The sequence below is a fragment of the Cupriavidus sp. TMH.W2 genome, from assembly GCF_050847365.1.
Classification (GTDB): Bacteria; Pseudomonadota; Gammaproteobacteria; order Burkholderiales; family Burkholderiaceae; genus Cupriavidus.
Genome location: NZ_CP193792.1, coordinates 1,981,662 through 2,093,977, shown reverse-complemented (window position 1 = coordinate 2,093,977; position 112,316 = coordinate 1,981,662). Strand labels below are relative to the sequence as shown.

Annotated in this window: 109 protein-coding genes, 2 tRNA genes and 1 pseudogene (2 of these 112 cut by a window edge); 78 read left to right on the top strand and 34 right to left on the bottom strand. The window is 65.7% G+C overall.

All coding sequences use genetic code 11. The features are described from left to right. On the bottom strand, positions 1-64 hold the 5' portion of the coding sequence (locus ACREYQ_RS09620) for a sterol desaturase family protein (protein ID WP_432257416.1). It extends 800 nt beyond the left edge of the window; the window shows 64 of its 864 coding nt (coding positions 1-64); the start codon lies at positions 62-64; its stop codon lies beyond the left edge, outside the window. A gap of 238 nt (positions 65-302) precedes the next feature. On the opposite strand from ACREYQ_RS09620, the gene ACREYQ_RS09615 reads away from it, so the two are divergent. From ACREYQ_RS09615 to dusA, 4 genes are all read left to right on the top strand, one after another. Then, entirely contained in the window at positions 303-1,868 is a 1,566-nt protein-coding gene (locus ACREYQ_RS09615; RefSeq protein WP_432257415.1) for a methyl-accepting chemotaxis protein, read from the top strand. Positions 1,869-1,987: 119 nt separating this feature from the next. Continuing rightward, positions 1,988-3,076, top strand: a complete 1,089-nt coding sequence (locus ACREYQ_RS09610) for an enoyl-CoA hydratase/isomerase family protein (RefSeq protein WP_432257414.1) — start codon at positions 1,988-1,990, stop codon at positions 3,074-3,076. Between the two features lie 129 nt (positions 3,077-3,205). Then, a complete protein-coding gene (locus tag ACREYQ_RS09605; RefSeq protein WP_432257413.1) occupies positions 3,206-3,766 on the top strand; it encodes an NADPH-dependent FMN reductase in 561 nt (186 codons plus the stop codon). A gap of 185 nt (positions 3,767-3,951) precedes the next feature. After that, positions 3,952-4,965, top strand: a complete 1,014-nt coding sequence (gene dusA, locus ACREYQ_RS09600) for a tRNA dihydrouridine(20/20a) synthase DusA (RefSeq protein ID WP_432257412.1) — start codon at positions 3,952-3,954, stop codon at positions 4,963-4,965. Positions 4,966-5,413: 448 nt separating this feature from the next. On the opposite strand, the gene ACREYQ_RS09595 is transcribed toward dusA, so the two are convergent. Further along, positions 5,414-5,566, bottom strand: a complete 153-nt coding sequence (locus ACREYQ_RS09595; RefSeq protein WP_432257411.1) for a hypothetical protein — start codon at positions 5,564-5,566, stop codon at positions 5,414-5,416. 368 nt (positions 5,567-5,934) lie between these two features. On the opposite strand from ACREYQ_RS09595, the gene ACREYQ_RS09590 reads away from it, so the two are divergent. From ACREYQ_RS09590 to ACREYQ_RS09580, 3 genes are all read left to right on the top strand, one after another. After that, positions 5,935-6,213, top strand: a complete 279-nt coding sequence (locus ACREYQ_RS09590; protein ID WP_432257410.1) for a hypothetical protein — start codon at positions 5,935-5,937, stop codon at positions 6,211-6,213. A gap of 102 nt (positions 6,214-6,315) precedes the next feature. Further along, positions 6,316-6,391, top strand: a tRNA-His gene (locus tag ACREYQ_RS09585). A gap of 93 nt (positions 6,392-6,484) precedes the next feature. Continuing rightward, the gene (locus tag ACREYQ_RS09580; protein WP_432257409.1) at positions 6,485-6,829 is read left to right on the top strand and encodes a hypothetical protein; all 345 of its coding nucleotides are present in this window, start codon (positions 6,485-6,487) and stop codon (positions 6,827-6,829) included. A gap of 39 nt (positions 6,830-6,868) precedes the next feature. Here the strand turns inward: ACREYQ_RS09580 and ACREYQ_RS09575 are convergent, their stop codons facing one another. After that, entirely contained in the window at positions 6,869-7,039 is a 171-nt protein-coding gene (locus ACREYQ_RS09575) for a hypothetical protein (RefSeq protein ID WP_432257408.1), read from the bottom strand. Positions 7,040-7,153: 114 nt separating this feature from the next. Beyond that, positions 7,154-7,807: a transcriptional repressor LexA gene (lexA, locus tag ACREYQ_RS09570; RefSeq protein WP_013957143.1), complete on the bottom strand. Its 654-nt coding sequence runs from the start codon at positions 7,805-7,807 to the stop codon at positions 7,154-7,156. A gap of 255 nt (positions 7,808-8,062) precedes the next feature. Between lexA and ACREYQ_RS09565 the strand changes: the two genes are divergently transcribed. The 8 genes from ACREYQ_RS09565 (at position 8,063) to ACREYQ_RS09530 (ending at position 14,103) form a co-directional block, all read left to right on the top strand. Then, the gene (locus ACREYQ_RS09565) at positions 8,063-9,055 is read left to right on the top strand and encodes an asparaginase (protein WP_432257407.1); all 993 of its coding nucleotides are present in this window, start codon (positions 8,063-8,065) and stop codon (positions 9,053-9,055) included. Positions 9,056-9,173: 118 nt separating this feature from the next. Continuing rightward, on the top strand, positions 9,174-9,548 hold the full coding sequence (rpsF, locus tag ACREYQ_RS09560; protein ID WP_010809513.1) for a 30S ribosomal protein S6: 375 nt from the start codon (positions 9,174-9,176) through the stop codon (positions 9,546-9,548). Between the two features lie 89 nt (positions 9,549-9,637). Beyond that, positions 9,638-9,937: a primosomal replication protein N gene (gene priB, locus ACREYQ_RS09555; protein WP_012353082.1), complete on the top strand. Its 300-nt coding sequence runs from the start codon at positions 9,638-9,640 to the stop codon at positions 9,935-9,937. A 3-nt stretch (positions 9,938-9,940) separates the two neighbouring features. Next, positions 9,941-10,219: a 30S ribosomal protein S18 gene (gene rpsR / locus ACREYQ_RS09550; protein ID WP_006163606.1), complete on the top strand. Its 279-nt coding sequence runs from the start codon at positions 9,941-9,943 to the stop codon at positions 10,217-10,219. Between the two features lie 32 nt (positions 10,220-10,251). Beyond that, on the top strand, positions 10,252-10,704 hold the full coding sequence (gene rplI, locus ACREYQ_RS09545) for a 50S ribosomal protein L9 (RefSeq protein WP_432257406.1): 453 nt from the start codon (positions 10,252-10,254) through the stop codon (positions 10,702-10,704). Between the two features lie 168 nt (positions 10,705-10,872). Then, on the top strand, positions 10,873-12,264 hold the full coding sequence (locus ACREYQ_RS09540; protein ID WP_013957138.1) for a replicative DNA helicase: 1,392 nt from the start codon (positions 10,873-10,875) through the stop codon (positions 12,262-12,264). Between the two features lie 191 nt (positions 12,265-12,455). Beyond that, the gene (locus tag ACREYQ_RS09535; protein WP_018309174.1) at positions 12,456-13,082 is read left to right on the top strand and encodes a DUF47 domain-containing protein; all 627 of its coding nucleotides are present in this window, start codon (positions 12,456-12,458) and stop codon (positions 13,080-13,082) included. Between the two features lie 13 nt (positions 13,083-13,095). Continuing rightward, complete coding sequence (locus ACREYQ_RS09530) at positions 13,096-14,103, top strand: inorganic phosphate transporter (RefSeq protein ID WP_432257405.1); 1,008 nt, start codon at positions 13,096-13,098, stop codon at positions 14,101-14,103. A 214-nt stretch (positions 14,104-14,317) separates the two neighbouring features. Here the strand turns inward: ACREYQ_RS09530 and ACREYQ_RS09525 are convergent, their stop codons facing one another. The 5 genes from ACREYQ_RS09525 to ACREYQ_RS09505 form a co-directional block, all read right to left on the bottom strand. Further along, positions 14,318-14,980, bottom strand: a complete 663-nt coding sequence (locus tag ACREYQ_RS09525) for a C40 family peptidase (RefSeq protein WP_432257404.1) — start codon at positions 14,978-14,980, stop codon at positions 14,318-14,320. A gap of 47 nt (positions 14,981-15,027) precedes the next feature. After that, complete coding sequence (locus tag ACREYQ_RS09520) at positions 15,028-15,525, bottom strand: hypothetical protein (protein WP_432257403.1); 498 nt, start codon at positions 15,523-15,525, stop codon at positions 15,028-15,030. Between the two features lie 96 nt (positions 15,526-15,621). Beyond that, complete coding sequence (locus tag ACREYQ_RS09515) at positions 15,622-17,325, bottom strand: PhoH family protein (RefSeq protein WP_432257402.1); 1,704 nt, start codon at positions 17,323-17,325, stop codon at positions 15,622-15,624. Positions 17,326-17,741: 416 nt separating this feature from the next. Next, the gene (locus ACREYQ_RS09510) at positions 17,742-18,206 is read right to left on the bottom strand and encodes a peroxiredoxin (protein ID WP_432257401.1); all 465 of its coding nucleotides are present in this window, start codon (positions 18,204-18,206) and stop codon (positions 17,742-17,744) included. A 127-nt stretch (positions 18,207-18,333) separates the two neighbouring features. Further along, a complete protein-coding gene (locus ACREYQ_RS09505; RefSeq protein ID WP_432257400.1) occupies positions 18,334-18,717 on the bottom strand; it encodes an Mth938-like domain-containing protein in 384 nt (127 codons plus the stop codon). A 319-nt stretch (positions 18,718-19,036) separates the two neighbouring features. On the opposite strand from ACREYQ_RS09505, the gene ACREYQ_RS09500 reads away from it, so the two are divergent. The 7 genes from ACREYQ_RS09500 (at position 19,037) to crcB (ending at position 25,695) form a co-directional block, all read left to right on the top strand. Next, a complete protein-coding gene (locus ACREYQ_RS09500) occupies positions 19,037-20,272 on the top strand; it encodes a pyridoxal phosphate-dependent aminotransferase (RefSeq protein ID WP_432257399.1) in 1,236 nt (411 codons plus the stop codon). 47 nt (positions 20,273-20,319) lie between these two features. Further along, a complete protein-coding gene (locus ACREYQ_RS09495) occupies positions 20,320-21,630 on the top strand; it encodes a homoserine dehydrogenase (RefSeq protein ID WP_432257398.1) in 1,311 nt (436 codons plus the stop codon). A 21-nt stretch (positions 21,631-21,651) separates the two neighbouring features. Further along, the gene (gene thrC / locus ACREYQ_RS09490; protein ID WP_432257397.1) at positions 21,652-23,097 is read left to right on the top strand and encodes a threonine synthase; all 1,446 of its coding nucleotides are present in this window, start codon (positions 21,652-21,654) and stop codon (positions 23,095-23,097) included. Positions 23,098-23,269: 172 nt separating this feature from the next. Beyond that, the gene (locus tag ACREYQ_RS09485; protein ID WP_432257396.1) at positions 23,270-24,508 is read left to right on the top strand and encodes a molybdopterin molybdotransferase MoeA; all 1,239 of its coding nucleotides are present in this window, start codon (positions 23,270-23,272) and stop codon (positions 24,506-24,508) included. Positions 24,509-24,540: 32 nt separating this feature from the next. Further along, entirely contained in the window at positions 24,541-24,798 is a 258-nt protein-coding gene (gene moaD / locus ACREYQ_RS09480) for a molybdopterin converting factor subunit 1 (RefSeq protein WP_432257395.1), read from the top strand. A 1-nt stretch (position 24,799) separates the two neighbouring features. Next, a complete protein-coding gene (locus ACREYQ_RS09475) occupies positions 24,800-25,315 on the top strand; it encodes a molybdenum cofactor biosynthesis protein MoaE (protein WP_432257394.1) in 516 nt (171 codons plus the stop codon). After that, positions 25,315-25,695 (top strand): fluoride efflux transporter CrcB, encoded by a 381-nt coding sequence (crcB, locus tag ACREYQ_RS09470; RefSeq protein WP_432257393.1) that lies wholly within the window; start codon positions 25,315-25,317, stop codon positions 25,693-25,695. The genes ACREYQ_RS09475 and crcB overlap by 1 nt, the downstream gene beginning before the upstream one ends. Here the strand turns inward: crcB and ACREYQ_RS09465 are convergent. Continuing rightward, on the bottom strand, positions 25,645-26,553 hold the full coding sequence (locus ACREYQ_RS09465) for an alpha/beta fold hydrolase (RefSeq protein ID WP_432257392.1): 909 nt from the start codon (positions 26,551-26,553) through the stop codon (positions 25,645-25,647). The two genes, crcB and ACREYQ_RS09465, sit on opposite strands and share 51 nt — an antisense overlap. Positions 26,554-26,794: 241 nt before the next feature. Here ACREYQ_RS09465 and ACREYQ_RS09460 point away from each other — a divergent pair, with 241 nt between their 5' ends. The 12 genes from ACREYQ_RS09460 (at position 26,795) to ACREYQ_RS09405 (ending at position 41,705) form a co-directional block, all read left to right on the top strand. Then, positions 26,795-27,439 carry a TetR/AcrR family transcriptional regulator gene (locus tag ACREYQ_RS09460; protein ID WP_432257391.1) on the top strand — a complete coding sequence of 215 codons (645 nt, stop codon included), beginning with the start codon at positions 26,795-26,797 and terminating at the stop codon, positions 27,437-27,439. Then, positions 27,436-28,227 carry an enoyl-CoA hydratase/isomerase family protein gene (locus ACREYQ_RS09455; protein ID WP_432257390.1) on the top strand — a complete coding sequence of 264 codons (792 nt, stop codon included), beginning with the start codon at positions 27,436-27,438 and terminating at the stop codon, positions 28,225-28,227. Before ACREYQ_RS09460 ends, ACREYQ_RS09455 begins: the two co-directional genes overlap by 4 nt. Before the next feature lie 68 nt (positions 28,228-28,295). Continuing rightward, positions 28,296-29,483: a substrate-binding domain-containing protein gene (locus ACREYQ_RS09450; RefSeq protein WP_432257389.1), complete on the top strand. Its 1,188-nt coding sequence runs from the start codon at positions 28,296-28,298 to the stop codon at positions 29,481-29,483. A gap of 92 nt (positions 29,484-29,575) precedes the next feature. Beyond that, on the top strand, positions 29,576-30,337 hold the full coding sequence (locus ACREYQ_RS09445) for an ABC transporter ATP-binding protein (protein WP_432260391.1): 762 nt from the start codon (positions 29,576-29,578) through the stop codon (positions 30,335-30,337). Further along, positions 30,330-31,070 carry an ABC transporter ATP-binding protein gene (locus ACREYQ_RS09440; protein WP_432257388.1) on the top strand — a complete coding sequence of 247 codons (741 nt, stop codon included), beginning with the start codon at positions 30,330-30,332 and terminating at the stop codon, positions 31,068-31,070. The genes ACREYQ_RS09445 and ACREYQ_RS09440 overlap by 8 nt, the downstream gene beginning before the upstream one ends. A 182-nt stretch (positions 31,071-31,252) precedes the next feature. Next, the gene (locus tag ACREYQ_RS09435) at positions 31,253-32,278 is read left to right on the top strand and encodes a branched-chain amino acid ABC transporter permease (protein ID WP_432257387.1); all 1,026 of its coding nucleotides are present in this window, start codon (positions 31,253-31,255) and stop codon (positions 32,276-32,278) included. Between the two features lie 11 nt (positions 32,279-32,289). Further along, the gene (locus ACREYQ_RS09430; protein ID WP_432257386.1) at positions 32,290-33,366 is read left to right on the top strand and encodes a branched-chain amino acid ABC transporter permease; all 1,077 of its coding nucleotides are present in this window, start codon (positions 32,290-32,292) and stop codon (positions 33,364-33,366) included. Between the two features lie 17 nt (positions 33,367-33,383). Then, positions 33,384-34,928 (top strand): acyl-CoA synthetase, encoded by a 1,545-nt coding sequence (locus ACREYQ_RS09425; protein WP_432257385.1) that lies wholly within the window; start codon positions 33,384-33,386, stop codon positions 34,926-34,928. Between the two features lie 144 nt (positions 34,929-35,072). After that, the gene (locus ACREYQ_RS09420; protein ID WP_432257384.1) at positions 35,073-37,220 is read left to right on the top strand and encodes a D-(-)-3-hydroxybutyrate oligomer hydrolase; all 2,148 of its coding nucleotides are present in this window, start codon (positions 35,073-35,075) and stop codon (positions 37,218-37,220) included. After that, complete coding sequence (locus ACREYQ_RS09415; RefSeq protein WP_432257383.1) at positions 37,220-38,101, top strand: MaoC/PaaZ C-terminal domain-containing protein; 882 nt, start codon at positions 37,220-37,222, stop codon at positions 38,099-38,101. The genes ACREYQ_RS09420 and ACREYQ_RS09415 overlap by 1 nt, the downstream gene beginning before the upstream one ends. A 222-nt stretch (positions 38,102-38,323) precedes the next feature. Then, entirely contained in the window at positions 38,324-40,912 is a 2,589-nt protein-coding gene (clpB, locus tag ACREYQ_RS09410) for an ATP-dependent chaperone ClpB (protein WP_432257382.1), read from the top strand. Between the two features lie 250 nt (positions 40,913-41,162). Further along, a complete protein-coding gene (locus ACREYQ_RS09405; protein ID WP_432257381.1) occupies positions 41,163-41,705 on the top strand; it encodes a ferritin-like domain-containing protein in 543 nt (180 codons plus the stop codon). A 90-nt stretch (positions 41,706-41,795) separates the two neighbouring features. Here the strand turns inward: ACREYQ_RS09405 and ACREYQ_RS09400 are convergent, their stop codons facing one another. Then, positions 41,796-41,987 (bottom strand): hypothetical protein, encoded by a 192-nt coding sequence (locus ACREYQ_RS09400; RefSeq protein WP_432257380.1) that lies wholly within the window; start codon positions 41,985-41,987, stop codon positions 41,796-41,798. A 120-nt stretch (positions 41,988-42,107) separates the two neighbouring features. On the opposite strand from ACREYQ_RS09400, the gene ACREYQ_RS09395 reads away from it, so the two are divergent. The 19 genes from ACREYQ_RS09395 to ACREYQ_RS09305 all read left to right on the top strand — a co-directional run bounded on the left by ACREYQ_RS09395 (position 42,108) and on the right by ACREYQ_RS09305 (position 60,768). Continuing rightward, positions 42,108-43,112, top strand: coding sequence for a sulfate ABC transporter substrate-binding protein (locus tag ACREYQ_RS09395; protein ID WP_432257379.1), 1,005 nt, complete (start codon positions 42,108-42,110; stop codon positions 43,110-43,112). Positions 43,113-43,186: 74 nt separating this feature from the next. Next, positions 43,187-43,810: an NADPH-dependent FMN reductase gene (gene ssuE, locus ACREYQ_RS09390; RefSeq protein ID WP_432257378.1), complete on the top strand. Its 624-nt coding sequence runs from the start codon at positions 43,187-43,189 to the stop codon at positions 43,808-43,810. Positions 43,811-43,964: 154 nt separating this feature from the next. Beyond that, a complete protein-coding gene (locus ACREYQ_RS09385) occupies positions 43,965-44,993 on the top strand; it encodes a sulfonate ABC transporter substrate-binding protein (RefSeq protein ID WP_432257377.1) in 1,029 nt (342 codons plus the stop codon). Positions 44,994-45,020: 27 nt separating this feature from the next. After that, a complete protein-coding gene (gene ssuD, locus ACREYQ_RS09380) occupies positions 45,021-46,184 on the top strand; it encodes an FMNH2-dependent alkanesulfonate monooxygenase (RefSeq protein WP_432257376.1) in 1,164 nt (387 codons plus the stop codon). An 11-nt stretch (positions 46,185-46,195) separates the two neighbouring features. Next, positions 46,196-46,999 (top strand): aliphatic sulfonate ABC transporter permease SsuC, encoded by an 804-nt coding sequence (ssuC, locus tag ACREYQ_RS09375; protein WP_432257375.1) that lies wholly within the window; start codon positions 46,196-46,198, stop codon positions 46,997-46,999. Positions 47,000-47,035: 36 nt separating this feature from the next. After that, complete coding sequence (locus ACREYQ_RS09370; RefSeq protein WP_432257374.1) at positions 47,036-47,941, top strand: ATP-binding cassette domain-containing protein; 906 nt, start codon at positions 47,036-47,038, stop codon at positions 47,939-47,941. 195 nt (positions 47,942-48,136) lie between these two features. Beyond that, positions 48,137-49,006, top strand: coding sequence for an EAL domain-containing protein (locus ACREYQ_RS09365; protein ID WP_432257373.1), 870 nt, complete (start codon positions 48,137-48,139; stop codon positions 49,004-49,006). After that, positions 49,003-49,674, top strand: coding sequence for an RBBP9/YdeN family alpha/beta hydrolase (locus ACREYQ_RS09360; protein ID WP_432257372.1), 672 nt, complete (start codon positions 49,003-49,005; stop codon positions 49,672-49,674). The genes ACREYQ_RS09365 and ACREYQ_RS09360 overlap by 4 nt, the downstream gene beginning before the upstream one ends. Positions 49,675-49,832: 158 nt before the next feature. Further along, a complete protein-coding gene (cysT, locus tag ACREYQ_RS09355) occupies positions 49,833-50,795 on the top strand; it encodes a sulfate ABC transporter permease subunit CysT (RefSeq protein WP_432257371.1) in 963 nt (320 codons plus the stop codon). A gap of 1 nt (position 50,796) precedes the next feature. Beyond that, the gene (gene cysW, locus ACREYQ_RS09350) at positions 50,797-51,726 is read left to right on the top strand and encodes a sulfate ABC transporter permease subunit CysW (protein WP_432257370.1); all 930 of its coding nucleotides are present in this window, start codon (positions 50,797-50,799) and stop codon (positions 51,724-51,726) included. Beyond that, the gene (locus ACREYQ_RS09345) at positions 51,723-52,850 is read left to right on the top strand and encodes a sulfate/molybdate ABC transporter ATP-binding protein (protein ID WP_432257369.1); all 1,128 of its coding nucleotides are present in this window, start codon (positions 51,723-51,725) and stop codon (positions 52,848-52,850) included. Before cysW ends, ACREYQ_RS09345 begins: the two co-directional genes overlap by 4 nt. Next, complete coding sequence (locus tag ACREYQ_RS09340) at positions 52,847-53,791, top strand: CysB family HTH-type transcriptional regulator (RefSeq protein ID WP_432257368.1); 945 nt, start codon at positions 52,847-52,849, stop codon at positions 53,789-53,791. Before ACREYQ_RS09345 ends, ACREYQ_RS09340 begins: the two co-directional genes overlap by 4 nt. 247 nt (positions 53,792-54,038) lie before the next feature. Then, the gene (locus tag ACREYQ_RS09335; protein ID WP_432257367.1) at positions 54,039-54,425 is read left to right on the top strand and encodes a terminase; all 387 of its coding nucleotides are present in this window, start codon (positions 54,039-54,041) and stop codon (positions 54,423-54,425) included. Between the two features lie 60 nt (positions 54,426-54,485). Beyond that, positions 54,486-55,664: a sensor histidine kinase gene (locus ACREYQ_RS09330; protein WP_432257366.1), complete on the top strand. Its 1,179-nt coding sequence runs from the start codon at positions 54,486-54,488 to the stop codon at positions 55,662-55,664. 101 nt (positions 55,665-55,765) lie between these two features. Then, a complete protein-coding gene (locus ACREYQ_RS09325) occupies positions 55,766-56,590 on the top strand; it encodes a LytR/AlgR family response regulator transcription factor (RefSeq protein ID WP_432257365.1) in 825 nt (274 codons plus the stop codon). Between the two features lie 132 nt (positions 56,591-56,722). Next, positions 56,723-57,988, top strand: coding sequence for an MFS transporter (locus ACREYQ_RS09320; protein ID WP_432257364.1), 1,266 nt, complete (start codon positions 56,723-56,725; stop codon positions 57,986-57,988). A gap of 75 nt (positions 57,989-58,063) precedes the next feature. Then, positions 58,064-59,803: a thiamine pyrophosphate-binding protein gene (locus tag ACREYQ_RS09315; protein ID WP_432257363.1), complete on the top strand. Its 1,740-nt coding sequence runs from the start codon at positions 58,064-58,066 to the stop codon at positions 59,801-59,803. A gap of 48 nt (positions 59,804-59,851) precedes the next feature. Next, complete coding sequence (rraA, locus tag ACREYQ_RS09310) at positions 59,852-60,349, top strand: ribonuclease E activity regulator RraA (RefSeq protein ID WP_432257362.1); 498 nt, start codon at positions 59,852-59,854, stop codon at positions 60,347-60,349. 2 nt (positions 60,350-60,351) lie between these two features. Continuing rightward, positions 60,352-60,768, top strand: coding sequence for a gamma-glutamylcyclotransferase family protein (locus ACREYQ_RS09305; RefSeq protein WP_432257361.1), 417 nt, complete (start codon positions 60,352-60,354; stop codon positions 60,766-60,768). A gap of 37 nt (positions 60,769-60,805) precedes the next feature. Here ACREYQ_RS09305 and ACREYQ_RS09300 read toward each other — a convergent pair whose 3' ends face one another. After that, a complete protein-coding gene (locus ACREYQ_RS09300) occupies positions 60,806-61,414 on the bottom strand; it encodes a DUF6036 family nucleotidyltransferase (protein WP_432257360.1) in 609 nt (202 codons plus the stop codon). Positions 61,415-61,924: 510 nt separating this feature from the next. Between ACREYQ_RS09300 and ACREYQ_RS09295 the strand changes: the two genes are divergently transcribed. From ACREYQ_RS09295 to ACREYQ_RS09285, 3 genes are all read left to right on the top strand, one after another. Beyond that, on the top strand, positions 61,925-62,878 hold the full coding sequence (locus tag ACREYQ_RS09295; protein ID WP_432257359.1) for an alpha/beta fold hydrolase: 954 nt from the start codon (positions 61,925-61,927) through the stop codon (positions 62,876-62,878). 336 nt (positions 62,879-63,214) lie between these two features. Continuing rightward, positions 63,215-64,510 carry an isocitrate lyase gene (aceA, locus tag ACREYQ_RS09290; protein ID WP_432257358.1) on the top strand — a complete coding sequence of 432 codons (1,296 nt, stop codon included), beginning with the start codon at positions 63,215-63,217 and terminating at the stop codon, positions 64,508-64,510. Between the two features lie 181 nt (positions 64,511-64,691). Beyond that, positions 64,692-64,767, top strand: a tRNA-Met gene (locus ACREYQ_RS09285). A 178-nt stretch (positions 64,768-64,945) separates the two neighbouring features. On the opposite strand, the gene ACREYQ_RS09280 is transcribed toward ACREYQ_RS09285, so the two are convergent. Both ACREYQ_RS09280 and ACREYQ_RS09275 read right to left on the bottom strand, forming a co-directional pair. Then, a complete protein-coding gene (locus tag ACREYQ_RS09280) occupies positions 64,946-65,380 on the bottom strand; it encodes a universal stress protein (protein ID WP_432257357.1) in 435 nt (144 codons plus the stop codon). 174 nt (positions 65,381-65,554) lie between these two features. Next, positions 65,555-66,505, bottom strand: coding sequence for a LysR substrate-binding domain-containing protein (locus ACREYQ_RS09275; protein WP_432257356.1), 951 nt, complete (start codon positions 66,503-66,505; stop codon positions 65,555-65,557). A 292-nt stretch (positions 66,506-66,797) separates the two neighbouring features. Here ACREYQ_RS09275 and ACREYQ_RS09270 point away from each other — a divergent pair, with 292 nt between their 5' ends. Further along, positions 66,798-67,499, top strand: a complete 702-nt coding sequence (locus ACREYQ_RS09270; protein ID WP_432257355.1) for a haloacid dehalogenase type II — start codon at positions 66,798-66,800, stop codon at positions 67,497-67,499. Between the two features lie 50 nt (positions 67,500-67,549). After that, positions 67,550-69,136 (top strand): malate synthase A, encoded by a 1,587-nt coding sequence (gene aceB / locus ACREYQ_RS09265; RefSeq protein ID WP_432257354.1) that lies wholly within the window; start codon positions 67,550-67,552, stop codon positions 69,134-69,136. Positions 69,137-69,241: 105 nt separating this feature from the next. On the opposite strand, the gene ACREYQ_RS09260 is transcribed toward aceB, so the two are convergent. Then, positions 69,242-69,424 (bottom strand): hypothetical protein, encoded by a 183-nt coding sequence (locus tag ACREYQ_RS09260; RefSeq protein WP_432257353.1) that lies wholly within the window; start codon positions 69,422-69,424, stop codon positions 69,242-69,244. Positions 69,425-69,626: 202 nt separating this feature from the next. Here ACREYQ_RS09260 and ACREYQ_RS09255 point away from each other — a divergent pair, with 202 nt between their 5' ends. The 7 genes from ACREYQ_RS09255 (at position 69,627) to ACREYQ_RS09225 (ending at position 80,981) form a co-directional block, all read left to right on the top strand. Further along, entirely contained in the window at positions 69,627-72,284 is a 2,658-nt protein-coding gene (locus tag ACREYQ_RS09255; protein WP_432257352.1) for a type VI secretion system Vgr family protein, read from the top strand. Positions 72,285-72,358: 74 nt separating this feature from the next. Next, on the top strand, positions 72,359-73,498 hold the full coding sequence (locus tag ACREYQ_RS09250) for a phospholipase D-like domain-containing protein (protein WP_432257351.1): 1,140 nt from the start codon (positions 72,359-72,361) through the stop codon (positions 73,496-73,498). A 3-nt stretch (positions 73,499-73,501) separates the two neighbouring features. Next, complete coding sequence (locus ACREYQ_RS09245; RefSeq protein ID WP_432257350.1) at positions 73,502-74,803, top strand: SEL1-like repeat protein; 1,302 nt, start codon at positions 73,502-73,504, stop codon at positions 74,801-74,803. 26 nt (positions 74,804-74,829) lie between these two features. Beyond that, on the top strand, positions 74,830-75,942 hold the full coding sequence (locus ACREYQ_RS09240; protein WP_432257349.1) for an SEL1-like repeat protein: 1,113 nt from the start codon (positions 74,830-74,832) through the stop codon (positions 75,940-75,942). A 39-nt stretch (positions 75,943-75,981) separates the two neighbouring features. Next, the gene (locus ACREYQ_RS09235) at positions 75,982-76,233 is read left to right on the top strand and encodes a PAAR domain-containing protein (protein WP_432257348.1); all 252 of its coding nucleotides are present in this window, start codon (positions 75,982-75,984) and stop codon (positions 76,231-76,233) included. Positions 76,234-76,242: 9 nt separating this feature from the next. Next, positions 76,243-77,478 carry a hypothetical protein gene (locus ACREYQ_RS09230; RefSeq protein ID WP_432257347.1) on the top strand — a complete coding sequence of 412 codons (1,236 nt, stop codon included), beginning with the start codon at positions 76,243-76,245 and terminating at the stop codon, positions 77,476-77,478. After that, entirely contained in the window at positions 77,478-80,981 is a 3,504-nt protein-coding gene (locus ACREYQ_RS09225; RefSeq protein ID WP_432257346.1) for an ImcF-related family protein, read from the top strand. The genes ACREYQ_RS09230 and ACREYQ_RS09225 overlap by 1 nt, the downstream gene beginning before the upstream one ends. 184 nt (positions 80,982-81,165) lie before the next feature. On the opposite strand, the gene ACREYQ_RS09220 is transcribed toward ACREYQ_RS09225, so the two are convergent. Continuing rightward, entirely contained in the window at positions 81,166-81,603 is a 438-nt protein-coding gene (locus tag ACREYQ_RS09220) for a universal stress protein (protein WP_432257345.1), read from the bottom strand. Positions 81,604-81,796: 193 nt separating this feature from the next. Between ACREYQ_RS09220 and ACREYQ_RS09215 the strand changes: the two genes are divergently transcribed. The 4 genes from ACREYQ_RS09215 to ACREYQ_RS09200 all read left to right on the top strand — a co-directional run bounded on the left by ACREYQ_RS09215 (position 81,797) and on the right by ACREYQ_RS09200 (position 83,695). Further along, entirely contained in the window at positions 81,797-82,375 is a 579-nt protein-coding gene (locus ACREYQ_RS09215; protein ID WP_432257344.1) for an elongation factor P, read from the top strand. Between the two features lie 216 nt (positions 82,376-82,591). Beyond that, complete coding sequence (locus ACREYQ_RS09210; RefSeq protein WP_432257343.1) at positions 82,592-82,924, top strand: glycine zipper domain-containing protein; 333 nt, start codon at positions 82,592-82,594, stop codon at positions 82,922-82,924. A gap of 36 nt (positions 82,925-82,960) precedes the next feature. Beyond that, positions 82,961-83,164: a TraR/DksA family transcriptional regulator gene (locus ACREYQ_RS09205; RefSeq protein WP_432257342.1), complete on the top strand. Its 204-nt coding sequence runs from the start codon at positions 82,961-82,963 to the stop codon at positions 83,162-83,164. Between the two features lie 204 nt (positions 83,165-83,368). Continuing rightward, positions 83,369-83,695, top strand: coding sequence for a hypothetical protein (locus ACREYQ_RS09200; RefSeq protein ID WP_432260390.1), 327 nt, complete (start codon positions 83,369-83,371; stop codon positions 83,693-83,695). 113 nt (positions 83,696-83,808) lie between these two features. On the opposite strand, the gene ACREYQ_RS09195 is transcribed toward ACREYQ_RS09200, so the two are convergent. The 5 genes from ACREYQ_RS09195 to ACREYQ_RS09175 all read right to left on the bottom strand — a co-directional run bounded on the left by ACREYQ_RS09195 (position 83,809) and on the right by ACREYQ_RS09175 (position 90,624). Then, positions 83,809-84,147, bottom strand: coding sequence for a copper-binding protein (locus tag ACREYQ_RS09195; RefSeq protein WP_432257341.1), 339 nt, complete (start codon positions 84,145-84,147; stop codon positions 83,809-83,811). Next, complete coding sequence (locus ACREYQ_RS09190; RefSeq protein ID WP_432257340.1) at positions 84,144-87,314, bottom strand: efflux RND transporter permease subunit; 3,171 nt, start codon at positions 87,312-87,314, stop codon at positions 84,144-84,146. The genes ACREYQ_RS09195 and ACREYQ_RS09190 overlap by 4 nt, the downstream gene beginning before the upstream one ends. After that, positions 87,311-88,858, bottom strand: a complete 1,548-nt coding sequence (locus tag ACREYQ_RS09185; protein ID WP_432257339.1) for an efflux RND transporter periplasmic adaptor subunit — start codon at positions 88,856-88,858, stop codon at positions 87,311-87,313. The genes ACREYQ_RS09190 and ACREYQ_RS09185 overlap by 4 nt, the downstream gene beginning before the upstream one ends. After that, the gene (locus ACREYQ_RS09180) at positions 88,855-90,156 is read right to left on the bottom strand and encodes a TolC family protein (protein ID WP_432257338.1); all 1,302 of its coding nucleotides are present in this window, start codon (positions 90,154-90,156) and stop codon (positions 88,855-88,857) included. The genes ACREYQ_RS09185 and ACREYQ_RS09180 overlap by 4 nt, the downstream gene beginning before the upstream one ends. 69 nt (positions 90,157-90,225) lie before the next feature. Beyond that, a complete protein-coding gene (locus tag ACREYQ_RS09175) occupies positions 90,226-90,624 on the bottom strand; it encodes a hypothetical protein (protein WP_432260389.1) in 399 nt (132 codons plus the stop codon). Positions 90,625-91,106: 482 nt separating this feature from the next. Between ACREYQ_RS09175 and phaP3 the strand changes: the two genes are divergently transcribed. The 4 genes from phaP3 (at position 91,107) to ACREYQ_RS09155 (ending at position 93,797) form a co-directional block, all read left to right on the top strand. Next, positions 91,107-91,664: a TIGR01841 family phasin PhaP3 gene (gene phaP3, locus ACREYQ_RS09170; RefSeq protein ID WP_432257337.1), complete on the top strand. Its 558-nt coding sequence runs from the start codon at positions 91,107-91,109 to the stop codon at positions 91,662-91,664. A 264-nt stretch (positions 91,665-91,928) separates the two neighbouring features. Next, entirely contained in the window at positions 91,929-92,672 is a 744-nt protein-coding gene (gene phbB, locus ACREYQ_RS09165) for an acetoacetyl-CoA reductase (protein WP_432257336.1), read from the top strand. Between the two features lie 178 nt (positions 92,673-92,850). Then, a complete protein-coding gene (locus tag ACREYQ_RS09160; protein ID WP_432257335.1) occupies positions 92,851-93,282 on the top strand; it encodes a universal stress protein in 432 nt (143 codons plus the stop codon). 50 nt (positions 93,283-93,332) lie between these two features. Next, positions 93,333-93,797 (top strand): ferritin-like domain-containing protein, encoded by a 465-nt coding sequence (locus tag ACREYQ_RS09155; RefSeq protein WP_432257334.1) that lies wholly within the window; start codon positions 93,333-93,335, stop codon positions 93,795-93,797. 106 nt (positions 93,798-93,903) lie between these two features. Here ACREYQ_RS09155 and ACREYQ_RS09150 read toward each other — a convergent pair. The 5 genes and pseudogenes from ACREYQ_RS09150 to ACREYQ_RS09130 form a co-directional block, all read right to left on the bottom strand. After that, positions 93,904-94,086 (bottom strand): annotated as a pseudogene (locus tag ACREYQ_RS09150) (IS3-like element ISAzo10 family transposase); the annotation flags it as partial. 128 nt (positions 94,087-94,214) lie between these two features. Further along, complete coding sequence (locus ACREYQ_RS09145) at positions 94,215-95,273, bottom strand: porin (protein ID WP_432257333.1); 1,059 nt, start codon at positions 95,271-95,273, stop codon at positions 94,215-94,217. Positions 95,274-95,416: 143 nt separating this feature from the next. Beyond that, a complete protein-coding gene (locus ACREYQ_RS09140; RefSeq protein WP_432257332.1) occupies positions 95,417-96,811 on the bottom strand; it encodes an MFS transporter in 1,395 nt (464 codons plus the stop codon). 110 nt (positions 96,812-96,921) lie between these two features. Continuing rightward, the gene (locus tag ACREYQ_RS09135) at positions 96,922-98,745 is read right to left on the bottom strand and encodes an FAD-dependent oxidoreductase (protein ID WP_432257331.1); all 1,824 of its coding nucleotides are present in this window, start codon (positions 98,743-98,745) and stop codon (positions 96,922-96,924) included. A 1-nt stretch (position 98,746) separates the two neighbouring features. Beyond that, on the bottom strand, positions 98,747-99,541 hold the full coding sequence (locus tag ACREYQ_RS09130) for a shikimate dehydrogenase family protein (protein WP_432257330.1): 795 nt from the start codon (positions 99,539-99,541) through the stop codon (positions 98,747-98,749). 241 nt (positions 99,542-99,782) lie between these two features. Here ACREYQ_RS09130 and ACREYQ_RS09125 point away from each other — a divergent pair, with 241 nt between their 5' ends. From ACREYQ_RS09125 to ACREYQ_RS09105, 5 genes are all read left to right on the top strand, one after another. Further along, positions 99,783-100,610, top strand: a complete 828-nt coding sequence (locus ACREYQ_RS09125) for an IclR family transcriptional regulator (RefSeq protein ID WP_432257329.1) — start codon at positions 99,783-99,785, stop codon at positions 100,608-100,610. A 22-nt stretch (positions 100,611-100,632) separates the two neighbouring features. Then, positions 100,633-102,345 (top strand): FAD-dependent oxidoreductase, encoded by a 1,713-nt coding sequence (locus ACREYQ_RS09120; RefSeq protein WP_432257328.1) that lies wholly within the window; start codon positions 100,633-100,635, stop codon positions 102,343-102,345. A gap of 53 nt (positions 102,346-102,398) precedes the next feature. After that, positions 102,399-103,025: an NIPSNAP family protein gene (locus ACREYQ_RS09115; protein WP_432257327.1), complete on the top strand. Its 627-nt coding sequence runs from the start codon at positions 102,399-102,401 to the stop codon at positions 103,023-103,025. 10 nt (positions 103,026-103,035) lie between these two features. After that, positions 103,036-103,857, top strand: a complete 822-nt coding sequence (locus ACREYQ_RS09110) for a sugar phosphate isomerase/epimerase family protein (protein ID WP_432257326.1) — start codon at positions 103,036-103,038, stop codon at positions 103,855-103,857. 94 nt (positions 103,858-103,951) lie between these two features. Beyond that, a complete protein-coding gene (locus ACREYQ_RS09105; RefSeq protein WP_432257325.1) occupies positions 103,952-104,776 on the top strand; it encodes an IclR family transcriptional regulator in 825 nt (274 codons plus the stop codon). On the opposite strand, the gene ACREYQ_RS09100 is transcribed toward ACREYQ_RS09105, so the two are convergent. The 8 genes in view from ACREYQ_RS09100 to ACREYQ_RS09065 are tightly spaced (at most 53 nt apart) and all read right to left on the bottom strand, a layout consistent with a single transcriptional unit that may run on beyond the window. After that, positions 104,754-104,942 (bottom strand): hypothetical protein, encoded by a 189-nt coding sequence (locus ACREYQ_RS09100; protein ID WP_432257324.1) that lies wholly within the window; start codon positions 104,940-104,942, stop codon positions 104,754-104,756. The genes ACREYQ_RS09105 and ACREYQ_RS09100 overlap by 23 nt on opposite strands. A gap of 27 nt (positions 104,943-104,969) precedes the next feature. Beyond that, complete coding sequence (locus ACREYQ_RS09095) at positions 104,970-105,770, bottom strand: ABC transporter ATP-binding protein (protein ID WP_432257323.1); 801 nt, start codon at positions 105,768-105,770, stop codon at positions 104,970-104,972. Positions 105,771-105,823: 53 nt separating this feature from the next. Then, positions 105,824-106,861, bottom strand: coding sequence for a FecCD family ABC transporter permease (locus ACREYQ_RS09090; protein WP_432257322.1), 1,038 nt, complete (start codon positions 106,859-106,861; stop codon positions 105,824-105,826). Then, positions 106,858-107,898 carry a FecCD family ABC transporter permease gene (locus ACREYQ_RS09085; RefSeq protein WP_432257321.1) on the bottom strand — a complete coding sequence of 347 codons (1,041 nt, stop codon included), beginning with the start codon at positions 107,896-107,898 and terminating at the stop codon, positions 106,858-106,860. The genes ACREYQ_RS09090 and ACREYQ_RS09085 overlap by 4 nt, the downstream gene beginning before the upstream one ends. After that, complete coding sequence (locus ACREYQ_RS09080; protein ID WP_432257320.1) at positions 107,895-108,887, bottom strand: ABC transporter substrate-binding protein; 993 nt, start codon at positions 108,885-108,887, stop codon at positions 107,895-107,897. Before ACREYQ_RS09080 ends, ACREYQ_RS09085 begins: the two co-directional genes overlap by 4 nt. A gap of 7 nt (positions 108,888-108,894) precedes the next feature. Further along, positions 108,895-110,340 carry an MATE family efflux transporter gene (locus ACREYQ_RS09075; protein ID WP_432260388.1) on the bottom strand — a complete coding sequence of 482 codons (1,446 nt, stop codon included), beginning with the start codon at positions 110,338-110,340 and terminating at the stop codon, positions 108,895-108,897. After that, positions 110,340-111,410, bottom strand: a complete 1,071-nt coding sequence (locus tag ACREYQ_RS09070) for a PLP-dependent cysteine synthase family protein (protein ID WP_432257319.1) — start codon at positions 111,408-111,410, stop codon at positions 110,340-110,342. Before ACREYQ_RS09070 ends, ACREYQ_RS09075 begins: the two co-directional genes overlap by 1 nt. Beyond that, positions 111,407-112,316, bottom strand: partial view of a Y4yA family PLP-dependent enzyme gene (locus ACREYQ_RS09065; RefSeq protein WP_432257318.1) — the 3' portion only. Its footprint extends 425 nt past the window's final position; the window shows 910 of its 1,335 coding nt (coding positions 426-1,335); the start codon falls outside the window, past its right edge — the gene reads right to left on this strand; it ends in the stop codon at positions 111,407-111,409. Before ACREYQ_RS09065 ends, ACREYQ_RS09070 begins: the two co-directional genes overlap by 4 nt.

Below are 112,316 nucleotides of genomic sequence, written 5' to 3'. Positions count from 1 at the left end.
TCAGCAGGAAGACCGGCGCGAACGCCAGCAGCACGAGTCCGGGATCGAGCGATTCAGTGTTCATTCCGCCAGTTTGCATATTCCGTGCGGAATTGCTACGAGGGCTTCCTCCAAACGGCGTTGTGCGCAGCTTGCGCGGCGCATCCGGCACATCGGGGGATGATGTACCACCATGCAATTCTGTCACGCGTGTGAAGGCGGTCAATACCGGTAAAGGATGCGGCCTGCGCGCCGTAGTTGGTCAGGGCAGCGGCGCGGCGCGCGTCGCTGATTTCCACAGTTCCTCTTCCCCCGGAGCCTTAATGTTCAAGAACGCGACTATCGGAGCCAGATTGTGGTTCCTCACCATCGTCACGAATTTGCTATTGCTGATTGTCGGCGCGGTCGGCTGGCTAGGCATGTCGCGCAGCAACGAGGCCACGCACCAGATCTATGAGCAGCAGCTGTCGGCGGCGGTCAATCTGGCCGAAGCGCGCTCGAACCAGTTGCTGGTTCGTGTGCTGCTCGACCAGGCCACCTTTGCCACCGACCCCGCCGATGCGAAAGCGCGCGCCGCGACCGCGGAAGGCTTTGCGCGCGATTCGGAGAAAGCCTGGAAGGCCTATCTGGCCTTGCCGCGCCCGGCTGAGGAGGCCAGGGTGGTGGAGGATGTCAGCGCCAAGCGCGATGCGCTGTTCGGGCAGGGCGTGACGCCGATGATCGCCGCGCTGCATGCCGGCGACCGCGATGGCATGATGAAGGCCGTGCTCGAAACCATCCCGAAGCTCGACATCGCCTTCACCGCCGTCAACACCGAGCTGAACAAGCTGCAGGTTGCCAGCGCGAAGCAGGTCTACGAGACGTCGCAACAGCGCTACCGCAACCTGTTCATGCTGTCGGTGTGCGTGCTGGTGGTGGGCCTGGTCTTCAGCACGGTGGTGGCATGGCGCCTGCGCCGGTCGATCGTGCAGCCGCTGGATACGGCGATTGCGCGCTTCGAGAAGATCGCCGGCGGCGACCTCAGTGTGGCGGCATCCAGTGGCGACGTGCTCGCCGACGAAGCGGCCCGCAACGAGACCGCGCGCATGCTCGGCATGCTGGGCCGGATGCAGGCCAGCTTGGTGGCCATGGTGGGCGACGTGCGCGGCGGCGCGGACTCGATTGCCGCGGCCAGCAAGCAGATCGCCAGCGGCAATGCCGACCTGTCGCAGCGCACCGAGCAGCAGGCGGCCTCGCTGGAAGAGACCGCTTCGAGCATGGAGGAGCTGACCAGCACCGTGCGCCAGAATGCCGACAGCGCGCGTGAGGCGCGCGCGCTGGCAACGGATGCCGCGACCCTGGCCGGGCGCGGCAGCGATGCGGTCCTGCGCGTCGTCGATACGATGCAGTCGATCGACGCCAGCTCGGGCAAGATCGTCGACATCATCGACGTGATCGAGAAGATCGCGTTCCAGACCAACATCCTGGCGCTGAACGCCGCGGTGGAAGCCGCGCGCGCCGGCGAGCATGGCCGCGGCTTTGCCGTGGTGGCCGGCGACGTGCGCGACCTGGCGCAGCGCTGCGCCGGTGCGTCCAAGGAAATCCGCACGCTGATCGGCGCCTCGGTGGCCAATGTGCGCGAAGGCTCGGAGCTGGTCGATAACGCGGGCCGTGCAATGCAGGACATCGTCGATGCGGTGCGGCGTGTCAGTGCCATCATCGGCGATATCAGCTCGGCCTCCGATGAGCAGTCCAACGGCATCGAGCAGGTCAATGTGGCCGTGTCGCAGATGGACAGCATGACGCAGCAGAATGCTGCGCTGGTGGAGCAGGCGGCAGCCGCGGCCGCGTCGCTCGAAGACCAGGCACAGCGCCTGACCTCGCTGGTCGCGACGTTCCGGCTGGCCTGATGAGCAAGGGTGGGCGGAGCGCAGGCGCAGCGTTCGCGCATGCGCCGCAAGCTGCCCACAGGGGTGCGCTTGCCAATGCGACTGGCGTAAAATCGCGAGTTGCATTGGAGGAGTACGACATGACTGAATTCGTCACGACCGAGGTCCGCGGTGGCATCGGATACCTGACGCTGAACCGCCCGCAGGCGCTCAACGCCCTGTCGCTCGACATGATCCGCGCCATCACCCAGGCACTGCAGGCGTGGGCCGCCGCGCCGGAGGTGGTGGCGGTGGTGGTCGCCGGTGCCGGCGGCAAGGCATTCTGCGCCGGCGGCGATATCCGCTATTTCCACCAGGCCGCGCACGCAGGCGATCCGCTGCTCGACCAGTTCTTTGTCGAGGAATACGCGCTCAACTTCCTCATCCACCGCTACGCCAAGCCCTATATCGCGCTGATGGACGGCGTGGTGATGGGTGGCGGCATGGGCATCTCGCAAGGCGCCAGGCTGCGCCTGGTCACCGATCGCACCCGGATGGCCATGCCGGAAACCAATATCGGCCTGTTCCCGGATGTCGGTGGCGGCTGGTTCCTGGCGCGCACGCCGGGGCGCATCGGCGAGTACCTGGGCCTGACCGGTACCGTGATCCACGCCGCCGACGCGCTTCACGCCGGGCTGGCCGACACCTACCTGCCGGGCAACCGCCTGGCGGAACTGGTCGATTCGCTGCGCACGCTGCAGTTTGCCAGCGGCGACGCGGTGCTGGCGCATATCGAAGGCTTCACCGCCCCGCACCGCGATGATTGCGTGCCGGCGCAAAGCACGCTGGCCGGGCTGTCGGCGCAGATCGATGCCCTGTTCGCCGGCAACACCATGCCGGACATCCTTGCCGCCGTCAGCGACGCCCCGGGTGACTGGGCCGCGCAGACCGCCGCCATGCTGCGCAGCCGCTCGCCGCTCATGCTGTGCGTGACGCTGGAGCAGATCCGCCGCGCACGCAGCATGACGCTGGAAGATGAACTGCGCATGGAGCTGGACATGATGCACTACGTGTTCCGCAAGGGCGACGGCGTCGAAGGCATCCGCGCGCTGGCCGTCGACAAGGATCACAAGCCGCGCTGGCAACACGCCCGGCTCGATGAAGTCAGCCGCGAGAAGGTGATGTCGTTCTTCGACAGCCCGTGGCATGCCGGGGATCACCCGCTGGTGGCGCTCGGCAAGACTGCCTGAGATCCGCTGCGCAGGACATGCCGGCTCCGACTCGGGTAGAGTGACGGCTGGACTGGCGCCCGCGGCCCGGGCATTCCTGGCCGCGGGCGCCGTCTGTGCCATTCCGTTCGCACAGTCAAAGGAGCCGCAATGAGTAATCCGCGCGATGTCGTTGTACTGGTGGGAAGCCTGCGCAAGGAGTCGTACAACCGCAAGCTGGCCAAGGCGCTGATCGCGCTGGCGCCGCCGCAGCTCAAGCTGGAGATCGTCGAAATCGGTGCCCTGGAGCTATACAACCAGGATTTCGATGGCAATCCGACCCAGGCCTGGACCACCTTCCGCGACCGCGTCCGCCGTGCCGACGCCGTGCTGTTCGTGACCCCGGAATACAACCGCTCCGTGCCCGCCCCGCTGAAAAACGCCATCGACGTGGGTTCGCGCCCTTATGGCAGCAGCGTCTGGGACGGCAAGCCTGGCGCCATCATCAGTGGTTCGCCCGGGGCCATCGGCGGATTCGGTGCCAACCAGCACCTGCGCCAGTCGATGGTGTTCCTTAATGTCCCGATGCTGCAGCAGCCTGAGGCGTATATCAGCGGCGTCGACAAGCTGTTTGATGAGCAGGGCGGCATCGCCAATGAGTCGACCAAGGGCTTCCTTGGCAAGTTTCTGACGACGTTTGCCAGCTGGATCGAGCGGACCGCGCCGCGCTGAAACGACTGGGGCGGGGCGCAGCGAACCTTGGCGCGGTAGCCTATACTCTCGTCTTCTCGCGGGCCGCTTGCCTCGCGCGCGGTCCTTGCGACCCTGGGGTGCCGTGATCGGCATATGTCATCGCCATGCGCCCCCGGGCCTGCCGACGCTACTCCGCTCGGACCGCCCCAAACTGCCGTATTTTCATGAACGTGAATCCCCGCCGCATTTCGGTCGCGCCCATGATGGACTGGACCGACTGTCATTGCCGCATGTTCCACCGCCAGCTCAGCCGCCACACCTGGCTGTACACCGAGATGGTGACCACCGGCGCGCTGCTGCATGGCGACGTGCCGCGCCACCTGGATTTCGATGCGGCCGAACACCCGGTCGCGCTGCAACTGGGCGGCAGTGAGCCGGCCGACCTCGCCATGGCGGCGAAGCTGGGCCAGCAGTGGGGCTATGCGGAAATCAACCTGAACTGCGGCTGCCCGTCCGAGCGCGTGCAGCGCGGCGCCTTCGGTGCCTGCCTGATGGCCGAGCCGCAACTGGTGGCTGACTGCGTGAAGGCGATGCGCGACGCGGTGGACATCCCGGTCACCGTCAAGCATCGCATCGGCATCGACAAGATCGAGCACTATGATTTCGTCCGCGACTTTGTCGGCAAGGTGGCCGAGGCGGGCTGCGGCACGTTTATCGTCCATGCGCGCAATGCGATCCTGAAGGGCCTGAGCCCGAAGGAGAACCGCGAGATTCCGCCGCTCCGATACGAAGTCGCCTACCAGCTGAAGCAGGAGTTTCCCGATCTGGAAATCCTGATCAACGGCGGCATCGTCAGCTATGACGAGATGGCGGCACATCTCGAACACGTTGATGGCGTGATGATCGGGCGCGAGGCCTATCACCAGCCCTATGTATTGGCGGAAATGGATGCGCGCTTCTATGACGATGCGAGCGCCCCGGTGCCGTCGCGGCTCGATGTCGAACTGGCGATGCAGCGCTATATCGGCGACCTGGTGGAACGGGGCGGGTATATGGGGGCCGTGACGCGGCATATGCTTGGCCTGCATCGCGGCATGGCCGGCGGACGTGGCTGGCGCCGCGTGCTGTCGGATGCGAAGCGGATGAACGCGGCGCGCACGCGGGCACATGTGGATGCGCTGTTCGAAGAGGCCCGCACGCATTTGCGGCCGCAGGCCCGGGAGCCGCTGGCCGCGTAGGCGCTTGCGGCCAGCGTGCGCGATGCCGAGGTCGCGCTCTAACTCCGAATCGCGAAAGTATGCATGGCTGCGCGGGGGTACCGCGCGCCGCACTTGCCATGCCTGATTGCCTGGAAACCGGCACCAGGAAAGGGATTCCCCTAATTCGCTGAGGCAGGGCACTTTCTTACACTGTGCCTGCCCTCGAATACAGGGCTTTCTTCAACTGATTATTAGCCCGCTTCGGCGGGCTTTTTTTTCGTCGGCGTTGTTATGGCTCGCCGCTCTTCGTTTACCCGAATGGTGCATTCCCGGGATGGCCGTTACAGTGCAACGGCCTTCAGGGCATTTGAGATCGCTAAAGTTAAGAGTCCGCGCTGCGGACTCTTTTTTTGCGCGCTCGTCTTGCATGCACCAAGCGAGGAGATTAGACGGTCATCGTCATAAAGAGTTCCATCGGCCACGCGGCCTATCTCGTATGGCTGATGCCCACGTCCAGCGTGCCGTACGTCGTAATGCTCGATTCCCTGCCGTCGGCCCCGCCGGAAGCGCAGCCGCCGAGCATGGCCGCCAGGGCCGCCACGGCAAAAATCTTCGCCGGCCATCTACACTTGATCTGCATGCCCGCTCCCCGCGTTCAATCACGTCGGTTGGGCTCGCGCATGGGCGCAAGGTTCCGTCGCCAGGGGCTCGCGGAAGTACCGGCTGGGACGGGGGCAAAAAGACGCAGGCGGCCCGATGGGGCGGGCCGCCTGACGGGAAGGTCGAGGGGGGTCAATGTCCCTCAGGCACGAGTATCGCTTCGGGCACGTGCCGCATGAACCCTGCGGAGGTAGGGGCTGTGCACAGCATAATTCCGCTCCGATGGCCAGATGCGGTCTGGCGCCTGCTGGTGGGAGCGACCTGCCAGGCGGGCCGTGATACGATGCCTCGCACTGTCCCAGGCGAGACAAGGCAACGTATGCGGACCGTGCCGGCAGGGGGAACAGCATGGAAAAAGACAACGTGGAAAACGAAGCGCCGTTCGGCGTCGTTCATGAAGACTTCCGGGTGGTTTGGGTGGCCGAGCAACTGCAGGACGGCAAATGGACGGCACGTTACTGCTGGCATCCCGGCACTTCCGAAGCGGCAGGGAAGGCATTGCACGAGGCCGTGCTGAACGGCAAGTCGCGCCGGCTGCTGGGTCAGTTCGATACCGAGGCCGAGACCATCGAAGCCATCAAGCAGGCAGTGCTGCTGGAGGCAAAGTGGAGTCCATCACGGACCTGATCGGTCCCGTCGAAAAAATTTGTGCCGGATACTAGCCATCTCGGAAAACTGTTTGTATAATCTTGTTTTTCGTCGATCAGCGCTTCGCTGATGACCTCTACGGTGGCTGTAGCTCAGTTGGTAGAGTCCAGGATTGTGATTCCTGTCGTCGTGGGTTCGAGTCCCATCAGCCACCCCAAAGCATTCTCCAAAACGGCGCCTCCCAGGGGGGCGCCGTTTTGCATTCCCCGGGGGTGTTATGTCTGTTCGAGCGGTAATGCTTGGCGTAGCGATGGCAGCGATGATGGCAGGGTGTGCCAGCGGTACGTCTGATCAGGCGATTCGCGCGCGTCAGCCCATGCGCTTGTTCACGCCCGCCAAGATGGGCGATGTTGCGAAATGCCTTCGCAACAACCTGGGCGATGATGCCTCAGTCGTCAACTATCCGGCAAAGAACCAGACTGAGATCCGCATCGGCCAGACTACGTCTGGTGGCGAATACCAATACGCCTACCTGATTTCGCTGACAGCGAAGCCGGATGGCACCGCGCTGGAGTTGCGCAAGAGCGATACGTGGTTTCCGCAACTGACGCCGACGGAACTGGAAGCTGAAACCAAGGCGTGCGCGCGTAGCTGAGGGCAGGGCCACCAGCCGCGCGGACCGCACCCGCAAATTTCAGGCCGCCAGCTTGTCGGCGGATTCGAGTTCAAGCATGCGGCAGATCGCCGCCATGCTGCCGACCATGGTACGGCGCTGCGCCCCCTGGTAGACGCGTACGCCTTTGCTCTGGCGGAACGGCACGGGCTTGACCGGGCGACGGGCGGCGACGTGGTGGATTTGCGGCATGGTGGCACCTCTTTTAGGCAAAGCGGGGTCAACACCCGGCAAGCCGGGCGGCGTCTGCAAAGCAATGGAAGCGGGGTGGGCCCGCGCAGGCGGATCGCCTGCTGTGGTGCCCGGCTAGAAGCCGGAAGATCGGATCAGCCCGACGGCGATGCCTTCCAGCGAGAACTCTTCGCCGGGCTCCACGATGATGTTGGTGAAGTCCGGGTTCTCTGCAATCAGTTCAATATGGCCGCCGCGCCGCTGCAGGCGCTTGACCGTGACGTCATCGCCCAGGCGCGCCACCACGATCTTGCCGTTGGCGGCTTCGCTGGCGCGGCGCACCGCGAGCAGGTCGCCATCGAGGATGCCGGCGTCGCGCATGCTCAGGCCGCGCACGCGCAGCAGGTAGTCGGGGCGTTCGTCAAACACCGAGGCGTCGACCTGGTACTGCCGGTCGATATGCTCGGCGGCGAGGATGGGGCTGCCGGCGGCCACGCGGCCCACCAGCGGCAGCGTCAGCTGCATCACGCCGGCCATCGGCAACGAGAACTGGTCCGGCATTTCCGAATCGCTGCGCGCCACCTTCAGGCGAATGCCACGCGAGGCGCCCGGCGTCAGTTCGATCACGCCCTTGCGCGCCAGCGCCCTCAGGTGTTCTTCGGCGGCATTGGGGGAGGAGAAGCCGAACTCCGCGGCGATTTCGGCGCGCGTGGGCGGAAAGCCGGTGCGGCGGATCGTGTTGCGGATCAGATCGAAAATCTGCTGCTGCCGGGGTGTCAGGGTCGCCATGGGATCGCCGTTCCGTGCGGGGCCGCGGGGAATGTCGGGTCATGGATCTGCCGATCCCTTATCCTGCATCCGGCGGGCCAGGCACTGTATGTTTAAACAGTATGCTGTGATTTTATACAGTATCAGCCTGAGCGCAAGCAGAATTTTTGAGGCGGCTCGCATGGACCGGAGGCGCGTTGGCTGCGCCAGCCCGCGGCAAGGCAGGCGTGCCCGTTACAATTGCCGCTCATCGTTCCCTGTTCCCTGCGCTCCCCCATGACCCAATTGCCTCGTATCGTCGTGCTCGCCACCGGCGGCACTATTGCCGGAGCGGCCGGCAATCCCGCCAGCAGCGCCCGCTACCAGGCGGCGACCGTGCCGGTGTCGTCGTTGCTGGCGGCGGTGCCCGCGTTGCAGTCGGTGGCCCGGGTCGAGGCCGAGCAGGTGGCTCAGGTCGACAGCAAGGACATGACCTTCGCACTCTGGCAAACGCTGGCGGCACGGGTGCAGCACTGGTCGGCGCTGCCCGATGTCGCGGGCATCGTGATTACGCATGGCACGGACACGCTGGAAGAAACCGCGATGGCGCTGCATCTGACGCAATCGTGTCCGGTGCCCGTCGTGATGACGGCGGCGATGCGCCCGTCGACCTCGCTGTCGGCGGACGGGCCGCTAAACCTGCTGGATGCGGTGCGCGTGGCCGCCCACCCCCAGGCGCGCGGCAAGGGGGTGCTGGTGGTGCTGAACCAGCAGATCCACGCGGCACGGGATGTGGCCAAGGCCCATACGTCGGCGGTGGATGCTTTTGTCTCGGCCTGCGGACCGCTGGGTTTCGTGCAGGACGACTATGTGCGCTTCGCCCGCGCGCCGCGTGCGGCATGGACGATCGGGCCGATGCCCGCGGCGTGGCCGGTGGTGGAGATCGTGGCGAGCTACGCCCAGCCGGGCAGGGTGGCCGTGGATGCGCTGGTGCAGGCGGGGGTTGCCGGGCTGGTGGTGGCGGCCGCCGGCAATGGCTCGGTGCACGACGTGCTGGCCGCGGCGCTGGCCGATGCCGCGGCTTCGGGGGTGGCAGTGGTGCGCAGTTCGCGTACCGGTGCCGGCCATGTGGCGATTCCGCCCCAGCCCAGCCCCGCCGACGGGCTTTTCGTTTCCGCCACGGATCTCAATCCTTATAAGGCGCGCGTGCTGCTGGTCCTGGCGCTGGCAGCGGATGCGGGGCTGGCGCGCGACCCGGCGCGGCTGCAGGCGGTATTTGCCAGCGCCTGATTTGCCTGTGTAATCATTGGCTTGCGCGCTTGTCAGAATACGGGCTATAATTTAAGGCTATTCAACCTTGCCACACCGGACTCGTGACGCCCGGGTGGCTAATCCAAAAGGAGCGTCAATGCGTCATTACGAAATCGTCTTCATCGTCCACCCGGACCAGAGCGAACAAGTGCCCGCCATGATCGAGCGCTACAAGCAGCTCGTCACCTCGCAGAACGGCAACGTTCACCGCGTGGAAGACTGGGGCCGTCGCCAGATGGCTTACATGATCCAGAAGCTGGCCAAGGCTCACTACGTTTGCCTGAACATCGAATGCGGCAAGGAAACGCTGGCTGAACTGGAACACGCGTTCAAGTTCAACGACGCCGTCCTGCGCCACCTGATCGTGCAGACCAAGAAGGCCGAGACCGCACCCTCGCCGATGATGAAGGAAGTGCAGCGCGAAGAAGCCCGCAAGGCCGCGCAAACGACCACCGAAGGCCAGGCCGCCTGAGTGCGGACTGCGGTGCGCGCCGTGGCTGACAGCGTTGGCCAGGGCACGGGTGGAAACAGCAAGGATTGCAACCAGCAAGAGGCCCCGCGTTGAACCAGCTTCGGCTTGCCGCCACCCTGGCGGAACGCGATGCCCTGCGCTATACCCCGGCCGGGGTCCCCGTCGTGAACTGCATCCTGCAGTACAGCGGCGAGGCCGTCGAGGCGCAAACGCCGCGGCAGGTCGAGTTTGCAATCGCGGCGATGGGGATCGGCCAGGTTGGCCAGCGTCTGGAGCGGCTACCGCTCGGCACGCTGCTCGACTGCGAAGGATTCCTGGCTCGCAAGCACCGCAACAGCAAGGCTCTCGTCTTTCACATCACTGGATGTAAAGCATTCGAAAAGGATTGAATCATGGCATTCGTCAAACGTGACAACAAGAACAAGAAGCGCTTTCAGCAACAGAACCCGCTGTTCAAGCGCAAGCGCTTCTGCCGCTTCACCGTGGCTGGCGTGGAACAGATCGACTACAAGGATCTGGACACCCTGAAGGACTTCATCGGCGACAACGGCAAGATCACGCCGGCCCGCCTGACCGGCACCAAGGCTCACTATCAGCGTCAGCTGGATACGGCCATCAAGCGCGCGCGTTTCCTCGCGCTGATGCCGTACACCGACCTGCACAAGAACTGATCAGGCCCTAGGTCCGTCAAGGAGAGAATACGATGCAAATCATTCTGCTGGAAAAAGTCGTCAACCTGGGCAACCTCGGTGACATCGTCAAGGTGAAGGACGGTTACGCCCGCAACTTCCTGATCCCGGGCAAGAAGGCTCGCCGCGCCACGCAAACCGCGATCGCCGAATTCGAAGTCAAGCGCGCCGAACTGGAAAAGGCCGCTGCCGAGAAGCTGGCCGCCGCGCAAGCCGAAGGCGAGAAGCTGAACGGCCTGACCGTCCAGATCGCCCAGAAGTCGGGTGTGGACGGCCGCCTGTTCGGTTCGGTGACCAATGCCGACATCGCTGAAGCCCTGGCTGGCCAAGGCTACAAGCTGGAAAAGGCCCAGGTTCGCATGCCGAACGGCCCGCTGAAGATGGTGGGCGACCACCCGGTCAGCGTTGCGCTGCACACGGACGTCGTGGTCGACGTGACCGTGTCGGTCGTGGGCGAAAGCGTCTAAGGACGTGCCGCCGCGCCGGCGCGCTGCGCCGGCTGAAGCACCGCAAGCACTGCAAGCAAAAAAGGCAGGAGCCCTGGCTCCTGCCTTTTTTGTTGCCCGCTTGTCTTTGCAGGCCCAGTCGCCAAATGTCCGGCGAAGTGCGTCCGCCCGCCGTTATAATCCCTCCCCATGAACGCGCCCGTCGCCGACCCCCAACTCGAGAACCTCAAGGTCCCGCCGCACTCCATCGAAGCCGAGCAATCGGTGCTGGGTGGCCTGCTGCTGGACAACGCCGCCTGGGACCGCATTGCGGATTTCATCTCCGAAGCGGATTTCTACCGTTTTGACCACCGGATGATCTTCCAGAGCATCGCCCGGCTGATCTCGGCCACCAAGCCGGCCGACGTGATCACGGTCTATGAGATGCTGCAGGTCGCCGGCAAGGCCGAGGAGGTCGGCGGCCTGGCGTACCTGAATTCACTGGCGCAGAACACCCCCAGCGCGGCCAATATCCGCCGCTACGCGGAGATCGTGCGTGAACGCTCGGTGCTGCGCAAGCTGGTGACGGCAGCTGACGATATCGCCTCGGCCGCCTTCGCGCCCAAGGGCCGCGAGGTGCGCGAGCTGCTCGACGAGGCCGAGTCCAAGGTCTTTGCGATTGCCGAAGAGGGCTCGCGCGGCCAGAAGGGCTTCCAGGAGATCCAGCCGCTGCTGACCCAGGTGGTCGAGCGCATCGACGAGCTGTACCACCGCGATTCCACCACCGACGTCACGGGCGTGCCGACCGGCTTCATTGACCTGGACAAGATGACCAGCGGCATGCAGCCTGGCGACCTGGTCATCGTGGCCGGCCGCCCGTCGATGGGCAAGACGGCGTTCTCGCTGAACATCGGCGAGCACGTGGCGGTGGAGCAGGGCCTGCCGGTAGCCGTGTTCTCGATGGAAATGGCGGGCACCCAGCTGGCCATGCGTATGCTTGGCTCGGTCGGCCGCCTTGATCAGCACCGGCTGCGTACCGGCCGCTTGCTGGATGAGGACTGGCCGCGGCTGACGCATGCGATCCAGCGCATGAACGACACGCAGCTGTTTATCGACGAGACGCCGGCGCTGAACCCGATGGAGCTCCGTGCCCGTTCGCGGCGCCTGGCGCGCCAGTGCGGGCAGCTTGGCCTGATCATCATCGATTACCTCCAGCTGATGTCGGGTTCCGGCGGCGGTGAGAACCGCGCCACGGAAATTTCCGAAATTTCCCGTTCGCTCAAGGGCCTGGCCAAGGAACTGAACTGCCCGGTGATCGCCCTGTCGCAGCTGAACCGAAGCCTGGAACAGCGGCCCAACAAGCGGCCGGTCATGTCCGATTTGCGCGAATCCGGCGCTATCGAACAGGATGCCGACGTGATCCTGTTCATCTACCGCGACGAAGTCTATAACGCGGATTCGCAGGACAAGGGCACCGCCGAGATCATTATCGGCAAGCAGCGTAACGGCCCGATCGGCACGGTGCGCCTGACCTTCCTCGGCCAGTTCACGAAGTTCGACAACTTCAGCGGCGGCCCGGCTTTCTTCGACAACGACACCTGACGAAGTCAAGCCAGCCTGCAATAGTCGGTGCTGCGCCGTCTCGTTTGTGCCGAATTCGCGGGCAATATCCCTGTAACCCTGTAAAATATTGCGCTTTGATGACAGTTGCCACCAGCGGCTGTCATCAGACGCGTCCGCTCAATCCAGCAACACCATCCGCAGCGCCAGATCGCTGCCACAAGGAACATTCCATGTTCGGCCGATTCATGCCCACGGAGGGCAAGTTCTTCGAATATTTCAACCAGCACGCCGACTGCGCGGTGACCGCCGCCCATGAGCTCCAGGCGCTGGTCAACGACCTGCCCAACGCCGAGGCCCATGCCCGCCGTGTCCAGGCCACCGAAAAGAAGGCCGACCGGATCACGCACGACACCATCGACCTGCTGCACAAGACCTTCATCACGCCGCTGGACCGCGACGAGATCCACAAGCTCATCACGACCATGGACGACATCCTGGACCTGATGGAAGACGTGGCCGAGACCATCTCGCTGTACGACGTGACCAACCTGACTGACGAGGCCCTGCGCCTGGCGGCCATCTGCGTGCAGTGCTGCGACCAGGTCAAGATCGCGGTGGGCCTGCTCGAGGACATGGGCAACGCCAGCGCCATCCTGAAGACCGCGCAGCAGATCGACCAGCTTGAATCGGAAGCCGACCGCGTGATGCGCTCGGCGATGTCCAAGCTGTTCCGCGACGAGACCGATGTCAAGCGCCTGATCAAGCTGAAGGCCATCTACGAACAGCTCGAGACGATCACCGACAAGTGCGAGGACGTCGCCAACATCATCGAAGGCATCGTCCTGGAAAACGCCTGAGGCGGCAATCGGCATGCAGACCATACAAATGAGCCTGTGGGTGATCGCCCTGCTGGTGGCGCTCGCGCTGCTGTTCGACTTCATGAACGGCTTCCACGACGCGGCCAATTCGATTGCCACGGTAGTGTCCACGGGCGTGCTCAAGCCGCACCATGCGGTGGCGATGGCGGCAATGTGCAACGTCGTCGCGATTTTCATTTTCCACCTGAAGGTGGCCGCGACGGTTGGGACCGGCACCATCGATGTCGCGATCGTCGACCATTACGTCATTTTCGGGGCCCTGGTCGGGGCCATCGCCTGGAACGTCATCACCTGGTACTACGGCATCCCGTCGTCGTCGTCGCACGCGCTGATCGGCGGGCTGGTGGGCGCGGCCGTGGCCAAGTCCGGCACCGGAGCGCTGGTGGGCAGCGGCCTGCTGAAGACCGTGGCCTTCATCCTGATCTCGCCGCTGCTGGGCTTCATCCTCGGTTCGATGATGATGGTGATCGTGGGCTGGACCTTCTTCCGCACGCCGCCGTCGCGGGTGGACCGCTGGTTCCGCCGGCTGCAGCTGGTTTCGGCTTCGATGTACAGCCTGGGCCATGGCGGCAATGACGCGCAGAAGACCATTGGCATCATCTGGATGCTGCTGATCGCCAGCGGCCACGTGGTGGCCGGCGGCCAGCCGCCGACCTGGGTGATCGTCAGTTGCTACGTGGCCATCGGCATGGGCACGCTGTTCGGCGGCTGGCGCATCGTGCGCACCATGGGGCAGAAGATCACCAAGCTCAAGCCGGTCGGCGGTTTCTGTGCCGAGACGGGCGGGGCCATGACGCTGTTCTTTGCCTCGGCACTGGGCGTGCCGGTATCGACCACGCATACCATCACCGGCGCCATCGTGGGCGTCGGCTCGGCGCAGAAGATGTCGGCGGTGCGCTGGGGCGTGGCCGGCAATATCGTCTGGGCCTGGGTGCTGACGATTCCGGCATCGGCCTTCATGGCGGCAATCGCATGGTGGATCGGGCGGCACATCCTGTAACGCAGGGGCGACCGTGCCAAGCAAAAAGCCAGGCTGATGCCTTAATGCCGTTCAGTTAGCCACCGTCGTCCCCGCGAAAGCGGGAACCCAGTGACTTCATCCCCAAAGGGGACGTGAAAGACGCTGGATTCCCGCCTGCGCGGGAATGACAGTAGCGTTTGATACCTTAACTGAACAGCATTAAGGCTGATGCCTGGCTTTTTGCTTGGGCGCTTCACTGGTTGGCGAAGGCCGCGATGGGGTCGTCGTCGGCTGGGACCGGGGCAGGGACCGGCTCCGGCACGGGTGCGGCAGCCGGGGGCTGGGCGGGGGGCGGCGGCTGATTGACGGCCGCCGCCACGCGGCGCGCGCCGTTGTAGCGCGAGGCCCAGTAGGGCTTGCCCATGTCCTCCAGCCGGACCGTGCCGCCGGACGACGGCGCATGGACAAAGCGGTTCTGTCCGACGTAGATGCCCACGTGCGAATTGGCGCGGCCCGTGGTGTTGAAGAACACCAGGTCGCCGGACGCCACCTCGCTGCGGTCCAGCGAACTGCCGCGGGTGCCCATCGCCTCGGTGGTGCGTGGCAGGTTCACGCTGGCCGCGCGTGATACCACGTAGCGCACCAGGCCGCTGCAGTCGAAGCCGGAGTCCGGTGTGTTGCCGCCGTAGCGATAGGGCGTGCCCACCAGCGACATGGCCTGGATCGAAATTTCTTCCAGTCCGGCGCTGGGGTCGACCATGGGCTTGCCCGGCGTGCGCGGCAAGCCGGCGTAGCGCGAAGGCGGGGAACTGGCACAGGCCGCCAGCAGCAGGGCGGTGGCGCACAGCAGCGGCAGCCGCGCCCGGGCAAGCGGGCGCAGCGGATGGGAAGCAAGACGGGTACGGCGCAATGGCATCCTGAGTTTCCGGTCGCCGGCCTGCCGGCGCACCGGAAGCCTTGCCGCTACCAGCGTAGCTGGGCGTTGCGCGTACCGGTGCTGACCTTGATGGACTTGGCCTGGCCCTTGTAACTGGCCTCGATATTGTAGCTGCCTTCGGGCACACGTATCAGGCAGCGCGGGCCGGCGGCGCGGAAGGTGGCGATTTCCTGTTCGTCGCGCACCAGCTTGACCTCCACGTCGGACAGGAATTCACCGTTCGCACCTTGCGTGAACTGGATGCCGATATTGAAGTCTTTCTCTTTCGCCGCGAGCGCCTGGCGTTCGTCCTCGGCCACGCCGCCGCAGACGTAGCTGACCGGGCCCATGGTACGGATCACCATTTCGTCGGCGGCGGCACGGGCCGGGTGCCAACTGGCGGCCAGCGCGATGCTGGCCGCAGCCAGCATGGCCAGCGCAAGACGCTGCCTGAGATGGCCTCGGGCAATGGCGGTGCCGGCGCCGGTGATGGTGCGACAGCGGGCGGCAGGTGCATGCCTGCCGTGCAGATGCTGGAAATTCATCGACGCCTCCAGTCGGGATGCTTGCCGTTGACGACAGCGCCAAGACACAACGGGCGCGTCCCGCCATTGGCAGGGCGCGCCCGCAGGCTGCCGGTGTCAGAGCACGTCGCCGGCGTGGTCGGCCAGGCGCGAGCGTTCGCCGCGCGCCAGCGTGATATGGCCGCTGTGGCTCCAGCCCTTGAAGCGGTCGACCACGTAGGTCAGGCCCGATGAGCCCTCGGTCAGGTAAGGCGTGTCGATCTGCGCGATATTGCCCAGGCAGATGATCTTGGTGCCGGGGCCGGCGCGCGTCACCAGCGTCTTCATCTGCTTGGGCGTGAGGTTCTGCGCCTCGTCGATGATGACGAACTTGTTGACGAAGGTGCGGCCGCGCATGAAGTTCATGCTCTTGACCTTGATGCGCGAGCGGATCAGCTCCTGCGTGGCGGCGCGGCCCCAGTCGCCGGCGCTGTCGTCGCTCTTCTGCAGTACCTCGAGGTTGTCGTCGAACGCGCCCATCCACGGCTGCATCTTCTCTTCCTCGGTGCCGGGCAGGAAGCCGATGTCCTCGCCCACCGGCACGGTGGCGCGGGTGACGATGATCTCGTTGTACTGCTTCTGGTCCAGCACCTGCTCCAGGCCCGCCGCCAGCGCCAGCAGGGTCTTGCCGGTGCCGGCCTGCCCAAGCAGCGTGACGAAGTCGATGTCCGGGTTCATCAGCAGGTTCAGCGCGAAGTTCTGCTCGCGGTTGCGGGCGGTCACGCTCCACACATTGTTCTTGTGGTGCGTGTAGTCCTTGAGCGTCTGCAGCAGCGCGGTCTTGCCGTTGATCTCCTTGACCTGCGCGTACAGCGGCAGGCTGCCGTCGACCGGCTCCAGGAAGACAAACTGGTTGACCAGGAACGACGGCACCAGCGGACCGGTGAGCCGGTAGAACATGGCGCCGGACTTCGGGTCCTGCCAGCTTTCCACGCCCTTGCCGTGCCTGGCCCAGAAGTCGCCGGGCAACTGCATCACGCCGGCGTAGAGCAGGTCCTTGTCTTCCAGGACCTGGTCGTTGAAGTAGTCCTCGGCCGGCAGGCCCAGTGCGCGCGCCTTGATGCGCATGTTGATGTCTTTCGACACCAGCACCACCTGGCGCTCCGGGTATTGCTGCTGAAGCGCGCTGACCACGCCCAGGATCTGGTTGTCGGCCTTGCCCTGCGGCAGGCCTTCCGGCAGCTTGATGTCGTTCAGGCGCGTCTGGAAGAACAGCTTGCCCTGCGCGTCGCGGTTGCCCAGCCTGGCCAGCGGCAGGCCCTCGTCGAGCACGCCGTCGGTGCCGCCCACCAGCGAATCAAGCGTGCGGCTGACCATGCGCGCGTTGCGCGCGACTTCGCTCATGCCCTTCTTGTGGTTGTCCAGTTCTTCGAGCGTCATCATCGGCAGATAGATGTCGTGTTCCTCGAAGCGGAAGAGCGAGGCCGGGTCGTGCATCAGCACGTTGGTGTCGAGCACGAACAGCTTGCTCGGGCCTTCGGACTTGCGGGCGCGGCGCGTGGGGCCGGTGGAGGGTTTGACCAGGCTGACCGGCGCGGAGCTGACCGCGGGCGTCGATACGGCCGGGGTTTCGGTGCTGCGGGCGCGGGTGCCACCGGCGGCGCGGGCCTGGACTTCAGGCACCTCGGTGTCGCCGGTTTCCAGCAATGCCACACGCTCGAGCGCCGGCACAGGTTTCTTGCCCTGTGTGGCGGCTTTGGCCTTGGGCACCGCGGAGACCGGAGCAAATTCGCTCGGATCCAGCAATTGGGCAGGCTTGGCGGGCATGGTAGGCAGCGGCATGCTTGGCTTTCCTTTCAGGGGGACAAGAAGGGGGCGAAAGTGTCCGGGCCGCGACGCAAACCGGTGAGGCAGGCCATGGCCGGGGCATGCATGCGCGAGGCACCCGGCGCGGACAGGCATGAGAACAGACGCGGCTGCAAACAAAAAAGCCGCCATGCCTGCGGAGCAGGGTTGGCGGCTAGGGTCTGGCGGCTTTTTTGTCGGACTGCCGACACGGCAGGTCCGCTACCGGCCTGTGGCGAGAACCGCCTGGGCCGGAGAGTCGAAACAGCGTGGCATCCGGAATCTGAACTCATTACGGGCCAATGTATCCGAAGGTTTTGGGTTTGGCAATTGGGTTTGCCAACGGCTTGTTGCAACACAGCACGTCCGGGTTCCGGCCCGTGCTGCGGCGACGCCGATACCAACGCGATACCTCAGATCCCGCGCACGATTTCCAGGACTTCGTCGACATGGCTCGGCACCTTGATGCCGCGCAGCTCGTGTCGCAGGATGCCCTTGCCGTCGATGATGAAGGTGCTGCGCTCGATGCCGCGGTGCTCCTTGCCATAAAGCTTTTTCATCTTGATGACATCGAACAATGTGCATACGGCTTCGTCGGCATCGGAGATCAGCTCGAAAGGCAGTTCGAGCTTGGCCTTGAAGTTTTCGTGCGAGCGGATACTGTCGCGCGAGATGCCGAACACCTGCACGCCGGCTTTCTGGAAATCTTCATACTGGTCGCGGAAGTTCATGGCCTCCGTGGTGCAGCCCGGCGTGTTGTCCTTCGGGTAGAAGTACAGCACCACCGTCTTGCCGCGGTAGTCGGCAAGGCGGAAGGTGGCGTCGCCGGTCATCGGCGCGCTGAAGTCGGGTACGGCCTTGTTGAGACTGACGGTCATGCTTGTGGCTCCTTGGGGGAGGGGCAGGGATCGGGGGATTCGGGTGAGGGGGCTGCCGCCTTAGCGGGAGCAGATTGGGGCGCCGCGCCGGACTTCAAGCGTGGCGCCGGCTCAACTTTTGCCTGGGTCAGCCGGCTTCCGGCTCGATTAGCAGCACCGCCGCCACCTTGCGGCCTTCGGCCATCAGGATGTTGTAGGTGCGGCAAGCGGCCTGCATGTCCATGGCGTCGACCCCGACATGGCGGCGCGACAGCGACGCGGTCAGGCGCGGGTGCGGAAAGCGCAGCCGCGAGCCGGTGCCGAGCAGCACCACCTCGGGGCCGAGTTCGGCCAGTTGCTCGAAATGCGCCGGTTCCAGGTCTTCGAAGCGGCTGACCGGCCAGGGCCGGACTTCGCCCTCGGGCATGACCAGGATCGAGGTGGTGTGGCGGACTAGGTTGATTTCGATATACCCTGGCCCATAGGCCGTGACGGTATTGAGCGACTGGGGCTGGTCGGCGTGGAGTTTCACTTGGAAGTCTCTGCGGCGGCCGCCGCGGGCTGGCAGGCGCGTCCCTGGGGCGGATGGCCGGCGGCCCTGGCGGGCGGTGGATGGGCGACAGCCCGCAGGCGGCTGCGGTGCGCGCGGGTAGCGCACGCTGCAATGCAAGAATCCCTGCCGAAGTCTGTCATAATCCGATAAATTATAGCTTTTGCCTCCCTGTCTGCCACGTTCGCGTTGCATTGCAGCGGACGACGCCTCCGCGCGGGGCTTCGGCATTCATTCAGATTCGCCCAGATTCCCTGTCCGGTGCCGCCGACGCGGCACGCTACGCTCGCCCGACATCGCCGTGAAACCCATCCAGAAATCCAACAAGCTCAATAACGTTTGCTACGACATCCGCGGGCCGGTGCTGGAAAAGGCCAAGCAGATGGAGGAAGAAGGGCACAAGATCATCAAGCTGAATATCGGCAACCTGGCCGTGTTCGGCTTTGACGCGCCGGAAGAGATTCAGCAGGACATGATGCGAAACCTGCCAAATTCGGCAGGTTATTCTGATTCCAAGGGTATTTTCGCCGCCCGCAAGGCGATCATGCACTATACCCAGCAAAAAAATATCGAAGGCGTTGGCCTGGACGATATTTATGTGGGCAACGGTGCCTCCGAGCTGATCGTGATGGCGGTCAACGCGCTGCTCAATACCGGCGACGAAGTGCTGGTTCCGGCGCCCGACTACCCGCTGTGGACCGCCGGGGTGAGCCTATCGGGCGGCACGCCGGTGCACTATATCTGCGACGAGTCCAACGACTGGATGCCCGATCCGGCCGATATCCGCGCCCGCATCACGCCGCATACCAAGGCCATCGTCATCATCAACCCGAACAACCCCACCGGGGCGCTGTATTCGGACGAGCTGCTGCTCGAGATCGTCGCTATCGCGCGCGAGCATGGCCTGATCATCTTTGCCGACGAAATCTACGACAAGGTCTTGTACGACGGCAACACCCACACCTCGATCGCCTCGCTGTCGACCGACGTGCTGACCGTGACCTTCAACGGCCTGTCGAAGAACTACCGCTCGTGCGGCTACCGCGCCGGCTGGATGGTGGTGTCGGGCGACAAGCGTCCGGCCATCGACTATATCGAAGGCCTGAACATGCTGTCGTCGATGCGCCTGTGCGCCAACGTGCCGGGCCAGTGGGCAATCCAGACCGCGCTGGGCGGCTACCAGAGCATCAACGACCTGGTCGCCGAAGGCGGGCGCCTGCGCCGCCAGCGCGACCTGGCCTACGAGCTGATCACCGCGATCCCGGGCGTCACCTGCGTCAAGCCCAAGGCGGCGCTGTACCTGTTCCCCAAGCTCGACCTGTCGATGTACCCGGTGCAGGACGACCAGGAGTTCATCTATGAACTGCTGCAGGAGTCCAAGGTCCTGCTGGTGCAGGGCTCTGGCTTCAACTGGGCCAGTCCCGACCATTTCCGTATCGTGTTCCTGCCGCACGAGGAAGACCTGCGCGAGGCCATCAGCCGCATCGCGCGCTTCCTCGAGGCGTACCGGAAACGCCACGGCAAGGCGGCGGCCTGAATCGCGGGCCGCGCCGCAACTCATCCTTAGCAACTCAGAAGATTTCCATGAACCCCATCAAAGTTGGCCTGCTCGGCATCGGTACCGTCGGTAGCGGCACGTTCAACGTGCTCAAGCGCAATCAGGAAGAAATTCGCCGCCGCGCCGGCCGCGGCATCGAGATTGCCGTGGTGGCCGATCTCAACACCGAACGCGCGCGCGAACTGACCAACGGGGAAGTGGAGATCGTCAGCGACGCCAACGAGGTGGTCAACCGCCCCGACATCGATATCGTCATCGAGCTGATCGGCGGCTATGGCATCGCGCGCGAGCTGGTGCTCAAGGCCATCGAGAACGGCAAGCACGTGGTCACCGCCAACAAGGCGCTGCTGGCCGTGCACGGCAACGAGATCTTCGAAGCCGCGCGCAAGCAGGGCGTGATCGTCGCCTTCGAGGCCGCGGTGGCCGGCGGCATCCCCATCATCAAGGCGCTGCGCGAAGGCCTGACCGCCAACCGCATCCAGTGGATCGCCGGCATCATCAACGGCACCACCAACTTCATCCTGTCCGAGATGCGCGACAAGGGCCTGGATTTCGACGTGGTCCTGAAGGAAGCGCAGCAACTGGGCTACGCCGAGGCCGACCCGACCTTCGACATCGAGGGCGTCGATGCCGCGCACAAGGTCACGCTGATGAGCGCGATTGCCTTCGGCATGCCGGTGCAGTTCGACCGCGCTCACGTGGAAGGCATCACCAAACTGTCCGCCACCGACATCAAGTACGCCGAGGAGCTGGGCTACCGCATCAAGCTGCTGGGCATCACCCGCCGCCGCGACGACGGCGTCGAGCTGCGCGTGCATCCGACGCTGGTGCCGGCCGCGCGCCTGATCGCCAACGTGGAAGGCGCGATGAACGCCGTGCTGGTGCAGGGCGATGCCGTGGGCGCCACGCTCTACTACGGCAAGGGCGCCGGCGCCGAGCCGACCGCCTCGGCCGTGATCGCCGACCTGGTCGACGTGACCCGCCTGCATACCGCCGACCCCAACCATCGCGTGCCGCACCTGGCGTTCCAGCCCGACGAGCTGTCGAGCGTGCCGGTGCTGCCGATCGAAGAGATCAACAGCTCGTACTACCTGCGCATGCGCGTGGCCGACGAGACCGGCGTGCTGGCCGAGATCACCCGCATCCTGGCCGAGGGCGGCATCTCGATCGACGCCATGCTGCAGAAGGAATCGCGTGAAGGCGAGCCGCAGACCGACATCATCATCCTGACCCACATCACGCGCGAGAAGCACGTCAACGCGGCCATCGCCAAAATCGAGGCGCTGCCGACCGTGCTTTCCGCGGTGACGCGCCTGCGCATGGAAGAACTGAACTAAGGGCCGGACCTGCCGATTCACATGAAATACCAGTCGACCCGCGGCCATGAGATGCCGCAATCGTTTTCCGAGATCCTGCTGGGCGGCCTGGCGCCGGACGGCGGCCTGTACCTGCCCGCGCAGTACCCGCAAGTCACCGCGGATGAACTCGAAGCCTGGCGCAAGCTGTCGTATGCCGACCTGGCCTACGAGATCCTGCGCAAGTTCTGCGACGACATTCCCGCCGAGGACCTGCGCGCGCTGACGCGCAAGACCTATACGCCCGAGGCGTACTGCAACGCGCGCGCCGGCGACAACACCGCCGACATCACGCCGCTGCGCACGCTGGGCGAAGAGGGGGGCACGAAGCTGCAACTGCTGGGCCTGTCCAACGGCCCGACGCTGGCCTTCAAGGACATGGCGATGCAGCTGCTCGGCAACCTGTTCGAGTACGCGCTGGGCCGCGCCGGCCAGGAACTGAACATCCTGGGCGCAACCTCCGGCGATACCGGCAGCGCCGCGGAATACGCCATGCGCGGCAAGCGCGGCATCCGCGTGTTCATGCTGAGCCCGCACCGCAAGATGAGCGCGTTCCAGACCGCGCAGATGTTCAGCCTGCAGGACGCCAATATCTTCAACCTGGCGGTCGAAGGCGTGTTCGACGACTGCCAGGACATCGTCAAGGCGGTCTCCAACGACCTGGAGTACAAGGCGCGCCAGAAGATCGGCACGGTCAACTCGATCAACTGGGCGCGCGTGGTGGCCCAGGTGGTGTACTACTTCAAGGGCTGGCTGCTGGCGACGGACGGTCCGGGCCAGAAGGTGTCGTTCTGCGTGCCGTCGGGCAACTTCGGCAATGTCTGCGCCGGCCATATCGCGCGCATGATGGGCCTGCCGATCGACAAGCTGGTGGTGGCCACCAACGAGAACGATGTGCTCGACGAGTTCTTCCGCACCGGTGCCTACCGTGTGCGCAAGTCGGCCGAGACGTACCACACCTCCAGCCCGAGCATGGATATCTCCAAGGCCTCGAACTTCGAGCGCTTTGTGTTCGACCTGCTGGGGCAGGACGCCGCCAAGCTGGTGGCGCTGTTCCGTGACGTGGAAGAGCAGGGCGGCTTCGACCTGTCGGGCACGCCGGAATTCGACCGCATCCGCCAGTTCGGCTTTGTCTCGGGCCGCAGCACGCACGAGGACCGGCTGGCCACCATCCGCGACCTGTCGTCGCGCTACGGCATCACCATCGATACCCACACCGCCGATGGCGTCAAGGTGGCGCGCGAGCATCTCAGCGCCGGCGTGCCGATGGTGGTGCTGGAAACCGCGCTGCCCGCCAAGTTTGCCGACACCATCCGCGAAGCGCTCGGCCACGAGCCGGAACGTCCGGCCAGGTTCGAGGGTATCGAGAGCCTGCCGCAGCGGTTTGAAGTGATGCCGGCCGACGCAGCGCAGGTCAAGGCCTACATCGCCGGCCACACCGGCCTGTAAGCGCGCCGGCACGAACCCGGCTGCGGCGCTGCCGCATGCCGGGCCCGCGCCAACTCGCTACAATCAGGCTGCGGGCCCGATCTCCGGCCCCCGGATTGCCTGCCGCCAGCATGCTGCGCGGCGGCAATGCGCGGGCCGTTTTTCATGGGCCAACCCTTTCCCACATCGCACCATGACCCAAGCCGCAGCACCTTCCCGCCCCCCGATGCTGACCATGGCCCAGGCGCTCGACGCGCTGCTCGGCGCCGCCCGACCGCTGGCGCAGGTGGAGTTGGTCGATACGCTCGACGCCAACGGCCGCGTGCTGGCCGCGCCCGTGACCAGTTCGCTGCGCGTGCCGCCGGCCGACAATACCTCGATGGATGGCTATGCCATGCGCGCCGCCGATGTGCCCGCTGCCGGCACGCGTCTGCGCGTGTCGCAACGGATCCCCGCCGGCCATGTCGGCACGGCGCTGGAAGCCGGCACCGCCGCGCGCATCTTCACCGGCGGGCTGATCCCGCCTGGTGCCGATGCCGTGGTGATGCAGGAGCAATGCGCCGCCGAGGGCGAGGACGTGATTGTCAATCATGTGCCGCAAGCCGGCGAATGGGTGCGGCGCGCGGGCGAGGATATCGAAGCCGGCAGCGTGATCCTTCCGCCCGGCACGCGGCTGACGCCGCAGGCGCTGGGGCTGGCCGCATCGGTCGGGCAGGCGAAGCTGGATGTGGTGCGGCGCGTGCGCGTGGCCGTGTTCTTTACCGGCGACGAGCTGGCGATGCCGGGCGAGCCGCTCAGGCCGGGCGCCATCTACAACTCCAACCGCTTCACGCTGCGCGGCCTGCTGGAAAACCTGGGCTGCGAGGTGAGCGACTTCGGCATCGTGCCCGATACGCTGGCTGCCACGCGCGAGACGCTGCGCCGCGCGGCGCAGGGCCATGACCTGATCATTACCTCGGGCGGGGTTTCGGTCGGCGAGGAAGACCATATCAAGCCCGCGGTCGAGGCCGAAGGACGGCTCGACATGTGGCAGATCGCGATCAAGCCGGGCAAGCCGCTGGCGTTCGGGCAGGTCGGCAACGGTGGCGAGCCGGCGTTCTTCCTGGGTTTGCCGGGCAACCCGGTGTCCAGCTTCGTGACCTTCCTGCTGTTCGTGCGCCCGTTCATCCTGCGCCTGCAGGGCGTGGCCGACGTGACGCCGCGGCGCCTGCCGCTGCGTGCGGATTTCGAACTGAACAAGGGCGACCGCCGCAATGAGTTTCTGCGCGCGCGCATCAATGCCGGGGGTGGCCTGGACCTGTTCCCCAACCAGAGCTCGGGCGTGCTGACCTCCACCGTCTGGGGCGACGGCCTGATCGACAATCCGCCCAACCAGGCGATCGCGCGCGGCGATACCGTGCAGTTCATTCCGTTTGACGGCCTGCTCGCATAGCCGGCCCGTATTACCTGGACACAGAAGCTGTGATGATCATCGAACTCCGATTCTTTGCCAGCGTGCGCGAGCAGCTGGGCGTGGCCGAAGAGCGCGCCGAGGTGCCGGCGCAGGTGCGCACCGTGGGCGAGCTGCGCCAGTGGCTGCGGCAGCGTGGTGGCGCCTGGGCCGAGACCCTGGCCGAAGGCCGCGCGCTGCGCATGGCCGTCGACCACGCCGTGGCGCGTGCCGATACGGCGATTGCCGACGGCTGCGAAGTCGCGTTTTTCCCGCCAGTGACCGGAGGCTGAGATGAGCGTCAGGGTGCAGCGTGAGGATTTCGATCTTGGCGCGGAAGTTGCGGCGCTGCGTGCCGGCAATCCGGCGGTCGGCGCGGTCGCCAGCTTTATCGGCACCGTGCGCGACGTGAGCGACGGCAGCGCGGTCAGCGCGATGGAGCTGGAGCACTATCCGGGCATGACCGAGAAGGCGCTGGCGCAGATCGAGGCGGCCGCGTGCGCGCGCTGGGCGCTGCTGGGCGTGACCATCATCCACCGCGTGGGCCCGTTGCAGCCGCTGGAGCAGATCGTACTGGTGGCGGTGGCATCGGCCCACCGCGGCAATGCCTTTGCCGCGTGCGAGTTCATCATGGACTACCTCAAGTCCGAAGCACCGTTCTGGAAGAAGGAAGACACCCCGGAAGGCGCGCGCTGGGTCGATGCCCGCGTGACCGACGAGGCCGCGCTCAAGCGCTGGGGGATCACGTCGTTCAATGCCAGCGGGGACGATGCACAGCGCGAGGCGGATGCTGGCGGGAGCCAGCCCTGATGGGGCCGCTCGGCTTTGTCGCCGTGGGCGTGGGCGCCGCGGCGGGTGCCTGGCTGCGCTGGGGCTTCGCGGTGCTGTGGAACGCGATCAATCCCGCGCTTCCCTACGGCACGCTGGCGGCCAACCTGCTGGGCGGCTACCTGATCGGCCTGGCGGTCGGCTTCTTCGATACGCACGCCAGCCTGCCGCCGGAATGGCGCCTGCTGGCCATCACCGGCTTCCTGGGCGGGCTGACCACGTTCTCGACGTTTTCCAGCGAGGTGCTGGCGAACCTGCTTGCCGGCGACTACGGCTGGGCGGCGATGCACATGCTGCTGCACCTGGGCGGCTCATTGCTGCTGACCGCGTTCGGGCTCTGGACCTACCGCTTGCTGGCCTGATCCCGCCTGCTGGACCAGGGCAAGCAGCGCGGCATTGAAGGCCTGCGCCTGCTCCATATGCGGGCTATGGCCGGTGCCGGCGACTACGCTTAAACCTGCGGCCGGGTGCAAGGCGTGGGTTGCGATGCCGATTGGCGGCGCATAAAGCCGGCTGGCCTCGCCATACAGGTGGAACAAGGGCAGACGGGCCAGGCGCAGGGTGTCGCGGAAATCCTGCCGCGCCATGTCTTCCCACAACGCGGCCAGGGTTGCCGCGTCGCACTGGTCTGCCATGTGCGCGATGCGCTGCATTGCCGGACCCTCTGGACGTCGTCCCACTGCCCACAATCCCAATGCGACCGACGGCGCCAGCCGTGGCCAGTCGGCCCGGATGCGCGCCGCCATTTGCTCGGCCTGCGCCACGTCGTAGTGTCCGTGCAGACCATGCGGCCAGCCCGGGCCGGTGACCAGCCTGGGCGTCATGTCGATGCTGCCGACCGCCGACAGGGGAAGCGCCGGGTGGTCGCGCAGCAGCGCCCATGCCACCATCGCCCCCATCGACCAGCCCGCCACCACGACATCGGTCAGCCCAAGGTGCGCGACCAGTGCGGCCACGTCCCGCGCCAGCGCCGCGATCGTGGTGCCGTCGCGCAGCCGCGACAGGCCATGGCCGGCATGGTCGGGCGCGATCACGCGGAATCCCGCCAGCGCCAGCGCGCGCTGGCCGTCAAAAGCTTCGCCATTGACGGACCAGCCATGCAGCAACAGCAGCGGCCGTCCCTGGCCGGTTTCACGCCAGCCAGGCAAATCGCAGTGCGCCGGATGGCAGGCGAATTCCGGGGCAGCAGGGCTGGCAGGCGCCGAATCGGGAGCGTCCAACGGCGGGTTTCTCCTGGCAGGAGGGTAAAGGGAAGCGGCCTGAATGCCACCGGGTGAGGGTGCCCCTCTATTGACATCCACCGTGCTCAATTTATACGATGAAACATGAATCAGATATCAGGTTTTGCCTGAGTGTCGGTTCAGGGCGACGGCAGGGGCGGAGGAGGCGCCTGCCGCCGTCGGCAGCACATGAAGCGGCTGGCATTCCAATGACAAGGCGCGCAGCGCCACCGGAGACAAGATGTCCCCCATCCAGACTGGCGAGACTGACGCAGCCGACGCCACCGGCCCGGCCGGCGGCATCTGCCCGCCCAAGACCGCGCGCGGGCAGAAGACCCGCGAGGCGCTGCTGCGTGCCGCGGAGAAGGTGTTCGGCGAGAAAGGCTACTACGCCGCGTCGATCTCCGAGATCACGCAGGAAGCCAAGGTCGCGATGGGCACCTTCTACCTGTACTTCAAGGACAAGGAAGACATCTTCCGCGCCCTGGTCGCGCATATGCTGGATCTGGTGCGGGCGCATCTGCGCAAGCACGTCGCCGCCGCCGAAACCCAGATGGACGCTGAGCGCCTGGGCCTGAAGGCGTTTCTCTCTTTCGTTTCGCGCCACAAGAACCTGTACCGCATCGTGCTGGATTCGTACTCGGTGGACGAGACCATCTACAGCAGCTACTTCCAGGTGTTTGCCGAACTCTACAGCCGGCGCCTGACGCGCGCCGAAGAGCAGGGCGAGATCGTGCCCGGCGATGCCGAGGTGCGCGCCTGGTGCCTGATCGGCATCAGCAACTTCCTGGGCATGCGCTACGCGCGCTGGAAGCGCCCGCCTTCGATGGAGAAGGTGGTTGATACCGCCTTCGACCTGATCGCCCACGGCCTGCAGCCGCGATGAACGCCAACGCCGAACCCTTGGTGCAGTGGGAGCGCGCCGATGGCGTGGCGCTGCTGCGCCTGAACCGGCCGCAGCGGCACAACAGCCTGGTGCCTGAGCTGCTGGAAGCGCTGCTGGCCGCCCTGGATGAGATCGAAGCCGAATCCGCGATCCATGCCGTGGTGCTGACGCATGCCGGCAGGAATTTTTCGACCGGCGGCGATGTCGCGGCATTTGCCGCGCAGGGTGATGCCATAGCCAGCTACGCCGACCGGCTGCTGGTCCTGCTGAACCGTTCGATCCTGCGCCTGGCCGCGTTGCGCTGTCCGGTGGTGGCCGCGGTGGAGGGCTGGCTGACAGGCGGCTCGCTTGGCCTGGTGCTGGCGTGCGACATGGCGGTGCTGGCGCGGGATGCGCGCATCGCACCGTATTACACAGTCGTGGGCTTCAGCCCCGACGGCGGCTGGACCGCGATGCTGCCGCACCTGATCGGCAGGCCGCGGGCGCGGGCGTGGCAGCTGAACAATACGATCGTTGCCGCGCCGGAGGCGGCGGCGCTCGGGCTGGCGACCGCGCTGGCCGCACCGGGTTCGGCCGAGGCCGAGGCCGTGACGCTGGCGTGCGGCGTGACGCGCAAGGTGCCGGGCAGCGTCGCCCGCACGCGCGCGCTGTTGCGCTGGGACCCCCACACCCTGGCGGCCGGGCTTGAGCGCGAGCGTGCGGCCTTTGTTGCACAGATCGGCAGCACCGAGACTGCCGAAGGCATCCGGCGCTTCCTGGCGGAACGCGCGCGCGAACAGGCCGTATAGCATTCCCAAGCAGTTGCAGCAGGTTTCAGTAAGACCAACACAAACGAAACTGAAAACAGGAGACAGCAATGCAACGCAACCCACCCGCCGTACGTGCCCTGGTCGTGGCCGCCGGTCTGCTCGCCGCTGGCGCCGCGCAGGCCAAGGACATCCGCATCGCGCACGTTTATGACAAGACCGGCGCGCTCGAGGCCTATGCCAAGCAGACCCAGACCGGCCTGATGATGGGCCTGGAGTACGCCACCAACGGCACCATGGCCGTCAACGGCAACAAGCTGGTGGTGATCGAGAAGGACACCCAGGGCAAGCCGGACGTGGCCAAGGCGCAACTGGCCGCCGCCTACAGCGACGACCGTGCCGATATCGCCGTCGGCCCCACGTCTTCCGGCACCGCGCTGGCCATGCTGCCGGTGGCAGAGGAATACAAGAAGGTGCTGCTGGTGGAACCAGCCGTGGCCGACTCCATCACCGGCGACAAGTGGAACCGCTATATCTTCCGCACCGGCCGCAATTCGTCGCAGGACGCAATTTCCAACGCCGTGGCGCTGGACAAGCCCGGCGTGCAGATCGCCACGCTGGCGCAGGACTATGCCTTTGGCCGCGACGGCGTCAAGGCCTTCAAGGGCGCGCTGAAGAACGCGAAGATCGTGCATGAGGAATACCTGCCGACCAACACCACGGACTTTACTGCCGGCGCGCAGCGCCTGTTCGATTCGCTCAAGGACAAGCCGGGCCGCAAGGTGATCTTCATTATCTGGGCCGGCGCCGGCAATCCGTTCAAGATTGCCGATCTCGATCCCAAGCGCTACGGCATCGAGATCGCCACCGGCGGCAATATCCTGCCGGCGATGGCCAGCTACAAGAACTTCCCGGGCATGGAAGGGGCCACGTACTACTACTTCGGCATTCCCAAGAACAAGGCCAATGAGTGGCTGGTATCCAACCACTACAGCAAGTTCAAGACGCCGCCCGACTTCTTCACCGCCGGCGGCATGGCCGCGGGCATTGCGCTGGTGGAGGCGCTGAAGAAGACCGGCGGCGACACCGGCACCGAGAAGCTGATCACGGCCATGGAAGGCATGTCGTTCGACACGCCCAAGGGCAAGATGACCTTCCGCAAGGAAGACCACCAGGCCATGCAGTCGATGTACCACTTCAAGATCAAGGTGGATCCGGCCTTTGCCTGGGGCGTGCCTGAGCTCGTGCGCGAGATCAAGCCCGAAGAGATGAACGTGCCCGTGCGCAACCGCCGCTGATGGACGCGCCCGCCTCCTTCGCCCGGTCCGCGCCGGCTGCGTCGCAGCGGGCCGGCCAGCACGCCAGTGCCGCCGCCTCCGGCGCGCGGCCGCTGCTGGAAACGCGCGGCCTGACCATCCGCTTCGGCGGCCACGTGGCCGTCAATGCGGTGTCGTGCGCGTTCCGGCCCGGCGAGCTGACCTGCATCGTCGGCCCCAACGGCGCCGGCAAGACCACGTACTTCAACCTGGTCTCGGGGCAGCTGCCGCCTACGGCCGGGCAGATCCTGCTGGACGGCGAGGACGTGACGCGGCTGCCGGTATCGCAGAAGACCCGGCGCGGCATCGGCCGGGCCTTCCAGCTGACCAGCCTGTTCCCGCAGCTGTCGGTGCTGGAGAACGTGCGGCTGGCGGTGCAGGCGCGCCGGCAGCGCGGCATCGACCTGTTCTCGATGTGGTCCAGCCACCGCGACGTGCAGGCGCAGGCCATGGCGATCCTGGAGCGCGTGGCGCTGGCCGGCAAGCGGCAGCTGACGGTGGCGTCGCTGCCGCACGGCGACCAGCGCAAGCTGGAGGTCGGCATCCTGCTGGCGCTGCAGCCGCGCGTATTCATGTTCGACGAGCCTACCGCAGGCATGAGCGTGGACGAGGTGCCGGTGATCCTGGACCTGATCCGCGAGATCCGCCAGGACCGCAGCAAGACCGTGCTGCTGGTCGAACACAAGATGGACGTGGTGCGCTCGCTGGCCGACCGCATCATCGTGCTGCACAACGGCACGCTGGTGGCCGACGGCGACCCCGCCGAGGTGATTGCCTCGCCGGTGGTCCAGCAGGCCTACCTGGGCATGCCGGACGAGGAGGGCAGCCATGGCTGAGGCAACAGCGACGGAACCGATCCTGCGGCTGCAGGGCGTGCAGACCCATATCGGCCCGTACCACATTCTGCACGGCGTGAGCTTCGCGGTGCCGCGCGGCGGCGTGACCATGCTGCTGGGGCGCAACGGCGCCGGCAAGACCACCACGCTGCGCACCATCATGGGCCTGTGGCAGGCCAGCGCCGGCACGGTGACCTTTGGCGGCATCGATATCACACGCCGCAGCACCCCTGCCATCGCGCAGGCCGGCATTGCCTATGTGCCGGAGAACATGAGCGTGTTCTCGGACCTGACCGTGGCCGAGAACATGCGCCTGGCCGCGCGCACCGGCGCCATCGATGAACGCCGGCTGGACTGGGTGTTCCGCATGTTCCCGGCGCTGAAGACCTTCTGGCACCAGCGCGCCGGCGTGCTGTCGGGCGGGCAGAAGCAGATGCTGTCGGTGGCGCGCGCCATCATCGAGCCGCGCCAGCTGCTGATCGTCGACGAGCCCACCAAGGGCCTGGCGCCGGCCATCATCCAGAACATGATCCATGTGTTCCGCGAGCTGAAGCAGACCGAGGTGTCGATCCTGCTGGTGGAGCAGAACTTCCATATGGCGAAGTCGGTGGGGGATACGGTGGCAGTGATGGACGACGGGCGCACGGTGCATACCGGGGCGATGGCGGCGCTGGCCGGGGACGACGCGCTGCAGCAGAAGCTGCTGGGGTTGTCGCTGGCGGCGCACCAGTAATACTGAACCGATGGTTTGCTCCCCCCCGGCTTGCGGGAGAGGGGCAGGGGGTGAGGGCAGGCACTGGCATACCGACACGCTTCACTTCGTCGACCCGCCGGCCCTCACCCCAACCCTCTCCCGCAAGCGGGAGAGGGAGCACACAGCGCGTGGGACGATGCGCCCGCGGCAGGACAAGAGACATGATGACATCAACGACTGTATCAAGTGCCGCGCCGTCGGAGCTGCCCAAGGTCCGGCTCGACTGGACCCCGCTGGCGCTGGCGCCGCTGCTGATGCTGCTGGCGTATCCGCTGGTCGGCAGCCCGTCGACCTGGCTGACGCTGACCATTGCCGGGCTTGCCATGGGCATGATCATCTTCGTCGTCTCGTCCGGACTGACGCTCGTTTTCGGCCTGATGGACGTACTCAACTTCGGCCACGGCGCGTTTATCGCGCTGGGCGCCTATGTGGCGGCCTCGGTGCTGCTGCCATTGGCGGGCTGGGTGGAGGCCGATAGCCTGGCACAGAACCTGGCCGTGTTCGCGCTGGCGATCGCGGCGGCGATGGTGGCCGCGGGCGCGGTCGGGCTGTTCTTCGAGCGCGTGGTGGTGCGCCCGGTCTATGGCCAGCACCTGAAGCAGATCCTGATCACGATGGGCGGCATGATCGTGGCCGAGCAGCTGATCAAGGCTATCTGGGGCCCGGAGACCATCGCGCTGCAGTTGCCCACCACCTTCCGCGGCGCGGTGCTGCTGGGTGACGCGGCGATCGAGAAATACCGGCTGATCGCGATGGCGCTGGGGCTGGTGATCTTTATCGCCATGCTGTTGCTGCTTAACCGTACCCGCATCGGCCTGCTGATCCGCGCCGGCGTGGAGAACCGCGAGATGGTCGAGGCCCTTGGCTACCGCGTGCGGCGCCTGTTTGTCGGCGTGTTCGTCGCGGGCGCGGCGCTGGCCGGGCTGGGCGGGGTGCTGTGGGGCTTGTACCAGCAGAACATCACCGCGGCGATTGGCGCGCAGGTGAATGTGCTGATCTTTATTGTGATCATCATCGGCGGGCTGGGTTCGACCACGGGTTGCTTCGTCGGCGCGCTGCTGGTGGGGCTGATGGCCAACTACACCGGCTTCCTGTTCCCGAAGGTGGCTCTGTTCTCCAACATCCTGCTGATGATGCTGGTGCTGCTGTGGCGCCCGCAGGGGCTGTTCCCGGTGGCGTGGCGCTGAGGGCAACGACCATGATCCGACTACTTTCCGGCGACCTGCCGCGCAGCCGCGTGCTGACCCTGATCCTGCTGCTGATCCTGGTGGCGCTGGCGTGCGCGCCGTTTGCCTTCCCCGGCGCGCGTGCGCTCAATATGGCGGCCAAGATCTGCATCTTCGTGGTGCTGGTGGCCAGCTATGACCTGCTCTTGGGCTATACCGGCATTGTTTCCTTTGCCCACACCATGTTCTTCGGCATTGGCGGCTATGGAGTGGCCATCGCCATGTCGCGCATGGAGCCTGGCTGGGGAGCATTGCTGGTGGGCACCGCCGGTGCGCTGGCGGTGTCGGCGCTGCTGGCCTTCCTGATCGGGCTGTTCTCGCTGCGGGTGCGGGCGATCTTCTTCGCCATGATCACACTGGCGGTGGCGACCGCCTTTGCCACGCTGGTGTCGCAGCTGTCGGAATGGACCGGCGGCGAAGACGGCCTGACTTTCAAGGTGCCTGAGGTGCTGCGCCCCGGCTTTACGCTGGGCGACGCCGAGTGGCTGGGGGTGCCGCTGAGCGGCAAGCTGCTGAGCTACTACCTGGTATTCGCCGGCGCGCTGGCGTTGTTCCTGGTGCTGCTGCGCATCGTCAACTCACCCTTTGGCCGGGTGCTGCAGGCGATCCGCGAAAACGACTTCCGCGCCGAGGCGATCGGCTACCGCACCGTGGTGTACCGCACCGTGTCGACGGTGCTGTCGGCGATGTTCGCCACGCTGGCGGGCGTGCTGATGGCGATCTGGCTGCGCTACAACGGGCCCGATACCTCGCTGTCGTTCGAGATCATGGTCGACATCCTGCTGATCGTGGTGATCGGCGGCATGGGCACGATCTACGGCGCGGTGATCGGCACGGTGCTGTTCCTGGTGGCGCAGACCTACCTGCAGGACGTGATGAAGCTGGCCAGCGACGCCACGGCCGCGCTGCCGCTGCTGTCGTCGCTGCTGCATCCGGACCGCTGGCTGCTATGGCTGGGCCTGTTGTTCATCCTGAGCGTCTACTACTTCCCGCAGGGCGTGGTGGGACGGCTGCGCGGCACCGGGCCCGTGCAGGACGTGGCAACCTGAGCAGGGGAGACTAACCCATGTACGTCATCGACTGGCTGCACAAGAACGCGCAGCAATTCCCCGACAAGACCGCGCTGGTGGACGTGGAGAGCGGGCGCCACGTGACCTATCGCGACTTCGACGAACGCGCCAGCCGCTTCGCCGAATACCTGCGCGACCACCTGCGCCTTGCACCGGGCACGCGCGTGGCGGTGCTGGCGCACAACAGCTCGGACTACTTCGAGATGCTGTACGGCTGCGCCAAGGCCGGGATGGTGATGGTGTGCCTGAACTGGCGCCTGCCGGCAGCGGAGTTGCTGCCGATCCTGCAAGACTGCACGCCCGAGGTGCTGGTCGCCGGTGATGGCTTCCTGGCGGTGGCGGCCGAACTGGCACGCGCCGTGCCGCTGCGCGCGGTGCTGCATCTTGCCGACGACGAAGCGGCCGACGTGCCCGGCGGCTGGACCGAATACGAGGCGGTGCTCGACGCGGCCTCCGGCCGCATCATCGAGATGCCTTGCCGCGACGAGTCCGAGATCTGGCACCTGCTCTATACCTCCGGCACCACCGGCAAGCCCAAGGGCGTGATCCAGACCTACGGCATGGTCTTCTTCAATGCCGTCAACGCGATGCTGGCCAACAAGATCACGCGTGACGACGTGTTCCTCAGCGTGCTGCCGTTCTTCCATACCGGCGGACTGAACCTCTATGCCAACCCGGTGCTGCACGCGGGCGGCACGGTGCACATCATGCGCCAGTTCGATCCGCAGGTGGTGCTGGGCAAGCTCGACCGCGCCGGCGGCGAGGGCATCACCATGTTCTTCGCGGTGCCGGCGGTGTACCTGTTCCTGAGCCAGCATCCGCGCTTTGCGCAGGCGGACTTCGCCGGCGTGCGCAATATGTCGGCGGGGGGCTCGCCGGTGCCCAGGCCGCTGCTGGAGGCCTACCTGGCCAAGGGCGTGACCATCTGCTTCGGCTTCGGCATGACCGAGACCGGCCCCACGGTCTTTGTCTGCGACGAGGACACCGCGCGCCGCAAGATCGGCACCATCGGCAAGCCGGTGGGGTCGATGCTGACCCGCATCGTCGATCCGCTGGGCGTGGACGCAGGCCCGGGCAAGCGCGGCGAGCTGCTGATCAAGGGCCCTGGCGTGACCCCGGGGTACTGGAACCTGCCAGAGGCCACCGCGCTGGCGATCCGCGACGGCTGGCTGCATTCCGGCGATATCGCCTATCGCGATGAGGACGGCGACTACTACATCGTCGACCGCGCCAAGGACATGTTTATCTCGGGCGGCGAGAACGTCTATCCGGCCGAGGTCGAGAACGTGCTGTTCCAGCTGCCGGGCGTGGCCGAGGCCGCGGTGATCGGCACGCCCGATGCACGCTGGGGCGAGGTCGGCATGGCACTGGTGGTGCTGCGCCCTGGCGCCACGCTGGACGCCGACGCCGTGATTGCCCACTGCAAGGCGCAGCTGGCCGGCTACAAGGTGCCGCGCCATGTGCGCTTTCTCGATGCGCTGCCGCGCACGCCGTCCGGCAAGGTCGAGAAGCACAAGCTGCGCACAACGTTTTCAGCCTGAAGCGCATGGCCGCGCCAGCCGTTGCCGTTTGCATGGATTCCCGCCGCAACTCGCAGTTTCCGTAGTCTTCGCAGTCTCCGCAGTCCTCGATCTGAGATTAACTCGACCGCGCCCGCTACCCGGTCGCGGCAGGAGGAGGTTGACATGCATTCCACGAAATTCCCGCCGCAGCGGCAACGCCGCCTCGGGCGCACCGTGCTCGCGGTCGCCGCATCGATGCTGGCCGCCGCCTGCGGTTCGGGCGACGATAACAACGGCAACGGCAGCAACCCCAATACCAAGCCGGCGAATATCGGCACGGTCACCATCAACAGCTACAACGGCACCACCGACGACCTGCTGACCGCGGGCCTGGGCAAGGACGGCCTGGCCAGCGCCACGGCGCCGCTGCCGGCCAACCCCACCGCGCCGACCGCGGCCGAGCTGCGGCGCTACGCGATCTATACCAACTATCGCGCCATCGTCGACACCACCGCCAGCGGCGGCTACGGCTCGCTCTACGGCCCCAATGTCGACGCACAGGGCAATGTCACCGGATCGGACGGCAAGGTGGCCGGCGTGGAGTACCTGGCCTTTTCGGACGACGGCTCGGGCCAGCAGAACGTGACCATGCTGGTGCAGATCCCCGCCACGTTCAACACGTCGAAGCCGTGCGTGATCACCGCCACGTCGTCCGGTTCGCGCGGCGTCTATGGCGCCATTGCCACCGGCGAATGGGGCCTGAAGCGCGGCTGCGCGGTGGCCTATACCGACAAGGGCACCGGCGCCGCGCCGCATGACCTCGATACCGACACCGTGCCGCTGATCGACGGCACCCGCGCCGCGCGCGCGGCGGCGGGCAAGAATGCGCAGTTTGCCGCGCCGGCGGGGGCTGCCTCGCTGGCCGACTTCACCGCAGCCAACCCGCACCGGCTGGCGTTCAAGCACGCGCATTCGCAGCGCAACCCGGAGAAGGACTGGGGCAAGTTCACGCTGCAGGCGGTGCAGTTTGCGATCTGGGCGATCAATGACCGTTTTGGCGCGGTGTCGGCCAACGGCACCCGCCAGCGCACGCTGGACAAGGGCAAGATCGTGGTGATCGCGTCCAGCGTTTCCAACGGCGGCGGTGCCGCGGTGGCGGCGGCCGAGCAGGATGCCGACGGGCTCATCGACGGCGTGGCGGTAGGCGAGCCCAACCTCAATATGCCGCCCAATACCGGCATCGTGGTGCAGCGTGGCGCAACGCCGGTGACGGCCTCGGGCCGCACGCTGTTCGACTACACCACCACGGCCAACCTGCTGCAGCACTGCGCCTCGCGGTCCACCGCGCTGACCCAGGCGCCGTTCTACACCAACCCCAGCATGGCGTCGTTCTTTGCCAACCGCTGCCAGACGCTGGCGGACAAGGGCCTGGTGAGCGGCGCGAACACGGACCAGCAGAGCGCCAGCGCCCTGCAGGCGCTGCATGCTGCGGGCTGGGAAGCGGAATCGGACGACCTGCACCCGTCGCTGGCCGCGTTCGACGTGGCCGCCGCGATCTCGGTCACCTACGCCAACGCGTATGCCCAGGCAAGCGTCACCGACCGGCTGTGCGGCTACAGCTTTGCCAGCACACTGACCGACCTGAAGCCTGCGGCCATCGCGCCCGCCGCGCTGGCGTCGATGTACGCCACCGGCAACGGCGTGCCGCCGCAGGCGCCGGTCCAGCTGATCAATGACCGCGACCCGCAGAATGGGCCGTTCCTGAACCTGGCATCGATTTCCGGCTCGACCGGTCGCGCCGACCTCAACTTCGACGGCGCCAACTGCCTGCGCAGCCTGCTGACCGGCGCCGACGCCACCGCGCGTGCGTTGCAGGCCGGCCAGGCGCTGGCGCTGCGCAACGGCAACCTGCGCGGCAAGCCTGCGGTGATCGTGCACGGGCGCAGCGACGGGCTGCTGCCGGTCAACCACACCTCGCGCCCTTACCTTGGCCTGAACCGGCAGCAGGAGGGCGTCAACAGCAAGCTGTCGTATGTCGAGGTCGAGAATGCCCAGCACTTCGATGCCTTCATCGGACTGGTGGCGGGGTACAGCAACCGCTATGTGCCACTGCACGTCTACCTGAACCGGGCGCTGGACGCGGTCTACGACAACCTCACCGCGGGCAAGGCGCTGCCGCCGTCGCAAGTGGTGCGGACCACGCCGCGTGGCGGCACCTTCAACACCCCGGCGCCGGCGCTGCTGCTGTCCAACGTGCCGCCGATCGCCGCCACCCCGGCGGCCGGCAACGTGATTTCCATCAACGCCAACACCGTACAGGTACCAGACTGATGAACCACGCCCTGCCGCCCGTGCTGTCGCAGCGCGATTTTGACCGCTTTGCCGCCTTGTCGCGCGACGACAACCCGATCCACTGCGATCCGGCCTTTGCCCGTGGCACGCATTTCGGTGCCACCGTGGCGCACGGCATGTTCCTGTTTTCGCTGCTGTGCGCCCATACCTGGCGGCAACTGCCCGGACCGGCGTTGCCGGTCGGGCAGACGCTGATGTTCCCGACGCCTGCCTTCGTTGGCGATGCGGTGCAGGTCGCGCTGGCGCCGCAGGCGGCGCCGGCGGGGCTGGTGGCCTACGGCACCACCGTGGGCAGTGCGGGCGAGCCGGGCGAGGCGCCGCGCGTCACGGCCGTGGGCGAGTCGCTGTGGCTGCCGGATGCCAGTCCTGCCGGACTGGACCGGCCGCCTGCCGAGGCGGGCCAGGCGCCGGAGGCGGGGGATGCCGGCCTGTACCGCCTGCGCCCCGGGCAGGAAGCCAGTGCGAGCCGGGCCTTCACGGCGGCGGACCTGGACGAATACATCACCCTGAGCGGCGATGCCAATCCGTACCACGCCGATCCGGGTTTTGCCCGCGCGCGCGGGTTTGACGGCCCGGTGGTGCCGCTGCCGTTGCTGGCCGGCATGTTCTCGGACCTGCTCGGCACCCGGCTGCCGGGACGCGGCACGGGCTGGATGAAGCAATCGCTGCGGCTGGCCTCGGCCGCGCGGCTGGATGAGCCGCTGACGGCGCGCGTGCGCATCGTGCGGCTGCGCGCCGGCAAGGACCTGGTCAACCTGGCCAGCGTGGTCACGGGCGCGGACGGGCGCGTGGTGGTGCAGGGTGAATCACTGGTGCTGGTGCGCAACCTTGCCGACAAGGGCACGGCCGGAACCGCCTAGCCGCGTATCGCTTGCAGCACTTGCGAGCATAGGGGCCGGGGTTGCCGACACTGAGCCCGACCAGGATCATTGCGTTCCGGCGTGGCCTTGAAATGTCGCGACAAAGCCTTATCTTTCGGAAAGACATCCAGTGTCCGGCAGGGCATACGGGCGCTCCGGCAACCACGACCGGAGCCGACGCCCCCGCATCAGGACACGACCTATCCGAGAGAGGGATTCCTTATGCGTCTAGACAAACTGACCACCCGGTTCCAGGAAGCGCTGGCTGATGCGCAAAGCCTGGCGCTGGGCAACGACAACCAATACATCGAACCGCAGCACGTGCTGCGCGCGCTGCTGTCGCAGGACGACGGCGCCGCCAAGGCATTGCTGGCGCGCTCCGGCGTCAATGTGCAGGGCCTGCAGACGGCGCTGGACGCCGCCATCAAGCGTCTGCCGCAAGTGCAGGGCACCAGCGAGGTCCAGATCGGCCGCGACCTGGTGAACCTGCTCAATGCGACCGAGAAAGAAGCCATCAAGCGCGGCGACCAGTTCATCGCCAGCGAACTGTTCCTGCTGGCCGTCGCCGACGACAAGGGCGAGGCCGCCCGCATCGCGCGTGAGCACGGCCTGAACCGCAGGTCGCTGGAATCGGCCATCCAGGCCGTGCGCGGCGGCGATTCGGTCAACAGCGCCGAGGCCGAGGGCCAGCGCGAGGCCCTGAAGAAGTACACCATCGACCTGACCGAGCGCGCCCGCATCGGCAAGCTCGACCCCGTGATCGGCCGCGACGACGAAATCCGCCGCGCTATCCAGATCCTGCAGCGCCGCACCAAGAACAACCCGGTGCTGATCGGCGAGCCGGGCGTGGGCAAGACCGCCATTGTCGAAGGCCTGGCGCAGCGCATCGTCAACGGCGAGGTGCCCGAGAGCCTGAAGAACAAGCGCGTGCTGGTGCTGGACATGGCCGGGCTGCTGGCCGGCGCCAAGTACCGCGGCGAGTTCGAGGAACGCCTGAAGGCGGTGCTCAACGACGTCGCCAAGGACGAAGGCCAGACCATCGTCTTCATCGACGAGATCCACACCATGGTCGGCGCCGGCAAGGCCGAGGGCGCCATCGACGCGGGCAATATGCTCAAGCCGGCGCTCGCGCGCGGCGAGCTGCACTGCATCGGCGCGACCACGCTGGACGAGTACCGCAAGTACATCGAGAAGGATGCCGCGCTGGAGCGCCGCTTCCAGAAGGTGCTGGTGGACGAGCCCAGCGTGGAGGCCACCATTGCCATCCTGCGCGGGCTGCAGGAAAAGTATGAGCTGCACCACGGCGTGGAGATCACCGACCCGGCCATCGTCGCCGCGGCGGAGCTGTCGCACCGCTATATCACGGACCGCTTCCTGCCCGACAAGGCGATCGACCTGATCGACGAGGCGGGCGCGCGCATCAAGATGGAAATCGATTCCAAGCCGGAGTCGATGGACAAGCTCGAGCGCCGCACCATCCAGCTCAAGATCGAGCGGGAGGCGGTCAAGAAAGAGACCGACGAGGCGTCGATGAAGCGCCTGGAGCTGATCGAGCAGGAAATCGCGCGCCTGGAGAAGGAATACGCCGACCTGGACGAGATCTGGAGGGCCGAGAAGGGCGCCGCGCAGGGCACGGCCGCGCTCAAGGAAGAGATCGAGAAGGTCAAGCTGGAGATTGCCAAGCTGCAGCGCGAAGGCAAGCTGGACAAGGTGGCCGAGCTGCAATACGGCAAGCTGCCGGGGCTGGAAGGCAAGCTCAAGGCCGCGACCGACGCCGAGGCCAGCGAGCAGAAGCAGCCCAACAAGCTGCTGCGCACGCAGGTGGGCGCCGAGGAAATCGCCGAAGTGGTGAGCCGCGCCACCGGTATCCCGGTATCGAAAATGATGCAGGGCGAGCGCGAGAAGCTGCTGAAGATGGAAGACCGCCTGCATGCGCGCGTGGTGGGCCAGGACGAAGCCGTGCGGCTGGTGTCCGATGCCATCCGCCGTTCGCGTGCCGGCCTGGCCGACGAGAACAGGCCTTATGGCTCGTTCCTGTTCCTGGGCCCGACCGGCGTTGGCAAGACCGAGCTGTGCAAGGCCCTGGCCGAGTTCATGTTCGATTCGGAAGAGCACCTGATCCGCATCGACATGAGCGAATTCATGGAGAAGCACAGCGTCAGCCGCCTGATCGGCGCGCCGCCGGGATATGTGGGCTACGAGGAAGGCGGCTACCTGACCGAAGCCGTGCGCCGCAAGCCGTACAGCGTGGTGCTGCTCGATGAAGTCGAGAAGGCCCACCCGGACGTCTTCAACGTGCTGCTGCAGGTGCTGGACGACGGCCGCCTGACCGATGGCCAGGGCCGCACGGTGGACTTCAAGAACACGGTGATCGTGATGACGTCCAACCTGGGTTCGCAGATCATCCAGGCGATGGCCGGCGAGCCGCAGGAAGCGGTCAAGGGCGCGGTCTGGCAGGAGGTGCGCACGCATTTCCGGCCCGAGTTCCTGAACCGGATCGATGAGGTGGTGGTGTTCCACGCGCTGGACCAGAAGCATATCGAATCGATCGCGCGCATCCAGCTGCAACGCCTGCAGAGCCGCCTGGCCCGCATGGACATGACGCTGCAGGTGAGCGAGACAGCGCTGGAGAAGATCGCCAGCGCAGGCTACGACCCGGTGTTTGGCGCGCGCCCGCTCAAGCGCGCGATCCAGCAGCAGATCGAGAACCCGGTGGCACGCGCCATTCTGGAAGGCAAGTTCGCCGCCAAGGATGTGGTGCCGGTGGATTATGTCGATGGCGAGTTCACCTTCGGGCGGTCTCTGCATTAAGTCCGGAGTTTCAAAACGTGTCGCCATCAATCCCTGCGCGTGAGCGCAGGGATTTTTTTTGTCCTGAATTTCCCCTCGCGTGTAAGGCAGGCGGTTCCCGTGCAAATTTTTCACGCCGCGCCGCCGCCGTACTGCTTCGAGCGCCGGATGCACGCCAGAATTCCAGTGGCACGCTTTTCGCGTCGTAAAGGGCCTGAGTTTCGCTGCAAGGCGCTGCGCCTGACGCAGCCCTATCCCCCAGGAGCCTTTTATGACCGACAAGCCCTTCCTTACAGACGTCAAGACGCTGCGAGAGCGTGCCCGTCAGCACATCGACGACGGCGCGGTGACCGCGGGCTATGGCGCCGACCGCGAGACCGTGCTGAAGCTGCTCAACGACGCGCTGGCCACGGAGATCGTCTGCGTGCTGCGCTATCGCCGCCACTACTACATGGCGAAGGGGCCGAACTCGAAGAGCGTGGCCGATGAGTTCCTGGCCCATTCCAATGAGGAACAAGGCCATGCCGACCAGATTGCCGAGCGCATCGTGCAGCTGGGCGGCGAGCCCGACTTTGCCCCGGACGGCCTCGCCAGCCGGTCGCACGCGGAATATGTGGCGGGCGCCTCGCTGACCGAAATGATCAAGGAAGATCTGGTGGCCGAGCGCATCGCCATTGACAGCTACCGGGAAATCATCCGGTTCCTGGGCGAGCGCGACCCGACCTCGCGGCGGATGATGGAAGGCATCCTCGCCGTCGAAGAGGAGCATGCCGACGAGATGGCCGACCTGCTGAGCCGGCACGCCGGCGGCTGAGCGGGATTGCCACGCACTTGATATTGGTCAAGCCGCGTCGGCGGCCGGGCCGATAAGATTCGTCCTGTCATGGAGATGCGGGGGCGCTCTTCATGACTTGTCTACCCGTTTCCAGAATGGAAACTTGGCCCGCACCGGCTTGCCGGTGCGGGCGTTTTCTTTTGTGCGTGCCGATTGCACCACCTGCTTGCGCCATCCTGGCGCGCCGCGCCTGCGCTCGCGGGCATGCCCATATTTCTGTCCGATCTTATGCAAAAACCGGCGAAGGATCGGCGAAACCATTCGTTCCGTTCAGATAGGCCCGTCGGTAGTCTTGCTCCTGACACAAGTCCCCCAACCCAGGCGGACCCAAGCAAACAGGCGCCTGGCGCCCATTCACGACACTGACGGGAGCAACACAAGATGATCCGCAAACTGGCTATCGGCCTGGCCGTACTTGGCGCCCTGACCGCGGCGCAGACCGCAGCGGCTGCCAACCTGCTGAACGTTTCCTACGACCCGACGCGCGAACTGTATGTCGATGTCAATGCCGCCTTTGCCAAGGCCTGGAAGGCCCAGGGCGGCGACGCCCTGAATGTGCGCCAGTCGCACGGCGGCTCGGGCAAGCAGGCGCGCTCGGTGATCGACGGGCTGGACGCCGACGTGGTCACGCTGGCGCTGGGCTATGACATCGACGCCATCGCGGAGAAGGGCCTGATCAGGCCGGACTGGCAGAAGCGCCTGCCGCACAACGCCTCGCCGTACACCTCGACCATCGTGTTCCTGGTGCGCAAGGGCAATCCCAAGGGCATCAAGGACTGGGGCGACCTGGTCAAGCCGGGCGTGCAGGTGATCACGCCCAATCCCAAGACCTCGGGCGGCGCGCGCTGGAACTACCTGGCGGCATGGGGCTATGCGCAGCGCCAGCCGGGCGGCAATGACGTCAAGGCGCGCGAGTTCGTGGGCGAGCTGCTCAAGCATGTGCCGGTGCTGGATTCGGGCGCGCGCGGTGCCACCACGACCTTTGTCGAGCGCGGCCTGGGCGATGTGCTGATCGCGTGGGAAAACGAAGCCATCCTGGCCGTCAAGGAGCTAGGTCCGGACAAGTTCGACATCGTCGCGCCGTCGGTGTCGATCCTGGCCGAGCCGCCGGTGGCCGTGGTCGACAAGGTGGTCGACAAGAAGGGCACGCGCAAGGCAGCCGAGGCCTACCTGCAGTTCCTCTACACCGATGAGGGCCAGGAGATCGCGGCGAAGAACTACTACCGCCCGATCTCGGAGAAGGTGGCGGCCAGGTACGCTGCCAACTTCCCGAAGGTCAAGTTGTTCACCATCGACGAGGCCTTCGGCGGCTGGCAGAAGGCGCAGAAGACCCACTTTGCCGATGGCGGCTCGTTCGACCAGATCTACCAGCCCGGCAAGAAATAAACCACGAGACCGGCGCGCCGGGCCGCGTGGGGCGGCCGCGGCGCCGACTGGTCGCATCAGAAGAAGGAAGCCCGATGTCCATCCTGACGCTCTCCGGCAGCCCGTCGGTCCAGTCCCGCTCCGGCCTGGTGCTGGCGCACCTGCGTGCCACGCTCGAGGCTGCCGGCGAACGCACCCGCCACCTCGACCTGCGCAACCTGCCGGCGGGTCCGTTGCTGGCGGCACGCGTGGACGACCCCGTTATCGCCGCCGCCACGCATGCCGTGTCCGAGGCGCAGGTGGTGGTGCTGGCCACGCCGGTCTACAAGGCTGCCTACAGCGGCCTGCTCAAGGCCTTCCTCGACCTGCTGCCGCAGGCCGGCCTGCGGGACAAGATCGTGCTGCCGATCGCCACCGGCGGCAGCCTCGCTCATGCGCTGGCGATCGACTATGCGCTGCGCCCGGTGCTGTCGGCGCTGGGCTCGCGCCAGATCCTGCCCGGCATCTTTGCCGTGGACCAGCAGATCGAATCCTTTGAAGCCGCCGGCGTGCGCCAGGCGCGCTTCGATGCCGCGCTGTCGGCCCGCCTGGATGAAGGGGTGCTGCGCGTGCGCGATGCGCTGGCGCATTCCCGCATCGAGGTGCCGCTTGACGTAGTGCCCGGCGCCTTGGTCCAGCGCGCGGCCGCGCTCGCGGTGGCCGGGCGATGTTCCGCCTGAACTGACTGATTGACTGAAACGGCGCCGGCCAGCCCGGCGCAACGGCAGCGACGCCATGCCACCCGCCACGCGGGGCAGGGACGCTTGCCGCCCCAACCAACCTGGACATCAATCCGGCCCGCAGGGCATTGCCGCGGGCCATGGAGGACATCGCATGACACTGATCAACCCGCTGCGCACGGCCAGCCAACGCCGCCGCCTGATTACCGCCGCGCTGGTGCTTGCCACCGGCCTGGCCTACGGCCTGCTGCCCGGGCGCGCTGAAGCGCAATCGAAGGACATCGACCCCAAGGTGCTGCGCATCGGCTACCAGAAGTACGGCACGCTGACGCTGCTGAAGGCGCGCGGCACGCTGGAAAAGCGCCTGGCGCCGCAAGGCATCACCGTCAAATGGACCGAGTTCCCCGCCGGGCCGCAACTGCTGGAAGGGCTGAACGTCGGCGCCGTCGACTTCGGCACCGTCGGCGAGGCGCCGCCGATCTTTGCGCAGGCCGCGGGCGCGCAGCTGGTCTATGTTGGCAACGAGCCGCCGGCACCGGTGGCCGAGGCCATCGTCGTGCCCAAGGGCTCGGCGATCCGTTCGGTGGCGGAGCTGCGCGGCAAGCGCGTCGCGCTGAACAAGGGCTCGAACGTGCATTACCTGCTGGTGCGCCAGCTGGGGAAGGCCGGCATCCCCTACGGCGAGATCCAGCCGGTCTACCTGCCGCCGGCGGACGCGCGCGCCGCGTTCGAGCGCGGCGCGGTCGATGCCTGGGTGATCTGGGATCCGTTCCTGGCTGCGGCCGAGAAGCAGCTGGGCGCACGCGTGCTGGCCGATGGCCGCGGCGCGGACGGCAAGAACGTGGTCAGCAACCACCAGTTCTATCTGGCCTCGCGCCCCTATGCACAGGCCCGGCCGGAAATCGTCAGCCTGATCCTGGACGAACTGGCCACGCTGGGCATCTGGGCGGAAAAGAACCAGAAGGAAGCCACCACGGTGCTGACCGGTGAAACCGGGCTGCCGGCCGATGTGCTCGAGCTTGCCGTGTCGCGCTTCTCGTATGGCGCACGGCCGGTCAGCGCCACGGTGCTGGCCGGGCAGCAACGCATCGCCGACACCTTCCACGCGCTCAAGCTGATCCCGAAGCCGGTCAAGGTGGCCGATGCGCGCTGGGACGCGCCGCAGCAGCAGGCGAAGCGATAGCGCCAGCGAAAGAACAAGGAGAACGACATGCAAGTATTCTGGTTCATCCCCACCCACGGCGACAGCCGCTACCTCGGCACTTCCGAAGGCGCGCGCGAGGTCAACTTCGAGTACCTGAAGCAGGTTGCCGTGGCCGCCGATACGCTGGGCTATGAAGGGGTGCTGATCCCGACCGGTCGCTCGTGCGAAGACCCGTGGGTGGCCGCATCGGCGCTGGCAGCGGTGACGCGGCGCCTCAAGTTCCTGGTCGCGGTGCGCCCCGGCCTGATGGCGCCGACGCTGGCCGCGCGCATGGCGGCCACCTTCGACCGCATCTCCAACGGCCGGCTGCTGATCAACCTGGTCACCGGCGGCGATACCGCCGAGCTGGAAGGCGATGGCCTGTTCCTGGACCACGCCGCGCGCTACGAGGCTTCGGCTGAGTTCCTGCGCATCTGGCGCCAGGTGCTGGCCGCCAGCCATGACGGCGACAAGGTGGACTACGAAGGCAGGCATTTGAGCGTGAAGGGCGCCACCGTCCTCTATCCGCCGCTGCAGCAGCCGCATCCGCCCGTGTATTTCGGCGGTTCGTCGGCGCCGGCGCACGCGCTGGCCGGCGAACAGGTCGATACCTACCTGACCTGGGGCGAGCCGCTCGCTGACGTGGCGCAGAAGCTTGACGACGTGCGCCGCCACGCCGCGCGCCATGGCCGCACGGTGAAGTTCGGCATCCGCCTGCATGTGATCGTGCGCGAGACCGATGCCGCCGCCTGGGCCGCGGCGGACGACCTGATCAGCCGGCTCGATGACGAGACCGTGGCGCGTGCGCAAAGCGTGTTTGCGAGGATGGATTCCGAAGGGCAGCGCCGCATGGCCGCGCTGCACGCCGGCGGCACGCGCCGCACGCGCGAGGCGCTGGAGATCAGCCCCAACCTGTGGGCCGGCGTCGGACTGGTGCGCGGCGGTGCCGGCACTGCGCTGGTGGGCGACCCGCACACCGTGGCCGAGCGCATGCGCGAATACGCTGAACTGGGCATCGATACCTTCGTCCTGTCCGGCTACCCGCACCTGGAAGAGGCCTACCGCTTTGCCGAACTGGTGTTCCCGCTGCTGCCGCGCTCGGTGCGCGACAAGCTGCCGGGCAAGGTGCTGTCGGGCCCGTTCGGTGAAGTGATGGCAACCGGAATCGTGCCGCGTGCGGCGCAGAGTTGAAGGGGGCAACCATGAACACGCCGCTGTTACCGCCGCTGCGCCAGGCACCCCGGGCACTGGCGCGCGCGCTGGCCCCGTGGATCGTGCCGGTGCTGCTGATCGCCGTATGGCAGCTGGCTTCGCAGAACGGCTGGCTCTCCAGCCGCGTGCTGCCGGCCCCGCTGGCCGTGGTGCAGGCCGCGTGGGAGCTGGCGCGCTCGGGCGAGCTGTGGAAGCACGTGGGGGTCAGCACCTGGCGCGCGCTGGTGGGGTTTGCCATCGGCGGCGGGCTGGGCCTGCTGCTGGGGCTGCTGACCGGCACCTTCCGCACCGCGGCCACGCTGCTCGACAGCACGCTGCAGATGGTGCGCAACATTCCGGCGCTGGCGCTGATCCCGCTGGTGATCCTGTGGTTCGGCATCGACGAGACCGCCAAGCTGTTCCTGGTGTCGCTGGGCGTGTTCTTCCCGGTCTACCTGAACACCTATCACGGCATCCGTTCGGTCGATGCGGGGCTGGTGGAGATGGCACGCAGCTACGGCTTGTCCGGCTGGCAGCTGTATCGCGAGGTCATCCTGCCCGGCGCGCTGCCGGGCATCCTGGTGGGCGTGCGTTTTGCGCTGGGATTGATGTGGGTGGTGCTGATCGTGGCGGAGACCATCTCCGCGCAATCGGGCATCGGCTACATGACCATGAATGCGCGTGAGTTCCTGCAGACCGACGTGGTGCTGGTGGGCATCCTGCTCTATGCGCTGCTGGGCAAGCTGGCCGACTGGCTGTCGCGCGGGCTGGAGCGCTACTGGCTGCGCTGGCATGCGGGCTACGCCGCGGCCTGACCGGCGCGGCGCCCCAATCAAGGCAAGGAGATCGAGATGCAGAGGTATCCGGTGGAACAAGCGGCTTTGGCCGGACTGGAAGCGGGCCTGGCGCGCCGCGAGACTGCCCGGCCGGTGGCCGAGGCGCCGCCCAAGGCAGGCGGCGTCGCATTGCACGTGCGCCAGGTGGTCAAGCGCTACGACGGCCGCGAAGTGCTGCACAACGTGGCACTGGACGTGGCGCCGGGCGAGTTCCTGGCGATCGTCGGGCGCAGCGGCTGCGGCAAGAGCACGCTGCTGCGGCTGGTGGCGGGGCTGGAGGCGGCCGATGGCGGCAGCATTGCCGTCGATGGCGAGGCCGCTGCCAGGGGCCGCGCGCGGCGGGCCGACGTGCGCGTGATGTTCCAGGACGCACGGCTGCTGCCGTGGAAGCGCGTGCTGGACAACGTAGCGCTGGGCCTGCCGCGCGCACGCCGCGGTGAGGCCGCCAACGTGCTGGCGCAGGTGGGCCTGGCCGACCGCGCCCAGGCCTGGCCCGCGCGGCTGTCCGGCGGCCAGCGCCAGCGCGTGGCCCTGGCGTGCGCGCTGGTCCACCACCCGCAACTGTTGCTGCTCGATGAACCGTTGGGCGCGCTGGATGCGCTCACACGCATCGAGATGCAGGGGCTGATCGAATCGCTGTGGCGCCGCCTTGGCTTCACGGCGCTGCTGGTCACGCACGACGTGTCCGAAGCGGTGGCGCTGGCCGACCGCATCGTGCTGATCGAGGACGGCCGCATTGCCATGGATGAACGCGTGGCGCTGGCGCGACCGCGCGAGCGCGGCGCGGCGGGATTCGCGCAGTTGGAGGCCAGGGTGTTGCAGCGGGTGATGCGCCGGTCGCCGCAGGTGCCCGGGCATGCCGGTGCGAGCGCCGCTCCCGCCGCCGCGCCCGTGCCGCTGAATGTGAGCTGGGCAACGTGAGTGCGCGCGGCGAGGCACGCGGCGCATTGCTGAAATGGCGCATATCGTCAGCACGTAATCTTCATACGCTCGCGTCCGCCGAACTCCTATCATGAGCAGGCAGGCGGACGCGCTGCAGCGGTGCGCACAGCACCCGCCAACATCCATACCAATCAGACCTTGAGGCCGAGCGGCCCGGTCAACTCAAGGATTGCCATGCCAGGCGTGCATGAACCCACGGGCGCAGCGTCTGCGCTCCAACGCTATCTGGAATCGCTGCCGCGCCAGCCGCTGGCTGACCGGCAGCTGTGGCGCGATATGCGCGGGCAGGTGCAGGGACAGTTCTTCAACTGCTCGCTGACCAGCGCGTTCGAGCCGCTGGTGACACTGGCCGACCGCCAGGTGGTGGCCCACGAAGGCGCGATCCACACCTACGCGGACGACGGCGTCGGTCTGGCGGCCTGGAAGCTGTTTGCGATGGCGGCCGACGATTACACGCTGATCTCGCTGGACCGGCTCTCGCGCCTGCTGCATGCCATCAACTACTTTGCCGCCGACGGCGAGCACAAGCTGGTGCTGAACGTGCACAACCGGCTGCTGGCGGCGGTGGCGGACGACCACGGCGCGGCCTTCCGGCGCGCGCTGCAGTCGCTGGGGCTGCCGCTGGAGCGCTTTGTGATCCAGGTGCCGGCCAGTGCCAACGACGATCTCGGGCTGCTGCTGCATGTGGTCGGCAACTATCGGCGCAATGGCTTCGCGGTAAGCCTGCAGGCCTCGGACCCGGCGGAAGCGGGTGCGCTGATGGCGCATGCGCTGCCGGACTGGCTCAAGCTCGACATGCGCCGCACCTGGACCGACCGGCAACTGTCCGGCCTGCGCGCCAGCGCGGCCAGCGCGGGCGTGACGCTGATCGGCCGGCGCCTGCAGAATGCCGAGAGCATCGAGCGCCTGCAGGCCGCGGGCATCGGCCTGGGGCAGGGCGCCTTTGCCGGCGGGCTGGTGAGCGCGGCCGGTCTGCGCGCGGACGGGCCGCGAGGGGCATCCAGGGCCGCGACCGCCAATGAACTCAGCGAGGAGCCGGTATGACGCAATCGAACAGGACCGCCGCCGGCCGCGCCACGCGGCTGGAGATTCCGCGCCACCTGCAGGTGCTGACCGTGCCCGGATTGCATGGCAGCGGCCCCGGGCACTGGCAGAGCCGCTGGGAGCAGCAGTTCCCGGACTGGCAGCGGGTGGCGCAGCATGACTGGTCGCGCCCGAGCCTGCCGCTGTGGGCCGAGCGTGTTTCCGAGGGCGTGATGCGCGCCCGGCGCGTAGCCGCGCGCGGCGCGGTGCTGGTGGCGCACAGCTTTGGCTGCCTGGCCGTGCTGCGCCAGGCAGCGCTGGACCCGGCCGGCATTGCCGGCGCGCTGCTGGTGGCACCCGCCGATCCGGACAAGTTCGGCGTGGCGGCGCTGCTGCCGACCTACCGCTTGCCGTTTCCGACCATCCTGGTGGCCAGCCGCAACGATCCCTGGATGCCACAGCGCACCGCCTTCAGCTGGGGCACGCTGTGGGGGAGCGAACTGGTCGACGTGGGCGACGTGGGCCATATCAATGCCGACTCGGGGCTCGGTGAGTGGCCTGAAGGCCTCGCGCTGCTCGATACGCTGGTCCAGCACATCGCACATGCGGGCGACGCCGGATCCATAAGTGAGCCATCCGCCGCCTGGGAGGCGGGTGTGGAAGTGGCGTCCGCTGTCCCTTATATCTAAAGCGTCTAAGAAAATTCATAAAGATTCGTTCTGTTTATAAGGGCGACTCTGCAGAATCTGTCTCGTAGGCCGGCGCAACAGGCGCCGGCGTCATAAAGAACGGCCCGCCGGGGCCTGCCATCAGGGCCCGGCGGCGCACCGCTCACAGACGAGACGACATGCCTCCATCCATTTCCCTGGCGGACACGCCGCCGCCGGACGCTCCCCGCGCGCCTGACTCGGGCGCCAGGCGCGCGCCGCGCAACCCGTCCAGGCAGCGCTTCACCGTGCTGCCCGGCTTCGGCCTGTCGCTGGGCTTCACGCTGTTCTACCTGACGCTGATCGTCCTGATCCCGCTGTCGGCCACGTTCCTGAAGACGTTCACGATGACGTGGGACGCGTTCTGGACCACGGTCACGGCGCCGCGCGTGGTGGCGTCGCTGCAGCTGAGTTTTGGCGCGTCGCTGGTGGCGGCCATCGTCAATACGGTGTTCGGGCTGGTGGTGGCCTGGGTGCTGGTGCGCTACCGCTTCCCGGGCAAGCGTTTGATCGATGCGCTGGTGGACCTGCCGTTCGCGCTGCCCACGGCGGTGGCCGGTATCGCGCTGACGGCGCTGTTTGCCGGCAACGGCTGGATCGGCCGCTACCTGGAGCCGCTTGGCATCAAGGTCGCATTCACGCCGCTGGGCGTGGTGGTGGCGCTGACCTTTATCGGCCTGCCGTTCGTGGTGCGCACGGTGCAGCCGGTGCTGGAAGACGTGGAGCAGGAACTGGAAGAAGCCGCTGCCAGCCTCGGCGCCAACCGCCTGCAGACCTTCCGGCGCGTGATTCTGCCCGCCATCCTGCCGGCGCTGCTGACCGGGTTTGCGCTGTCGTTCGCGCGCGCCACCGGCGAGTACGGCTCGGTGGTCTTTATCTCCGGCAACATGCCGATGGTGTCGGAGATCGCGCCGCTGATGATCTACTCCAAGCTGGAGCAATACGACTACGCCGGCGCCACCGCGGTGGCGGTGGTGATGCTGGTGATCTCCTTCGCGCTGCTGCTGCTGATCAACCTGCTGCAATCCTGGACGCGCCGCCATCAATCCGGTGTGCAGGCCGCGCTGGCACCTGAAGCGCCCGCCACGGGCAAGGAGTTCTGACATGGCCGGCGCAGTTGCGGGACGCCTGGGCGGGCAAGGCAACGCCAGGGGCCATCACAGGTTCGACGCCACCGGCGAGGCGCCATGGGTGCGCTGCACGCTGATCGCGGTGGCGGTGCTGTTCCTCACGCTGTTCCTGTTCGTGCCGCTGGCGTCGGTGTTTTATGAAGCCTTGCGCAAGGGCGTGCAGACCTACTGGGAAGCGCTGATCGAGCCCGACGCGCTGGCCGCGATCCAGCTCACGCTGACGGTGGCGGCGATCGCGGTGCCGCTGAACGTGGTGTTCGGCGTGGCGGCGGCCTGGGCCATCGCCAAGTTCGACTTCCGCGGCAAGAACCTGCTGATCACGCTGATCGACCTGCCGTTCTCGGTGTCGCCGGTGATCTCCGGCCTGGTCTACGTGCTGCTGTTCGGCGCGCAGGGCTGGCTGGGCCCGTGGCTGGAAGCGCACGACATCAAGATCATGTTCGCGGTGCCGGGCATCGTGCTGGCCACCATCTTCGTGACCTTTCCCTTTGTTGCCCGTGAGCTGATCCCGCTGATGCAGGCGCAGGGCAGCGAAGAGGAAGAGGCCGCGATCGTGCTGGGTGCCTCGGGCTGGCAGACCTTCCGCCATATCACGCTGCCCAATATCCGCTGGGGCCTGCTGTACGGCGTGATCCTGTGCAATGCGCGGGCGATGGGCGAGTTCGGCGCGGTGTCGGTGGTGTCGGGCCATATCCGCGGGCTGACCAACACCATGCCGCTGCATGTGGAGATCCTCTACAACGAGTACAACTTCGCGGCGGCTTTCGCGGTGGCATCGCTGCTGACGCTGCTGGCGCTGGTCACGCTGGGCATCAAGACGCTGGTGGAATTCCGCGCCCGCAGGGAAACCGAAGCGGCTGCACCCGCGCGGCCGCTGGCAAGTTTGCAAGGACAAGCATCATGAGCATCCAGGTCAAGAACGTAGAGAAGCGCTTTGGCGACTTTGTCGCGCTGGACAATGTCTCGCTCGATTTCGACGAAGGCGAGCTGACCGCGCTGCTGGGCCCGTCGGGCTGCGGCAAGACCACGCTGCTGCGCATCATCGCCGGGCTGGAGCGCGCCGACGCGGGCCAGATCGTGCTGGCCGGGCGCGATGCCTCGGACCAGCATGTGCGCCAGCGCCAGGTGGGCTTTGTGTTCCAGCACTATGCGCTGTTCAAGCATATGAGCGTGTTCGAGAACGTGGCCTTCGGCCTGCGCGTCAAGCCGCGCGCCGAGCGCCCCGGCGAAGCGCAGATCCGCGACAAGGTGCGCTCGCTGCTGGAGCTGGTGCAGCTTGACTGGCTGGCCGACCGCTACCCGTCGCAGCTTTCGGGCGGGCAGCGCCAGCGTATTGCGCTGGCGCGCGCGCTGGCGGTGGAGCCACGCGTGCTGCTGCTGGACGAACCGTTCGGCGCGCTCGACGCCAAGGTGCGCAAGGAACTGCGCCGCTGGCTGCGCCGCCTGCACGACGAGCTGCACGTGACCAGCGTGTTCGTCACCCATGACCAGGAAGAGGCGCTGGAAGTGGCCGACCAGGTGGTGCTGATGAACCGCGGCCATGTCGAACAGTACGGCTCGCCCGAGGCGGTCTACAACCATCCGGCCACTCCCTTCGTATTCGGCTTCCTCGGCAACGTGAACCTGTTCCACGGCCGGCTGGAAGTGGGCGAGACCGGCGGCCTGCTGCATACCGGCGAGGCCGTGCTGCCGGTGGTGGGCAGCGGCCATGAGACCGCCGGCGATGCGGTGGCCTATGTCCGCCCCCATGACCTCGACCTGGAACGCTATTCGCCCGGCGCCGGCGGCATCGCCGTCACGCTGCGCCGCGCACTGACGCTGGGCCCGGTGGCGCAGCTTGAACTCGAACGTGAAGATAACCGGGACGTGATTGAAGTCGCGCTGCCGCTGGAGCGCTTCCGCCATGCGGGCTTTCGCGAAGGCGAGCTGCTGGCGGTGCGCCCGCGCCAGCTGCGCGTGTTCACGCAGCCGCGCGCCAACGGTGCCAGCGGCCACGCGTCCCGCCAACAAGAAAAGGCCGCGCCATGAACTTCCAGCAACTCCGATCCATCCGCGAGGCGGTGCGCCGCCAGTTCAACCTGACCGAGGTCGCCAACGCGCTCTATACCTCGCAGCCTGGCGTGTCGCGCCAGATCCGAGAACTGGAGGAAGAGCTGGGCGTGGAGATCTTCGAGCGCTACGGCAAACGCCTGACCGGGCTGACCGAACCGGGGCGCGAGATCGTTCGCATCGTCGAACGCCTGCTGCTCGAGGCCGAGAACCTGCGCCAGGCCGGCGACGAATATGCCGGCCGCCATACCGGCCGCCTGACCGTCGCCACCACCCACACCCAGGCGCGCTATGCGCTGCCGCGCGTGGTGCAGTCGTTCCGGCGCGAGTACCCACATGTGACGCTGGCGCTGCAGGAGGCGTCGCCCAGGCATATCGTCGAGTTGCTGCTGACGGGGCAGGCCGATATCGGCATCGCCACCGAGGCACTGGCCACCGAGGCGGGGCTGACCTCGTTCGAGGCCTACAGCTGGCAGCACGTGCTGGTGGTCTCGCCCGACCATCCGCTCACGCGCCTGCCCGAGCCGACGCTCGAAGACGTGGCCGGCTTCCAGCTCATCACCTACGACGCCGGCTTCACCGGCCGCCGCAAGATCGACAGCGCCTTTGCCGAGGCCGGGCTGCAGCCCGAGATCGTGCTGACCGCGCTGGACGCCGACGTGATCAAGACCTACGCCGAGCTGGACCTGGGCGTGGGCATCATCGCCTCGATGGCCTACGACGAGCGCAAGGACTCCGGCCTGGTGCGGATCTCGGCAGACCACCTGTTCGCGCCCAACACCACCAGCGTGGCGGTGCGCCGCGGCGCCTACCTGCGCGGCTATGCGCACGCCTTCATCAACATGTTCGCGCCGCACCTGTCGCGCGATACCGTGACCAGCGCGCTGTCCGAGCAGGACCGGCAAGCCCTGGCGGCCTGATCCCCGGCGGGCGGCGCAAGCGGCACCTGCGCGCCGCCGCGCCGCGCCGTCCGCTCCCGCACGGTGCCGTTCGCGCCCCGTGCCCGCCGTTCGTCGCAAGAGACTTTCTTCACGCCGCGCCGAGGGGTACATTGCCTGCACGTGCTCGCCTGATGCCATTCGGCTGGTGCTGCACATGTGCCGCAGCGCAACAAAGTTTGCGCACGGCTGCCGGTCAGCAAGGGCCGGGCAAGGGAGAGAGACGATCATGCGCGACAACGAACCGCTGCTGCGCTGGCAGTGGCGCGGCTACGCCCGCAACCACCAGCATCCCCGCAACCTGCTGCTGCATATCGTGGCGGTGCCGATGTTCATGGCCGGCACCGTGCTGGGTCTTTATGGCCTGCTGCGCCTGAGCCTGCCGGCGGTGGCGCTGGGGCTGGTGTGCATGGGCATGTCGATGGCATTGCAGGGCCGCGGCCACAGGCTGGAGGCCCGCGCCCCGGAACCCTTCGCGGGGCCGGCGGACATCGCCGGCCGCATCCTGGCCGAGCAGTGGATCACGTTCCCCCGTTACGTGCTGTCCGGGCAGTGGTGGCGCGCGTTCGCCGGCGGGCCAGCGGCGCCCGGCGAGCCGACCGGGAAGGCTGGCTGACGCGTCCGGTGTTACGTTACAGCACCTCTCCGTATTGCGCGAGGCTCAAGCCCCGCTAACATGAACGCCATGGACCGCTGCCGCTCACACGTCGCCACCGCCATCCCCTCCCGGCTCAACATCCTCGGGCGCGACCTGCTGTTCGTGCTGTGCATGAACTCGGTGATCGCCATCAGCCTGAACTACGGCTTCCAGACCGGCGGCAGCCTGTGGCACAACTTTGTCTACAGCCAGCTGATCGGCCTGTCGATCTGGGTGCTGATCGACATCCCGCGCGTGGTGATCTGGTGGAACGACCGGCCGCGCCGCTGGCCCTTCCTGCTGCTGGCCGCCGCCGCGGTGCCTGCGGGCGTGGTATTCGGCAGCTGGGCCACGCGCGTGGCGCTGGACCTGCCGCCCAAATCGGCGGACGAAGTCGGCGGCATGCTGCGCATGTGCCTGGTGGTAGGCATGCTGGCCGCGGCCTCGATGATTTATTTCTATTGGTCGCGTGAAAAGCTGGCGTCGCTGGAACGCCAGGCCGCGCTGGACGCCCTGCAGCGCGAGGAAGCCGAAAAGCAGCTGGTGCGCGCGCAGCTGATGGCACTGCAGGCGCAGATCGAGCCGCACTTCCTGTTCAACTCGCTGGCCAACCTGGACGGGCTGATTGCCACCGACCCGCCCGCCGCGCGCCAGCTGCTGCAGCGCCTGATCGGCTTCCTGCGCATGTCGCTGGCGCATACCCGCGCCGAGCAATGCACGCTGCGGCAGGAGTTCGAGCTGCTGCGCAGCTACCTGGACATCCAGGGCATGCGCTTCGGCCAGCGGCTCTCGTTCGACATCGACCTGCCGCGCGAACTAGCGAAGGTGGAGATCCCGCCCATGCTGATCCAGCCGCTGGTGGAGAACGCGGTCACGCACGGCATCGAGCCCTGCATGATCGGCGGCCATATCCGGCTGTCGGCGCGCGCGGCCGGCGACGATGCAGTGCAGGTCATCATCGCCGATACCGGCGTGGGCTTCGGCCATGCCGTGGGCAAGGGCTCGGGCCTGGGCATCACGCACGTGCGCGAGCGGCTGGCCCGCATCTTCGGTGCGGCGGCCACCATGCAGATGGAAGAGAACACGCCGCGCGGCGTGGTGGTGCGGCTGACGCTGCCGCTGGAGCGGCTCGCCGAGGCGCCCACCGTCACCCAGACAACCACCACTGGCGTGCCGGAGGGCATGCCGATATCGACACCGGCCATGCAACGGCCCTGAGGCACACTGCCTGCCATTACCCCTGACAAGAAGAGCTGGAGGCATCGCCCATGGCGGTGCCGCCCGCAGCGCCAGGAACCTGCCACCGCCCCCACGCCCCCATGACCCCGACCCTGCTGATTGCCGACGACGAAGCGCTGCTGGCGCGCGTGCTGGAATCCGAACTGAAGTCGCTGTGGCCCGAGGCCCGTATCGTTTCCGTGGTCCACGACGGCGTGGCCGCGCTCGCGGCGGCGCGCGAGCAACAGCCGCGCGTGGCCTTCCTGGATATCCGCATGCCGGGCATGAGCGGCATGGACGTGGCGCGCGAGCTGATCGAATTCGACACCCCGCCGCTGGTGGTCTTCGTCACCGCCTACGACCAGTTTGCATTGGAGGCGTTTGAGCGCGCCGCCGTGGATTACGTGCTCAAGCCGGTGCAGCGCGAACGGCTGGAGGCGACGGTCCAGCGCCTGAAGGACCGGCTGGCCGGCCCCGCCGACGAGGAAGACACCGAATCCGAAGCCTCGATCGCGGATACCGACCGGCTAGGCCAGCTGCTGGCGCGCCTGGAATCGCTGGAGAACGCCGCGCCAGGCACGGCCGGCGGCCCGCAGCGGCAGTACCTGCGCTTTATCAAGGCGCTGGTGGGGCAGGAGGTGCGCATCATCCCCGTGGACGAAGTCATCTACCTGGAAGCCACCGACAAGTACGTCAATGTGGTCTCCGGCACCGGTGAGGCGCTGATCCGCACCAGCCTGCGCGAACTGACGCAGCAGCTGGACCCGGAGCGCTTCTGGCAGGTCCACCGCGGCACCGTGGTCAACATCACCTGCGTGGCCAGCGCGGTCAACCAGTCGCTGGGCCGGCTGTCGCTGCGGCTGCGCGACCGCCCCGAACTGCTGCCGGTGGCGCGCCAGTACGCGCACCTGTTCAAGCAGATGTGAGGCACGCCAGCGGGCGACGTGGCCGCCACCTGGCTGCAGGGAGCAGGGGTTTTCCTCTATGATGCGGACTTCGGCCCGTATTTTCCTTGGGGCTGTTCCCTTCTGCCCTGCATAGCCCCTGCCGCCAGCGCCATGTCCACCGCCGCACTCGATCCCACGCGCAATCCCCTTCGTCATGATGCCCAGGTGATCGGCCTGGTCGGGCTGGCCCACGGGGTCTCCCACTTCTACCACCTGTTGCTGGCGCCGCTGTTCCCGTGGATCAAGGCGGAATTCGGCCTGAGCTATGCCGAACTGGGCCTGCTGATGACTGTGTTCTTCGCGGTCTCGGCGGTGGTGCAGACCGCGTCCGGTTTTGTGGTCGACCGCTTCGGCGCGCGGCCGGTGTTGTTCGGCGGGCTGGCCTTCCTGGGCGCCGCGGCCTTGCTGCTGTCGACCAGTACCGGCTACGCCGCGCTGCTGTTCGGCGCGGCCGTGGCGGGGTTGGGCAACGGCGTGTTCCATCCGGCCGACTTCACGCTGCTGAACAAGCATGTGTCGCAGCCGCGCCTGGGCCATGCGTTCTCGGTGCACGGCATTTCCGGCAACCTGGGCTGGGCCGCGGCGCCGCTGTTCCTAGTGGCGATCGCCAACCTGGCCAGCTGGCGCGTGGCGCTGGCGGCGGCCTCGGCGGTGGCCTTTGTCGTGCTGGCCGTGCTGGTGGTGCTGCGCCACGTGCTGGACCCGCGCGAACTGCAGGGCGCCGTGGGCCGGCCCGCGGCCAAGGCTGCGGGCGCGGGCGGCAGCCTGCTTGGCTTCCTGCGCCTGCCGCAGGTATGGGTGTGCTGGGCCTTCTTCCTGCTGACCACGTTCTCCGCCGCCGGCATCCAGAGCTTTGCGCCGACCGCGCTCACCTACCTGTACGGCATGCCTTTCACGCTGGCTACCGCGTCGTACACCATCTACATGCTGTGCAGCGCCGGCGGCATGGTCGTCGGCGGTTTTGCCGCCAGCCGCACCAGCAACCATGACCGGCTGATCGCGGTGAGCTTCACCATATCGGGACTGATGGCGGTGCTGGTCGGGCTGAACCTGGTGCCGGCGCTGCTGGTGCCGGTGCTGATGGGCGTGATTGGCTTTGGCGCCGGTACCGCCGGGCCGTCGCGCGACCTGCTGGTGCGGGCCGCCGCGCCCGCCGGCGCTACCGGGCGTGTCTATGGCGTGGTCTACTCGGGCCTGGATATCGGCCTGGCCTGCGGCCCGCTGTTCTTCGGCGCGCTGATGGATGCAAAGCTGCCGGCCTGGGTGTTCTTCATGATCGGCGGCTTCCAGCTGCTGTCGATCTTTACCGCGGTGACCGTGGGCAACGGCAACCGCTCGCGCCGCGGCGCGGCGGCGGGCCGGGCGGAGGCCGCCTAGCCCGCCTGGTTCCCCTGGCCCTGGCAGGGATGCCTGGCCACCGCTTTCCGAATTCGATTGCTCGAGGATGCTTTCATGTCTATGACGCCGGCCAACGCCACCCAGCCTGACGATTCCGAACACGGCACCCCGCTGCCGGGCGGCCATATCCTGGTCGATGCACTGCTGGCGCACGGCGCTGAACTGGCCTTCGGCGTGCCGGGCGAAAGCTACCTGGCCGTGCTCGACGGCTTCCACCGCCGTCGCGGCCAGATGCGCTTCATCGTCTGCCGCCAGGAGGGCGGGGCGGCCGTGATGGCCGAGGCCTACGGCAAGCTGACCGGCCGCCCCGGGCTGGCCTTCTGCACGCGCGGGCCGGGCGCCACCAATGCCAGCATCGGCGTGCACACCGCCTTCCAGGACTCGACGCCGATGATCCTGTTCATCGGCCAGGTCGGCACCGACTTCATGGACCGCGAGGCCTTCCAGGAAATCGACTACCGCCGCATGTTCGGCCAGATGGCCAAGTGGGTGGCGCAGATCGACCGGGTCGAACGCATCCCCGAATATATTGCCCGTGCCTACCAGACCGCCACCTCGGGCCGTCCGGGCCCGGTGGTGCTGGCGCTGCCCGAAGACATGCTGGCACAGACCGCGGTAGTGCCGCAGCTGCAGGCCTACCAGCGCGTCATGAGCTGGCCGGGCGAGTCCGACCTGGCGCGGCTGGCCGAAATGCTCAACGCCGCCGAGCGCCCCTTTGTGCTGGCCGGCGGCAGCGGCTGGACACCGCAGGCCTGCGCGGACTTGCAGTCCTTTGCCGAGCGCTTCGCGCTGCCGGTGGGCTGCGCCTTTCGCGGCCAGGACCTGTTCGACAACCGCCATCCCAACTACGCCGGCGATGTCGGCATCGGCATCAACCCGGCGCTGGCCGAGCGCGTCCGCAACGCCGACCTGGTCCTGGCCATCGGCCCGCGGCTGGGTGAGATGACGACCGGCGGCTACGCGCTGATCGCCGCGCCGCGGCCCGCGCAAAAGCTGATCCACGTGCACGCCGGCGCCGAGGAGCTGGGCAGCGTCTACCAGGCCGACCTGATGATCCAGGCATCGATGCCGGCCATCGCCGCGCGCCTGGCCGGCCTGCAGCCCGTCGCCGCGCCGCGCTGGCAGGCGTGGACTGCCGCCGCGCGTGCCGACTACGAACGCTACCTGCAGCCGCCCCTGTTCACGGGGCAGGGCGTCGACATGGCCGAGGTCATCCGCACGCTGGACCAGATGCTGCCGGCCGATGCGGTCGTGACCAATGGCGCCGGCAACTATGCCAGCTGGCTGCACCGCTATTTCCACTATCGCCCGTTCACCAGCGGCGGCCGCGGCCAGCTGGCGCCGACCAGCGGCGCCATGGGCTACGGCGTGCCGGCCGCGGTCGGCGCCAAGATCGCGTTCCCGCAACGCACCGTGGTGGCGCTGGCCGGTGACGGCTGCTTCCTGATGAATGGACAGGAACTTGCTACGTCGATGCAATACCAGGCGCCGGTGATCTTTATCGTCGTCAATAACGGCATGTACGGCACCATCCGGATGCACCAGGAACGCGAATACCCGACCCATGTATCGGGCACCGAGCTGCACAACCCCGACTTTGCCGCGCTGGCGCGCGCCTATGGTGCGCGCGGCGCCTCCGTGACCACGACCGAAGCCTTTGCTCCCGCATTGCGCGAGGCCCTGGCCGCGCCGGTGTCGACGCTGATCGAGATCCAGGTCGACCCGGACCTGATCACGCCGCGCACCACGCTGAGCGCGATCCGCGCGCAGGCGCTGGCCAGCCGGCAACAGTGAAGCCGCGCGGCCGGACCGGATTCTTTCTTATCTGTCAGGAGACTATCGATGAAGCCCGTCACCACCGACCTGTGCGATGCGCATGAAGACCGCCTTGCCGACGGCACCCTGCGCGTGATGGCGCCGGTGTTCCGCGCCTTCGGCAAGCAGGGCGCCTTTGCCGGCCCCGCCGCCACGCTCAAGGTGTTCGAAGACAACTCGCTGGTGCGTGCCGCGCTGGAAGCGCCGGGCCAGGGCCGCGTGCTGGTGATCGACGGCGGCGGCTCGCTGCGCTGCGCGCTGGTGGGCGGCAACCTTGGCCTGCTGGCCGAGAAGAGCGGCTGGGTCGGCATCGTCGTCAACGGCTGCATCCGCGATACCGCCGAACTGGACGTGTGCGACATCGGCATCCGCGCGCTGGCCGTGCATCCGCAGAAAAGCCAGAAGCGCAACGTGGGCGAGAGCGACGTCGCCGTGCAGATGCCCGGCGCTGTCGTGCGCCCGGGCAACTGGATCTACGTCGACGCCGACGGCGTGCTGGTCTCGGACGAAAAGCTGGAGGGCTGACGATGCCGCGCGTCTTTGTCTACGGCACGCTGCGTGCCGGTGAGGTCAACGACCTGAACGCCGCCGCCCAGCGCCACGGCATTGCCGCGCCCACATTGTTGGGCACGGGGACGGTGGCGGGCAGGCTCTATGACTTCGGCACTTATCCGGGCCTGGTGCTGGATGCCGGGAGCGGGAAGGTCGTGGGCGATATCTACGAGATTCCTGACGCGCTGTTGCCGGTACTGGACGAGATCGAGGAGGTCTATCCCGGCCAGGCTTCGTTGTTCGTGCGCGAGGAACAGGCGGTGCTGCACAACGGCCAGCCGGTCGCCTGCCTGCTGTATCCGGTGGCCGAATCCGCGGTGGCGACGCTGCCGCGGATTTACAGTGGTGACTGGGTGGCCTATCGGCGCGCGCGCGGTACGGCTGTGGCCTGAACTGGATCGTCTTCCGTTGTGGAAGACGGTTCTCTGACTACTCCTTTGGCCGATCTTGCACTGTGCCGAAATTTGGCCGCTTTTCTTCCTCGCGTGCAATAGCAACGGCATCTCGCAGATTGGCTTTTAGCATTTCCAAGCCACCTACATAGCCACCGAGCGCGTTTGTGGCCCGATCTTCAATCTCATCTGCAGAGGTCAACCCGGCGTTCACCAGAGCGCGGATATCCTCTCGGTCATTGTCAGCAAGCCTGGCAATCTTGCTGACGGCAAGATCGGTCGGCGAGAGCACCTGCACCCGGATTTGCTCGAGGCCCAGATCCACGGCGATCGAGTCCTCCTGGTAATCCTCATGCATCAGCGCAAAAGTCGGGTTGTAGTTTGTGTCCAGGTAGATGACCTGCGGTGTTCCGTCTTCCAATTCCACTTCGACCAGCAGGTCCTGCGGCAGAATGACTCGGCCGGCAAACTCGGCGTCAACATCTGTCGTGACGCGGTTTGCGGTGTAGAGATGCACGGCCATCCCGCCGGCAAGATAGACGGTCAATGGCTTTCGTAGCGATAGCCGCCGTTCCAGTTGCGTGAGTAATTCGCGAAGGCCTTCGGCTAGCGCTGTGTGGGTGTGGAAGTGCGGTTCTGAGGACATGTCACCGGGGACGAAGCTGCATAGTAAGCATGTCACGCAGCCGTGGCAGGCCCAGGATCCAACCCTTTCGCACGACATCTGCGCTGGGTACGCGCTCGCCCGGATGCAGCCGGAAATATCGGTCGCTCGCAAGCATCAAGCGGGCTGACTCAGCGGGAAAACGCGACTGCAAGACCATCGCGGCCAGACGAAAGACATTGGCTTCACGTTGATCATGGGCATCTGAATGCTCGTCTCGCGCGGCCGCTGTGCAGCGGTCGAGCAAGTCTTGCTCGTTATCCCTCGAATTCATAAACGTGCTCCCAATGCGGCGCGCCAGTGTGCACTCCTATTCAACTTTAACGGTTTCTAGTCAGCTGCTCAAATACACACTTGAGTCTCTTGCGGCACTTGAACTTGTTCCGCGCTGACTTCGCCCTGCTTGTTTCAAACAGACGGCGCCCATTCGCGGCGCCGTTTGCTTTTGCGTAGCATGGCTAACGATGACATCGACCAATGGAATCGACGGCCATGAATGCTCCGCAATCCCCGCAGCCGCAGCTTCTTCCGCAGCAGTTCTTTATTGATGCCGGCGAGGTGCGGCTGTCCGCCACCAGTTGGGGCGAGCCGGGCCCCGCGCGGCCTACAGTCGTTCTGGTGCACGGCTACCCCGACAACAGCGAGGTCTGGCACGGCGTGGCGGCGCAACTGGCGGGGCGCTTCCGTGTGGTGGCCTATGACGTGCGCGGAGCAGGACACTCGACCGCGCCGGGCGCGACCAGCGCTTACCGGCTGCAGAAGCTGGCCGACGACTTTATCGCCGTGATCGACGCTGTCTCGCGGCAGCGCCCCGTGCACCTGGTCGGACACGACTGGGGTTCGATCCAGGGCTGGGAATTCGTCACCGATGCGCGGCTGCGGGGGCGCATCGCCTCATTTACCTCGTGCTCCGGCCCATGCCTGGACCACGCCGCGATAGGCCTGCGCGAGCTGCGTGGGCAGCGCTCGCTGCCGGCGTTGGGCAAGACGCTGCGGCAACTGGCGGCATCCTGGTACATCGGGGCCTTCCACCTGCCATGGCTCCCGGAACTGACTTGGCGGCTGTGGCTGGGCCGGACCTGGCCGCGCTACCTGCGGCTGACCGAGGGCTTGTATGCTGGCCCCAGCGCCACGCAAACCGCCGACGGTTGCCACGGCGTGCGCTTGTACCGGGCCAACTTCCTGCCGGTGCTGCGCGCACCGCGCCAGCGTCATGCCCATGCCCCGGTGCAGGTGATCGTGCCGCTGCATGACCGTTATGTGAAGCCTGCGCTGACGGAAGACCTGCAACGCTGGACCACTCAGCTCTGGCGCCGGACCGTGCCAGCGCACCATTGGCTGCCGTTGGCCGATGCGCCAGGGTTTGCGGCCATGGTCCGGGAATTTATCGAGCATATGGAAGGGCAGCCGGCCTCAACGACGCTGCTTGCCGCGCGCGTCCAATAGCGGCCACAGCGCATCCTGCTCATTTTCACAATGTGGAAAGTGGTTTTGGACCGCAAAAATTCATGGTTTGCGTAGCACAACGTCATTTCTCATGATGGAATATCGTGTCCCATATCGTAAAAAAATATTTTTAAGCTATTGAATTTTAACAAGAAAAAATATGTGTGGTAGCCATCGATCAGGGTTGCTGCAACGCGGGACGGTTCCCTAAACTCTTATATAAGACACATGACATGAGGCGCGAAAAACAGCGGCCCACACAGCAGCACCGCGACGCAGCCCAGGCCAGGTGATCAAGAAATTCTCTGCCATCGCGCAATCATCAGGAGAGTGACCATGAACCGCCAAGAACAGATCCAGGCCCTGCAGAAAGACTGGGATACCAATCCCCGCTGGAAGGGGATCAAGCGCAACTTCACCGCCGAAGACGTGGTGCGCCTGCGTGGTTCGGTCCAGGTCGAGCACACCCTGGCACGCCGCGGCTCCGAAAAGCTGTGGAACCTGCTGCACACCGAGCCGTTCGTCAACTCGCTGGGCGCGCTGACCGGCAACCAGGCCATGCAGCAAGTGAAGGCCGGCCTGAAGGCCATCTACCTGTCGGGCTGGCAAGTCGCGGGCGACGCCAACCTGGCCGGTGAAATGTACCCCGACCAGTCGCTGTACCCGGCCAACTCGGTGCCGCAAGTGGTCAAGCGCATCAACAACACCTTCCAGCGCGCCGACCAGATCCAGTGGAGCGAAGGCAAGGGCGACACCGACTACTTCGCCCCCATCGTGGCTGACGCAGAAGCCGGCTTCGGCGGCGTGCTGAACGCTTTCGAACTGATGAAGTCCATGATCGAAGCGGGCGCCGCCGGCGTGCACTTCGAAGACCAGCTGGCATCGGTGAAGAAGTGCGGCCACATGGGTGGCAAGGTGCTGGTGCCGACCCGCGAAGCCGTCGCCAAGCTGACCGCCGCCCGCCTGGCAGCCGACGTGTCCGGCGTGCCGACCCTGGTGATCGCCCGTACCGATGCCGAAGCCGCTGACCTGCTGACCTCGGACGTGGACGACAACGACAAGCCGTTCTGCACCGGCGAGCGCACCGTGGAAGGCTTCTACCGTGTCCGCAACGGCCTGGAGCAGTCGATCTCGCGCGCCCTGGCCTACGCTGAAGTAGCCGACCTGGTGTGGTGCGAAACCGGCAAGCCGGACCTCGAGTTCGCCAAGAAGTTTGCCGAAGCCGTGCACGCCAGGTTCCCGGGCAAGATGCTCGCCTACAACTGCTCGCCGTCGTTCAACTGGAAGAAGAACCTGGACGACGCGACCATCGCCAAGTTCCAGAGGGAACTGGGTGCCATGGGCTACAAGTTCCAGTTCATCACGCTGGCCGGCTTCCACTCGCTGAACTACTCGATGTTCAACCTGGCCTACGGCTACGCCCGCAACCAGATGAGCGCGTTCGTGGAACTGCAGGAAGCTGAATTCAAGGCAGCCGAGAAGGGCTTCACCGCGGTCAAGCACCAGCGCGAAGTCGGCACCGGCTACTTCGACGCCGTGACCCAGACCATCGAAGGCGGCCAGTCGTCGACGACCGCACTGAAGGGTTCGACCGAAGACGAGCAGTTCTTCGAAGACAAGAAAGTGGCCTGACTCTCCTGGTCACCCCCGCCGGAACGTGGGTCCGGCGGTCAAGGAAGGCGTGCGACCATCACGCCTTCTGATTTAGGCGCCGCGCCGTTCTCTCTCAGGGACGGCGCGGATTTTTCATTGCATGATGAATCCAGTGCCGATAAAGGTATCCAGATGCTGCCGACTCGGGTATATTGCGCCCCGCGGGGTGGAGCAGTTGGCAGCTCGTCGGGCTCATAACCCGAAGGTCGCAGGTTCAAGTCCTGCCCCCGCAACCAGATTCCGAAAGCCCGCCCGGTTCGTGCCGCGCGGGCTCGCACCCAGGCTCGGAAAACCGCGCCGAGCATATCGAGCAGCGCATCAGCAAGGCTTCGTAAGCGGCCTGCGCAAGCAAAAAGCCGCCCGCACCGGTCCTGCCGGTGCGGGCGGTTTTGCTTTGGCGCGGTGCGCCGCGGTTCAGCGGTAGACGATCACCGGAATGTCGGTATGCGTCAGCACTTTCTGCGTCTCGCTGCCCAGCAGCAGGCCGGACAGCCCGCGCCGCCCGTGCGAGGCCATGAAGATCACGTCGCAGCCATGGCGCTCGGCCGCGTCGATGATGCCCAGGTAGGGCACGGCAAAGGTCGACATGTCGGTGTCGAAGGTCACACCGGCCGCCGCGGCCAGGTTCTCGATTTCCTTCAGGTAAAGCTTGGCCTGGTTCTCGATGCGGTCCTTGAAGGCCTGCGGGGCCTCGACCACGATCTCGCTGAACGGGGTGTAGGGATACTCTTCCAGGCAGACATAGGCCGTGACGCGCGCGCCGATGGTCTTGGCGAGCTCCAGCCCGCCGTTGATGGCCTTCTTGGAAAGTTCCGAGCCGTCGGTGGGTAGCAAGATGTGTTGGAACATGCGGGGCTCCTTTTCTGACTAGGGATCGGGGCAGGGCGGCCTGTTGGCATCGGGGACGCCAAGGCATCGGGAAGCGCCTGTCTTGAATCCATTGTAGTCAGTGTGCCGAGAAGGTCATTGCGCAATGTCAATTGCAATGAAACTGTCTCAGCACGCCGGCTGCAGCCGCTTGCTTCAGTTCGCCAGGGCCTCCGCCACCGGCAGGGCCGCGGCCTGCTCGGCCCGGCGCCAGTAGGACGGGTTGCCGTAGGTGTTCTTCAGATGGTCGATAAACAGCCGCACGCGCAGCGGCAGGTGCTTGCGCTGCGGAAACACGGCATGGATGCCGATCGGCGGCGCCTGGAACTCGTCGAGCACCGTCACCAGTCGCCCGCTGGCGATCTCGTTGCCCACCTCCCACCAGGAGCGCCACGCCAGCCCGTTGCCCTGCAGGCACCACTCATGCAGCACCGCGCCGTCGCTGCATTCCATGGTGCCGCCCACCTTGACCGTAACCGCGCGGCCTTCTTCCTGGAACACCCAGCCGCGCTGCATATTGGCGCTGGCACCAAATGCAAGGCAGTTATGGCGCTGCAGGTCTTCGGGCATCTTGGGGCGCCCGGCGCGCGCCAGGTACTCGGGCGAGGCCACCACCACGCGGCGGGTCTCGGCCAGGCGGATCGATACCAGGCTGGAATCGGGCAGGTCGCCCAGGCGGATCGCGCAGTCGAAGCCTTCGTTGACCAGGTCGACCACGCGGTCGGACAGGTCCAGCGTGATCGACACATCCGGGTGCGACTCAATGAACAGCGGCACCAGCGGCGCCACATGCTTGCGGCCATAGCCCGCCGGGGCGGTCACGCGCAGGTGCCCGCTGGCCTTGACGCCGCCGGCGGAGACGCTGGCCTCGGCGTTGTGCAGGTCGTTCAGGATGCGCTGGCAGTCTTCCAGGAAGGCCGAGCCCTCGAATGTCAGGCTGATCTTGCGTGTGGTGCGGACCAGCAGCTTGACGCCCAGGCGCTCTTCCAGCGCGTCGATGCGCCGCCCGATGATGGCCGGCGCCACGCCTTCGGCCGCCGCCGCGGCGGACAGGCTGCCGCGCGATGCGACGGATACAAAGGTCTCCAGTTGTTTGAAATGGTCCACAAATGTTCGCCTGATGTGCCCGCGACTGCCCCGCAGTGTGCCGGCGTGGCCACGCAATCGGTGGCGTGGAGGGCATTTTGCCGGCAGTGAGGCGGATTTGGTGCGGAGTTTTGTTTTGGTCAGCCAAGATTAGTGGTGTAAAAGTAAAAGATCAAGTGACCCACGACCACTTTGCCGCACTGCAGCGTCTCCCTACAATTCGATGCATTCAATGGTGTACAGAGCCACGCAGCTGTGGTCTGGCCGTCCATCCACCCAGTCGCCCGTACCGTTGCAGGTTGCCCAGGCCCTTATGAACAAGATCCGCGCAGTCGTCTTCGATGCCTATGGCACGCTGTTCGACGTGTATTCCGTCACCGCGCGCGCGGAACAACTGTTCCCGGGCCGCGGCGAGGCGCTGGCGCTGCTGTGGCGGGACCGGCAGATCGACTACACGCGCATCCGCACCATGGCAGCCCCCGATGGCTCGCGCTACAAGCCGTTCTGGGCGATCACCGTGGACGCGCTGCGCTACGCCGCCGAGCGCCTGAACCTGACGCTGGATGACGCCGCGGAGGCGCAGCTGCTCAAGGAATACGCGTGTTTGTCGGCGTTCCCGGAGAACCTGGGTGCGCTCAAGCGCCTGCGCCGCGCCGGGCTGCCGCTGGGCATCCTGTCCAACGGCAACGCCGAGATGCTCGACATCTCGGTCAAGAGCGCCGGCATGCACGGCCTGTTCGACCACGTGCTGTCGGTGGATGCCGTGCGCCAGTACAAGACCGCGCCGGCCGCCTACGCGCTGGGGCCGCAAGCCTTCAGCCTGCCCGCGGAAGAGATGCTCTTTGTCTCGTCCAACGGCTGGGACGCCTGCGGTGCCACCTGGTACGGCTACACCACGTTCTGGATCAACCGTGCCGGCCATCCGGCGGAGCGGCTCGACGTAGCCCCCTCCGGCACCGGGCACGACATGAGCGACCTGCTGGAATTCGTCCGCGCCCGTGGCGTGGCGGTGTAGCAGGATCCCTTCAACCAAGCCTTATCGCTATCGAACACAGGAGAAGACTGATGGCTATCACGCTGCCCGCGGGCATGAAGATTACCGGCGAGATCCTGCCGGCCTACGAAGATATCCTCACGCCGGAAGCCCTGGCCCTGGTAGACAAGCTGCACCGCGCCTTTGAACCGCGCCGTCAGGAGCTGCTGGCCGCGCGCGTGGCGCGCGCCAAGCGCCTGGACGCCGGTGAGCTCCCCGACTTCCTGCCGGAAACCAAGAGCGTCCGTGAAGGCGACTGGAAGGTTGCCCCGGTGCCCCAGGCGCTGGAATGCCGCCGCGTGGAAATCACCGGCCCGGTCGAAGCCAAGATGGTCATCAACGCCTTCAACTCGGGCGCTGACAGCTACATGACCGACTTCGAGGATTCCAACACCCCCAACTGGCACAACCAGCTGCAGGGCCAGGTCAACCTGAAGGCCGCCGTGCGCCGCACGCTGACCCTGGAATCCAAGGGCAAGCAATACAAGCTGAACGACAAGATCGCCACCCTGCAAGTGCGTCCGCGCGGCTGGCACCTGGACGAAAAGCACGTCACCATCGACGGCAAGCGCGTCTCGGGCGGCATCTTCGACTTCGCGCTGTTCCTGTTCCACAACGCCAAGGAACAGATCGCCCGCGGCGCCGGCCCGTTCTTCTACCTGCCCAAGATGGAAAGCCATCTGGAAGCGCGCCTGTGGAACGAGATCTTCGTGATGGCGCAGAACGAAATCGGCCTGCCGCAAGGCACCATCAAGGCCACCGTCCTGATCGAAACGATCCTGGCGGCGTTCGAGATGGACGAAATCCTGTATGAGCTGCGCGAGCACAGCGCTGGCCTGAACGCCGGCCGCTGGGACTACATTTTCTCGTGCATCAAGAAGTTCAAGAACGACAAGGACTTCTGCCTGGCCGACCGCGCCAAGGTCACCATGACCGCGCCGTTCATGCGTTCGTATGCACTGCTGCTGCTCAAGACCTGCCACCACCGCGGCGCCCCCGCCATCGGCGGCATGAGCGCGCTGATCCCGATCAAGAACGATCCGGAGAAGAACGCCATCGCCATGGAAGGCATCATCAGCGACAAGCGCCGCGACGCCACCGACGGCTACGACGGCGGCTGGGTGGCCCACCCGGGCCTGGTCGAGCCGGCCATGAAGGAATTCGTGGCAGTGCTGGGCGACAAGCCGAACCAGTTCGGCAAGCAACGCCCGGACGTGCAAGTGAAGGGCGCCGACCTGCTGAACTTCCAGCCGGAAACGCCGATCACCGAGCACGGCCTGCGCATGAACATCAACGTCGGCATCCACTACCTGGGCGCCTGGCTGGACGGTAACGGCTGCGTGCCGATCCACAACCTGATGGAAGATGCCGCCACCGCCGAGATCTCGCGCTCGCAGGTGTGGCAGTGGATCCGTTCGCCGAAGGGCAAGCTGGAAGACGGCACCAAGGTGACGGCCGAGCTGGTGCGCAAGCTGATTCCGGAAGAGCTGGCCAAGGTGAAGGAGCTGGTTGGCGGCGAGACCAGGACGTATGACCGTGCTGCCGAGATTTTCGAGCAGATGTCGACGTCGGAGGATTTTGCCGAGTTCCTGACGCTGCCGCTGTATGAGGAAGTTTGAGCGGTAGTAGGGGTCTTATAGGATGAAAAAACCGCAGCTCAGGCTGCGGTTTTTTTTTGATTTGCGCGTTGCTCGCATAGTCGACTTGGCAGTCTATTCACTAGGTTACGAACCCACTGTGGCGCGCGCACGGCCGGTATGCGGGTCAAGCTTGATATTGACGCGTGCCTTGGGTACTTCGCTCTGATAACCCGCGGTCATCTGCGATTCCTTTCTCATTCTGACCTTAATGATCGTTAATTCATAAACGTCTTCAGCAACGATCAGTACGGCGCCTTTCGTGATCACTACCACAACAATCATTGAGGAAAAATAGGCTGAATCCGAATTTGCATAGAGTGTTGATCCAGATCGCCAATTAACGTGAAAGCGCCTGCAATGGGATTTTTGCCGTAGAAAAAACCGGTTAACGTGCGACGCGCAGCGCGTGCGTCGAGCGATGTGTCGCCACTGCTGCAGCTTTGAATACGCTGATAACGGAGCACAGGCAATGGCGGATCTGATGGGAGAACGGAGGAATGACGGCGGGGCGCCGCTCAAGGGACTGACCGGGCGGCAGGCGTATTTCGTGGAGGTGCCCGGCACGGCGAGCGCCGCGGCCCTGTCGGTGGTCTCCTTCGAGGCCGCGGAGCGGATGGGCGAGCCCTATACCGTCACCATCCAGATCACCCACCCACTTGAGCTGGATCGAGCCGACTATCTGGGCAAGGCAGCAACCTTCCTGATCGATACCGCCGACGGCGTGGAGCCGCGCAAGTTTGCCGGATGGATCACACGGTTCAGCAAGACTCGCCAGACCTACGACTTCTGCAGCTACGAGATCGTGGTGGAGCCACTCGTTGCGCGGCTGCGGCTCACACGCGCCAGCCGCATCTACCAGCACCAGACCGCCCCGCAGATCATCGAGGCGATCCTGCGGCGCCATGACTTGGCGGGGCACCAGTTCGTGTTCAAGCTGCGCCGGAAATACCCCCAACACAAGTTCCGCTTTCAGTATCAGATGTCTGATCTGGCGTACATCCGGCTGCTGTGCGAACAGGAGGGGATTTATTTCTATTCCAGCCCCGGCAAGTTTGGCGAGATGGTGGTGTTTGGCGATGATATTGACCACTACATCTACCAGCCGGAACTGCGGGTGCCATACCGGGAGACAGCCGGGCTGGAATCCGGCCAGGAAGCGGTGTTCTCGCTCGAGACCCACGCGAAGACCGTGCCCGAATCGTTCCGGGTCGCGGACTTCAATCCCGACCAGGCCTGGGAGCGTCTGACCGGCGAAGCGAACGTCGCACGCAAGGAGAAGACGACCTACGGCCAGTCGTATGTCTATGGCACGCACCACCTGGACTTCGAGGGGGCCAGATGGGAGGCGCAACTGCGCCATGAGGCAAAGTTTTCCGAGCAGTTGATCTTCGCGGGCGAAAGCAATGTGCTGGAATTGCGTCCGGCGCGCATCCTGCGCATGGACCAGGCGCTGCCCGATGCGCCCGACGGGCAGGTGATCACCGAGGTCATTCACAGCGGGGCGCGTGACGCGGCCTATCGCAATACCTTCAAGGCCATTCCCTCGGACCGGCGTTACCGGCTGCCGATGGACGAGGACAACTGGCCGAGGATTCATGGAACGCTGAGCGCCCGGATCACTTCGTCCGGCCAGTACAAGTACGCCTACCTGACGCAGCACGGGCATTACACGGTCCGCTTCGATGTGGATTTCGAGGAATGGCCAAAGGGCGCCGAGAGCGTACCGCTGGCGCTGGCCAAGCCGTTCGCGGGGGCGTTGCAGACAGGCTTCCACTTCCCGCTGATCGATGGCACCTATGTGGACGTGGCCTTCCGCGACGGCAACCCGAACAAGCCATATATCGCCCACGTGCAGCACAACAGCCAGCACGCGGACCTGATCACGAACCAGGAAGGGTGGCTGTCGCCCAATGTGATCCGGACGCAGAGCAACAACAAGCTGCGCATGGAGGACTGGAAGGGGCACGAGAGCATCAAGCTGTCCACCGAGTATGGGGGCAAGAGCCAGCTCAACCTGGGCTATCTCGTGGATCACAAGAAGCAAAAGCGCGGGGACGGCTTCGAGCTGCGCACCTCGGGCTGGGGCGCGATCCGGGGCGGCAAGGGGCTCTTCCTTTCGGCGGATGACCAGCCGAATGCCGCCGGGCAGCAGCTCGACATGCAGGCGGCTCTACGGCTGCTGGAGCAGGCCCTCCAGCAAAGCGGGGCATTGGCCGATGCCGCCAAGGCCGCCCAGGCAATGGCCGCGGATTGCGAGCGGCAGAAGGCGCTGCTGCACGACACCCTGAATCAATTGAAGGCAGCGGGCCTGCTCGCCAGCGCGCCGGCCGGCATGGCGCTGGTATCCGGCGCGGACCTGCAGCTGAGCGCCAACAAGAACCTGATCGTGACGGCAGGCGGCAACGCCGACATCAGCGTGCTCCGGCAGCTTGCCGTTGCAGTCGGCAATGGCCTGTCACTGTTTGTACAGAAGCTTGGCATGAAGCTCTTTGCCGCCAAGGGAAAGATCGAAATCCAGGCGCAGAGCGATGAGTTGCACCTGACGGCGCTGAAGGACCTGGAGATCATCAGCGTCGATGGCAAGCTGATCCTCTCAGCCGACAAGGAAGTCTGGCTTGGCGCGGGTGGTTCCTATATACGCATCACCCCGGAGGGCATCGAGAACGGCACGCCCGGCGATATCCGCGAGAAGTGCGCGGCCTGGGACAAGCAAGGCGCCGCTTCCATGCAGGTCGTAACGAACCTAGGCAGCGGGTTGCCCACGCAGCCCCTGATGCTCAATGCCGCGGCCTCGCCGGCATCCAGGAACAGGCTGCCAGCCGGGACACCATACAGGCTGCTGGCGGACGGGGTGTTGGTCAAACAAGGCGTGATGGACGCAACAGGCCTGATTCCGGTCGATCACCACGCCACCACCCATGCATACCAACTGGAACTTGCAGGGGGCGTCTCATACGCCGTGCCCGTGGCCGAAGAATACCGGGGCGACCCGGCAAACGGCGAACTGGCGAATCGGGGCTTCCACTTTCATGAGAGCAGGCCATCCGGCGAGGTTACGCCGCCGGGGGACCGTGCCCTGCACCGGCAGCGATACCAGGACCTTCTTAATCCAGGATCGGAAGGATAAGTCGTGAGCAAACATCCCCCAATCGTTACGCCGATTGCGTTGAATCGAACCACGACAGCAACGATCTGTTTGCCATGGCCTACTGGGATGACGACGCGCATCGCTTTGCAAGGATGAACGCCCGCTTCGGACGCAACGGCGCGACGCCACGTCAGGATATTTCAAGCATCGTGACAGGGCCGGTGCTGGAGCACCTGAATGAGAACTTCTGCCGCGCATGGCAGCGCAGTGCAAAGGTGGATCTGTTGGCAAAGCGCAAGGGTTACGCTTCCAGCCTGAAAGTGCGGCGCGACAAGGGCACTGTCGTGATGGCACAGCTCACCCGCACCCAGTCGCAGGAGCACAGGCAGGACATTAAGGCGCTCTACCTGCAATCTGTGCGCAATGTGGCGCAGTTCATTTATATCGAGAACCAGTATTTCCGATGGGAGCCACTCGCGGACGCCATCAAGGAGGTCGCGCAACGGCATGCCGAGTGGGGACGAGACTCGGGCAAGCACGGGCCCATTCATCTGTTCGTCGTGACGAATTCAAGCGACGAAGGGATGGGGGATGGCACCGTCAGCACCTACAAGATGCTGGACAGCCTGGGACGACCAGACACGATGCCGGGTGTTGCGAGACTGGAGCGCAGAGACAAGCTGCTGCAGGAGCTCCTGGGGATGAACGAGCCCGCGTTTCCTGGCATTGGCGGTGGCGTGAGTGGCGCAGCAGACGCTGACGCGCTGGCACGAAGGAAGGCTGCGCAACAGAAACTCGACGAGATTAGGCAGAAACTCAAAGACAACCAGGATCCCAGGAAGCCGATTTTACCGATGGAGATTCCTGGCCTGAAGATTCATGTCTGTACGTTGGTGGCGCCGGATTCGCCGGCGGATAACTGGATGCCGGTTTACGTGCATAGCAAAGTCATGATCATTGACGATGTGTTCCTGACCCACGGATCGGCCAATATCAACACCCGCAGCATGGAGGTGGATAGCGAGTTGAATATTTGCCATGAGCACGCTGCGGTGACGCAGCCGTTGCGTCAGCGGCTGTGGAGTATCCACACGAAGGGGACTGGGGCGCAGGACGATCCCAAGGTAGCTTTTAAAGCTTGGAGCAACATCATCAACAACAATTCAGATTTTCGGGCAAGCAAAACTCAATCCCCAATTGCCTCGCTTGTTGGTTTTTATCGAGACTCCACCAAACGCAGTCGGCTGGACTGATCCATGCGCAAAAAAGCCCTGACGCTTTCGCTTGCCCTTCTCATCTGTGCCTGCTCGAACAACAACGGGAATCCCTTGGCTTCATTACCTGACTTGAGCGCCGTGCGCGCTAATCTCGCCTTCACCTGTGCCCGTGAGGCCGATCACCTGCCGCCGCTCGATCCGCATGCGGAAAGCCTATTCCAGTATGGGCGGTACTTGGAGAAGAAGGACGGTCCAAAGGACTTCAACGAAGTCGCGCGCTATTACCGGATCGCGGCAGCCCACGGGCACTACAAGGCCAATCACAACTTGCAACTGCTCGTGTCGGAAGGCTCCGCAGCGTCGCCAGACCCTGAAAAAGAAAGCATCACCCTGGCCGAACAGCTGATCGAGGCAGGTGTGCCGAGCGGTTACTACGACATCGGGCACTACCTGTTGCATGGCTACGGCCTCAAGCAGGATGAGGACATGGCACGGCGCTTCATCCGCAAGGCCGCCGACTTGGGAAATGCCGAAGCGCAATATTACGTTGCCAATTTGCTTGCCCCCGCCGACATGTCCCCAGACATTGCCAGGCAAATGCGCCAGTGTGCGATGGATCAAGGCCATGGCGATGCTGCCGGTTCGCTGGGCATCAATCTTAAGAACAACTCGCACTTCAACGAAGCGGTCAAGGCGTTCCAGAAGGGAGTGGCCGCTGGCAATACACAGGCAGCTTTCAGTCTGGAATCTGGCTTCAAGGGGCCTCCGTCGTCGGATCGATTGAACTATCTTGCGCTCCCTAGTGACCCCGAACGCGCAAGGCGCTATGAGCTGATTGGCAAATTCATTGACGACAACGATGGCCGCAATCCGACGGTGCCCGATGTCGACCAGATCGTGCCGTTGCCCCCGGCCAAACTGCCGCCCTGGGACGGCACCTTCCGGTGGCAGAAGGAACAGGACGCGGCGGTCCCGCCCGAAAAGCCCTCTGACGAACTCATCAATCGCCTGAGCAAAGCCAAGAACCTCGACCCGACCACGGGCCTGCCGTTGGCTGCCTTGGCGAAGATCGCTCAGGCAAATACACCGCAGGCTGATGTGGTGTCGCTGGGCACCAAGGTGGACTCGGGCGAGCGCTGTCCGCAAAGCGGCATCTGGTGCGTGCAGGAAGCCGTTGGCAAGCTCCCCGGCGCCAGGCGGAGCTTCGCAAAGGGGGATGTCCTGCCGCCGCTGACCGGCTACGACCCGCGGCTCTTCGCGTGGATGGATGACCTGCTGGGGGTGCGTCAGCGTTCCGTAGCGGTGACGTGGGAGCTGGTCGGCTACAGCGATCGGACATGACGCGAAGCACCAACGGAAACCGACCAATGCGCACCGCGCTTGCTGTATTGCTGGCGGCCCTCGCCGTCGCCGCTTGTTCCAGGGAGAATCCCTTGGCTTCGCGACCTGACCTGAGCGCCGTGCGCGCCAATCTAGCGTTCACCTGCCTCCACGAGGCCGATCATCTCCCACCACTCGACCCGCAAGCCGACGCCCTTTTTCAATACGGACGGTACCTGGAAAAGAAGGCGGGACCGACAGACTTCAATGAAGTCGCGCGCTATTACCGGATTGCGGCAGCCCATGGCCATTACAAGGCCAATCACAATCTGCAATTGCTTGTATCGGAAGGGTCCGCCGCGTCGCCAGCCCCGGACAAGGAAAGCATCGCTCTGGCCGAACAACTGATCGAGGCCGGAGTACCAAGCGGCTACTATGACATTGGGCACTACCTGCTGCATGGCTACGGCCTCAAGCAGGATGAGGACATGGCACGGCGCTTCATCCGCAAGGCTGCGGACCTGGGCAATGCCGATGCGCAGTATTACGTTGCTGATTTGCTTGCGCCCGCCGACATGGCGCCCGAGATTGCCAGGCAGATGCGCCAGTGTGCGACGTCTCAAGGTCATGGCAAAGCGGCTAGCTCACTGGGTATTAATCTGCAAAACAGCGCTCTATATTCCGAGGCGGTTCAAGCATTCCAAACGGGGGTAAGGGCAGGGGACTCACAATCTGCCTCCTTTCTGAAGGGAGGCTTCACGGAACCGATTCCATCGCAGCAACTCTTGCCGCCATCAGAGCAAATGTACTATCTCGCCGTATCAGCTGACTTCGAGCGCTCTAGGCGCTACAAGCTAATCTGGAAGTTCTTGATCGACAATGAGGGCCGTAACCCCACGGTTCCGGACATCGACCAGATCGTGCCGCTGCCCCCGGCCAAGCTGCCGCCCTGGGACGGCACCTTCCAGTGGCAGAAGGAACAGGACGCGGCGGTCCCGCCCGAAAAGCCCTCTGATGAACTCATCAATCGCCTGAGCAAGGCCAAGAGCCTCGACCCGGCCACGGGCCTGCCGTTGGCCACCTCGGCGAAGGCCACACCGACGACACCCTCGGAAGCCGAGCAGAAGCTTCTGTCACTTGTCTACGGCAATCAGGTCTGATGCAAGCATGCAAGATTTCACGATGTTGAGGAGAGCGAATTGCCAGATCTCATTCGCCTGGGTGACGCCACCGATCACGGCGGCAAGGTCATCACGGCTTCGTCCACGATGCGGTATGACGGCCGCGCGGTGGCCCGTAAGGGCGACCAAGTTTCATGCCCCAGGCATCCCAATGTACTCCCCAACCTGATTACTGACGGCGATGACACCACGAAAGACGACGGCGTGCCCGTCGCCCGCCATGGCTATCGCGCCATGTGCGGCTGCAAGCTGATTTCAAGCCTTCTCTGAACGCGTCCGATGCCCATTGAATTGCCGGAGCCGTCCTCGGATAAGGAACGGCCCACGCCGCTGAACCCGATTGTCTGGCTGGTGCTCCTGTTGGGGTGCCTCGCCGGCGGTGTTGCCTGGACCTTGCTCACCTGGCCCAAGGGCCAACCGACGGGCACGCCGTGGTTCTGGATGCGGCTGCTCGGGTATCCCACCCTGGCATGGGCCGCCTTGTTCGGAATTCGTCTGCACTTCCATGAGGAAGACAGCAATCATCTGGCGGCAAGGGAGGAGATCCGGCAGGCGGATCGCGACGAAGCCATTGCCTTTGGTACCGAGCCATTGGCGGTGCTCGGCGCCGTGTATCTGTGCGCCATGGGGACCGATGGCGTGTCGGGCCGGATTTCGCAAAAGGAAGCGGCACTCCAGGCGCGCACGCTGGAACGGCGCGTGCCGGCGGTTCGCCATACGCGGCTGGCATTGGGCGAAGGCGGTGGAAGCATCGACCGCTACCGGCAGACGTTCCAGGCGCTGCTGCAGGCCATCGACGCACCGTTACGCACCTTGCCGCCAAGAGTACCTTTCGACGTGCAACTACAGTTGCCAGGGGAGGCCGATCCGGAGTCATTGTTGACGGTATGGAAGACGTGCTGGCACGGCTGCGACCTGCGTTCGGCCGAGGCAACGCTGGTACCGGCTAGCGAAGGACTGATGATGCTGGACACCTGGCTGGATGAATACGGCGGCCCTGCGCTGGAAAAATTCACCCTGTTCATCGCCGTCCAGTTGCACGACAGGCCGCCGGAGAACAGTGGCGAGGCCGCCGCGGCCTTGCTGCTCGGCTGGGCACCGTTGGCCGAGCGGCGAGACCTGGCACCCGTCGCGATGTTGCATCGCCCCGTGGCATGCGAAGCCGATGGGATCGCCGAGGCCATGACGACTGCTGCCCTGTGTGGACGAGCCAAGCCCGAGGATCTTCCTCACCTGTGGCAATCCGGCCTGTCCAGGTCGGACAAGGCGGCGCTGCTCAAGGTCGGGGCGGAGGTAGCTTTGGGCGCGGCGCGGGAGGACGCATTGCCCGGTGTGCACGACATTGATACGGCCATTGGCAACCCGGGCGCGGCGGCGGGCTGGTTTGCCACCGCGTTGGCCATCGAGCAGGCACAGCAGACCCGGTCGCCGCAGTTGATTGCCTGCCGGGAGCACGCCCTGAGGCTGGCGGTGGTGCGCCCCGTGGCACACCTGAGCAGAACGGAAACGACTTGATGGAAAATCGGAAGAGTTTGGGATACAGGATCGCGGTCATTGCCATTACGGCGGTAGTGGCCGCCACGCTGTATTTCCGGGGTGCCGGCAGCGACGTGGCCCTGAGGCAGGCGGAGATCGCGGCGCTGATTGGGGTGGCGGCAATATTGCTGCGCGGTCCCATTGTTGCAGCGTGGAACGCGGTGGCACGTCGCTCTGGGGACCGAAAGCGGCACCAGCGCGATCCGGTTGCGCGCGCGGGCAAGAGCCCGGCCGCCAGCGTGGATCTGACGGCGCTACGGTATGCGAACCTCAGGTTCGCGTTGCGCGACCGGCACTGCCGCCGCCTGCCCCGCCTGCTGATGACCGGCGACGATACCGCCATTGGCCGGCTATTGCCAGAATTGATCGGCACAGGCTGGCTTGAAACGCCGGAAGCTTTGCTGCTGTGGAGCCAGGCCGGCAAGGATGGGCAGCCGGACATTGCGTGGCTCAGACAACTCTACAAACTGCGCCGGCGCCGGCCGGTGGATGCGATAGTCCTCGTGACCAACGGGGAGACTGAACTGCCGGCGCAGGGTCGCGGCACGATCCCGCAAAGCATGAGCCTGGCGCGAATTGCCGAGGTGCTACGCTGGTCGGCCCCGGTGTACGTGCTGGAGGTCGCGCAGACGGACACGACGACAAGCAGCACGCCGGTGATTGGCTGCGAACTGCCATGGCAGGCGGACACATTCTCGATCCACACCGCACTGCAGTCCGTGCGCGACCGCCTGGCAGCGCGTAGCGTCGAGCACCTGATCCGCAACAACCGTGATCGCTACATGGGCGAGCTTTCCGCGCGGCTCGATACCCGTGCCAAGGCGCTTGCTGAATGGATCGGCGGCATGGCAAGCAATCGACGTTGGCGCATCCCGTTCCGTGGCATCGTGTTCGCCCCATATCCTGGCTCGGTAGCAGCCGCGGATTCCGCGTCCAATGCCGACCTGCCCCTCTGGCAGTATCTGGGCGACGCAGCGCGCCGCCAGCCAGGCCGGCGGGTCGGCTGGCATCCGGTCACGGTATTTTCGATCGTGGGGCTGACGGCAGTTGGTGTCTGGAGTGCAGGCATGCTGGTGTCCGGTGCGCTGAACGGGCGGGATGTACGTGTCGCCCAGCAGGCAGTGGACGACATCCGGTCGGCTTCCGACGCCGCCACGTGCCTGCGTGCGCTCCTCGCCTTGCAGCAGCAGATCGAGCGTTTCGAGTACCGCACCGAGCATCACACTCCGCTCGCGACGCGTTTCGGCCTCAATCGCGATGCGGCCGTCCTCGACGCCTTATGGAAGCCATACACCCAGGCCAGCCGCCAACTGCTCGCCACGCCCGTGCAGCGGGACCTGGAGGCCTCGCTGGCAGATCTCGCGCAAATGCGTACCGACTCGCTGGACGATCAGACCAGCCGGTGGGCGCTGGGGGGCCATGAAGGGCTGAAGACCTACCTGATGCTGGCCCACCCCGAGCGCGCCGAGCCCGCCTTCCTGGCCCCGCAACTCATACAGCATTGGTCCACCGACGCCCGGCTCACACCGGGCGAGCAGCAGGATCTGGCCGAACGCCTGCTCAAGTTCTATGTACAGCACCTGAAGGCCAACCCTGCCTGGCGCATCGAGCCCCGGCCCGAACTGGTGGCCGGCGCGCGCCAGACCCTGCTTGAGGTCATCGGGGAGCGCAATGCCGAGGACACGGTCTACCAGGGCATCATCGACGCCTTCGGTGACAACGGCGGCAACAAGTACCCGGACCAGAACCTGGTGTCGCTCACGGCAGGCACGGATCCCCGCGGGCTGGCACGCACTGCCGCGATCGTGCCCGGCGTCTTCACCCGCCAGGCCTACGAGGGCTATGTCGCTCCCGCGATCGAGGCGGCCGCCAGGCGGACAGAGATCGCCAGCGACTGGGTGCTGACCGACGACAAGCCGCATGGCGCTCCACAGACGGCGAGCCGCTCGGCCGAAGCCCTGCAGGCGGCCCTGACCGAACAGTACTTCGCCGATTACGCGGAACACTGGCAGGGCTTCATGAACAGTTTGCAATGGGAACCTGCGCCGACGCTGCCTGCCGCGATCGACCAGTTCAAGCTGATGGCCGACGCGCGCCAGTCGCCGGTGATCGCGCTGATGAAGGCGCTCGAATACCAGGGTGGCGCTGGTGCGCGCAAGGACTCCCTGTCCGACACACTGGTGGCCAAGGCTCAGGATTTGCTGGGCAAGAAGGCGGCGGGTCCCGAAGCGATCAAGCCGGACGCGGCCGGGCCGCTGGGCGCCGCTTTCGGCCCGGTGCTGCGGCTGGTGGGGCAGGGCCAGGGCGCCAACGCCAATACTGGCGCTAACGGTGACCTGAGCCTGCAACGCTTCCTCGACCGCGCCACGGCGCTGCGCCTGCGCCTGCAGCAGGTCAGTAACAGCGCCGATGCTGACGCGCAGGCCCGCCAGATGGCGCAGGCGTTGTTCCAGGGCAAGGGCTCGGAGCTCGCCGATACCCAGGCCTACGCCCAACTGATGGCCGCCAGCCTTGGCAGCCAATGGGCCGGCATGGGCGACACGCTGTTCGTGCGCCCGATTGTCCAGGCCACGCAGACTGTCCTGCAGCCCGCGCAGGCGAGCTTGAACGACGCCTGGCGGCAAGGCATTGTCATGGCGTGGGGCCGGGCGTTCGCCGGGCGCTATCCGTTTGCGGACAGTGTCAATGATGCCTCGCTGCCGGAACTGGCGCGCTTCCTGCGCCCGCAGACGGGGCTGATCGGAACGTTCCTTGGCACGCAACTGGCTGGCGTGCTGGCGTTGCAGGGCGATCAATGGGTGCCGGCGGCTACCGGAGGCCAGGCACTGGTCTTCGATCCGGATTTCCTGAAGTCGGTCAATATCCTGCAACGCGTCGCCACTCGCATGCTGGCGCAAGGCGAGCCCCGGTACCGCTTCGAGGTCAAGCCCATTCCCACCCCGGGCCTGACCGACACGCTGCTGACCCTCGATGGCCAGAAGCTCCACTACTACAACCAGCGCGAGACCTGGCAAGCGCTGACATGGCCAGCCAGCAATGCACAGGACCTGGGCACCCGCCTGCAGTGGCAGTCCGAGAAGGCCGGCACCAACAAGAGCTACGAGTTCGGCGGCCGCTGGGGATGGGTTCGGATGCTGGAGCGCGCACGCATCGAGCCGCTCGACGGCGCGACCTACCAGTTGACCTGGCAGGGGATGCCGGATACACGCGCGGACACCGGGGGGGCAAAGGCCGGTGGCAACGAGAGTCCGGCCGAAGGGCATGACCAGGACGGTGCCGATCCCGACAGCCTGACGGCCCGCGCCGCGAGGCTGCCGCCGCCGGCGGAAGTAGTTTATCCGCTGAGCTATCAGATGCGCACCGAAGCTGGCCAGGGGCCGATGGAGATGCTGGCGCTGCGGGGCTTCGTGCTGCCGTCGCGCATCTTCCTGGGCCGGGAGCCGCAGGCTCCGGCGCGTGCCACCCCGGCCCCGCGGAAGTAGAGACGGAAGCACCATGCGCTGATCAGCATGCTGTGGCCACACTACCTGCGCATGATTCCGTCGCTGGCGTTGCTCCGGACGAAATCAACGGGTTGCCAGGATGGGAGGCCGCAGCTTCGGCTGCAGTTCTTCTTTCCGGGTATTCGGGCGCAACGGTGGCCTGGGCTGACGCACGCTGCAGTGACTAGCGAAACACGAACACCGGGATCCGGCAATGCGTCAGGACTTTCTGGGTTTCGCTGCCGATCAGTAGCCCTTGCAGGCCGGCCCGGCCATGCGACGCCATGACAATGAGGTCACAGTTGCGTTCCTCGCCGGTCCGGATGATCGCCTCATAGGGGTGACTGTGGGTAACGCTGAGCGTCTCGCATGCCACCGCCGCTTCTCTTGCCGCTTGTGCGACCACCGCCAGGTATCGCTCCGCGTGCATTTCGGCAAGTTGCGCGTAGCGCTCCTGGCTGTCCTCCAGCATGTCAGGCCGATGCGTGAAGACATGGAATTCCGGGATGACATGCAATCCCGTGATCCTCGCCTCAAATGCCCTGGCGAGTGTCACCGCCATGCGAACGGCAGCGTCGGAGAGTGCCGATCCATCGGTGGGCACCAAGATATGCTGAAACATGTTGGCCTCCTCGTGGCCGGCCGGGGCATCCGCCCTGGCCCCCTTGGCACGCGCTATGAACTTAATGGTACGACAATAGTTCCCAGGCTGGCGTGACGTGCTTCTCGACCCTCCGGTCAGCGGAACAGGGTGATGAAGGGGCGCTGCGGTGCTAGGCTGAAGGCGAATTCCTGCCACCCAGGTGGAGACACCAATGGTCGAAGCTTCCGGACTGAAGTCGGGCATGGTCATCATGCTTGAGGGCGAACTGCATAGCGTTATCAGCGCCGGGTACCACGCTGGCGGCGGCCAACAGGGGAGCGCAGTGTTCGCCAGGTTCAAGAACCTTAAGACGGGTCACATCAGGGAGTTGCGGCTACACCCGGGCGACAAGCTCGAAGAGGCCGCGCTCGATCACCAGGAGATGGAATATCTGTACACCGATGGTGCCGCCTTTTTCTTCATGAATCCCGACACCTTCGAGCAGATAAGTTTTCCTGCGGAAACCATGGGTGCATTCCAAAAGTTTCTTCACCCCAATATGCGAATCCCGGTGCAGTTTTATGAGGGCGAGCCAGTCACCATCGCGTTTCCGCCCGCGGTCGAGTTAACCGTCGCGTCCACGCCGCCGGGCCTGCACGAGCATGAAACCTCAACCTTCAAGACTGCCACGCTGGATAACGGCATGGAAGTTCTCGTTCCTCAGTTCGTCAAGGAAGGGGACGCGGTGCGAATCGAGGTCGCTTCAGGAAAATATCTGGAGCGGTTAAGGCGAGGGACGCGAAAGCCGTGACCCCAGTGCCGCGCCATCGCTCCCTGCATGCGCAGCGCAGCGTACAGTCCCGCTGGGGCGGGCCGGGCAGTGTCCGCAGTACCGTATCTGGCACCTGTCTTTCACCAGGATCCGATCTTCTTTGTCATGCCGGGCCGTCAACCCAATCCTATATTTGACACAGCGCCAATCGTGCTGCGCGACGCACCGCGATGATTTCACTGACAGGAGGGCAAGATGAACGACATCCGATCCGATTTCTCTATGCGCAAGGACGCACTGGCCCGCGACGTCGATACGCTGATGGCTGACGTGCAGGCACTTCTTCATGATGTCGAGGCTGAAACCGGCATAGGGGCCAGCCTTGAGCGCCATGCACTGAAGGCCCGGCAGCGCGCGCTGCAGGAGCGCCTTGTTACGCTGCGCGAAGAAGGCCGCGCCAAGGTCTCCGAGTGGGCGACAACGACCGATCGCTACGTTCATGAGCATCCATGGCAAAGCATGGGTACCGTGGCCGCCATCGCGGCAACCACAGGCGCTATCGTCGCGCTGGCTGCCAGCCACCGCTAGGCATTCGTGACTGCGGCGCCGGTACGGCAGTGACACGTGCGAGTCTCGCATGGGACACGTGGCATTTGCCGTGTCGGCGTCTGTATCGACTGCCAGCAGGCCATCCCGTTCGCCCGCTTGCAAGCGTACCCGGCCGCCATGCGCTGCACGGCATGTCAGAATCTCCACGAACAGCGCCATCCCCGCCAGGCGCAGGCGACGCGCCGTCCGGCCGTCGCAGATCTTGCGTCGCCGAGCTGACTTAGCAACAGGGACCCTGGGGATCACATCGGAGCGTGCGGTCGATTTTGACCTAGACTGAAAAAGTGCCCTTCGCGCGCTTCAGGGCTGCGCATTGCGACTTCACTGGCAGCCGATTGATGCGGGCGAACGACAATGGCACAGGCAACACACAATTATCTGCTGCCTGAATTCATGTGGATTGATGTTCACGAAGGGGGCATCATGTTGCAAGCCAGTGAAATGCAGCAACGTTTTAGTCATCTGCAGCAAACCATCAGCGAGGCATCACGGACTTGTCATGCCGATGCGAGGATTCCACAAGACTTGATGAACTGGGTGGATGAGCTCGACAAGGAGTGCAAATCGGCATCGAAGGTCGCGTCTTCGAAGGATCAGGATCGGATCCGGCAATGGGTCGATGATCTCGAACGGATCGGTGATCGTGCAGACCGCGCTTGCCAGCAGGCCGGCGGTCTCGATGCAAAGATCAAGGATGCAGTCAGTTCGATGCATTCGGAACTTGCTGACCTGAAGCGCCAACTGCACTAAGCAATCTGACAGCCCCGGTCCAACCCGCCGGGGCTGCCTGCTGTCTCGCGTCGCTTGCGGACCGGCAGGTGATTGCGCATCGAAAGCGCAATCGCCTGGCGCGAAAGTCCGCCTTACCTGCGCCGCATTTCCACGACCGCAGGTTTGCCATCAACGTTGTCGAACGTCACGGAAACCGCCTCGCCCTCCTTGAAATCCTTCAGCGATGCGCGATCCTTGACGGGGAACGCCATGGTCATCGCACCCATGCCAAGGTTGGCGATCGGTCCATGCCTGAGCGTGACCTTGCCTGCCTGCGCATCGATCTTCCTGATCTCGGCCGCGACGGGTTGCGGTGTCTGCTGCGAGGGGGCGGACGGCTTCATGTCCATGCCGTCCATCGAGCCCGCAGCGAATGCGGCCGGCGTGGCGGCGAAAGCCAGGAAGAGGGTGAGTGTCTTGATGGATTTCATTGCGGTTCCTTCTGGAGTGAGGGGTGGGTGGAAAGAGGTTGAGGTCTGGTCTGGCGCCTGCGTATCAGCAAGTACACCGCCGGGACCACGAACAATGAAAGCAGCGGCGCGGTGAGCATGCCGCCCACCATCGGCGCGGCAATGCGCTGCATGACCTCGGAGCCGGTGCCATGCGACCACATGATCGGCACCAGGCCGGCCAGGATGACGGCCACGGTCATTGCCTTGGGACGCACGCGCAGCACCGCGCCTTCCTGGATGGCTTCAAGCAGCGCGGACATGCTGGCATCGCCCTGGTGCTCGCGCGCGGCCCATGCCTGCTTCAGGTAGAGCAGCATGATCACGCCGAATTCGGCCGCCACGCCTGCCAGCGCGATGAAGCCGACCACGCCGGCAACGGACAGGTTGTAGCCCAGCAGGTAGAGCAGCCAGAAGCCGCCGATCAGCGCCAGCGGCAGCGTGCCCATGATGAGCAGGGCTTCATCGAGACGGCCGAACACCAGGTACAGCAGCACGAAAATGATCAGCAGCGTGAACGGCACCACCACCTTCAGCTTTGCGGCGGCGCGCTCCAGGTATTCGAACTGCCCCGACCAGCTCAGCGAGTAACCGGCCGGCATCGGGACCGCTTTCGCGACGGCTGCCTGCATATCCCGGACTGCCGAGCGCAGGTCGCGCCCGCGGATATCGACATACACCCAGCCTGACAGGCGCGCGTTCTCGCTGCGCAGCATCGGCGGCCCCTGCACCACCTGGATGCGCGCCACGTCGGACAGCACGATCTGCTGGCCCCGGTCCGTGACGACGGGCAGGCTGCGCAGTTGCTCCACCGAGTCGCGGTAATCGCGCGGGTAGCGGACGTTGATCGGGAAGCGCGCCAGCCCGTCGACCACCTCGCCCACATTGTCGCCGCCGATGGCCGACGACACCACGCTCTGCACATCGGCCACGTTCAGCCCGTAGCGGCCGGCCGCTACGCGATCGATGTCGATGTCGACATAGCGCCCGCCGGTCAGCCGCTCGGCCAGCGCCGAGGTCACCCCCGGCACCGTCCTGACGGCTTCCTCGATGCGCGTTGCCAGGCGATCGATCTCCTTCAGGTCCGTGCCTGCCACCTTGATGCCGACCGGGCTCTTGATGCCGGTGGCCAGCATGTCGATGCGGTTGCGGATCGGCGGCACCCAGATGTTGGACAGGCCCGGCACCCTGACCACGCGGTCGAGCTCTTCCACCAGCTTGTTGGGGGTCATGCCGGCGCGCCACTGGTTGCGCGGCTTGAACTGGATGGTGGTTTCGAACATCTCCAGCGGCGCGGGATCGGTCGCGGTATCGGCACGGCCGGCCTTGCCGAACACGGTTGCCACCTCGGGCACGGTCTTGATGAGGCGGTCGGTCTGTTGCAGCAGTTGCGCCGCCTTGCCGGCGGCAAGGCCCGGCAGGGCCGACGGCATATAGAGCAGGTCGCCCTCATCGAGCGGGGGCATGAATTCGGCGCCGGTACGCATCACCGGCCACGCCGTCGCGGCCAGCAGCAGCGCGGCGATCGCGAGGGTGGCCTTTGGATGGGCCAGCACCCGCGCCAGCACCGGCCGATAGGCGCGGATCAGCCATCGGTTCAAGGGGTTGGACTGCTCCGAAGGAATCCTGCCGCGGATCATGTAGCCCATCAGCACCGGCACCAGCGTCACCGACAGGCCCGCCGCCGCGGCCATGGAGTAGGTCTTGGTGAATGCCAGCGGCGAGAACAGCCGGCCCTCTTGCGCCTCCAGCGTAAAGACCGGGATAAACGACAGCGTGATGATGAGCAGCGAGAAGAACAGCGCCGGTCCGACCTCGGAGGCGGCCCGGCCGATCACGCTCCAGCGCTCGTCCCCTTTCAGTTCCCGGCCGGGATGGTCCGCATGCCAGTGCTCGAGGTGCTTGTGCGCGTTCTCGATCATGACAACGGCGGCATCGACCATGGCGCCGATGGCAATGGCAATGCCGCCCAGCGACATGATGTTGGCGTTGATGCCCTGGTAGCGCATCACCAGGAAGGCGGCCAGCACGCCCAGCGGCAGGGAGACGATAGCCACCAGCGCGGAGCGCAGGTGGAACAGGAACAGCAGGCACACCAGCGCGACCACGATGAACTCTTCGATCAGCTTGTGCGTCAGGTTTTCCACCGCCCGGTTGATCAGCGCGGAACGGTCATAGGTGGTGACGATTTGCACGCCGGACGGCAGGCTCTTCTGCAGCGTGGCGAGCTTTGCCTTGACCGCGTCGATGGTTTCCAGCGCGTTCTTGCCTGAGCGCATCACGATCACGCCGCCGGCCACCTCGCCCTGGCCGTCAAGTTCGGCGATGCCGCGCCGCATCTCGGGGCCAAGCTGCACGGTGGCGACATCGCCCAGCCGCACCGGAATGCCGGCATCGCTGGTCGCCAGCGGGATTTGCCGGAAATCGTCGAGCGTCTTCAGGTAGCCGCTGGCGCGGACCATGTACTCTGCCTCGCCCATTTCCAGCACCGACCCGCCGGCCTCCTGGTTGGCGCCCTTGAGCGCGGCCAGCACCTTGCCCTGCGACAGGTTGTAGGCGCGCATCCGGTCCGGCATCAGCACCACCTGGTACTGCTTCACCATGCCGCCCAGCGATGCGACCTCGGCCACATTGGGCAGGGATTTCAGCTCGAAGCGCAGGAACCAGTCCTGCAGCGCGCGCAACTGGCCGAGGTCATGCTGACCGGTCTTGTCCACCAGCGCGTATTCGTAGATCCAGCCGACGCCGGTGGCGTCCGGACCCAGCGCCGGCCTGGCCGCGGCGGGCAGTCGGGACTGCACCTGGTTCAGGTATTCCAGCACCCGCGAGCGCGCCCAGTACTGGTCGGTGCCATCCTCGAACAGCACGTAGACGAATGAATCGCCGAAGAAGGAGTAACCCCGAACGGTCTTGGCGCCGGGTACCGACAGCATGGTGGTGGTCAGTGGATACGTGACCTGGTTCTCGACGATCTGCGGTGCCTGGCCGGGGAATGGCGTGCGGATGATCACCTGCACATCGGACAGGTCGGGCAGGGCGTCGAGCGGCGTGCTACGCACCGCCCACAGGCCCCATGCGGTCAGCATCACCGTGGCCAGCAGGATCAGGAAGCGGTGGCGGATCGAAGCCAGGATAAGGCGCGCGATCATGGCCTGGCTCCCTGGGCGTTGTTGCCGGCGGGCTCGACCGACGACAGCGTGGCCGCGCCATCGCGGTCCAGGTGAAAGCGGAAGCGGATGCGGTCGCCAGGCTTCAGTCCCTTGGGCAGCCCTGCGGGCGGCGCGGCGAAGTCCATCGTCATCGCGCCCCACTGTGCCGACGGGATGGGGCCGTGCGAGATGGTCAGGCTGTCGCTGCCGTTGACGGCTTCAATGCGGCCGGTGCCTTCATGCTCGGCGACCGGGGCGACGGGTGCTGACGCTGCGGGCGTGGCCGTCATCCGTTGCGCGCTGCCGCGCAGGCTGGCTTCCGAGTCGATCAGGAACTGGCCGGAGGTGACCACTTTCTGTCCGGGCGCGAGCCCGTCCAGCACTTCCAGCATGCCATCGGTCTCGCGGCCGGTCTTGATGGCGGTCGCAACGAACCCTGCCTGGCCGGCATCGACCATGACGATATTGCGTTGACCCGTGCGGATGACCGACTCCGAGGGGATCAGCAACGCATCCTTCTGTGCGCCACTGTCCAGGCTGACCGTGACAAACATGCCCGGCAACAGGCGCCTGCCCGGGTTGGGCAGGACGATGCGGACCTTGATGGTGCGTGTCGCCGGGTTGACGTCGGGAAGGAGGGCGTCGACCTTGCCGGCAACGGAGCCGGACGCGCTGCTCTGCAGCACCGTGGCCGCCATGCCGGGCCGGATGGTGCCTGCCTGGCCCTCGGGCACTTCGGCAATCACCCAGACCTGGCTGAGATCGGCCAGGCGGAAGAGGGTCATGCCCGGCGACACGGTCATGCCCTCGCGCACCGCCACCTCGGTGACGAGGCCGTCGACGGGGCTGGCGATGGCAACGCTGGGCTGCAGCTTGCCGGATGTCTCGACCGCACTGACCTGGCCCGGCGTCATGCCCGCCTGCAGCATGCGCGCCCTGGCGGCGCCGCGCAGATCGCCCGGATGCGCGCTGCCTTGCATGCGCGACACGGCGAGGTATTCTTCTTGCGCCGCCACCCAGTCGGGCGAATACAGGGTGACCAGCGCCTGGCCGCGCCGGACCGGGTCAAGGGTTACCCTGACACCGACGTTCTGCACAAAGGCGTTGGTGCGCGCCTGGATGACCCGCACGCTGCGCTCGTCGATGGCGACATTGCCTGGCACCTGCAGCATCGCAGCCAGCCGTCCGGGCTTTGCCTCGGCCGTGCGAATGCCGAGGTTCTGCACGACGCGGCTGTCGACGGTGACGCCGGGCGCGCTGCCATCCCCCTCCGCATAGACCGGCACCAGTTGCATGTCCATGAAGGGCGACTTGCCGGGCTTGTCGAAGCGCTGGCCCGGCACCATGGGATCGTGCCAGTACAGGATTTTCTTGCCGGTCTTCGGATCGATGTCGCCGGCCTTGAGCACGGTGGATTGCGCGGGAGCTGTGCTCGAAGGTTGCGCAATCTGCGCGCCGCGTGTGACCCCGAAACGGTATGCACCGTAGAGGGCAAGGCAGACAACGGCCAGCCCGGCGGCTGCTGCAATGGCGTGCTTCTTCATTGGGCCTCCTGCACAGCGGCTTCGGTCTGGGCGGTAGGGAGCGGAACCAGGTAGTTCAGGTCCGCCCATAGCTTCGCGGTCTTTGCCTCAAGCAGCAGCCGATCCATGGCAGTGTCGATGGCGCGATGATTGGCTTCAGCGACGGCCAGCAATGAACCCGTGTTGGCGCGATAGGCCGTCAGGGCCGCATCTGCCTGCTCCCTGGCAAGCGGCAAGGTCTTGTCGTCATAGCGCCGCAGCCGGTCAAGGTTGCGCTGCAACTCGGCCAGCCTGGCGCCGACCATGGCCTGGGTGTTGCGCCGGACCACTTCCAGCCTGGCCCGAGCGTCGTTAGCCTGCGCCAGCCGCGCACCGATTTCGCGGTCCTGGCGGTTGCCCCGGTCCCACGGCAGCGGGAAGCTGACATTGAGCGATCCCATGTTCGAGTAGGCCGAGCCGCGCTGGCTGTACATCAGCTCAACCGTTACGTCCGGCTTGCGGGCCTCCGTTGCCGCCTGGATTTCCGCTTCGGCCAGCGCCACGTCGCGCTGCGCGGCCGACAGTTCGGGCACGGCCTCAAACTCGCCCCTGGCCAGTTGCGGGGCGCCTGGCGGCACTTCAAGCGGCGGCCGCGCGGACAGCGGGCGCCCGGCCGCGGCGCCCACCCAGCGCTCCAGGTTCAGCGTGGCGGTCGCCAGCGCGGCGCGGTTTTCGTCCTCGCGGTCGTGCAGCTTCTGGATTTCCAGCGCCATCGCCAGCACGTCCGCGCGCGAGCCGCGCCCGCTGCGGTAGGCCGCGGTGGCTGCCTGCAGCGCCAGCTCAAGCGGATGACTGTGATGCCCGAGCAGCTCGCCGGCCTGCTCCGCATACCACCGGTCGAGCCAGGCATTGACCGCATTGCGCTGCACGCCGGCCAGCCCCACGGCGCGCTGCGCGTCGGCCGCGGCGGCTTCGGCTTCGAAGCGCGCGGCCCGGGCGCGGCGCTTGTCGGCGCGCGTGAATTCCTGCATCACGGAGATCGAGCGCATGGTCATGAAATCCCGGCTCAGCGAGAACTGATCCGGGCCATTGACCGGCACGTTGTTGATGCCGAGCTTGAGCACGGGGTCGGGCAGACGGCCGGCGGCGACCGCCAGTTGCCCGGCAGCCTCTACAGCGCCGCGCGACGATTCGGCGTCGCCGGCATGGGCACTCGCGATCGCGACGGTTTCCTCGAGGGAAAGGGAAGGGGCGGCTTGCCCGGGCGCGTCTTGCGGCGCCGCCAGGCCGACCGCGGGCGCGCTGAGCAGCGCCACGGTCAGGTGACGTAGAAAAAACATAAAGCCTCCAGGAACGACGACTGCTGCCCGCACGGAAGCGGGCAGGACGAGAGGACGTCGGACCGGAGGCTAGGTCTGGAAACTGCAGTGAAGGATGTTGAGCGGTGGCGGGCCGCGCGGCTCTGTCTCGGTGCGCAGCGCAACGCGAACCTCTGCCATGACCACGCGCGTTGGCTCGATCACGCGCATCAGCACCGGCATGAAGGCCGGAAGCTGCGGCGAAGCATGGTCAGCGTTCTGGGAATCGGCCTGGCAATGCGCGAGGCAAAGTCCGCTCTGGTCGGGACCCTTCTCGCCCTCGCCGGCAGCCATATCGGCACAGGACTCGGTCATCGCCGCCATCGTGTCGCCGTGCTCCACCTGGTAGCTGCTGCCGGTACAGGCGTACGCCGCCGCTGCCAGTTGAGCTGCCAGGAAGACAACGAGGAGAAGGCCGGCGAACCATGGCCGGCGATGCGATTTACCCACGAGAGCGGTGCCTGTTTTGGCGAGCAATATAGCAGTGTTTAGCGCCGCCAGGCAGCTTCATCACTGCGGCGGCTCGTCGCACCGGTGTGCGGCGCAACGGCGGGGCAGCCCGTTCCCGCAAGGTTCCCGTCCCCGTCGGCACCCCGGTCGACGGCCCATGCGCCGTTTCCAGCGCGCAACGATGTTTCGCTGGCTGACCGGATCGTCCGACCTGCCGAGTTAAGTCAGTTTTATACCTGTTATGCACTGCACCATTTCTACGTAAGTACATGTAAATTCAAGGCCCAATAAATCACTTTTGTTGTCATGTTTTCAATACTTTTTGGGTTTGTACCTAGGGATTAAGTTAGAGGAAACATTCTAGGATTCGGACTCGGATGGTGCGCTGCAGGATTGGCGGCGCTGCCAGTCCGGAAACCTGACCTTGGCGGATTGCCAGCGCTGCTGCGCCAATCCGTGCGACCAATCCAAAGGAGATACGCATGTCACCTTTTACGCCCGATCAATTTGCTGCAGTGCAGAAGTCGAACCTGAATCACCTGTTCGCGCTGACGAACATGGCCTTTGACGGCTTCCAGAAGTTGACCGAGCTGAACCTGCAGGCAGCCAGGACCACGCTTGCCGACGGCCAGGAAAATGTCCAGGCGGTGCTGGCCGGCAAGGACCTGCGTGAAGTGCTCGCGGTGCAGAGCAATCTGGGCCAGCCTGCCGCGGAGAAGGCCGTTGCCTATGCGCGCCATGTGTATGAAATCGCATCGAACACGCAGGCGGAACTGTCCAAGGCGGTCGAGGCTCAGTACGAGCAGCACAACCGCAATGTGCAGGCCTTCGTTGACACCTTCGTGAAGAATGCGCCGGCCGGATCGGAAGCGCTGACCGCGCTGCTGCAATCCAGCGTGGCCGCTGCCAGCAGCACCTATCAGTCCTTCCAGAACGCGGCAAAGCAGACGGCTGAAGTTGCCAAGGCCAACTTTGCCACGACAGCCGCGGCCGCCAACGGCGCGGCACAGCAGGCAGCGCCCCGCGCTTCCAAGCAGTAACGGCGAACTGCTGGCCATGCAGGCCATGCCAGCGCGCTGAACAGAAATCGCGGGCATTGCAGGCCAGGGACTTCAGGTTCCCTGGCTGGCGGCACCGCGACGCCAACCTTCCCGAGGAATTTTGCAAGCTGGACCGGATCTTCGGTCCCGGCTGGCCCCCGCTTTTTTTGCGCCAGGGCAACGGGAAATTGCCAGTAGCAACCGGGAAAAGCCCTTTGCGGCAAGGCAGGGGCCTTTCAACCTTACGACAAAGACACACGCAGCATGACGAAGAGAATCGCACTAGTAACAGGTGGCATGGGTGGACTGGGAGAAGCCATCAGCATCAAATTGCACGACGCTGGCTTTGCCGTGGCCGTGACGCACTCGCCGGGCAACGCCAACGCGCAGGACTGGCTGGCAGCGATGGCCGCCACTGGCCGCGAGATGCGCGCCTACGAGGTCGACGTGGCCGACTACGACGCCTGCCAGGCCTGCGCGGCGCAGATTCTGGCTGACGTGGGCGGCGTGGATATTCTGGTGAATAACGCCGGCATTACCCGCGACATGGCCTTCAAGAAGATGGACAAGCCGAACTGGGATGCCGTGATGCGGACCAACCTGGATTCGGTATTCAACCTCACCAAGCCGCTTTGCGAGGGCATGGTCGAACGCGGCTGGGGACGCATCATCAACATCGCGTCGGTCAACGGCTCCAAGGGCGCCTTCGGCCAGACCAACTATGCCGCTGCCAAGGCCGGCATGCACGGCTTCACCAAGTCGCTGGCGCTGGAAGTGGCAAGAAAGGGCGTGACGGTCAACACCGTTTCTCCGGGCTACCTTGCCACCAAGATGGTCAATGCCGTGCCCAAGGAAATCATGGAGACCAAGATCCTGCCGCAGATTCCGGTCGGCCGCGTCGGCAAGCCGGAAGAAGTCGCGGCGCTGATTGCCTACCTGTGCTCCGAGGAAGCGGCCTACGTGACCGGATCCAATATCGCCATTAACGGCGGGCAGCATATGCAGTAAGGCTGGCCGGCATCGTTCTCGCCGCTTCGGCGAACCTGTTCCCCCGAAGCGGCGAGGCGCAAGTGCCGGGCCGGCGCCATCGCACCATTCCTGCCGGGACACGGATTATTGTCCATACTGAACTTTGACTGGCGGACAGACTCATCCCGCCGGGAACAACTGTGTATGGAGGGGTATCGTGTTCAAGCACATTTTGCTGGCCACCGACGGCTCAGAGCTCTCAAAGATGGCGATGGAGGCGGCCTTCGGCTTTGTCAAAGCCGGTGGCGCCAGGCTGACTGTCTATACCTGCATGGAGGAGTATCCCTACATGGTGTCAGGCGATGCCGGACATCCAAGGCGCAAGACCTTCGAGGAGCACGAGGCCGAGCGCGCAAGCGCCCTGCTGGAGGCGGTTGTCGCCGCAGCCAAGGCGGCGGGCGTGACCTGCGAAACGGATATGACGACCACGGTGCCCTACCGAGGCATCATCGATGCCGCAGCGAGGCACGGGTGTGACGTGATTTTCATGGCGTCGCATGGCCGCAGGGGGCTGGAGGGCCTGCTGGTGGGAAGTGAAACCCAGAAAGTGCTCACACATTGCCGGATCCCTGTTCTTGTCTACCGCTAGCGACCTGCGGCGCAGGCTTGCCGCCGAACTCCACCTCAGGGAGAAATGCCATGACGGACATCGAACAGGACAAGGTCGTCGGCGCACTCAATCGGATACTCGAGGCCGAGCTTGCCGGGGTTGTGCGCTACACGCACTACTCATTCCTGATCTTCGGCTTCGGCCGCATTCCCATCGTGTCGTGGCTGCGCGAGCAGGCGAATGAGTCGCTGCTGCATGCGCACCAGGCCGGGGAATGGATCACGACCCTGGGCGCCTATCCATCGCTTGGCATCGGCGAACTGCTGGACAGCCATACCACCGATATCGGCACAATCCTGCGTGAATCGCTGGCGACGGAGATGCAGGCCCTGGCGCTGTACCGTGAACTGCTGGGCCTGGTCGAAGGCCGTTCAGTCGCACTGGAGGAGTATGCACGGCAGTTGATCCAGCTGGAGGAGCTGCATGCGGGCGAGGTCGAGAAAATGCTGCGCAAGCCCGGTGCTGCGGCGGCGGGGCAGGCGAAGCCGAACTGACCAGGTCGGTGGCTTGACGCCACAGCCTTGCATGAGAAGCGCGGCGGCGAGCAGACCAATTCCCGCGAGGGACTTCAGTGACTTCTTGGCTATCAGCACTGCAATCCGGCTCGTTGGCCACGCGCTGGATCTGCTCGCGCTCAGCGTCGGTGAGGGCATGAGCGGGCATCGGCCGCACTGCTTGGGGCCTGCCGTCGCCCGATATGAGCCCTTGGTCGGCAGTCCGGCGCTGCAGCGTGCGCACACTGACCCCAGCGGTCTCGCAGGCCGCGTGCAGCCTTGCTGCCGCACGCTCAGGTGGCAACAACCGCGCCCACCAGCGCCGCGCAGCGCGTTACCCCGATCACGAGAACTCGCATGCGCGGCGCTTTCCGTGGGAGCAGCCCGGCATGTGCCCGGCTGATCTGCTTTTGCTTCTCAAAATTTATGACGCACGCCGGCCATGGCGCCCAGGCGCGTGCTGTTGCCGAACATATTGCCGCTGTTGTTGAAGCTGGGCGAACTGTCGAGCGCGATCCAGGCGCCGCGCAACTGCGTGTAATCCACCGCCACGTAGACATCGGTGCGTTTGCTCAAGCTGTAGTCCAGCATGGCGGCGCTGGTCAGGCGCTTGCCGCTTTGGCCGGCATGCTTGAGCCAGTCGTACTGCACGGTACCGATGAAGGCGAGCGCATCGTTGATGTTCACCCGCGTTCCAACGTAGCCGACGTTGTTGCGATAGTCGGCAACATCGAGGCGGTTGTTGGTGTAGCCAAGGTAATACTGGGCGCGCGCAGTTTTCCAGGTGCCGCCCAGCCCCCACACGGTCTGCTTGCTGGTCTGTGCGGGCGGCACGGCACCGAAGAAGGCGGAAGAGACATCGTGGGTGACCTGGTAGACGGCGCCGACCTCGATGGGTCCGGTGCTGTAAACCAGCGAGCCCGCGCTGGCGTTGCTGGCCGTGGCATTACCGGCGACCTCGCCGAAGGTGTAGGCGGCGGCGACCTGCAGGCCGCCGAAGGACTTGATGTACTTGATGGTGTTGTCGTAGCGCAGGCCGGTGTAGTTGCCACCCTGGTAGCCCACGATGGAATTGTTGGCGAAGGCCATGGCTTCGTAGGAGGACAGGACTTCGTGCGCAAGCGTGTACTGCCGGCCCAGCGCGAGCTTGCCGAACTCGCCGTCCAGGCCGATCACGGCGGTGCGGCCGAACAGGCGGCCGCCTTGCAGGCTGGTGCCGCTATCCGGGCTGAAGCCCGATTCGAGAATGTAGAAGGCATTCAGGTTGCGGCCGAGGTCTTCGGTGCCGCGCAGGCCCCAGCGGCTGCCGGTCAGTTCGCCGTCGGTCATCTCCCACTTGTTGTTGCCGGCGGCGTTCGCATGGGTGGTGAAGCGGATGGTGGTGTCGACCAGACCGTACAGGGTGACACTGGATTGCGCACACGCAGGCTGAGCGAGTGCGCCCAGCGCCGCGAGCGGCACTAGCATTTTCTTCATGGAAATCTCCGTCCTCTTGTGTTGTGGCCTTGTTGCCTGTTATTGCCATTCGCCCGGGCGGTCTGATGCCGCCCTGTACCGGTGCTGGCATTCACCGGGTTCATGAATCCCGCGGGCTGGCCGGGATTCGTTGAGAGGGGGGCTCAGGACCCCGGCCGCCGTTCCATATCAGAAGGCGTGCCGGGCCTTGCTTGTGTCTGGCTCGTGCTCGCGCTCGGTGCCGCGACCGAGCGCGGCGCCATGAAGTACAGCCACGCCAGCGCGATAAAGTAGGCGCAGGGGATCATGGTGAACAGCACCGAGTAGTTGTTATGGGTCTTGCTCAGGACATAGCCGACGAGCTGCGTCATGAACATGCCGCCGATGGCGCCGATCATGCCGCCGAAGCCGAATACGGAACTGACCACTTCCTTTGGCGTGTAGTCCATCACCATGCTCCAGATATTGGCGGTCCAGGCCTGGTGCGCGGCGATCGCGATCGAGATGGCGGCCACTGCTACCCACAGGCTGCTGGCGCCGGCGGCGAACACGATCGTGGTGATGCAGACGGCAAAGACCAGCATCGACAGCAGTCGTGCCTTCACTGCGGCCATGCCGCGGCTGATCAGGAGCGACGACAGCGCGCCGCCGCCAATGCTGCCCACGTCGGCCATCAGGTAGATCACGATCAGCGGAATGCCCATCTGCGTCACGCTGATGCCGAGGCTGTATTGCTGGTTGAGAAAGGGCGGCAGCCAGTACAGATAAAACCAGAACACCGGCGCGGTGATGGTGTAGGCGAGGGCGAAGGCCCAGGTGCCGCGCAAGCGCAGGATGCGCGAATACGGCACCTTCTGCAACGCGGGTTCCACGCCTTGCTGCACGTAGTGAAGCTCGCCCTGGCTGACGCGCGGATGCTGCTCGGGATCATAGTAGTTGCGCACCCAGAACACCACCCAGACGATGCCGAGCGCGCCGATGCAATAGAACGCCGCCTGCCAGCCCCAGGCCACCAGGATCAGCGGAAGCATCACCGGCGCGACCAAGGCACCCACATTGGTGCCGGCGTTGAAGATGCCGGTGGCCATGGCGCGCTCTCCGGCCGGAAACCACAGCCGCGCGGTCTTGACGCAGGCGGGATAGTTGGCGGCTTCCGTCAGACCGAGGAAGAAGCGGCAGATCATGAAGCCGACGGCCGAAACAGCGAACCCGTGCGCGCCGGCCGCGACGCTCCACAACAGCACGGCCAGCAGAAAGGCGCGTTTCACGCCGACCTTGTCGATAAAACGGCCTTGCGCGGCAAAGCCGACGGCGTACCCCACCTGGAACCAGAAATTGATGTTGGCGTAGTCCTGGGCGGTCCAGTTCATGGCCTTGGCCAGCACCGGCTGCAATACGCCGAGCGCGGCGCGGTCGACGTAGTTCAGCGTGGTGGCAAAGAACACCAGGGCCAGCATGCCCCAGCGGACCCTGCCGACGGCGAAGGCATTGCGCAGCTTTTGGCTGAGAGTGTCGGCAGGTGCGCCAGTCGCATGCGACGCGAGGTGGGAATGGATCATGGGTTGTCTCCTGAAGGCGGCGATGCCGCGTCCCGATTAGGGGAGGGGGAAGCCGGTCGTCTTTTCGCCACCGGTCTGTCCAGTCTGCCCCGCCCCTCTGTCGGAAGCGCTTATGCGTTGTGCTCGGATTGTGTGAGCGTGGGGTGGGGTTGCCGATGGTCGAGAGGCATTGCCGGGGCGGGAGCGCGATCATCATCGCCCGACCCGCGGTGAGCGCGTGCAACAGCATGCCGGGCGGCAAGGTAGGCAAAGGTCAGGCCCGGGCCGATGGTGATGCCGGGGCCGGGATAGGCCCCACCCATGATGGAGTGCATATCGTTGCCGCAGGCGTACAGGCCTGGAATGGGCTTCCCAGCCGCGTCGAGTGTGCGTGCGTCGGCGTCGGTCAGCAGGCCGGTTGCCGCGCCGATGTCGCCTGGGTAAAGGCGGATGGCAAAGAACGGACCTGTCGCGAGTGGGCCGAGGCAGGGGTTGGGACCGCTCTGGCTGGCGTCGCCATTGGCACGCTGGTAGTCCGTGCTGCCGCGCTGAAAGGCGTGGTCCACGCCGGCTGCCGCGTCGGCATTGAAGGCCGCAACGGTCTGTTGCAGAACCTCCGGGTCCATCCCGAGCCGGGTGGCAAGATCAGCCAGGGACGCCGCCTGCGTCAGGTAGCCGTCCTTGAGGAAAGGGCTCAGGCCTTTCCCGCCTGGGCGGATCATGCCCAGCCCGTAACGCTTGAGCGCCGGTGCGTCGCAGACAAGCCATGCGGGTACGCTCGGGCTGCTTGCGTTTGCCGTCTGCATGGCGATGCCGAACAGGTGATAAGACGTCGATTCATTGAGAAAGCGTCTGCCTTGCTGGTTGACCGTGATCATGCCGGGCTTGCCGCGATCCATGATGAAGTGCGGAAACACAGCCGTGCTGCCGTCGGCGCGCCGGCGCACCGAAACGGGCGCCCAGAAGGCATGGCTAAGGCTGCCCTCGCCATAGCGTGCCCCGGCGGCCAGGGCAAGGTCCTGCGCCGCGCCGGTATGCCCGGGTGCGCCGGGGCACCATTGCGCGTCGGCCCCGGGCAGCATGGCGGCTCGTCTTTGCGGGTGCCGGTTGAAGCCGCCGCTGGCGAGAACCACGCCACCCCTTGCATGAATGGTCCGCCGGACGCCATCCTGCGTCAGCACTACGCCATGGACGCCGCGAGCGTCCTGCGGCAGCGCGGCCACCTCGGTATCGGTGACGATGGATACGCCGCGTTCGGCAAGGGAGTAGAGCAGACGTGCCGCCAGGGCGTTGCCCATCACCAGGCGGGTGCCCCGCGAATGACCCAGACGATCCGCCAGGTGGCGCAGGATGATGCGTGCGGAATACTTGAAGGATCGCCAGGACCGCTTCAGGTTTAGCAGATGCTGGATATCGTCCCGGTCCACCATCATGCCGCCCAGTACCGTGAACTCCGGAATCGGCGGCCGCACCAGCTTGAACAGCGGCCCGAGCTTGCGGCCGTCGAAGGGAACGGGCTCGATCGCGCGGCCGCGGTGCACAGCGCCCGCCAGTTCGGACAGGTAGTCGGGGTGGAACTGGCGCACCTGGTACTGCACGTGGCTGTGCTTTTCCAGCAGGGATACCGCGCGATGGCCGTTTTCCAGAAATGCGGTGCGCAGCGTCCGGGACGATCGCTCGCCGACCGCGCGGTCGAGGAAGCCCGATGCTTTTTCAACGGTGTCGTCGGGCGCTACGGTCAGCCCTTTTTCCGTCATCGGTATCCACGTGGTGCCAGCCGAGTAGGCGGTGGTGCCGCCCAGGTACGCCGTGCGCTCTACCAGCAGCACGCGTGCGCCATCGATGGCCGCGAACAAGGCGGCGGACATGCCAGCGCCGCCGGCGCCGATGACCACCACGTCAAAGCTTTCGTTTTCCGCCAGCGAAGCCAGCCGTGTATTGATTAGCGCGGTCATCTCAGGCGCCCACCAGGAAATCGACCATCAAGTCGCGCACCCGGCCGAACATGTCGGCGCCAGTCATGGTGGCGCACCCCTTGGCGCGCGCCGCGGCGATCAGCGGCGTCACCGCGGGCACCGTGATCACGCAGCCAACGAACGTGCTTGCCGCTAGCCTGTCGAGCGCGACAGGGCAGGGGTCGCCGTCTTTCATGCCTGCCGGCGTGGCATTGAGCACGATATCGAAGCCAGCCGGGTCGGCGCTGCCATGCTCGATGGTCGCCCGGTCCATGCCTGCCAGTCGTTCGATCAGGGTAGACCGGCGCGCCTCGTCCTGGTCGCGGATGGCGAGCTTGCTCACCCCGGCCGTCACCAGTGCATGCGCGATGGCCGAGCCGGCGCCGCCGGCGCCCACCAGCAGCGCGGTCTTGCCGGCGGGGTCACAACCGTTGTCGCGCATGGCCTGGATAAAGCCCTGCCCGTCGAACATGTCGCCATGCCAACTGCCGTCGGCATTGCGCCGCATCACATTGACCGTATGAAGAAACGTGGCGCGATCCGATGCCGTGGCGCAAAGGTCGAAGCAAGCGAATTTGTGCGGCACCGTGACGATCAGGCCATCCACGTTCTTTGCCAGCGATACGCCTGCCAGCCACGCCGAAAGATCGGCGGGGGCCACATGCGCAGGCATCACCATCGCGTTGTGGCCCCGATCCTGGTAAGCCTGTGTCACGCCCGCGGGCGATTTCACCTGCGCAATGGGGTCGCCGACGATGAAATGAACCCGTGTGGCGCCGTTTAGTGTCTCGATCATGGTGCTGTCTCTTCCTGATGTTTGGTGGCGATGGTTTGGCTGAGCCGAATCCTAGGCAAAAATGGAACACAATTCAAGTATTGAACATTGTTCATGTGTGGACTATAGTTCGACTCAGCGATTTAGTAGAGTCAAAAATGAATAGAGCGACACTTCAGGATGCAAGCCAGCCGCCAGAAGCCAGGCGGCGTCGGCACGCAATGCGCGCCAACACGGATACATGGGGCGGGAGCCTTTCACGATGAACGGTGTCCTCGAGCGCACATTAGGCATTCTCGAACTGCTGGCTCGGCATGGCGATGGCCTGGAACTGGCGACGATTGCCGACCGGATCGGGATGCCGCGCAGCGCCGCGCATCGCCTGCTCGGTGATCTGATCCGCTGCGAGTATGTCCGGCAGGCCCGCGACAAGGGCGAGTACGTCCTCACCACCAAGCTGGTTTCCATGGGCCTGACCTATTTGAGCGAGACCGGCATCGTCGATATTGCCCAGCCCCTGCTCGACCGCCTCGCGCAGTCCACGGGCGAGCTGGTGCGCCTGAGCGTGATCGACGGCAACCGGCTGACCTGGGTGGCGCGTGCCCAAGGGGCACGCCAGGGCCTTCGCTATGACCCGGACATGGGAGAGGACGCGCGCCTGAGCTGCTCTGCGTCGGGGCTCGCCTGGATGTCGACGATGAGCGATGACGCAGCGCTCGCGCTGGTTGCGCAGCAAGGCCTGGGCATGCCACCGGCATATGGCCCCAACGCACCGTCTTCGATGCAGGCCATGCTGGAGATGGTGCATGCCGCCCACGGGCGCGGATTTTCCGTGACCCAGGAGACCTTTACGCCGGGGCTGAATGCCATCGCCACGCCTGTGCGGCTGGATGGCCAGGCTCCGATGGGGGTCATCAGCATCGCGGGCCCGACCGTACGCTTTACCGAGGCGCGCATGCAGGCCCTGGGTCCTGAGCTGGTGTCGGGCGCCGCGCAGCTGGCGGCAGCCAGCGGTGCCTCTGCCTTTTTCAACAAGCCCCCCCGCAAGCCCGCCAGCCGCAGCGGGCTCAAACCCATCTATGCGGACTGACCCGTCCTCGCTCTCCTTCACCATGACGCCTCTCACTTCCCATTGCGATCTGCTGGTCATTGGCTCCGGTGCCGGTGGCTTGTCCGCCGCCGTGGTGGCGGCCAGGCTTGGGCTGAAGGTGCTGGTGGTCGAAAAAGAGCCGGTCTACGGCGGCACGACCGCGTGGTCTGGCGGCTGGATGTGGATTCCCCGCAATCCCCTGGCCGTTGCCGCCAACATCACGGAGGACCTTGACCAGCCGCTGGCCTATCTGCGGCACGAACTCGGGGCCCATTTCGATGAAGCTCGCGCCCGGGCTTTCCTCGAAAACGGCCCGCGCATGGTGGAATTCTTCCGCCGGCATACCGCGTTGGAGTTTATCGACGGCAATGCGGTGCCGGACTTTCACGGCAACGCGCCCGGGGCCGCCACCGGCGGGCGCTCCGTTTGCGCGGCGCCTTTCGATGCCCGGCGCCTTGGCGGGCGGATCGGTCAGCTCAAGCCTCCGCTGGCGGAAACCACGCTGTGGGGCATGGGCATTGCGGGTACGGAATTGCGCCATTTCCTGAACGCAAGCCGTTCCGCAAAGTCATTCTGCTACGTCGCCGGGCGCGTCGTAAGCCATTGGCGCGATCTGCTTCTACACGGGCGCGGCATGCGGCTGGTCAATGGCAACGCGCTGGTTGCCCGGCTGGCGGCGTCGGCCTTTGAAGCCGGCGTCGAGTTGCGCGTGTCGTGCCCCGCGCGCCGGCTGCTCAGGCAGGATGGCAGGGTGGTCGGCGCCGTGGTGAGCACCCCGCAGGGGGAGGTCGAGATTCAGGCCGCGCGCGGTGTCGTGCTGGCCTGTGGCGGCTTCCCCCATGACGTGAAGCGCAAGCGTGAACTGCTGCCGCACACGCTCACGGGGGAGGAGCACTGGTCGGCCGCGTCGCGTGGCAACACGGGTGATGGACTCACGCTTGGGGAAAGCGCCGGGGGCACGATCGCGAGGGATCTCGCATCGGCTGCGGCATTGGCGCCGGTGTCGCTGGTGCCGCGCCGGGATGGCACGGTAGCCCATTTTCCCCACCTGATCGAACGCGCCAAGCCGGGCCTGATCGCGGTGGTCCGCAATGGCCGGCGCTTCACCAACGAAGCGGACTCCTATCACGATTTCATGCGCGGCTTGCTCAAGGCCACGCCGGCGGGTCAGACCGCCGAAGCCTGGCTGATTTGCGACCACCGCTTCATCCGCCGCTACGGCCTGGGCGCAGTCAAGCCCGCGCCAATGCCGATGCGGGCCTCACTACGCTCCGGCTATCTCAAGCGCGCGCGCAGCCTGGCGGCACTCGCGCATGCATGCGGAATCGATGCCGATGCATTGCAGCGCACCGTGCAGCGCTACAACCTGCAAGCGCGCTCGGGGGCCGACCCGGACTTCGGCAAAGGCGAGACGCCCTACAACCGTGTGCAGGGCGACCCGAGCCCGGACTGGCCCAACCCCTGCATGGCGCCCATCGAGCACGGCCCCTTTTACGCCGTCCGGATCGTCGCCGGCAGCCTGGGCACCTTCGCCGGCCTGCGGACGAACGCCAGCGCGCAGGTCCTGGACGAGCAGCGGCAACCGATCCCTGGCCTGTATGCCGGCGGCAACGACATGTCCAGCGTGATGGGCGGCAATTATCCAAGCGGCGGCATCACGCTGGGACCCGCCATGACATTCGGCTTTGTCGCCGCTTGTCACGCGGCCAGGCTGGATCCGGCAAGCGTCGCCTGACCGGCCAGTTTTCCCCCACAACCGAAACCTATCGTTTGGAAACCCCGACACCCATGTACTACGAACTCGCCACCCTGACTCTGCCTTTTGGCACTGCGGCCCAGGCCGCTACGGCCGTCCAGGCTTTCACTGCCGCTCCCGACGCCGACGGCGAACTGCTCGGCTGCTGGTTCACGGATATCGGTACCTTGAACCAGATGATCGTCCTGCGCGGCTTCGCCGATCTGTCTTCGCTTTACGCGGAACGCGAGCGTACCCAGAAAAGCGAGAACCCCTTCGGCTGCGGTGCCGTGGCGCTGAGCCTGGAGCAGCATAGCTACAAAGGGTTCCCCTGGATGAACCCGGTGCGCCCCAGCAGCGAATCCGGCATCGCCGGTCCGGTCTACGAGATCCGCACCTATGGCATCAAACCGGGTGGTGTGCAGCCCACCATCGATCTGTGGGAGGAATACGTGCCGGCCCGCGAGAAGCTCTCGCCATGCGTGACCGCCATGGTGGCCATCGATGGCCCACTGCGATTCACCAACCTCTGGGCGTACCCCACGCTCGATGCCCGCAGCAAGGTACGCGCCGATGCCGTGAGCCAGGGTATCTGGCCTCCCAAGGGCGGTCCGGCCTGGCTTACGGCCCGGATGAACTCCACCATCGCGATGCCGACGGCAGTGTCGCCGCTCAAATAGGGATGGCAGCATGCAGCGTCATTACTCACTGGCCTACCTGACCGCCCCCACGGCCACCGCGGCGCAGGCCATCGATGTGGCGGCGGAACTGGGCTACAGCTACGTTGGCCTGCGTCCGTTCCCGAATGGGCCGGGCGCCCCGTTCCAGCCCATGCTCGACGATGCCGTGGCCTTGCGGGAAACCCTGGCCCGAATGCGAGATACGGGCGTGCGGGTATTCGATATCGAGATCATCCGCATCGGGGAGGGCTTCGATGCGCTTGCGTATGCCCCGGCACTGGCGCTGGGGGCCGAAATCGGCGCGAAGGCGGTACTGATTGCCGCGGACGACACGGACGAGGCACGCCTGGCCGCGAACTATGCGCGGCTGTGCGAGGTAGCCCAGCCATTCGGGCTGACCTGCGATCTGGAGTTCATGCCCTGGACCGCCGTAAAGAACGCGCCGGCCGCGCGCCGCATCGTCGAACTTGCCGGGCAGCCGGAGAATGCCGGCGTCCTGGTGGATTCCTTGCATTTCGGCCGCTCCGCCAGCACCCTTGACGATATTGCACGTCTGCCGCGCAAGTGGCTGCACTACGCGCAGATCAGCGACGCGCCCGCGGGGATTCCGGCGACGGACGAAGCGCTCATCCGTACTGCCCGCTGCGACCGGCTGCTCCCGGGCGAGGGTGGTATTGACCTGGCCGGGCTCTTTGCCGTCCTGCCGTACGACCTGCCGGTCAGCGTGGAGATTCCCAACGAGGTGCGCGCCCGGGCGCTGGGTCTCAAAACCTGGTCGGCCCAGGCTCTGGCTGCCAGCCGCGCCCTCATTGAGACAGGAAGACCGGAATGAAATTCAGCAATAGAATTTCCTTGCTTTTTTGACTACGGTTCAAAGATCGCGCATGCTTTAGCTCCAACATCCTGATCATTGGAGCTTTCTAGACATGAATGGTGTTCTCGAGCGCACTTTAGGCATTCTGGAGCTGTTATCCCGCCATAGCGAGGGACTCGAACTGGCGACCATCGCCGACCAGCTCGAGATTCCGCGGAGCGGGGCGCACCGGTTGCTGAACGACCTGATGCGCTGCGACTACGTGCGCCAGACGCGAGACAAGGGCGAGTACATGCTGACCACCAAGCTGGTGTCGATGGGGCTGACTTACCTGAGCAAGACCGGGATTGTCGACATTGCCCAGCCTCTGCTGGACCGCCTGGCTGAGATTTCGGGCGAACTGGTGCGCCTGGGCGTGGTCGATGGCAGCCGGCTCACCTGGGTGGCGCGCGCGCAAGGTGCCCGCCAGGGCCTGCGCTACGATCCAGACATGGGCGAGGACGCTCGCCTGAGTTGTTCCGCCTCGGGGCTGGCATGGCTGTCGACCATGAGCGACGACGCGGCCCTGGCGCTGGTTGCGCAGCAAGGGCTGGGCATGCCCGCGGATTACGGGCCCGGTGCGCCGGATTCCATGCAGGCGATGCTGGAAGCTGTGCACGCCGCGCATGAGCGCGGTTTCTCGGTGACGCAGGAAACTTTCACTGCGGGGCTGAACGCCATGGCCGCGCCAGTGCAACTGGCCGGCCAGCCGCCGCTGGGCGTCATCACCATTGCTGGCCCGACCGTGCGTTTTACCGAAGCGCGCATGCTGTCGTTGGGGCCTGACCTGCTCTCGATGGCGGCGCAACTGGCGGCCGCCAGCGGCGCATCGGCCTTCTTCAGCAAACGGGCGTCGAAGCCCGACGGCCACGGCCTCAAGCCCATCTACGCGGCCTGACCGCAGACTCGGCGGCCTCATAGCCGCCGAGATGCGCCTCTTGCTGCATGTGTCGGAAGACCGTGTCGAGCACGATGCGCGGCATGAGCGCCGCGCCGGCGTTGTTGAAATGCACGACGTCCCGGGCGCCGGGCGTGTCGGTAGGCAATTGCGTGAGATCGAGCATCGCTGCGTACTCCCGTTATCGCACTGACTACATGCGCTGCAGCGCAAGACTGGAACGCCGCGCCGGTACCGTATCTTGAGACAGTAGGGGCCGGCGGCACGCCAGCTCGACATCGAAATGAGGCGGAGCGTCGACCGCAATGGGCACGAAGGCGCCGCGGACGCGGAAAACCTGCTCGATCAGATTCGTTCCGGCCAGTGCATGCGGGTCTCCATCGAAAACCAGCCGGCCCCGCTCGAGGAGCGAAATGCGGTCGCAGACGGACATGGCCTGATTGAGATCGTGGATCGCCATCACGATGGCGACGCCCCTGACGCGGCTGAGCCGATAGACGAGATCAAGCACCTCGACCTGATAGCCGATGTCGAGGAAGGTGGTCGGCTCGTCGAGCAGCAGTATCTGCGCCTCCTGCGCCAGCGCGGCAGAAATCCAGGCCCGCTGGCGTTCGCCACCCGACAGTTCGGTGAGGCTGCGGTCGGCAAGCTCGCTCAAGCCGGTGCTATCCAATGCCCACCGGATCGCCTTCTCGTCGTCCGGACCATAGCTGCGGAACAGGCCGACATGGGCGAACCGCCCCTGCCGGACCAACTGCGCGACCGTCATTTCGTCGGGGGCCGATGGCTGCTGGGGCAGATAGGCGAGGTGCCGGGCGAGCTCGCGGCGCGGCATGGCGTCGACGGGCCGGCCGTCGACGATGACGCGCCCCGCCGCCGGCCGGATCAGTCCGGCCAGCGTCTGCAGCGCCGTGCTCTTGCCGGACCCATTCGGGCCGATCAGGGCGCGGATTTCGCCCTGCTCAAGCGCGAGATCGAAGCCGTCCAGCGCCATGCGCCGGCCATATGCGACAGATAATCGGGAGCAGGTAAGCGGCATCGCAATTCTCACGGGGTTTTGCGCAAGAGCGCGATCAGGACGGGAACGCCGCAGAACGCGGTGACCACGCCAATCGGAATCTCGTCCGCCCGACCGGCGAGGCGGCCAACGAGATCGGCAAGCGTGACGGTGATAGCGCCCAGCATGATGGTCAGGGGCAGGCGCAGGGCGCTCTGCCGCCCGGCGACGAAACGGGCGAAATGGGGAACGATCAGCCCGACGAAGACGATGGGACCGACGACGCCGACCGCGCTCGCCGCAAGGCCGGCGGAAAGCAGCAGGACCCCGGAAAAGGCCGGGCGATAGGCCAGGCCGAAGGAGCGCGCCACCGGTGTCGACAGACTGAGAAGATCGAGCGAACGGCGGATGAGAGGCAGCGCAGCGAGGCCGACGACGGTGAAGGGCAGGAGAAAGACGGCGTGCTGCCAGCTGCGTGCATAAAGGCTGCCGGACAGCCATTCGAGCATGACTTCGATCCGCGTCGATCCCCACCCCGCGATGAGGCCGATCGCCACGGCATGCAGCACCGCGCCGACGGCGATACCGGCGAGCGTCAGGCGCAACGGGCCGAGATCGGCCTGTAACGCCAGCGCATAGACAAGGGCGCATGCGATCAGCCCACCGAGCAGGCCGACGCTCGGCAGCCAGTGCAGCGGAAGTTCCGTGACCTGCGCGCTCGAACCCGGCGCGTAGATATGGACGCCGAAGAGGAGGAAGAGCGTGACGCTGAGCGTCGCGCCCTGGGAAATGCCGATCAGCGACGGGTCCGCCAGCGGATTGCGCGTGATGGTCTGAAGCAGGAAGCCGGCGAGGGCGAAATGGATGCCGGCGAGCGCGCCGGTCGCGATCCTTGGCAGGCGGATGTCGAGGATGATGGCCCGCGCCTCCGGCGATCCCCGTCCGAGCAGCGTAGCGGCGACATCGCCGGGCGGCAGGTCGACCACGCCGAGGAAGATGGCGAGGACGAGCGACAGAAGGACGAGAAGAAAAGATACCGGCAGGAACCAGACCGGCCGGGTGCTGTGGCGCAGAGGGTGCGCTGTCATGCTGCGGCCTCCCCCTTGAAGGCCAGGCTCTTGCGCTGGATAAGATAGACGAGGACCGGCCCGCCGATGAGCGCGGCGATGATGCTGACCGGCAGTTCGCGCGGCAGGGCCACGGTCCGGGCGGCGATGTCGGCCGTGACGGTGGTGAAACCGCCGATCGCTGCGGCCAGGCCGATGGTCCAGCCCGGACCGCCAGGCTTCAGGAGCCGGGCGATGTGCGGCGAAACGAGCCCGACGAAGGCGACCGGCCCGGCGACAGGGGCAATGCCGGCCACGGGCAGGACCGCGACGACGAGCAGCACCGGCTTCCAGAAGGCCAGCCGCACGCCCATGCCGGCGGCGGCCTCGTCCGAGAGCGTCATGAGGCTGATGACGCGCCGGCAGGCCAGCGCTGCGGCGATGCCGCCGCCGACCCAGGGGGCCATATAGGCAAGATGCGACCACGAGCGTCCCTGGAAACCGCCCGACAGCCAGAAGAGCAGGGACGTCACCTGCGCACCGCTCAGCATCATGAGGTAGGTGGTGACAGCGCTCAGGAGCAACGAAACGGAAATGCCGCCGAGCGCCAGGTGCAGCGGTCGCTGTTGTCCATGCCCATGGGCGACCCAGAAGGTGACGGCAGCTGCCGCAAGCCCCCCCGTCATGCCGATCAACGGATAGTAGGCGGAGGAGAGCCAGGGCAGAAAGACGAAACAGAAGACGATGGCGGCCACCGCGCCGGAGGAAACGCCGGTCAGCCCCGGCCCGGCGAGAGGATTGCGCGTCAGCGTCTGCAACAGAAAGCCGGAAACACCGAGACCCGCGCCGCCGACGAAGGCGGCCACGCTGCGCGGCAGGCGCAGCGTCCACACTAGGACGGAATCGATCCGGCCGTCGGGCGACAGCAGGATGGAGACGAGCGCCGCAGGCGTCAGCGGCCGGGCGCCGGCCGTCAACCCGGCGACGGCCGCAAGCAGGGCGCCGGCCGTGATGGCCAGCGTCCAGCCGAACGGCCGCAGCCACGGCCTTGCCGGTGCGCGTAACGAGGACCGGGTCACTTCTGCAACGCGGCCGGGATCAGCCTCGCGGCCTCGGCGCGGACATTGACGGCCGGGAACGTGTCGGGATAGAGGTAGTGGGCCGCCTCGCGCAGGACGATCTCGCGGGCAATCGGGCCGTTGGTCTCGACCCACTGGTCGCCGACATAGTAGACGCGCTTGTTCTTGACGGCGGACAGTTCCTTCCAGATCGGGTTGTTCTCGTGCGGGCGGTCGGGGCCGGAGTCATAGACGAAGATCACCTCCGGGTTCTTTTCCAGCATGGTCTCCAGGCTCAGTGCAGTGCCAAACCGGCCGCCCTGTGTCATCGGTCCAGCCATGTTGATACCGCCGAGCCTAATTGCAATCGAAGCGGCCGTGCTCTCGTCATGGAGGGAAAAGGGCGTGTCGCCCGCCCACATGATCTGGAAGCGCGGATGCACGGTCTTGGGCGCCTTGTTCGCGTAGTCCTGCAGGTGCTGCCGGAAGGCGGCGTTGAGTTCCTTGCCTCGCTCTGGCTTGCCGAGAATCCTGGACAACTCGGCGACTTCCTTCTCGCTTTCGGAGAGAAGCTCCATGTTGTAGGCGACATAGGGCGCGATCTTCTCGAGGTGCTGGGCATTGGCGGCGGTGTAGCGCCGCATGGCGATGACCAGATCGGGCTTGGCGTTGGACAGGAGTTCGAGATTGGGCTTGGCGCGCTGGCCAAGCTGCACCATGTCTTTGGTCAGGCCGAGCAGGAAGTCGGGCGCGCGCCCGGCCGTCATATAGGTGGTGGCGAAGGGCTTGATGCCGAGCGCCAGGGCGACGTCCGCGGCAAGATAGGAAATGCCAGCGATGCGCTTCGGAGCGGCGGGTACCCGCACCGTGACCCCGCGGTCATCCTGAACCGCAAGGCCCGGCTTGTCCTGAGCCAGAGCCGGCCCCATGGCCAGCGCCGCAACTACGCTTCCTGCCGCCCACATGGCGCTAAGATGCCGTACCACTTTCAACTCCTCCAAAACTTGCATGTTGTCCTTATCTCGATACCAGACGCGCCTTCGCAGGCTCGTCTGCTGATTCGTCCGCTGGTTCGCCATTGCGCAGCGGCTTCAGCACTGCCTGCAGGTCGACGACGAAGCGCCGGCCAAGCAAGAGGCTCGTGACGGCGAAGCCGAGGCAGAGACCGAACCAGATGCCGTGGCTTGCCCAACCGAGCCAGTAGCCGCAGGCGCCCATCGCGGGGATGCCAATCAACCAGTAGCCGATGAGCGTGTTGGTGAGACCGGCTTTGGTGTTGCCAAGTCCACGCAGCAGGCCGATGCATATGTTCTGCGCGCCTTTGAAGTACTGGTGCGCGATGGCGAACCACAAGAGACCGGTCGCCGCCGCCAGGACGGCCGGGTCGGCGTCCCTTCCGAGAAAGGGGCGCAGCACGGCGTCCGGCACGGCCACATAGGCCATGGCGACGAGGGTCATGACGGCGAAGCTGACGGTCAAGCTGCGCGCCGCAATGGCGCCAATCTCGCCCATCTCACCCTTGCCCTTCGCACGGCTCACCAGAATGGAGGAGCCGTGCGACAGCCCGATGTTGAGCTGATAGACGATGTAGGCGAGCTGGTTGACGATGTTGGAGGCGGCAAGAACCACCGGCCCGAAGGTACCCATAAAGACAGTGGCGATGGAGGTGATGGCAGCCTCCGAGCCATAAGTCAACGCGATCGGCGTCCCCATCTTGGCGAGACGTGCCACCGTTTCCCGCTTGGCGCACCAGCCGTTCAGCGCGATGAGCGCGTTGAGCTTTTGATCGCGCAGCACGGTGCGGAGATAGATGAGAAAGGTCCACAGATTGACCACCGAGGTCGCCAGCCCGATGCCGGCGAGCCCCAGTTGTGGCAAACCGAGCCAGCCATAGATGAAGGCGGCGTTGAGTAATGCGTTGACGGCGATGGAAACCAGCGTGACCATCAGCAGCGAGCCGGCGCGGCGCATGCCAACCGCGAATTGCCGCAGGACATTGAGCCACAGCATGGGCAAGAGACCCGGCGCCAGCGCGAGCATGATCGGCTTGGCCAAGGCGATGACTGCTGCGTCCTGTCCCAGCAGTGGCAAGAGATGGCTGAGGACGACGAGGAGCGCCCCGGCGCCGACGCCTGCAACAGTTGCCACGAGCAAAGCGGCTCGCAGCAGATCGCGGATCTCCTCTCGAGCAGCTTCGTCGAGATCGGCGCTGCCGGTCCGCTTCTCGCCCCGCCCGATGGCGGCCGCGATGAGATTGCCGAGCCCCGTCACCATGCCGACGCACATCGTCCGCAACTGGTTGTAGAGCAGAAGGGCGAGCCCGCCGGCGGCAACGGCCTGAACACCGATCAAGCCCATCATCAGGAGGTCGGTGCTGGTGAGCGCGACCTGGGCGAACTGGATGCCCGCGATGGGCGCGGCAAGCGCGATGATTTCCCGATACTGCCGCAAGTTCATGGTCATCACGTTTGCCCTCCCACCGCCGCCAGGGTGCAGGATGCGAGGCGTATCGATTCCCGGTAGGCATCGAAAAGCCGGTGCAGGCGCAGATGCGCCAAGTCATCCAGAAGATGGCGCTCGCGCAGCCACTCATCGTTGTAGACGCTGTCGAGATATTTCTCCCCGGCATCGCAGACCAACACCACCATGGTGCTGTTCGGCTCGACCAGAGCCAGCCGCTTGAGCGCGATATGGATCGCGGCGCCGGAGGTACCACCGACGAGGATGCCCGTGCGGCGCGCGACGACGCGGGCCGCAGTGAAGGCGTCGATGTCGCGGACGGTCAGCCCCTCGTCGATCAGGGAGTGATCGACGTTCGGTCCGACAGTGAAGCCGCCCGGCGCGCCGGCACCGGTCTGCCAATACTTGCCGGGGGGGCCGCCGAAGATGATGGATCCTGTGGGCTCGATGCCGATGCTGGTGACTTTTGAACCCAGGCGGCGTAGCTCCTTGATCGTGCCGCACAAGGTGCCGCCGGTGCCGACCGCGCCAACCAGATAATCGATATCCGTGTCGAGACCGCGCAGCAGCTCGGCGGCAAGGCAGGCATAACCCTTGTTGTTGTTCGGGTTGTAGTGCTGATCCGGCCAGAATGCGCCAGTCTTTTCGACGATCTCTCCGGCCAGCCGGCGCCGCGCGACGGTACTCGGCCCATCGCCCTTGCTCTCGGCAAAAACGAGATTGACGCCCATGGCCTGCATCGCGCGGAGCTTGTCGCGCGAGGCATGGTTGTCGACGATGGCCGTGAACTTGTAGCCGCGCTCGATGGCGACGAGGGCGATTCCCGCCCCGGTATTGCCCGAGGTGGGCTCGACGATATGGCCTCCCGGTCTGAGCTTGCCGTCGCGCTCGGCCGCGAGGATCATCTCGCGGGCCATCCGGACTTTGCAGGAACCGGTGGGATTGAACTGTTCCAGCTTCAGCAGCAAGCGGCTGCCTGATCCGGTGCGGGCCAATTCGTACAACGGTGTCCCGCCGATCAGTTCGGAACATGCCGTTGCAATCCGTTCGACAGACTGGTGCTTGGGGATCATCGGTCCATTCTCCAGGTGAAGCGCCCGTCAGGTTGACTCACGACAATCTTGGGCGGTAGTGCGAGCTGATGAAACTCACTCTCGTTCTTGTCCATCTGATAGCCGGCAGTATTGGGATAGACGATCATGTCGCCGTAGCGCGGTATGGCGGGGAACGTGATCTTGCGCCAGGTCAGGACGTCATACTCCATGCAACTGGAACCGCCGATGGCCGCGTGAACAGGGTTTTGGGGGCGCGCAGGCCCGCGCTGGACCAGGAAGGGCGCTGGCAGAAACTCGCTGTTTTTCCACTGTTCCGACAGGCTCATGCTCAGGCCCGCGACGGTCACGATCCCGTGCTCCGCGTTCCGCTTGAAACCTTGCACGGGAAAGACGGTCATTCCCGCGCCGTCGAGAAGCGCCCGTCCCGGCTCCAGATAGAGCCGCACATCGGCAGCGATGAGCTTGGCTGCCAGCGTCCCGCTTTCGGTTGCCGTCTGCAGGATCGCGTCCAGCATCGCCGCGCCGGTGGGAGACTGGTGATAGGGATAGAAATGACTGAAGCTCTTTGCCGCATGGAACTGGGCAGGATCGAGTCCCTCCTTGAAGCGGCGCCAATCCTCCTCTTCAATATAGCTGCAAGCGAAGCCGCCCCCGATGGAGATCGACGAGCAGGGAAAGCCATGGCCTCTGGCCTCCACGCACCGATCAATCAGGGCGGAGGCCAACTCGGCACGCGGCTCCACCGCGTAGCCATCGAGATGGAAGGAAAAGCCATCCATCGTGATGTGCCGCCGGGCATCCGCGCAGCGCTGGAACGCCGCGAGAAGATCATCCGGATTCAGTCCGAAGCGGCTGTTGGGACTGTTGGGAGGAAGCACGCGCAACAGAATCCGCAAGGCGCTCGTTTCCGACGCGACAGCAATC

What these genes read in the sequence shown, in the direction of transcription:
- ACREYQ_RS09250 (WP_432257351.1), top strand. Translation starts at nt 72,359, where the DNA reads ATGGCCTACTGGGATGACGACGCGCATCGCTTTGCAAGGATGAACGCC.
- ACREYQ_RS09145 (WP_432257333.1), bottom strand. Translation starts at nt 95,273, where the DNA reads ATGAAGAAAATGCTAGTGCCGCTCGCGGCGCTGGGCGCACTCGCTCAG.
- ACREYQ_RS09435 (WP_432257387.1), top strand. Translation starts at nt 31,253, where the DNA reads ATGATGACATCAACGACTGTATCAAGTGCCGCGCCGTCGGAGCTGCCC.
- ACREYQ_RS09495 (WP_432257398.1), top strand. Translation starts at nt 20,320, where the DNA reads ATGAACCCCATCAAAGTTGGCCTGCTCGGCATCGGTACCGTCGGTAGC.
- ACREYQ_RS09345 (WP_432257369.1), top strand. Translation starts at nt 51,723, where the DNA reads ATGAGCATCCAGGTCAAGAACGTAGAGAAGCGCTTTGGCGACTTTGTC.
- ACREYQ_RS09430 (WP_432257386.1), top strand. Translation starts at nt 32,290, where the DNA reads ATGATCCGACTACTTTCCGGCGACCTGCCGCGCAGCCGCGTGCTGACC.
- ACREYQ_RS09130 (WP_432257330.1), bottom strand. Translation starts at nt 99,541, where the DNA reads ATGATCGAGACACTAAACGGCGCCACACGGGTTCATTTCATCGTCGGC.
- ACREYQ_RS09425 (WP_432257385.1), top strand. Translation starts at nt 33,384, where the DNA reads ATGTACGTCATCGACTGGCTGCACAAGAACGCGCAGCAATTCCCCGAC.
- clpB (WP_432257382.1), top strand. Translation starts at nt 38,324, where the DNA reads ATGCGTCTAGACAAACTGACCACCCGGTTCCAGGAAGCGCTGGCTGAT.
- ACREYQ_RS09540 (WP_013957138.1), top strand. Translation starts at nt 10,873, where the DNA reads ATGAACGCGCCCGTCGCCGACCCCCAACTCGAGAACCTCAAGGTCCCG.
- ACREYQ_RS09415 (WP_432257383.1), top strand. Translation starts at nt 37,220, where the DNA reads ATGAACCACGCCCTGCCGCCCGTGCTGTCGCAGCGCGATTTTGACCGC.
- ACREYQ_RS09230 (WP_432257347.1), top strand. Translation starts at nt 76,243, where the DNA reads ATGCCCATTGAATTGCCGGAGCCGTCCTCGGATAAGGAACGGCCCACG.
- ACREYQ_RS09330 (WP_432257366.1), top strand. Translation starts at nt 54,486, where the DNA reads ATGAACGCCATGGACCGCTGCCGCTCACACGTCGCCACCGCCATCCCC.
- ACREYQ_RS09295 (WP_432257359.1), top strand. Translation starts at nt 61,925, where the DNA reads ATGAATGCTCCGCAATCCCCGCAGCCGCAGCTTCTTCCGCAGCAGTTC.
- ACREYQ_RS09075 (WP_432260388.1), bottom strand. Translation starts at nt 110,340, where the DNA reads ATGACCATGAACTTGCGGCAGTATCGGGAAATCATCGCGCTTGCCGCG.
- ACREYQ_RS09335 (WP_432257367.1), top strand. Translation starts at nt 54,039, where the DNA reads ATGCGCGACAACGAACCGCTGCTGCGCTGGCAGTGGCGCGGCTACGCC.
- ACREYQ_RS09360 (WP_432257372.1), top strand. Translation starts at nt 49,003, where the DNA reads ATGACGCAATCGAACAGGACCGCCGCCGGCCGCGCCACGCGGCTGGAG.
- ACREYQ_RS09395 (WP_432257379.1), top strand. Translation starts at nt 42,108, where the DNA reads ATGATCCGCAAACTGGCTATCGGCCTGGCCGTACTTGGCGCCCTGACC.
- ACREYQ_RS09400 (WP_432257380.1), bottom strand. Translation starts at nt 41,987, where the DNA reads ATGGTTTCGCCGATCCTTCGCCGGTTTTTGCATAAGATCGGACAGAAA.
- ACREYQ_RS09305 (WP_432257361.1), top strand. Translation starts at nt 60,352, where the DNA reads ATGCCGCGCGTCTTTGTCTACGGCACGCTGCGTGCCGGTGAGGTCAAC.
- ACREYQ_RS09475 (WP_432257394.1), top strand. Translation starts at nt 24,800, where the DNA reads ATGAGCGTCAGGGTGCAGCGTGAGGATTTCGATCTTGGCGCGGAAGTT.
- ACREYQ_RS09155 (WP_432257334.1), top strand. Translation starts at nt 93,333, where the DNA reads ATGACGGACATCGAACAGGACAAGGTCGTCGGCGCACTCAATCGGATA.
- rraA (WP_432257362.1), top strand. Translation starts at nt 59,852, where the DNA reads ATGAAGCCCGTCACCACCGACCTGTGCGATGCGCATGAAGACCGCCTT.
- ACREYQ_RS09450 (WP_432257389.1), top strand. Translation starts at nt 28,296, where the DNA reads ATGCAACGCAACCCACCCGCCGTACGTGCCCTGGTCGTGGCCGCCGGT.
- ACREYQ_RS09270 (WP_432257355.1), top strand. Translation starts at nt 66,798, where the DNA reads ATGAACAAGATCCGCGCAGTCGTCTTCGATGCCTATGGCACGCTGTTC.
- ACREYQ_RS09070 (WP_432257319.1), bottom strand. Translation starts at nt 111,410, where the DNA reads ATGATCCCCAAGCACCAGTCTGTCGAACGGATTGCAACGGCATGTTCC.
- ACREYQ_RS09100 (WP_432257324.1), bottom strand. Translation starts at nt 104,942, where the DNA reads ATGCTCGATCTCACGCAATTGCCTACCGACACGCCCGGCGCCCGGGAC.
- ACREYQ_RS09610 (WP_432257414.1), top strand. Translation starts at nt 1,988, where the DNA reads ATGACTGAATTCGTCACGACCGAGGTCCGCGGTGGCATCGGATACCTG.
- ACREYQ_RS09090 (WP_432257322.1), bottom strand. Translation starts at nt 106,861, where the DNA reads ATGACAGCGCACCCTCTGCGCCACAGCACCCGGCCGGTCTGGTTCCTG.
- ACREYQ_RS09370 (WP_432257374.1), top strand. Translation starts at nt 47,036, where the DNA reads ATGCAGAGGTATCCGGTGGAACAAGCGGCTTTGGCCGGACTGGAAGCG.
- ACREYQ_RS09340 (WP_432257368.1), top strand. Translation starts at nt 52,847, where the DNA reads ATGAACTTCCAGCAACTCCGATCCATCCGCGAGGCGGTGCGCCGCCAG.
- ACREYQ_RS09240 (WP_432257349.1), top strand. Translation starts at nt 74,830, where the DNA reads ATGCGCACCGCGCTTGCTGTATTGCTGGCGGCCCTCGCCGTCGCCGCT.
- ACREYQ_RS09225 (WP_432257346.1), top strand. Translation starts at nt 77,478, where the DNA reads ATGGAAAATCGGAAGAGTTTGGGATACAGGATCGCGGTCATTGCCATT.
- ACREYQ_RS09510 (WP_432257401.1), bottom strand. Translation starts at nt 18,206, where the DNA reads ATGACCGTCAGTCTCAACAAGGCCGTACCCGACTTCAGCGCGCCGATG.
- ACREYQ_RS09110 (WP_432257326.1), top strand. Translation starts at nt 103,036, where the DNA reads ATGCAGCGTCATTACTCACTGGCCTACCTGACCGCCCCCACGGCCACC.
- ACREYQ_RS09595 (WP_432257411.1), bottom strand. Translation starts at nt 5,566, where the DNA reads ATGCAGATCAAGTGTAGATGGCCGGCGAAGATTTTTGCCGTGGCGGCC.
- ACREYQ_RS09280 (WP_432257357.1), bottom strand. Translation starts at nt 65,380, where the DNA reads ATGTTCCAACACATCTTGCTACCCACCGACGGCTCGGAACTTTCCAAG.
- ACREYQ_RS09520 (WP_432257403.1), bottom strand. Translation starts at nt 15,525, where the DNA reads ATGAATTTCCAGCATCTGCACGGCAGGCATGCACCTGCCGCCCGCTGT.
- ACREYQ_RS09530 (WP_432257405.1), top strand. Translation starts at nt 13,096, where the DNA reads ATGCAGACCATACAAATGAGCCTGTGGGTGATCGCCCTGCTGGTGGCG.
- ACREYQ_RS09315 (WP_432257363.1), top strand. Translation starts at nt 58,064, where the DNA reads ATGTCTATGACGCCGGCCAACGCCACCCAGCCTGACGATTCCGAACAC.
- ACREYQ_RS09320 (WP_432257364.1), top strand. Translation starts at nt 56,723, where the DNA reads ATGTCCACCGCCGCACTCGATCCCACGCGCAATCCCCTTCGTCATGAT.
- ssuE (WP_432257378.1), top strand. Translation starts at nt 43,187, where the DNA reads ATGTCCATCCTGACGCTCTCCGGCAGCCCGTCGGTCCAGTCCCGCTCC.
- rpsR (WP_006163606.1), top strand. Translation starts at nt 9,941, where the DNA reads ATGGCATTCGTCAAACGTGACAACAAGAACAAGAAGCGCTTTCAGCAA.
- ACREYQ_RS09125 (WP_432257329.1), top strand. Translation starts at nt 99,783, where the DNA reads ATGAACGGTGTCCTCGAGCGCACATTAGGCATTCTCGAACTGCTGGCT.
- ACREYQ_RS09515 (WP_432257402.1), bottom strand. Translation starts at nt 17,325, where the DNA reads ATGCCGCTGCCTACCATGCCCGCCAAGCCTGCCCAATTGCTGGATCCG.
- ACREYQ_RS09485 (WP_432257396.1), top strand. Translation starts at nt 23,270, where the DNA reads ATGACCCAAGCCGCAGCACCTTCCCGCCCCCCGATGCTGACCATGGCC.
- ACREYQ_RS09185 (WP_432257339.1), bottom strand. Translation starts at nt 88,858, where the DNA reads ATGAAGAAGCACGCCATTGCAGCAGCCGCCGGGCTGGCCGTTGTCTGC.
- cysT (WP_432257371.1), top strand. Translation starts at nt 49,833, where the DNA reads ATGCCTCCATCCATTTCCCTGGCGGACACGCCGCCGCCGGACGCTCCC.
- ACREYQ_RS09245 (WP_432257350.1), top strand. Translation starts at nt 73,502, where the DNA reads ATGCGCAAAAAAGCCCTGACGCTTTCGCTTGCCCTTCTCATCTGTGCC.
- ACREYQ_RS09535 (WP_018309174.1), top strand. Translation starts at nt 12,456, where the DNA reads ATGTTCGGCCGATTCATGCCCACGGAGGGCAAGTTCTTCGAATATTTC.
- ACREYQ_RS09590 (WP_432257410.1), top strand. Translation starts at nt 5,935, where the DNA reads ATGGAAAAAGACAACGTGGAAAACGAAGCGCCGTTCGGCGTCGTTCAT.
- ACREYQ_RS09525 (WP_432257404.1), bottom strand. Translation starts at nt 14,980, where the DNA reads ATGCCATTGCGCCGTACCCGTCTTGCTTCCCATCCGCTGCGCCCGCTT.
- ACREYQ_RS09455 (WP_432257390.1), top strand. Translation starts at nt 27,436, where the DNA reads ATGAACGCCAACGCCGAACCCTTGGTGCAGTGGGAGCGCGCCGATGGC.
- lexA (WP_013957143.1), bottom strand. Translation starts at nt 7,807, where the DNA reads ATGGCGACCCTGACACCCCGGCAGCAGCAGATTTTCGATCTGATCCGC.
- aceB (WP_432257354.1), top strand. Translation starts at nt 67,550, where the DNA reads ATGGCTATCACGCTGCCCGCGGGCATGAAGATTACCGGCGAGATCCTG.
- ACREYQ_RS09115 (WP_432257327.1), top strand. Translation starts at nt 102,399, where the DNA reads ATGTACTACGAACTCGCCACCCTGACTCTGCCTTTTGGCACTGCGGCC.
- phaP3 (WP_432257337.1), top strand. Translation starts at nt 91,107, where the DNA reads ATGTCACCTTTTACGCCCGATCAATTTGCTGCAGTGCAGAAGTCGAAC.
- ACREYQ_RS09215 (WP_432257344.1), top strand. Translation starts at nt 81,797, where the DNA reads ATGGTCGAAGCTTCCGGACTGAAGTCGGGCATGGTCATCATGCTTGAG.
- ACREYQ_RS09420 (WP_432257384.1), top strand. Translation starts at nt 35,073, where the DNA reads ATGCATTCCACGAAATTCCCGCCGCAGCGGCAACGCCGCCTCGGGCGC.
- phbB (WP_432257336.1), top strand. Translation starts at nt 91,929, where the DNA reads ATGACGAAGAGAATCGCACTAGTAACAGGTGGCATGGGTGGACTGGGA.
- ssuC (WP_432257375.1), top strand. Translation starts at nt 46,196, where the DNA reads ATGAACACGCCGCTGTTACCGCCGCTGCGCCAGGCACCCCGGGCACTG.
- cysW (WP_432257370.1), top strand. Translation starts at nt 50,797, where the DNA reads ATGGCCGGCGCAGTTGCGGGACGCCTGGGCGGGCAAGGCAACGCCAGG.
- ACREYQ_RS09365 (WP_432257373.1), top strand. Translation starts at nt 48,137, where the DNA reads ATGCCAGGCGTGCATGAACCCACGGGCGCAGCGTCTGCGCTCCAACGC.
- ACREYQ_RS09325 (WP_432257365.1), top strand. Translation starts at nt 55,766, where the DNA reads ATGACCCCGACCCTGCTGATTGCCGACGACGAAGCGCTGCTGGCGCGC.
- ACREYQ_RS09190 (WP_432257340.1), bottom strand. Translation starts at nt 87,314, where the DNA reads ATGATCGCGCGCCTTATCCTGGCTTCGATCCGCCACCGCTTCCTGATC.
- ACREYQ_RS09195 (WP_432257341.1), bottom strand. Translation starts at nt 84,147, where the DNA reads ATGAAATCCATCAAGACACTCACCCTCTTCCTGGCTTTCGCCGCCACG.
- crcB (WP_432257393.1), top strand. Translation starts at nt 25,315, where the DNA reads ATGGGGCCGCTCGGCTTTGTCGCCGTGGGCGTGGGCGCCGCGGCGGGT.
- ACREYQ_RS09255 (WP_432257352.1), top strand. Translation starts at nt 69,627, where the DNA reads ATGGCGGATCTGATGGGAGAACGGAGGAATGACGGCGGGGCGCCGCTC.
- ACREYQ_RS09575 (WP_432257408.1), bottom strand. Translation starts at nt 7,039, where the DNA reads ATGCCGCAAATCCACCACGTCGCCGCCCGTCGCCCGGTCAAGCCCGTG.
- aceA (WP_432257358.1), top strand. Translation starts at nt 63,215, where the DNA reads ATGAACCGCCAAGAACAGATCCAGGCCCTGCAGAAAGACTGGGATACC.
- ACREYQ_RS09200 (WP_432260390.1), top strand. Translation starts at nt 83,369, where the DNA reads ATGTTGCAAGCCAGTGAAATGCAGCAACGTTTTAGTCATCTGCAGCAA.
- ACREYQ_RS09580 (WP_432257409.1), top strand. Translation starts at nt 6,485, where the DNA reads ATGGCAGCGATGATGGCAGGGTGTGCCAGCGGTACGTCTGATCAGGCG.
- ACREYQ_RS09135 (WP_432257331.1), bottom strand. Translation starts at nt 98,745, where the DNA reads ATGACCGCGCTAATCAATACACGGCTGGCTTCGCTGGCGGAAAACGAA.
- ssuD (WP_432257376.1), top strand. Translation starts at nt 45,021, where the DNA reads ATGCAAGTATTCTGGTTCATCCCCACCCACGGCGACAGCCGCTACCTC.
- ACREYQ_RS09405 (WP_432257381.1), top strand. Translation starts at nt 41,163, where the DNA reads ATGACCGACAAGCCCTTCCTTACAGACGTCAAGACGCTGCGAGAGCGT.
- rpsF (WP_010809513.1), top strand. Translation starts at nt 9,174, where the DNA reads ATGCGTCATTACGAAATCGTCTTCATCGTCCACCCGGACCAGAGCGAA.
- dusA (WP_432257412.1), top strand. Translation starts at nt 3,952, where the DNA reads ATGAACGTGAATCCCCGCCGCATTTCGGTCGCGCCCATGATGGACTGG.
- ACREYQ_RS09220 (WP_432257345.1), bottom strand. Translation starts at nt 81,603, where the DNA reads ATGTTTCAGCATATCTTGGTGCCCACCGATGGATCGGCACTCTCCGAC.
- ACREYQ_RS09300 (WP_432257360.1), bottom strand. Translation starts at nt 61,414, where the DNA reads ATGTCCTCAGAACCGCACTTCCACACCCACACAGCGCTAGCCGAAGGC.
- ACREYQ_RS09210 (WP_432257343.1), top strand. Translation starts at nt 82,592, where the DNA reads ATGAACGACATCCGATCCGATTTCTCTATGCGCAAGGACGCACTGGCC.
- ACREYQ_RS09120 (WP_432257328.1), top strand. Translation starts at nt 100,633, where the DNA reads ATGACGCCTCTCACTTCCCATTGCGATCTGCTGGTCATTGGCTCCGGT.
- moaD (WP_432257395.1), top strand. Translation starts at nt 24,541, where the DNA reads ATGATCATCGAACTCCGATTCTTTGCCAGCGTGCGCGAGCAGCTGGGC.
- ACREYQ_RS09565 (WP_432257407.1), top strand. Translation starts at nt 8,063, where the DNA reads ATGACCCAATTGCCTCGTATCGTCGTGCTCGCCACCGGCGGCACTATT.
- ACREYQ_RS09180 (WP_432257338.1), bottom strand. Translation starts at nt 90,156, where the DNA reads ATGTTTTTTCTACGTCACCTGACCGTGGCGCTGCTCAGCGCGCCCGCG.
- ACREYQ_RS09080 (WP_432257320.1), bottom strand. Translation starts at nt 108,887, where the DNA reads ATGCAAGTTTTGGAGGAGTTGAAAGTGGTACGGCATCTTAGCGCCATG.
- ACREYQ_RS09605 (WP_432257413.1), top strand. Translation starts at nt 3,206, where the DNA reads ATGAGTAATCCGCGCGATGTCGTTGTACTGGTGGGAAGCCTGCGCAAG.
- ACREYQ_RS09385 (WP_432257377.1), top strand. Translation starts at nt 43,965, where the DNA reads ATGACACTGATCAACCCGCTGCGCACGGCCAGCCAACGCCGCCGCCTG.
- ACREYQ_RS09095 (WP_432257323.1), bottom strand. Translation starts at nt 105,770, where the DNA reads ATGGCGCTGGACGGCTTCGATCTCGCGCTTGAGCAGGGCGAAATCCGC.
- ACREYQ_RS09615 (WP_432257415.1), top strand. Translation starts at nt 303, where the DNA reads ATGTTCAAGAACGCGACTATCGGAGCCAGATTGTGGTTCCTCACCATC.
- thrC (WP_432257397.1), top strand. Translation starts at nt 21,652, where the DNA reads ATGAAATACCAGTCGACCCGCGGCCATGAGATGCCGCAATCGTTTTCC.
- ACREYQ_RS09440 (WP_432257388.1), top strand. Translation starts at nt 30,330, where the DNA reads ATGGCTGAGGCAACAGCGACGGAACCGATCCTGCGGCTGCAGGGCGTG.
- ACREYQ_RS09105 (WP_432257325.1), top strand. Translation starts at nt 103,952, where the DNA reads ATGAATGGTGTTCTCGAGCGCACTTTAGGCATTCTGGAGCTGTTATCC.
- ACREYQ_RS09140 (WP_432257332.1), bottom strand. Translation starts at nt 96,811, where the DNA reads ATGATCCATTCCCACCTCGCGTCGCATGCGACTGGCGCACCTGCCGAC.
- rplI (WP_432257406.1), top strand. Translation starts at nt 10,252, where the DNA reads ATGCAAATCATTCTGCTGGAAAAAGTCGTCAACCTGGGCAACCTCGGT.
- ACREYQ_RS09460 (WP_432257391.1), top strand. Translation starts at nt 26,795, where the DNA reads ATGTCCCCCATCCAGACTGGCGAGACTGACGCAGCCGACGCCACCGGC.